95 protein-coding genes and 1 tRNA gene (1 of these 96 cut by a window edge) are annotated in these 104,663 nt (G+C 64.5%); 58 read left to right on the forward strand and 38 right to left on the reverse strand.

Annotated features, from left to right (window positions below; translation table 11 throughout):
- The 3 genes from AC0L24_RS14200 to hrcA form a co-directional block, all read right to left on the reverse strand.
- On the reverse strand, nucleotides 1–535 hold the beginning of the coding sequence (locus tag AC0L24_RS14200; RefSeq protein ID WP_128362857.1) for a PQQ-dependent sugar dehydrogenase. 815 nt of this gene lie to the left of the window's left edge; 535 of the gene's 1,350 nt are visible here — the first part of the coding sequence; the start codon lies at nucleotides 533–535; its stop codon lies beyond the left edge, outside the window.
- Between the two features lie 98 nt (nucleotides 536–633).
- Entirely contained in the window at nucleotides 634–831 is a 198-nt protein-coding gene (locus tag AC0L24_RS14205; RefSeq protein WP_023814156.1) for a hypothetical protein, read from the reverse strand.
- 24 nt (nucleotides 832–855) lie between these two features.
- A complete protein-coding gene (gene hrcA, locus AC0L24_RS14210; RefSeq protein WP_023814157.1) occupies nucleotides 856–1,938 on the reverse strand; it encodes a heat-inducible transcriptional repressor HrcA in 1,083 nt (360 codons plus the stop codon).
- Nucleotides 1,939–2,136: 198 nt separating this feature from the next.
- Between hrcA and rph the strand changes: the two genes are divergently transcribed.
- The 6 genes from rph (at nucleotide 2,137) to AC0L24_RS14240 (ending at nucleotide 6,125) form a co-directional block, all read left to right on the forward strand.
- Complete coding sequence (gene rph / locus AC0L24_RS14215) at nucleotides 2,137–2,853, forward strand: ribonuclease PH (RefSeq protein ID WP_127396273.1); 717 nt, start codon at nucleotides 2,137–2,139, stop codon at nucleotides 2,851–2,853.
- A 264-nt stretch (nucleotides 2,854–3,117) separates the two neighbouring features.
- Entirely contained in the window at nucleotides 3,118–3,528 is a 411-nt protein-coding gene (locus AC0L24_RS14220; protein WP_127808461.1) for a VOC family protein, read from the forward strand.
- Nucleotides 3,528–4,175 carry an RdgB/HAM1 family non-canonical purine NTP pyrophosphatase gene (gene rdgB / locus AC0L24_RS14225; protein WP_127808459.1) on the forward strand — a complete coding sequence of 216 codons (648 nt, stop codon included), beginning with the start codon at nucleotides 3,528–3,530 and terminating at the stop codon, nucleotides 4,173–4,175. Before AC0L24_RS14220 ends, rdgB begins: the two co-directional genes overlap by 1 nt.
- Nucleotides 4,172–5,335 (forward strand): radical SAM family heme chaperone HemW, encoded by a 1,164-nt coding sequence (gene hemW, locus AC0L24_RS14230; RefSeq protein WP_127808457.1) that lies wholly within the window; start codon nucleotides 4,172–4,174, stop codon nucleotides 5,333–5,335. The genes rdgB and hemW overlap by 4 nt, the downstream gene beginning before the upstream one ends.
- Before the next feature lie 3 nt (nucleotides 5,336–5,338).
- A complete protein-coding gene (locus tag AC0L24_RS14235; protein WP_127808455.1) occupies nucleotides 5,339–5,662 on the forward strand; it encodes a low molecular weight protein tyrosine phosphatase family protein in 324 nt (107 codons plus the stop codon).
- A 25-nt stretch (nucleotides 5,663–5,687) separates the two neighbouring features.
- A complete protein-coding gene (locus AC0L24_RS14240) occupies nucleotides 5,688–6,125 on the forward strand; it encodes an EamA family transporter (protein ID WP_127808454.1) in 438 nt (145 codons plus the stop codon).
- Nucleotides 6,126–6,198: 73 nt separating this feature from the next.
- On the opposite strand, the gene AC0L24_RS14245 is transcribed toward AC0L24_RS14240, so the two are convergent.
- On the reverse strand, nucleotides 6,199–6,390 hold the full coding sequence (locus AC0L24_RS14245; RefSeq protein ID WP_127808453.1) for a hypothetical protein: 192 nt from the start codon (nucleotides 6,388–6,390) through the stop codon (nucleotides 6,199–6,201).
- 134 nt (nucleotides 6,391–6,524) lie between these two features.
- Here AC0L24_RS14245 and rsmI point away from each other — a divergent pair, with 134 nt between their 5' ends.
- Nucleotides 6,525–7,454 carry a 16S rRNA (cytidine(1402)-2'-O)-methyltransferase gene (rsmI, locus tag AC0L24_RS14250; protein ID WP_127382148.1) on the forward strand — a complete coding sequence of 310 codons (930 nt, stop codon included), beginning with the start codon at nucleotides 6,525–6,527 and terminating at the stop codon, nucleotides 7,452–7,454.
- The gene (locus AC0L24_RS14255) at nucleotides 7,447–7,824 is read left to right on the forward strand and encodes a YraN family protein (protein ID WP_127808452.1); all 378 of its coding nucleotides are present in this window, start codon (nucleotides 7,447–7,449) and stop codon (nucleotides 7,822–7,824) included. The genes rsmI and AC0L24_RS14255 overlap by 8 nt, the downstream gene beginning before the upstream one ends.
- A gap of 195 nt (nucleotides 7,825–8,019) precedes the next feature.
- Here the strand turns inward: AC0L24_RS14255 and AC0L24_RS14260 are convergent, their stop codons facing one another.
- Complete coding sequence (locus AC0L24_RS14260; protein WP_127808451.1) at nucleotides 8,020–8,826, reverse strand: undecaprenyl-diphosphate phosphatase; 807 nt, start codon at nucleotides 8,824–8,826, stop codon at nucleotides 8,020–8,022.
- Between the two features lie 160 nt (nucleotides 8,827–8,986).
- Here AC0L24_RS14260 and AC0L24_RS14265 point away from each other — a divergent pair, with 160 nt between their 5' ends.
- The 11 genes from AC0L24_RS14265 to AC0L24_RS14315 all read left to right on the forward strand — a co-directional run bounded on the left by AC0L24_RS14265 (nucleotide 8,987) and on the right by AC0L24_RS14315 (nucleotide 19,849).
- Nucleotides 8,987–9,679: a glutathione S-transferase family protein gene (locus AC0L24_RS14265; RefSeq protein WP_473563875.1), complete on the forward strand. Its 693-nt coding sequence runs from the start codon at nucleotides 8,987–8,989 to the stop codon at nucleotides 9,677–9,679.
- A complete protein-coding gene (gene queG, locus AC0L24_RS14270) occupies nucleotides 9,660–10,814 on the forward strand; it encodes a tRNA epoxyqueuosine(34) reductase QueG (RefSeq protein WP_127808450.1) in 1,155 nt (384 codons plus the stop codon). The genes AC0L24_RS14265 and queG overlap by 20 nt, the downstream gene beginning before the upstream one ends.
- Nucleotides 10,811–11,710 carry an SDR family oxidoreductase gene (locus AC0L24_RS14275; RefSeq protein ID WP_127808449.1) on the forward strand — a complete coding sequence of 300 codons (900 nt, stop codon included), beginning with the start codon at nucleotides 10,811–10,813 and terminating at the stop codon, nucleotides 11,708–11,710. The genes queG and AC0L24_RS14275 overlap by 4 nt, the downstream gene beginning before the upstream one ends.
- Before the next feature lie 65 nt (nucleotides 11,711–11,775).
- Nucleotides 11,776–12,864 (forward strand): penicillin-insensitive murein endopeptidase, encoded by a 1,089-nt coding sequence (mepA, locus tag AC0L24_RS14280; protein ID WP_127808448.1) that lies wholly within the window; start codon nucleotides 11,776–11,778, stop codon nucleotides 12,862–12,864.
- A gap of 199 nt (nucleotides 12,865–13,063) precedes the next feature.
- The gene (locus AC0L24_RS14285) at nucleotides 13,064–14,089 is read left to right on the forward strand and encodes a glucokinase (RefSeq protein WP_127808447.1); all 1,026 of its coding nucleotides are present in this window, start codon (nucleotides 13,064–13,066) and stop codon (nucleotides 14,087–14,089) included.
- 137 nt (nucleotides 14,090–14,226) lie between these two features.
- Complete coding sequence (locus AC0L24_RS14290) at nucleotides 14,227–16,086, forward strand: ABC transporter ATP-binding protein (protein WP_292656613.1); 1,860 nt, start codon at nucleotides 14,227–14,229, stop codon at nucleotides 16,084–16,086.
- Complete coding sequence (dapB, locus tag AC0L24_RS14295) at nucleotides 16,083–16,904, forward strand: 4-hydroxy-tetrahydrodipicolinate reductase (RefSeq protein WP_127808445.1); 822 nt, start codon at nucleotides 16,083–16,085, stop codon at nucleotides 16,902–16,904. The genes AC0L24_RS14290 and dapB overlap by 4 nt, the downstream gene beginning before the upstream one ends.
- Nucleotides 16,905–16,936: 32 nt before the next feature.
- Nucleotides 16,937–17,557 carry a 2,3-bisphosphoglycerate-dependent phosphoglycerate mutase gene (locus tag AC0L24_RS14300; RefSeq protein WP_127808444.1) on the forward strand — a complete coding sequence of 207 codons (621 nt, stop codon included), beginning with the start codon at nucleotides 16,937–16,939 and terminating at the stop codon, nucleotides 17,555–17,557.
- Nucleotides 17,558–17,630: 73 nt separating this feature from the next.
- Nucleotides 17,631–17,715 (forward strand) — tRNA-Leu (locus tag AC0L24_RS14305).
- A 149-nt stretch (nucleotides 17,716–17,864) separates the two neighbouring features.
- Nucleotides 17,865–19,544, forward strand: coding sequence for an FAD-dependent oxidoreductase (locus AC0L24_RS14310; protein WP_127808443.1), 1,680 nt, complete (start codon nucleotides 17,865–17,867; stop codon nucleotides 19,542–19,544).
- Nucleotides 19,541–19,849 carry a UBP-type zinc finger domain-containing protein gene (locus AC0L24_RS14315; protein ID WP_027040253.1) on the forward strand — a complete coding sequence of 103 codons (309 nt, stop codon included), beginning with the start codon at nucleotides 19,541–19,543 and terminating at the stop codon, nucleotides 19,847–19,849. The genes AC0L24_RS14310 and AC0L24_RS14315 overlap by 4 nt, the downstream gene beginning before the upstream one ends.
- A gap of 88 nt (nucleotides 19,850–19,937) precedes the next feature.
- Here the strand turns inward: AC0L24_RS14315 and AC0L24_RS14320 are convergent, their stop codons facing one another.
- The 3 genes from AC0L24_RS14320 to AC0L24_RS14330 form a co-directional block, all read right to left on the reverse strand.
- Nucleotides 19,938–20,312 carry a YkvA family protein gene (locus AC0L24_RS14320; protein ID WP_128288958.1) on the reverse strand — a complete coding sequence of 125 codons (375 nt, stop codon included), beginning with the start codon at nucleotides 20,310–20,312 and terminating at the stop codon, nucleotides 19,938–19,940.
- 90 nt (nucleotides 20,313–20,402) lie between these two features.
- Complete coding sequence (locus AC0L24_RS14325; protein WP_013528612.1) at nucleotides 20,403–20,585, reverse strand: hypothetical protein; 183 nt, start codon at nucleotides 20,583–20,585, stop codon at nucleotides 20,403–20,405.
- A gap of 125 nt (nucleotides 20,586–20,710) precedes the next feature.
- Complete coding sequence (locus tag AC0L24_RS14330) at nucleotides 20,711–22,699, reverse strand: transcriptional regulator (protein ID WP_127808441.1); 1,989 nt, start codon at nucleotides 22,697–22,699, stop codon at nucleotides 20,711–20,713.
- A gap of 255 nt (nucleotides 22,700–22,954) precedes the next feature.
- Here AC0L24_RS14330 and cysK point away from each other — a divergent pair, with 255 nt between their 5' ends.
- The 6 genes from cysK to AC0L24_RS14360 all read left to right on the forward strand — a co-directional run bounded on the left by cysK (nucleotide 22,955) and on the right by AC0L24_RS14360 (nucleotide 29,477).
- Nucleotides 22,955–24,043, forward strand: a complete 1,089-nt coding sequence (gene cysK, locus AC0L24_RS14335; protein WP_127268753.1) for a cysteine synthase A — start codon at nucleotides 22,955–22,957, stop codon at nucleotides 24,041–24,043.
- A gap of 13 nt (nucleotides 24,044–24,056) precedes the next feature.
- Nucleotides 24,057–25,544 carry a pyridoxal phosphate-dependent decarboxylase family protein gene (locus AC0L24_RS14340; RefSeq protein WP_127808440.1) on the forward strand — a complete coding sequence of 496 codons (1,488 nt, stop codon included), beginning with the start codon at nucleotides 24,057–24,059 and terminating at the stop codon, nucleotides 25,542–25,544.
- Nucleotides 25,545–25,593: 49 nt separating this feature from the next.
- Entirely contained in the window at nucleotides 25,594–25,950 is a 357-nt protein-coding gene (locus AC0L24_RS14345; protein ID WP_127396247.1) for a hypothetical protein, read from the forward strand.
- A 125-nt stretch (nucleotides 25,951–26,075) separates the two neighbouring features.
- The gene (locus AC0L24_RS14350; protein ID WP_027040247.1) at nucleotides 26,076–26,447 is read left to right on the forward strand and encodes a hypothetical protein; all 372 of its coding nucleotides are present in this window, start codon (nucleotides 26,076–26,078) and stop codon (nucleotides 26,445–26,447) included.
- A 114-nt stretch (nucleotides 26,448–26,561) separates the two neighbouring features.
- Nucleotides 26,562–27,188: a CDGSH iron-sulfur domain-containing protein gene (locus AC0L24_RS14355; protein WP_127268750.1), complete on the forward strand. Its 627-nt coding sequence runs from the start codon at nucleotides 26,562–26,564 to the stop codon at nucleotides 27,186–27,188.
- Between the two features lie 246 nt (nucleotides 27,189–27,434).
- Nucleotides 27,435–29,477 carry a hydantoinase/oxoprolinase N-terminal domain-containing protein gene (locus tag AC0L24_RS14360; RefSeq protein WP_473563876.1) on the forward strand — a complete coding sequence of 681 codons (2,043 nt, stop codon included), beginning with the start codon at nucleotides 27,435–27,437 and terminating at the stop codon, nucleotides 29,475–29,477.
- Nucleotides 29,478–29,531: 54 nt separating this feature from the next.
- Here the strand turns inward: AC0L24_RS14360 and AC0L24_RS14365 are convergent, their stop codons facing one another.
- Entirely contained in the window at nucleotides 29,532–29,855 is a 324-nt protein-coding gene (locus tag AC0L24_RS14365; RefSeq protein WP_127808438.1) for a cadherin repeat domain-containing protein, read from the reverse strand.
- 327 nt (nucleotides 29,856–30,182) lie between these two features.
- Here AC0L24_RS14365 and AC0L24_RS14370 point away from each other — a divergent pair, with 327 nt between their 5' ends.
- A complete protein-coding gene (locus AC0L24_RS14370) occupies nucleotides 30,183–32,351 on the forward strand; it encodes a malate synthase G (protein WP_473563877.1) in 2,169 nt (722 codons plus the stop codon).
- Nucleotides 32,352–32,410: 59 nt separating this feature from the next.
- Here AC0L24_RS14370 and AC0L24_RS14375 read toward each other — a convergent pair whose 3' ends face one another.
- The 3 genes from AC0L24_RS14375 to gshB form a co-directional block, all read right to left on the reverse strand.
- The gene (locus AC0L24_RS14375) at nucleotides 32,411–32,950 is read right to left on the reverse strand and encodes a J domain-containing protein (protein WP_127318999.1); all 540 of its coding nucleotides are present in this window, start codon (nucleotides 32,948–32,950) and stop codon (nucleotides 32,411–32,413) included.
- Nucleotides 32,951–33,220: 270 nt separating this feature from the next.
- The gene (locus AC0L24_RS14380; protein ID WP_127811287.1) at nucleotides 33,221–34,753 is read right to left on the reverse strand and encodes a YifB family Mg chelatase-like AAA ATPase; all 1,533 of its coding nucleotides are present in this window, start codon (nucleotides 34,751–34,753) and stop codon (nucleotides 33,221–33,223) included.
- A gap of 183 nt (nucleotides 34,754–34,936) precedes the next feature.
- Nucleotides 34,937–35,878, reverse strand: a complete 942-nt coding sequence (gshB, locus tag AC0L24_RS14385) for a glutathione synthase (RefSeq protein ID WP_127808436.1) — start codon at nucleotides 35,876–35,878, stop codon at nucleotides 34,937–34,939.
- Between the two features lie 230 nt (nucleotides 35,879–36,108).
- Here gshB and AC0L24_RS14390 point away from each other — a divergent pair, with 230 nt between their 5' ends.
- From AC0L24_RS14390 to AC0L24_RS14415, 6 genes are all read left to right on the forward strand, one after another.
- Nucleotides 36,109–37,458: a putative bifunctional diguanylate cyclase/phosphodiesterase gene (locus AC0L24_RS14390; RefSeq protein ID WP_127382164.1), complete on the forward strand. Its 1,350-nt coding sequence runs from the start codon at nucleotides 36,109–36,111 to the stop codon at nucleotides 37,456–37,458.
- A gap of 267 nt (nucleotides 37,459–37,725) precedes the next feature.
- Nucleotides 37,726–38,493, forward strand: coding sequence for an SDR family NAD(P)-dependent oxidoreductase (locus tag AC0L24_RS14395; RefSeq protein WP_024502164.1), 768 nt, complete (start codon nucleotides 37,726–37,728; stop codon nucleotides 38,491–38,493).
- Nucleotides 38,490–39,443, forward strand: a complete 954-nt coding sequence (locus AC0L24_RS14400; protein WP_127808435.1) for a 2-dehydro-3-deoxygalactonokinase — start codon at nucleotides 38,490–38,492, stop codon at nucleotides 39,441–39,443. Before AC0L24_RS14395 ends, AC0L24_RS14400 begins: the two co-directional genes overlap by 4 nt.
- Nucleotides 39,440–40,081, forward strand: coding sequence for a 2-dehydro-3-deoxy-6-phosphogalactonate aldolase (locus AC0L24_RS14405; RefSeq protein ID WP_127808434.1), 642 nt, complete (start codon nucleotides 39,440–39,442; stop codon nucleotides 40,079–40,081). The genes AC0L24_RS14400 and AC0L24_RS14405 overlap by 4 nt, the downstream gene beginning before the upstream one ends.
- On the forward strand, nucleotides 40,078–40,959 hold the full coding sequence (locus AC0L24_RS14410) for an SMP-30/gluconolactonase/LRE family protein (RefSeq protein ID WP_473563878.1): 882 nt from the start codon (nucleotides 40,078–40,080) through the stop codon (nucleotides 40,957–40,959). The genes AC0L24_RS14405 and AC0L24_RS14410 overlap by 4 nt, the downstream gene beginning before the upstream one ends.
- A gap of 129 nt (nucleotides 40,960–41,088) precedes the next feature.
- Complete coding sequence (locus AC0L24_RS14415; RefSeq protein ID WP_292680600.1) at nucleotides 41,089–42,162, forward strand: D-alanine--D-alanine ligase family protein; 1,074 nt, start codon at nucleotides 41,089–41,091, stop codon at nucleotides 42,160–42,162.
- 379 nt (nucleotides 42,163–42,541) lie between these two features.
- On the opposite strand, the gene AC0L24_RS14420 is transcribed toward AC0L24_RS14415, so the two are convergent.
- From AC0L24_RS14420 to dnaK, 9 genes are all read right to left on the reverse strand, one after another.
- Nucleotides 42,542–42,958, reverse strand: coding sequence for a GFA family protein (locus tag AC0L24_RS14420; protein ID WP_127808431.1), 417 nt, complete (start codon nucleotides 42,956–42,958; stop codon nucleotides 42,542–42,544).
- Nucleotides 42,959–42,999: 41 nt separating this feature from the next.
- Nucleotides 43,000–43,464, reverse strand: coding sequence for an SRPBCC family protein (locus AC0L24_RS14425; protein WP_127808430.1), 465 nt, complete (start codon nucleotides 43,462–43,464; stop codon nucleotides 43,000–43,002).
- Nucleotides 43,461–43,781, reverse strand: a complete 321-nt coding sequence (locus AC0L24_RS14430) for an ArsR/SmtB family transcription factor (RefSeq protein ID WP_013528592.1) — start codon at nucleotides 43,779–43,781, stop codon at nucleotides 43,461–43,463. The genes AC0L24_RS14425 and AC0L24_RS14430 overlap by 4 nt, the downstream gene beginning before the upstream one ends.
- 259 nt (nucleotides 43,782–44,040) lie before the next feature.
- On the reverse strand, nucleotides 44,041–44,328 hold the full coding sequence (locus tag AC0L24_RS14435) for a DUF1330 domain-containing protein (protein ID WP_023762651.1): 288 nt from the start codon (nucleotides 44,326–44,328) through the stop codon (nucleotides 44,041–44,043).
- A gap of 32 nt (nucleotides 44,329–44,360) precedes the next feature.
- Nucleotides 44,361–45,074, reverse strand: coding sequence for an orotidine-5'-phosphate decarboxylase (pyrF, locus tag AC0L24_RS14440; RefSeq protein ID WP_164873741.1), 714 nt, complete (start codon nucleotides 45,072–45,074; stop codon nucleotides 44,361–44,363).
- The gene (locus AC0L24_RS14445) at nucleotides 45,071–45,667 is read right to left on the reverse strand and encodes an NADPH-dependent FMN reductase (RefSeq protein ID WP_127397001.1); all 597 of its coding nucleotides are present in this window, start codon (nucleotides 45,665–45,667) and stop codon (nucleotides 45,071–45,073) included. The genes pyrF and AC0L24_RS14445 overlap by 4 nt, the downstream gene beginning before the upstream one ends.
- Nucleotides 45,668–45,983: 316 nt before the next feature.
- Nucleotides 45,984–46,589, reverse strand: coding sequence for a phospholipid N-methyltransferase PmtA (gene pmtA, locus AC0L24_RS14450; protein WP_023810874.1), 606 nt, complete (start codon nucleotides 46,587–46,589; stop codon nucleotides 45,984–45,986).
- Nucleotides 46,590–46,756: 167 nt separating this feature from the next.
- Nucleotides 46,757–47,887, reverse strand: a complete 1,131-nt coding sequence (gene dnaJ / locus AC0L24_RS14455; RefSeq protein ID WP_013528587.1) for a molecular chaperone DnaJ — start codon at nucleotides 47,885–47,887, stop codon at nucleotides 46,757–46,759.
- A gap of 212 nt (nucleotides 47,888–48,099) precedes the next feature.
- Nucleotides 48,100–50,016, reverse strand: a complete 1,917-nt coding sequence (gene dnaK / locus AC0L24_RS14460; RefSeq protein ID WP_023810872.1) for a molecular chaperone DnaK — start codon at nucleotides 50,014–50,016, stop codon at nucleotides 48,100–48,102.
- A 213-nt stretch (nucleotides 50,017–50,229) separates the two neighbouring features.
- Here dnaK and AC0L24_RS14465 point away from each other — a divergent pair, with 213 nt between their 5' ends.
- The 5 genes from AC0L24_RS14465 to AC0L24_RS14485 all read left to right on the forward strand — a co-directional run bounded on the left by AC0L24_RS14465 (nucleotide 50,230) and on the right by AC0L24_RS14485 (nucleotide 59,964).
- Nucleotides 50,230–52,485 carry an NHL repeat-containing protein gene (locus AC0L24_RS14465; protein WP_292695303.1) on the forward strand — a complete coding sequence of 752 codons (2,256 nt, stop codon included), beginning with the start codon at nucleotides 50,230–50,232 and terminating at the stop codon, nucleotides 52,483–52,485.
- A gap of 10 nt (nucleotides 52,486–52,495) precedes the next feature.
- Nucleotides 52,496–56,233 (forward strand): DUF7929 domain-containing protein, encoded by a 3,738-nt coding sequence (locus AC0L24_RS14470; protein ID WP_473563879.1) that lies wholly within the window; start codon nucleotides 52,496–52,498, stop codon nucleotides 56,231–56,233.
- A 220-nt stretch (nucleotides 56,234–56,453) separates the two neighbouring features.
- Nucleotides 56,454–57,131, forward strand: a complete 678-nt coding sequence (rpe, locus tag AC0L24_RS14475) for a ribulose-phosphate 3-epimerase (protein ID WP_127397126.1) — start codon at nucleotides 56,454–56,456, stop codon at nucleotides 57,129–57,131.
- 401 nt (nucleotides 57,132–57,532) lie between these two features.
- The gene (locus AC0L24_RS14480; RefSeq protein WP_127397125.1) at nucleotides 57,533–58,273 is read left to right on the forward strand and encodes a GntR family transcriptional regulator; all 741 of its coding nucleotides are present in this window, start codon (nucleotides 57,533–57,535) and stop codon (nucleotides 58,271–58,273) included.
- Between the two features lie 176 nt (nucleotides 58,274–58,449).
- A complete protein-coding gene (locus tag AC0L24_RS14485) occupies nucleotides 58,450–59,964 on the forward strand; it encodes a malonate--CoA ligase (protein ID WP_292680594.1) in 1,515 nt (504 codons plus the stop codon).
- A 27-nt stretch (nucleotides 59,965–59,991) separates the two neighbouring features.
- On the opposite strand, the gene AC0L24_RS14490 is transcribed toward AC0L24_RS14485, so the two are convergent.
- From AC0L24_RS14490 to AC0L24_RS14510, 5 genes are all read right to left on the reverse strand, one after another.
- Nucleotides 59,992–62,031 (reverse strand): ABC transporter ATP-binding protein/permease, encoded by a 2,040-nt coding sequence (locus AC0L24_RS14490; protein WP_473563880.1) that lies wholly within the window; start codon nucleotides 62,029–62,031, stop codon nucleotides 59,992–59,994.
- A 61-nt stretch (nucleotides 62,032–62,092) separates the two neighbouring features.
- Nucleotides 62,093–63,271, reverse strand: a complete 1,179-nt coding sequence (gene nagA / locus AC0L24_RS14495) for an N-acetylglucosamine-6-phosphate deacetylase (RefSeq protein WP_127396759.1) — start codon at nucleotides 63,269–63,271, stop codon at nucleotides 62,093–62,095.
- Entirely contained in the window at nucleotides 63,268–64,302 is a 1,035-nt protein-coding gene (locus AC0L24_RS14500) for an SIS domain-containing protein (protein ID WP_164873926.1), read from the reverse strand. The genes nagA and AC0L24_RS14500 overlap by 4 nt, the downstream gene beginning before the upstream one ends.
- A 17-nt stretch (nucleotides 64,303–64,319) precedes the next feature.
- Nucleotides 64,320–65,102, reverse strand: coding sequence for a GntR family transcriptional regulator (locus tag AC0L24_RS14505; protein WP_027040192.1), 783 nt, complete (start codon nucleotides 65,100–65,102; stop codon nucleotides 64,320–64,322).
- Nucleotides 65,099–65,980, reverse strand: coding sequence for a glucosamine kinase nucleotide-binding domain-containing protein (locus AC0L24_RS14510; RefSeq protein WP_127808424.1), 882 nt, complete (start codon nucleotides 65,978–65,980; stop codon nucleotides 65,099–65,101). Before AC0L24_RS14510 ends, AC0L24_RS14505 begins: the two co-directional genes overlap by 4 nt.
- Nucleotides 65,981–66,178: 198 nt before the next feature.
- Between AC0L24_RS14510 and AC0L24_RS14515 the strand changes: the two genes are divergently transcribed.
- The 6 genes from AC0L24_RS14515 to AC0L24_RS14540 all read left to right on the forward strand — a co-directional run bounded on the left by AC0L24_RS14515 (nucleotide 66,179) and on the right by AC0L24_RS14540 (nucleotide 72,605).
- The gene (locus AC0L24_RS14515) at nucleotides 66,179–67,129 is read left to right on the forward strand and encodes an N-acetylmuramic acid 6-phosphate etherase (protein ID WP_127382317.1); all 951 of its coding nucleotides are present in this window, start codon (nucleotides 66,179–66,181) and stop codon (nucleotides 67,127–67,129) included.
- A gap of 117 nt (nucleotides 67,130–67,246) precedes the next feature.
- Nucleotides 67,247–68,506: an ABC transporter substrate-binding protein gene (locus tag AC0L24_RS14520; RefSeq protein WP_127321312.1), complete on the forward strand. Its 1,260-nt coding sequence runs from the start codon at nucleotides 67,247–67,249 to the stop codon at nucleotides 68,504–68,506.
- A gap of 246 nt (nucleotides 68,507–68,752) precedes the next feature.
- Nucleotides 68,753–69,682, forward strand: a complete 930-nt coding sequence (locus AC0L24_RS14525) for a carbohydrate ABC transporter permease (RefSeq protein WP_128307069.1) — start codon at nucleotides 68,753–68,755, stop codon at nucleotides 69,680–69,682.
- A gap of 11 nt (nucleotides 69,683–69,693) precedes the next feature.
- A complete protein-coding gene (locus AC0L24_RS14530; protein ID WP_473563881.1) occupies nucleotides 69,694–70,533 on the forward strand; it encodes a carbohydrate ABC transporter permease in 840 nt (279 codons plus the stop codon).
- Nucleotides 70,530–71,591: a Gfo/Idh/MocA family protein gene (locus AC0L24_RS14535; RefSeq protein ID WP_473563882.1), complete on the forward strand. Its 1,062-nt coding sequence runs from the start codon at nucleotides 70,530–70,532 to the stop codon at nucleotides 71,589–71,591. The genes AC0L24_RS14530 and AC0L24_RS14535 overlap by 4 nt, the downstream gene beginning before the upstream one ends.
- Before the next feature lie 15 nt (nucleotides 71,592–71,606).
- Nucleotides 71,607–72,605, forward strand: coding sequence for an ABC transporter ATP-binding protein (locus AC0L24_RS14540; RefSeq protein ID WP_127808422.1), 999 nt, complete (start codon nucleotides 71,607–71,609; stop codon nucleotides 72,603–72,605).
- A gap of 444 nt (nucleotides 72,606–73,049) precedes the next feature.
- On the opposite strand, the gene AC0L24_RS14545 is transcribed toward AC0L24_RS14540, so the two are convergent.
- The 5 genes from AC0L24_RS14545 to AC0L24_RS14565 all read right to left on the reverse strand — a co-directional run bounded on the left by AC0L24_RS14545 (nucleotide 73,050) and on the right by AC0L24_RS14565 (nucleotide 79,506).
- Nucleotides 73,050–73,895, reverse strand: a complete 846-nt coding sequence (locus tag AC0L24_RS14545; RefSeq protein WP_127328023.1) for a fumarylacetoacetate hydrolase family protein — start codon at nucleotides 73,893–73,895, stop codon at nucleotides 73,050–73,052.
- Between the two features lie 218 nt (nucleotides 73,896–74,113).
- Nucleotides 74,114–74,845 (reverse strand): SDR family oxidoreductase, encoded by a 732-nt coding sequence (locus AC0L24_RS14550; RefSeq protein ID WP_473563883.1) that lies wholly within the window; start codon nucleotides 74,843–74,845, stop codon nucleotides 74,114–74,116.
- A gap of 185 nt (nucleotides 74,846–75,030) precedes the next feature.
- On the reverse strand, nucleotides 75,031–77,403 hold the full coding sequence (locus AC0L24_RS14555; protein WP_473563884.1) for an aldehyde dehydrogenase family protein: 2,373 nt from the start codon (nucleotides 77,401–77,403) through the stop codon (nucleotides 75,031–75,033).
- 72 nt (nucleotides 77,404–77,475) lie between these two features.
- Nucleotides 77,476–78,525 carry a deoxyribose-phosphate aldolase gene (gene deoC / locus AC0L24_RS14560; RefSeq protein WP_127380899.1) on the reverse strand — a complete coding sequence of 350 codons (1,050 nt, stop codon included), beginning with the start codon at nucleotides 78,523–78,525 and terminating at the stop codon, nucleotides 77,476–77,478.
- Nucleotides 78,526–78,678: 153 nt separating this feature from the next.
- Entirely contained in the window at nucleotides 78,679–79,506 is an 828-nt protein-coding gene (locus AC0L24_RS14565) for a ferredoxin--NADP reductase (RefSeq protein ID WP_473563885.1), read from the reverse strand.
- 220 nt (nucleotides 79,507–79,726) lie between these two features.
- Between AC0L24_RS14565 and AC0L24_RS14570 the strand changes: the two genes are divergently transcribed.
- The 4 genes from AC0L24_RS14570 to AC0L24_RS14585 all read left to right on the forward strand — a co-directional run bounded on the left by AC0L24_RS14570 (nucleotide 79,727) and on the right by AC0L24_RS14585 (nucleotide 85,657).
- Nucleotides 79,727–81,811 carry a hydantoinase/oxoprolinase family protein gene (locus AC0L24_RS14570; RefSeq protein ID WP_473563886.1) on the forward strand — a complete coding sequence of 695 codons (2,085 nt, stop codon included), beginning with the start codon at nucleotides 79,727–79,729 and terminating at the stop codon, nucleotides 81,809–81,811.
- 1 nt (nucleotide 81,812) lies between these two features.
- On the forward strand, nucleotides 81,813–83,570 hold the full coding sequence (locus tag AC0L24_RS14575) for a hydantoinase B/oxoprolinase family protein (protein ID WP_127397400.1): 1,758 nt from the start codon (nucleotides 81,813–81,815) through the stop codon (nucleotides 83,568–83,570).
- 125 nt (nucleotides 83,571–83,695) lie between these two features.
- Nucleotides 83,696–84,472, forward strand: a complete 777-nt coding sequence (locus AC0L24_RS14580) for an ABC transporter substrate-binding protein (RefSeq protein ID WP_127320873.1) — start codon at nucleotides 83,696–83,698, stop codon at nucleotides 84,470–84,472.
- Between the two features lie 69 nt (nucleotides 84,473–84,541).
- Complete coding sequence (locus AC0L24_RS14585; protein WP_473563887.1) at nucleotides 84,542–85,657, forward strand: aminomethyl transferase family protein; 1,116 nt, start codon at nucleotides 84,542–84,544, stop codon at nucleotides 85,655–85,657.
- A gap of 89 nt (nucleotides 85,658–85,746) precedes the next feature.
- Here AC0L24_RS14585 and hpaR read toward each other — a convergent pair whose 3' ends face one another.
- Nucleotides 85,747–86,142, reverse strand: coding sequence for a homoprotocatechuate degradation operon regulator HpaR (gene hpaR, locus AC0L24_RS14590; protein WP_127276380.1), 396 nt, complete (start codon nucleotides 86,140–86,142; stop codon nucleotides 85,747–85,749).
- 213 nt (nucleotides 86,143–86,355) lie between these two features.
- Here hpaR and AC0L24_RS14595 point away from each other — a divergent pair, with 213 nt between their 5' ends.
- The 5 genes from AC0L24_RS14595 to hpaH all read left to right on the forward strand — a co-directional run bounded on the left by AC0L24_RS14595 (nucleotide 86,356) and on the right by hpaH (nucleotide 91,009).
- On the forward strand, nucleotides 86,356–86,742 hold the full coding sequence (locus tag AC0L24_RS14595; protein WP_473563888.1) for a 5-carboxymethyl-2-hydroxymuconate isomerase: 387 nt from the start codon (nucleotides 86,356–86,358) through the stop codon (nucleotides 86,740–86,742).
- A gap of 11 nt (nucleotides 86,743–86,753) precedes the next feature.
- Nucleotides 86,754–88,271 carry a 5-carboxymethyl-2-hydroxymuconate semialdehyde dehydrogenase gene (gene hpaE / locus AC0L24_RS14600; RefSeq protein WP_473563889.1) on the forward strand — a complete coding sequence of 506 codons (1,518 nt, stop codon included), beginning with the start codon at nucleotides 86,754–86,756 and terminating at the stop codon, nucleotides 88,269–88,271.
- A gap of 14 nt (nucleotides 88,272–88,285) precedes the next feature.
- Nucleotides 88,286–89,266, forward strand: coding sequence for a 3,4-dihydroxyphenylacetate 2,3-dioxygenase (hpaD, locus tag AC0L24_RS14605; protein ID WP_473563890.1), 981 nt, complete (start codon nucleotides 88,286–88,288; stop codon nucleotides 89,264–89,266).
- A gap of 67 nt (nucleotides 89,267–89,333) precedes the next feature.
- Nucleotides 89,334–90,206 (forward strand): fumarylacetoacetate hydrolase family protein, encoded by an 873-nt coding sequence (locus AC0L24_RS14610; protein ID WP_128287743.1) that lies wholly within the window; start codon nucleotides 89,334–89,336, stop codon nucleotides 90,204–90,206.
- On the forward strand, nucleotides 90,203–91,009 hold the full coding sequence (hpaH, locus tag AC0L24_RS14615) for a 2-oxo-hept-4-ene-1,7-dioate hydratase (RefSeq protein WP_128287742.1): 807 nt from the start codon (nucleotides 90,203–90,205) through the stop codon (nucleotides 91,007–91,009). The genes AC0L24_RS14610 and hpaH overlap by 4 nt, the downstream gene beginning before the upstream one ends.
- Before the next feature lie 27 nt (nucleotides 91,010–91,036).
- Here hpaH and AC0L24_RS14620 read toward each other — a convergent pair whose 3' ends face one another.
- Genes AC0L24_RS14620 through AC0L24_RS14645 form a run of 6 tightly spaced genes read right to left on the reverse strand, consistent with a single transcriptional unit; the run spans nucleotide 91,037 to nucleotide 97,470 of the window.
- Nucleotides 91,037–92,059 carry a phosphotransferase enzyme family protein gene (locus AC0L24_RS14620; protein ID WP_127396824.1) on the reverse strand — a complete coding sequence of 341 codons (1,023 nt, stop codon included), beginning with the start codon at nucleotides 92,057–92,059 and terminating at the stop codon, nucleotides 91,037–91,039.
- Nucleotides 92,056–93,348, reverse strand: coding sequence for an aminotransferase class III-fold pyridoxal phosphate-dependent enzyme (locus tag AC0L24_RS14625; RefSeq protein ID WP_292138315.1), 1,293 nt, complete (start codon nucleotides 93,346–93,348; stop codon nucleotides 92,056–92,058). Before AC0L24_RS14625 ends, AC0L24_RS14620 begins: the two co-directional genes overlap by 4 nt.
- A gap of 35 nt (nucleotides 93,349–93,383) precedes the next feature.
- Nucleotides 93,384–94,733: an aminotransferase class III-fold pyridoxal phosphate-dependent enzyme gene (locus AC0L24_RS14630; RefSeq protein WP_473563891.1), complete on the reverse strand. Its 1,350-nt coding sequence runs from the start codon at nucleotides 94,731–94,733 to the stop codon at nucleotides 93,384–93,386.
- 21 nt (nucleotides 94,734–94,754) lie between these two features.
- A complete protein-coding gene (locus tag AC0L24_RS14635) occupies nucleotides 94,755–95,423 on the reverse strand; it encodes an HAD family hydrolase (protein WP_127397619.1) in 669 nt (222 codons plus the stop codon).
- Nucleotides 95,420–96,700 (reverse strand): Tm-1-like ATP-binding domain-containing protein, encoded by a 1,281-nt coding sequence (locus tag AC0L24_RS14640; RefSeq protein WP_292703009.1) that lies wholly within the window; start codon nucleotides 96,698–96,700, stop codon nucleotides 95,420–95,422. Before AC0L24_RS14640 ends, AC0L24_RS14635 begins: the two co-directional genes overlap by 4 nt.
- The gene (locus AC0L24_RS14645) at nucleotides 96,700–97,470 is read right to left on the reverse strand and encodes an IclR family transcriptional regulator (protein ID WP_127396253.1); all 771 of its coding nucleotides are present in this window, start codon (nucleotides 97,468–97,470) and stop codon (nucleotides 96,700–96,702) included. The genes AC0L24_RS14640 and AC0L24_RS14645 overlap by 1 nt, the downstream gene beginning before the upstream one ends.
- A 173-nt stretch (nucleotides 97,471–97,643) precedes the next feature.
- Here AC0L24_RS14645 and AC0L24_RS14650 point away from each other — a divergent pair, with 173 nt between their 5' ends.
- From AC0L24_RS14650 to AC0L24_RS14675, 6 genes are all read left to right on the forward strand, one after another.
- Entirely contained in the window at nucleotides 97,644–99,092 is a 1,449-nt protein-coding gene (locus tag AC0L24_RS14650) for an APC family permease (RefSeq protein ID WP_128287738.1), read from the forward strand.
- Nucleotides 99,093–99,149: 57 nt separating this feature from the next.
- Entirely contained in the window at nucleotides 99,150–100,343 is a 1,194-nt protein-coding gene (locus AC0L24_RS14655) for a cytochrome P450 (RefSeq protein ID WP_473563892.1), read from the forward strand.
- A complete protein-coding gene (locus AC0L24_RS14660) occupies nucleotides 100,340–101,827 on the forward strand; it encodes an aldehyde dehydrogenase (protein ID WP_473563893.1) in 1,488 nt (495 codons plus the stop codon). The genes AC0L24_RS14655 and AC0L24_RS14660 overlap by 4 nt, the downstream gene beginning before the upstream one ends.
- A gap of 252 nt (nucleotides 101,828–102,079) precedes the next feature.
- Nucleotides 102,080–102,934 (forward strand): MetQ/NlpA family lipoprotein, encoded by an 855-nt coding sequence (locus AC0L24_RS14665; protein WP_127396249.1) that lies wholly within the window; start codon nucleotides 102,080–102,082, stop codon nucleotides 102,932–102,934.
- 91 nt (nucleotides 102,935–103,025) lie between these two features.
- Nucleotides 103,026–104,123 carry a methionine ABC transporter ATP-binding protein gene (locus AC0L24_RS14670; protein ID WP_473563894.1) on the forward strand — a complete coding sequence of 366 codons (1,098 nt, stop codon included), beginning with the start codon at nucleotides 103,026–103,028 and terminating at the stop codon, nucleotides 104,121–104,123.
- On the forward strand, nucleotides 104,104–104,663 hold a 560-nt coding region (locus AC0L24_RS14675), incomplete at its 3' end, for a methionine ABC transporter permease (RefSeq protein WP_473563895.1). The genes AC0L24_RS14670 and AC0L24_RS14675, both read left to right, overlap by 20 nt.

A 104,663-nucleotide genomic window follows, 5' to 3' on the forward strand; every position in this document is an offset into this window, starting at 1 on the left:
CGGAGGCCTTCAGGTCGCCATTGCGGTAGGCAAAGCGCACGATGCTGTCGCTATTGGCGACATAGACCCATTGCGGGTCAGCGCCCGGCGGATAGAAGGCAATGCCATAGGGCCGTTTGAGATTGCCTGCAAAGATGCCGTCCTGTGTCGGCTTCGCCCTGCCTTCGGCGAGGCGATAGATGCGGACCTGATTGGCTTTGCTGTCGGCGACGAACAGGTCGCCATTCGGCGCGACGCGCACGACGCGTGGATTGTCGATGCCCGATACAACCAGCTCGGCCGAGAATCCCGGCGGCAGTTGCAGCTTCGCGTCTGCCGGCATGTCCGCGACGCCAGCGCTGTTAGAGGTCGATCTGTTGGCATAGGGTTTAGGCAGATCATCCGGCCTGATCAGCCGGCGTGTGCCCGGCTTGTCGGCTCGCCAGTCACCGAAGGCGTCCGCGCCTTTCAGCACCGGCTCGTCCGCCTGCTGGGCGAATGAAGCGGTCGAGAGAAACAGTGCGGCGGAAAGTGCGGGGCCGGCAAAACGCATCATTCGGTCCTCCAATGTTTGGGCGTGAAAACAGGAACGACCGGTTTCGTCGATCGTTCCACGGCACATGATGAGGTGGAGGAAGCTTCCGGTTTCCCGGTTCAGGTCCCGGCGGCGTAAAAATCGTCGTCGAGGCGTTTTTCCAACTCGACGAGATCGGCCGGCAGCGGCAGGCCCATGGCGCGCATTTCCTGCAGTTTTTCGCGCAACTGCTCCTGGATCTCGTGCTGGTCTTCCGGCTGGTTGACCATCTCCTCCAGCAGCAGGCTGATCCGGGCCTTGAATTCTTCGAGCGCCATCATCGTCTCCTCGGTTGGATCAGCTCAGCGCAGCATGCGTGAAATCAGCTGCGCCGTATAGTCGACCATTGGGACGATGCGCGCGTAGTTCAGCCGGGTCGGGCCGATGACGCCGAGCGCGCCGACGACGCGGGCATCCTTGTCGCGATATGGGGCGACGACCAGCGACGAGCCCGACAGCGAAAACAGCTTGTTTTCCGAGCCAATGAAGATGCGCACGCCCGAGCCCTGCTCGGCGAGGTCAAGCAGCTGGATAAGCCCGTCCTGCGTCTCCATGTCCTCGAACAGATGGCGCAGCAGTTCGATGTCGGCCTGGGCGGTGACGTTTTCGAGCAGGTTGGCGCGCCCGCGCACGATGAGCCGTGCCGGCAGGCCGCTATCGGCGCCGGCCCATACCGCCAGCCCCTTCTCGACCAGGTCCTGCGACAGCGTGTCGAGCGCGGCCCTGGTTTCTTCCTTGATGCGGGCGATCTCGATCCGCGCCTCGGCCAGCGTGCGGCCGCGTATATGGGCGTTGAGGAAATTCGAGGCCTCGTGCAGTTGCGAGACGGTGATGCCGGCGGGCAGCTCGACGACGCGGTTTTCGACGTCGCCATTCTGCGACACCAGAACCGCCAGCGCCTTGGTCGGTTCGAGCTGGATGAATTCGATGTGTTTCAGCGCCACCTCGTTCTTGGCGGCCAGCACCAGGCCGGCGCCGCGCGACATGCCCGACAGCATCTGGCTGGCCTCGGTCAGCATGTGTTCCAGCGTCGCGCCCGAGCCGGACGCCCGAACCTGTGCCTCGATGGCGCGGCGCTCCTCGTCGGAAAGGTCGCCAAGCTCCATGAAGGCATCGACAAAGAAACGCAGGCCGGCCTGCGTCGGCAGCCGGCCGGCCGAAATGTGCGGCGCGTAGATCAGGCCGAGATGCTCGAGATCGCTCATGACGTTGCGGATGGTCGCCGGCGACAGCGAGGACGGCAGGATGCGCGACAGGCTGCGCGAGCCCACGGGTTCGCCGTCCCTTAGATAGGAGTCGACGATACGCCGGAAGATGTCGCGCGAACGCATGTCGAGCGACTGGAGCGCGGGCGACTGCGAAGCGGGATCGACTGCCTTGGTCATACGGCCAAAAACCTCCGGCCCAAGGATACAGACTTACACTGCACCCGCGCAACCCGGTGTCTGTGTGAGATCACCGGGTGTCTTTGTGGGACCACCCGGTGTCTGTGTCAGATCGTCAGGCCATTTTCCTTTGCGCCACGCGTCCCATGCGGTTACAAGCCGGCCAAGATTCCGAAAAATGACAAGAAAGCAGCCTGAATGCGCCCTTCCAAACGCCAATTCGACGAAATGCGTGCCATCTCCTTCGAGCGCGGCGTCTCCAAGCATGCCGAAGGCTCATGCCTGGTGAAGTTCGGCGACACGCATGTCCTGTGCACGGCCAGCCTCGAGGAAAAAGTGCCGGGCTGGATGCGCAATTCCGGCAAGGGCTGGGTGACGGCCGAATACGGCATGCTGCCGCGCTCGACCGGCGAGCGCATGCGCCGCGAGGCTTCGGCCGGCAAGCAGGGCGGCCGCACGCTGGAAATCCAGCGGCTGATCGGCCGCTCCCTGCGCGCCGTGGTCGACCTGCAGGCGCTGGGCGAGCAGCAGATCACCGTCGACTGCGACGTCATCCAGGCCGATGGCGGCACCCGCACCGCATCGATCACCGGCGGCTGGGTGGCGCTGTATGACTGCCTGCGCTGGATGGAAGCGCGCCAGATGGCCAGCGTCGCCAAGGTGCTGAAAGACCACGTCGCGGCGATCTCCTGCGGCATCCATGACGGCCAGCCGGTCATCGACCTCGACTATGTCGAGGATTCCGCGGCCGGCACCGACGCCAATTTCGTCATGACCGGCAAGGGCGGCATCGTCGAGATCCAGGGCACCGCCGAGGGCGAGCCCTTTTCGGAAGAGCAGTTCGCGGATTTGATGGGTCTGGCCAAGAAGGGCATCCAGCGCTTGGTTAGTCTGCAGCAGATGGCGGTGGCTTAGGACTTAAATGCCGAGCTTGAACACCCCCCTCTGGCCTGCCGGCCATCTCCCCCTCAAGGGGGGAGATCGGATGCCATTTCGGTCTTCGCCAATCTCCGGCGTTGCAGGGTGCGCGACAATGCAGAAGCTGCTAATCTCCCCACCTGAGGGGGGTGAGGCGTGGTCCGCGAAGCGGACGGAAAGCCAATTGCTTGGCTTTCCGAACAACGAACGCCCAGAGCGGCAGCGAAGGGCCGGGGCCGGCAGGCCAGAGGGGGGCGCCTCGTGACACCCTCCGCGATCCTGGAATCGGCCCTCTACGTCACAGACCTGACCGCCGCGGAAACGTTCTTCACCGACATCCTCGGCCTCAATCTCCTAGGCAAGGTCGACGGCCGCCACCTCTTCTTCCGCTGCGGGCCGGGCGTGCTGCTCGTCTTCAATGCCGAGGCGACGAAAGTGCCGCCGGCGCCTGACGCCAGGCTGCCGGTGCCGTCGCATGGCGCGGTCGGCGAGGGCCATCTGTGCTTTGCTGCGACCGCCGATGAAATCGCCGGCTGGAAAGCCCATCTGGAGGCAAAGAAGATCGCCATCGAGAGCGAATTCGAGTGGCCGCAGGGCGGCCGTTCGATCTATATACGCGACCCCTCGGGCAATTCGATCGAATTTGCCGAGCCACGAATCTGGGGCCTTTGATGCATTCTCTCGATGGAAAGAAGATCGTCGTCGCCAGCCATAATGACGGCAAGCTGCGCGAATTCGCCGACCTGATGGGGCCGTTCGGCTTCGAAGCCAAGTCGGCCAAGGAGTATAGCCTGCCGGAGCCTGACGAGACCGGCACCACCTTCGAGGAGAACGCCTACATCAAGGCGCTCGCCGCCGCCAAGGCGACCGGCCTGCCGGCGCTGTCGGACGATTCCGGCCTATGCGTCGACGCGCTTGATGGCGCGCCCGGCGTCTACACCGCCAACTGGGCCGAAACCCCGGATGGCAGCAGAGATTTCGGCATGGCCATGCAACGCACCGAAGTGGCGTTGCAGGAAGTCGGCGCGGCCTTGCCGCAACAGCGCAAGGGACGCTTCGTCGCCGTCATCTGCCTGGCATTTCCAGACGGCGAGGCGGAATATTATCGCGGCGAGGCCGAGGGCACGCTGGTCTGGCCGCCGCGCGGCGATCTCGGCTTCGGCTACGATCCTGTGTTCCTGCCCGATGGCTTCGAAAAAACCTTCGGCGAAATGAGCGCTGAGGAAAAGCATGGCTGGAAGCCTGGCCAGCCGACGGCGCTGTCGCATCGCGCCCGTGCCTTCCAGAAATTCGCCAAGGCGAGATTGGGCTCGGCATGAGCATGCTGCTCGACCGGGCGCCCGGTTTCGGCGTCTATGTCCACTGGCCGTTCTGCGCGGCCAAATGCCCCTATTGCGACTTCAACAGCCATGTCCGCCACCAGCCGGTCGACCAGGAGCGCTTTGCCGCCGCCTTCGAGGCCGAACTGGCGACGATGCGCGAGCGCACCGGGCCGCGCGAGGTGACCAGCGTTTTTCTCGGCGGCGGTACGCCCTCGCTGATGAATCCGGAAACCGTAGCCAGGGTTCTGGATGCCGTGGCGAAGAACTGGACTGTGCCTGACGGCATCGAGGTGACGCTGGAGGCCAATCCGTCCTCGGTCGAGGCCGAACGCTTTCGCGGCTACCGGGCGGCCGGCGTCAATCGCGTGTCGCTCGGCGTTCAGGCGCTGAACGACAAGGATTTGCGCTTCCTCGGCCGGCTGCACAATGTCGATGAGGCCCTGCACGCCATCGGCCTGGCGCGGGAAATATTCCCAAGGCTGTCCTTCGACCTCATCTACGCCCGCCCCGGCCAGACGCCGGAGTCCTGGGCATCGGAGCTGGAACAGGCGATCGGCCATGCCGCCGACCATCTGTCACTCTACCAGCTGACCATCGAGGAAGGCACGCCCTTCCACGCCCTGCACGCGGCAAAGAAATTCATCATTCCCGACAATGACCACGCCGCCGACCTCTATGCGCTGACGCAGGAGATCACCACGGCGCACGGCTTGCCGGCTTACGAGATTTCCAACCACGCAAGGCCGGGCGCCGAGAGCCGGCACAACCTCACCTATTGGCGCTATGGCGAATATGTCGGCGTTGGACCCGGCGCGCATGGCCGCTTCGTCGAGCACGGCCGCCGCACGGTGACGATCGCCGAGCGGATGCCGGAAACCTGGGCCAATCTGGTCGAAGCCAAGGGCCACGGCGTCACCGGCGGCGAAATCCTGACGCGTTCGGAAGAGGCCGACGAATTCCTGCTGATGGGCCTGCGGCTTGCCGAAGGCATCGACCTTTCCCGCTACGAAGCGTTCTCCGGGCGCGGCCTGTCGTCAGCGCGGCTGTCGATGCTGCAGGGCGAGGGGCTGGTGGCGCCGATCGGCAATGCGCGCCTGCGCGCCACACCGGCCGGCATGATCGTGCTCGACGCCGTGGTCGCCGATCTGGCGCGCTAGCCCTTGAAGAACGCCCTCTTCGTCTGCAGCCAGAACCGCTTGCGCAGCCCTACCGCCGAACAGGTGTTTTCAACGCGCCGGGATATCGAGGTGGCCTCGGCGGGGACAAACCACGATGCGGACACGCCGCTGACGCATGAACTCGTCGCTTGGGCCGATATCATCTTCGTCATGGAAAAGGCGCACCGCACCAAGCTGCAGAAGAAATTCAAGTCCAGCCTGAAGAAGGCCCGTGTGATCTGCCTGGATATACCTGATAACTATGAATTCATGGATCTGGAGCTGATTGCACTTCTGAAGGCACGCGTCTCACGGTATCTCGGTTGAGACGTCATCCGCGAAGGCCACCTTGATGAACCTGACCGTATCCTCCTGGCAATTCTGGGCATTGCTCTCGGCTGCGTTCGCTGCCCTGACGGCGATCTTCGCCAAGGTTGGCATCGAGAACATCAATTCCGATTTCGCCACCTTCATCCGCACGGTCATCATCCTGATCGTGCTCGGTGCGATCCTGCTTGGCAGTGGCCAGTTCCAGTCGCCGGCCACGATCTCGGGAAAGACCTGGGCTTTCCTCGGCCTGTCCGGTCTGGCGACCGGCGCGTCATGGCTCTGCTACTTTCGGGCGCTCAAGATCGGCAATGCCGCGCAGGTGGCGCCGATCGACAAGCTAAGCGTCGTGCTTGTGGCGGTGTTTGGCGCGGCCTTTCTCGGCGAGCGGTTGTCCGGAGCGAATTGGCTTGGCGTCGCCCTTATCGCGGCGGGCGCGGTGCTGGTCGCCTATCGAGGCTAGTTGCGCGCCGTTGCGGGCATTCTTTGTTTCAAGACGGGTGATGAAGATATCGAAGCGATTGGGCATCGTCCGGTCAGTGCTCCGTCGTGCTGTCTGGTTTGTTGCTGTCCGAAAGCCTGCCCTTCGTCGGCGAGGTGCTCGCGGTCCGCTCTTTGGTCAGGCTGTTCTCGGTCTTGGCGGGCGGGCGCTTGGCCGTGGGCGCGGCACCGCGCTTGCGGCCGGCATAGTAGGGCTCGAAAGCGTCCTGTATCTTCAGGCTGTCCATCCTGTCCTCCTCCGGAATCAGGGGGCTAATCTGCCAACGCCGGTTTGGTTCCCCACTGTGGCAAAGGAAAGGCGAATTCCTTACATCGGCGTCAGCTTTTGCAAGCCCGCGTCAGCCGTGCCAAACAGGGCTGAATGGAGAAGTCATCGGTGACCGCAGAGACGAGCAAGCGCAGCTATGTGGTCGGGCAGACCGAGATCGCGGCACGGCCATTGGAGCCGGCGCTCTATCTGGTGGCGACGCCGATCGGCAATCTCGCCGACATCACGCTGCGCGCGCTGGAGACGCTGGCCGCCGCCGACATCGTTGCTTGCGAAGACACGCGGGTGTCGCGCGTGCTGCTCGACCGCTACGGCATTCGCCGCCGCACCACGGCCTATCATGAACACAATGCCGGCGAGGCGGGGCCGAAGCTGATATCGGCACTTCAGGCCGGGCAGAGCGTGGCGCTGATCTCCGATGCCGGCACGCCGCTGGTGTCCGATCCCGGCTACCGGCTGGTCGGCGAGGCGCTCGACCACGGCATTCGCGTGGTGCCTATCCCCGGCCCGTCAGCGCCGCTGGCGGCGCTGACGGCATCCGGCCTGCCGTCGGATGCCTTCCTGTTCGCCGGCTTCCTGCCGGTCAAATCAGGGCAGCGGCTGACACGGCTGGAAGCACTGAAGGCCGTGCCGGCGACATTGATTTTCTTTGAATCGCCGCGCCGGCTGGCTGACTCCCTGGCTGCCATGGTCGAAGCGCTCGGCGGCGAGCGCAAGGCCGCTATCGGCAGGGAATTGACCAAGACCTTCGAAGAGATGCGCACCGGCACGCTGCAGGCGCTGGCCGACCACTATGCTGCGGCCGATACGCCGAAGGGCGAAATCGTCGTCTGCGTCGGTCCGGCCGAGGCCAGGGTCGACGAGCCTGAAGACATCGACCGTCTGCTTCTGTCGCTTGCCGCCGAAATGCCGGCCTCCAAGGCGGCCGCGGAAGCTGCGAAGATGACCGGCGGCCAGAAACAGGCCCTCTATCGGCGGCTGCTTGACCTCAGGGAGACTTCTGGAGAAAGCGACAGTGGCTGAGCGCCCAAGCGTTAGCCGCCAAAAGGCCTATCGACGCGGTCATCGCGGCGAATGGCTGGCGGCGGCAGCACTGATGCTGAAGGGCTACAGAATCCTTGCGCGCCGCCACCGCACACGCTTCGGCGAGATCGACCTGATCGCGCGGCGCGGCGATCTGGTGCTGTTCGTCGAGGTCAAGGCGCGGCGCACGCTGATGGAAGCCATGGAGGCGATCGGTCATGAATCGGAACGTCGCATAGAAGGCGCGGCCGACATCTGGCTGTCGCGCCAAGCGGACTACGGCAGGCTGTCGATGCGCTTCGACATGGTCGCGGTGCTGCCCTGGCGCTGGCCGGTGCATGTCGAGAACGCGTTTTACGGGAGGAGTTAGTCCGTACAGACCCTTGTGCGAGGCGGCCCCCTCATCCGGCCGCTTCGCGGCCACCTTCTCCCCGTTGGGGAGAAGAGACTAGTGCCGGCGCCGACAGGCTCCTCTCCCCTCGGGGAGAGGTCGGATTGCCCCGAATTGCACTTGCAATTCGGCTGGCAATCCGGGTGAGGGGGAGCTCGCAACGATGCGCGTTCGCTAACCCCAGATCATCAACGCCAGCAGTCCGACACCGCCGACCACCAGCCGCCACCAGCCGAACAGCGCGTAGCCTTTGCGCGAGACGTAGTCGAGCAGGAAACGCACGACGATGAGCGCCGTGACAAAGGCGGCGACGAAGCCGACGGCGATGATCGGCAGGTCGGCACTGCTCAGCACGTTGCGGTTCTTGAACAGGTCGAAGGCGAAGGCGCCGACCATGGTCGGGATCGCAAGGAAGAAGGAAAATTCAGCGGCAGCGCGCTTATCGACGCCCAAAAGCAGGGCGCCGACGATGGTCGAGCCCGAACGCGATGTACCGGGAATGAGCGACAGGCACTGGAAAAGCCCGATCTGCAGGTAAAGCCGGGTCGGGAAGCGCTCGACATCGCGGTAGACCGGCTTGAGGTTCATGCGGTCCACCGCCAGCAGCACGACGCCGCCGATGATCAGCATGATGCAGATCAGCCTCGGCGATTCGAACAGCACCGTCTTGATGAAATCATGCGCCAGCGCGCCGATGATCGCCGCCGGCAGGAAGGCGATCAGGATGCCGATGGCGAAATGCCGCGTCAGCCGGTCATGCGGCAGTTCGAGCAGCATCTTCCACAGGCGGCGGAAATAGACGCTGAGGATCGCCAGGATGGCGCCGAGCTGGATCAGGATCTCGAAGGCCTTGCCGGTCGAATGGAAGCCGAGGAAATGACCGGCAAGCAGAATATGGCCGGTCGACGACACCGGGATGAACTCGGTCAACCCCTCCAGCAGGCCGAGCAGCAGGGCTTCGACGATGGTCTGGCTTTCCATGGCTACCTCGGCATTGGCGTGACGGCTGACAGAAGGGCTTGCTTGTCATGGCGTTGAAGTCCCCCTATAGGTCGCAACACCCTGACGGCCCGCTAACCGGGCGGCCAAGACTTACCGGTGCGCCCTGCGATTCGCCAGTGCGCTTTATCATCGCGGAACCATGCTGACGCTTTTCCACCATCCCATGTTCGCCACCTGTCGCTTCGTCCGCCTCGCATTCGGCGAGTATGGCGAGGAGCTGGCTTTGATCGAGGAAAAGCCGTGGACCCGGCGCAAGGAGTTCCTGGCGCTGAACCCGGCCGGAACGCTGCCGATCCTGTTGGCCGAAGGCGACGTGCCGATCGTCGGCGCGACGGTGATTTCGGAATATCTCGATGAAACGCGCGGCGTGCTGAAGCGCGACAAGCGGCTGTTCGCCGAGGACCCGATGCAGCGCGCCGAAATCCGCCGGCTCATCGACTGGTATCTCAACAAGGCTGAAAGTGAAGTCACCCGCCATCTGGTGCGCGAGCGCGTGCTGAAGCCGGTCATGCCGGAAACCGCTGGCGGCGGCTCGCCCGATTCGGGCGCGATCCGTGCCGCGCGCGCCAACATCCGCCAGCACCTGAAATACACCAACTGGCTGGCCGGCACCCGCCATTGGCTGGCTGGCTCCAGGGTCACCTATGCCGATCTCGCGGCCGCGGCGACGCTGTCGGTGCTCGACTATCTCGGCGAGATCGACTGGCGCGAGCACAGCGCTGCACGCGAATGGTACACGCGGGTCAAGTCGCGGCCCTCCTTCCGGCCGCTTTTGACCGACCGGGTGCGCGGCCTGTCACCGGTGTCGCATTATGCGGACCTCGACTTCTGACGCCGCAAAACTGCGCGCGCTGATCGACGCGGAGGCGCAGCGCGCCGGCTTCGATGCCGTTGCCGTCACCTCCCCCGATGCGATCCCGCTGGCGCCGGCGCGCCTGGCTGAATTCGTCGCCGATGGCTTTCACGGCTCAATGGACTGGATCGCCGAGACGCTGCAACGCCGCAGTGAACCAATGGCCCTCTGGCCGCAGGTGCGCTCGATCATCGTGCTGGCGATGAACTATGGCCCCGACCATGATCCGCGCGGGGTGCTGGCCAAGCGCGACTCCGGCGCGATCTCGGTCTATGCGCAAAACCGCGACTATCACGATGTGATGAAGGGGCGGCTGAAGGAGATCGCCGGCAAGATCGTGGCGCGCGCCGGGGGTGATGTGAAGGTGTTCGTCGACACCGCGCCGGTGATGGAAAAGCCGCTGGCCGAGGCCGCCGGGCTCGGCTGGCAAGGCAAGCACACCAATCTGGTCAGCCGTGAACACGGCTCCTGGCTGTTCCTCGGCACCATTTTCACCACCGCCGAACTCGTGCCCGACCGCGCCGAGATCGACCATTGCGGCTCCTGCCGTGCCTGCCTCGACGCGTGCCCGACCGATGCCTTTCCGGCGCCCTACCGGCTCGATGCGCGGCGCTGCATCTCCTATCTCACCATCGAGAACAAGGGGCCGATCCCGCACGAATTCCGCGAAAAGATCGGCAACCGCATCTATGGCTGCGACGACTGTTTAGCCGCGTGCCCGTGGAACAAATTCGCCAGGGCGGCTTCCGAAGCAAAACTCGTCGCGCGCGATGATTTGCGCGAGCCGCCGCTCGCCGACCTTTTGGGTCTCGATGACGCGGCCTTCCGCGCTTTCTTCTCCGGTTCGCCGATAAAACGCATCGGCCGCGACCGGTTCATCCGCAACGTGCTGATCGCCGCCGGCAATACCGGCGATGCCTCTCTTGCCGACACTGTGCGCGCCTTGCTGGACGATGCCTCGCCGCTGGTGCGGGGCGCGGCAATATGGGCGCTGGCGCGGCTGGTGCCCGATGCCGAATATTCACAACGGGCAGCCATCGGCCTGAAAACCGAAAGCGACGATGCCGTGCGCGACGAATGGCGTCTGGCGCGGCCAACCAGGGCGAATGCATGAGCGAAAAGCAGATATTCATCTTCGGCGCCGGCTATTCCGGCAGGGCTTTTGCTCGGGCTAACAAAGGCGCCGCGACGATCTTCGGCACGACACGCTCGCCGGAAAAATTCGAGACGCTACGGCAGGCCGGTATCGCGCCGCTCCTGTTCGACGGCGCGATGACCGGCGAAATCGGTGATGCATTGGGAAAAACAACGCATCTGCTGATTTCGATTGCCCCGGAAGAGGCCGGCGATCCCGTTCTGAATGCCGCACGAGAGGCAATCGCTCAAATGCCTTTGCTGGAATGGATCGGCTATCTCTCCACGGTCGGCGTCTACGGCAATTATGACGGCGCATGGGTCGATGAAACGGCGGAATGCCGGCCGGTGTCGAAGCGCTCGGTGATGCGGGTGGCCGCCGAACGAGACTGGCTGGAGCTGGGCCGCGAGATCGGCCGACCGGGGGCGATCCTGCGCCTGTCCGGCATTTACGGCCCCGGCCGCAACGCGCTGGTCAATCTGGAAAACGGCACTGCAAGGCGGCTGGTCAAGCCGGACCAGGTGTTCAACCGCATCCATTGCGACGACATTGCCGGCGCCCTGTGGCAGCTCATCGAAGGCAATACAGGCGGCATCTTCAACGTCACCGACGACCTGCCGGCGCCGCCGCAGGATGTCGTCGCCTATGCCGCTTCGCTAATGGGTATCGAACCGCCGCCCGAAATTCCCTTCGACGCCGCCCAACTTTCGCCCATGGCGCGGTCCTTCTATGGCGAGAACAAGCGTGTCGCCAACGCGGCGATCAAGGCGGCGGGTTATTCCCTGCGGTTTCCAGACTACCGCGCCGCCTTCGATCATATGTGGGCAAGCGGCGATTGGCGTGACGGCGAAGCGCGCAGCCCGATGAAGCGCTGACGATCGAAGCCGCGGGTGCGGCGTGCTATGATTCGGCCTTGGGATTGCGGTGGAGAACCGGGTTCATGAAGACAGCGATGAGGCTATCTCTAGGCAAAACGCCCCTGTTGGCCGCTGCGCTCGGCCTGCTTGCCGTGCTTGGGTCAGCCGTTCAGCCGGCGAGCGCCGAGGAGCGGGCAAAAGACCTGTTCGGCGCCAAGAAACTGCCGGCCGCGACCGCGGCGCAGTCGATCGGATTCTATTCCAAGGGCTGTTTTGCCGGCGGCGTCGCCATTCCCTTGGACGGTCCGACCTGGCAGGTGATGCGGCCGTCGCGCAACCGCCGCTGGGGCCATCCGGCGATGATCGCAGTAGTCGAGAAATTGTCGCGCGACGCAGCGGCCGATGGTTGGCCAGGCCTGCTGATCGGCGACATTTCGCAGCCGCGCGGCGGCCCGATGCTGACAGGACATGCCTCGCACCAGATCGGGCTCGACGCCGACATCTGGCTGACGCCGATGCCCCGCCGCCCGCTGTCGATAGCGCAGCGCGAATCGATGAGCGCCACCTTGATGGTCGATGAGAAGACCCATCTGGTGAAGGACGCGCTGTGGACGCCGGCGCACACAAAGCTTCTGAAGCGGGCGGCGAGCTACGGCCAGGTCGAGCGCATCCTGGTCAATCCGGGCATCAAGAAAAAGCTCTGCGACACCGTCAAGGGCGACCGCTTCTGGTTGCGCAAGGTCAGGCCGTTCTGGGGCCACGACTATCATTTTCACATGCGCATCGGCTGCCAGCCCGGATCGCCCGGCTGCAAGGCGCAGGAAGCGACGCCGGACGATGACGGTTGCGGCAAGCCGCTGGCCTGGTGGTTCACGCAGGAGCCGTGGCGACCCAACAAGAACCCCGATGCGCCCAAGGCGCGCGACCTGATGACGATGGCGAACCTGCCGAGCGAGTGCCGCGCCGTGCTCGACGCGCCGGGGCCGTCGTCGGCCGATGCGGCGACCTACCATGGCGGCGGCGTGCCGGTCGCGGCCTCCGCGCCCGAACCCGAAGCGCCCTCGTTGCCCGCCACCCCGGCCGCCGCCGGCTTGCCAAGCACGATGAACGCTTTCACGGCGACGCCCGAGATCGGCGTGCCGCTGCCGAGACCGCGACCGCCTGGAAACTGACGGTCACGGCTTATAGCTTACAGCTTATAGGCAGACTCAATCGGTTCAGCGCCTCATTTTGCGAAACCGTGGCGGTTTGGCCGCAGAGCCGGCCTCAGCGCGCCGCCCGGGTCGAAAACCGTTTCCCTTTTCAAACTCATGCGCTAGTCAACGGAAGAACGGCCAGATGCCGTCGGGGGCGCCGGAGACGGACGAGAGCATGCCACGCACAGGCGACGACGATACTTTGTTGCGGTTTCCGATCCTGATCGGCGACATCGGCGGCACCAATGCGCGCTTTTCGATCGTGCTCGACGCCAATTCCGAGGCAGGCGAGCCGACCATTGTCCAGACGGCGAACTACAACACCATCGACGAGGCGATCCAGGCGGCCGTGCTCGACCGCTCGTCGGTGCGCCCCAATTCGGCGGTGCTGGCGGTGGCTGGCCCGGTCGACGGCGACGAGATCGAACTCACCAACTGCCCCTGGATCGTCAAGCCGAGGAAAATGTTCGCCAGCCTCGGCCTGAGCGACATCGTCGTGCTCAACGATTTCGAGGCGCAGGCGCTGGCCGTCGTCGCGCTCGGCGAGGAGCACATGGAAAAGATCGGCGGCGGCACGCCGGAGCCCAATGCCGGGCGCGTCGTGCTCGGTCCAGGAACCGGGCTCGGCGTCGCCGGGCTGGTCCACGCGCTGCACCACTGGATACCGGTCCCCGGCGAGGGCGGCCATATGGACATCGGCCCGCGCACACCGCGCGATTTCGAGGTTTTTCCGCATATCGAGAAGCTGGAGGGCCGCATTTCGGGCGAGCAGATCCTGTGCGGACGCGGTCTGGTCAATGTCTATCGGGCGGTTGCCAAGGCAGACGGCAAGCCGTCGCCCTTCACCACGCCGGCCGAGATCACTGCCGCGGCACTTGCGAAAACCGATCCGGTTGCAGTGGAAGCGCTGGAGATTTTCGTCACCTGCCTTGGGCGCACCGCAGGCGACCTTGCTCTGGTGTTCATGAGCCGCGGCGGCGTGTTCCTCACCGGTGGCATCGCGCAGAAGATCGTGCCGGCGCTGAAAGCCGGCAATTTCCGCGCCGCTTTCGAGGACAAGGCGCCGCACAGCGCGATGATGCGCACCATGCCGGTCTATGTCATCACCCACCCGCTGGCCGCACTTCTGGGCCTTGCCGCCTATGCCAGGAACCCCTTGCTGTTCGGTGTCCAGACGGAGGGCCGGCGCTGGCAGGCCTGAAAGCCAGCGAAGCGCTCGCGCCCCGCGACGAAGTTAATCAGGTGCGGGCATAGGCAATCAGGCCGCAGGGCGTTAAGAGGGGTGCCGAATTTGCAGCCCCGGTCCCACGAGGCGGAAAACCACAAAGCGCTCCCGATTTGACACTTCAAGCTCCAAACAAACAAAAAGCCCGGCCCGGCGAGGTCACAGCGGTGCTCCGCCGCATCCTCGCTGAAAACGGCAAAGAGTATCGCTGGACCTATGTCGTCGCCGTCTCTTGCCTGCTGATCGTTTCCGGCACCACTGCCTTCACGGCGTGGATCATGGCCCCGATGATCAACCAGATCTTCTACGAACGACGCGGCGATATGCTCTGGTTGATCTGCGCCGGTTTCATGGGGGCCTCCCTGCTGCGCGGCTTCGCCGGTTACGGCCAAGCAGTCGCGTTGGCCAGTATCGGCAACAATCTGGTCGCGCGCTACCAGAAGCGCAGCTTCGACCATCTAATGAAGCTCGGCGTCAACTTCTTCAACGATACGCGTTCCGGTCGGCTGGCGGCACAGGTCAGCGAGAATGTCGGCGGCGTTCGCGATCTGCTGTCGCTGACACTGACCTCGATCAGCCGCGACGCTGTCACGCTGGTCGCTCTCGTTGGCGTGATGATCTATCAGGATCCGGTGTTGTCGCTCAGCTCGCTGCTGATCGGCCCTCCACTGATCTGGGCCGTCGTCTATATCACCCGCCGACTGCGGCGTATCAACCGGGAATCCGTCCTGATCAATTCGCGGCTGAACGGGTCCGTGCAGGAGGCCACGCAAGGCATCGCCATCGTCAAGGCCTTCACCTTGGAGGCCGAGCTGGCGCGCCGCATCGGCATCATGGCGGACACGGCCGAGCAGCGTAACAACAAGATCGCCCGCGTCTCGGAGCGGCTGTCGCCGATTTCCGAGATTCTGGGCGGTCTCGCCATCACCTCCGTACTTGCCTATTCCGGCTACCGGGCGCTGTATCTTGGGCAGCCGCCGGGCGCGGTTTTCTCCTTCATCACCGCACTGATCATGGCTTACGATCCGGCAAGACGCCTGGCGCGCACACAGGTGGGCATGGAACGTGCCCTGGTCAACGCGCGCATGATCTACGAGTTGCTCGACCTGGAGCCGAAACAGGGCGACGCAGCCGATGCCGTCGAGGCGAGGATCACCACCGGCGAGGTGCGTTTCGACAATGTGACGTTCGGCTACAGCGCCGACATGCCGGTGCTGAGGGACCTGAGCTTTACCGCTGCCGCCGGCAAGGTGACGGCGATCGTCGGTGCGTCGGGCGCCGGCAAATCGACGCTGGTGGCGCTCTTGCAGCGCTTCTACGACGTCGACCGGGGCAGCATCGAGGTCGATGGCCAGGACATCTCGAAGGTAACCAAGCATTCGCTGCGGCAGTCGATCGCCTATGTGGCGCAGGCGCCCTATCTGTTCGAGGGCACGATCCGCGACAACATCCGCTACGGCCGTCTGTCGGCCACGGACGCAGAGATCGAGCAGGCGGCGAAACAGGCGGCAGCCGACGAGTTCATCCGCCAGCAGCCGCAAGGTTACGACACGCCGGTCGGCGAAGGCGGCTCGACCCTTTCCGGCGGCCAGCGCCAGCGCGTCTCGATCGCCCGCGCCATCGTGCGCCAGGCACCGATCCTGCTGCTCGACGAGGCGACATCGGCGCTCGACAACGAGGCGGAGGCGCGCGTCCAAGAAGCGCTGACCCAAGTCATGCAAGGCCGCACCACCATCGTCATAGCGCATCGGCTGTCGACGGTGGTCAATGCCGACCACATCATCGTGCTGGAAGAGGGACGGTTGGTCGAGGAAGGCACCCATGCGACGCTGATGGCCGACCCGGACAGCATCTATTCCCGCTTCCACCGCATACAGGGCAAGAAGGGACTGGGGCTTGTCGAGGACCGCGAGCCGATCCAAACTCCGGTCCGGGCCACGCGTGCGAAGAAGACTGCTGTGAGGAGCACATGAGCGAAGCAGGCGATATGGGCCTGGTGGTGGTGGGCGCTGCCGGCCGCATGGGCCAGACGCTGATCCGCGCCATCCACACCATCCCCGGCGCGCGGGTCATCGGCGCGGTCGAGCGGGCGGGTTCGCCCTATCTGAGCAAGGACGCAGGCGAACTGGCGGGCATCGGTATCATCAACGTGCCGATCGGCGACGATCCGCTGCCGGTCTTCGCCAAGGCAGACGGCGTGCTCGACTTCACCACGCCTGCTTCGACGGTCGAATTCGCGGGCTATGCGGCGCAGGCGCGCATCGTTCACGTCGTCGGCACGACCGGGTGCACGGCCGACGACAATGCGAAGATCGCGGCGGCGGCGCGCCATGCGACCATCGTCAAGTCGGGCAATATGAGCCTCGGCGTCAATCTTCTGGCGGTGCTGGTCGAACAGGCGGCGCGCGCGCTCGATGCCGACGATTTCGACATCGAGATCCTCGAAATGCACCACAAGCACAAGGTCGACGCGCCGTCGGGCACAGCACTTCTGCTCGGCGAAGCTGCCGCCGCCGGGCGCGGTATCCCCCTTTCCGGCAACGACGTGCGGGTCCGCGACGGCCACACCGGCGTGCGCAAGACCGGCTCGATCGGCTTTGCCACGCTGCGCGGCGGCTCGGTGGTCGGTGACCACAGCGTGCTGCTGGCTGGCACCGGCGAGCGCATCACCCTGTCGCACCATGCCGAGGACCGCGCCATCTTCGCCCGTGGCGCCGTCAAGGCGGCGCTTTGGGCTCGTGGCAAGAAGCCGGGACTGTATTCGATGCGGGACGTGCTCGGCCTCAGCTGAGCGGCCAATCTGCCAACCTGAAGGGAGCAAACATGTCGAGAACCCTCGTGCTCGTGCGTCACGGCCAGAGCGAATGGAACCTGAAGAACCTGTTCACCGGCTGGCGCGACGTCGACCTGACCGAGCAGGGTCACGCCGAGGCCAAGGCCGCCGGCCAGAAACTCAAGGCGCGCGGCCTGAAATTCGACATCGCCTTCACCTCGGCGCTGATCCGGGCGCAAAAAACCTGCCAGCACATTCTCGACGCGGTCGGCCAGAGCGACCTGAAGACCATCCGCGACCAGGCACTCAACGAGCGCGACTATGGCGACCTTTCCGGCCTCAACAAGGACGACGCCCGCAAGAAATGGGGCGAGGAGCAGGTGCATGTCTGGCGCCGCTCCTACGACGTGCCGCCGCCCGCCGGCGAAAGCCTGAAGGACACCGGCGCCCGCGTCTGGCCCTATTACCTGCACGATCTGCAGCCGCATGTGCTGCGCGGCGGCACCGTGCTGGTCGCCGCCCACGGCAACTCCCTGCGCGCGCTGATCATGGCGCTCGACGGCAAGTCGGGCGAGGAGATCGTCAAGCTGGAACTCGGCACCGGCGTGCCGATCATCTACCAGCTCAACGCCGATTCCACCGTCGCTTCGAAGGAAGTGCTGGACGACTGAGCCGGCGAACGGAGCACCTGCGAAAAAAGCGCGTTGACAGCAATCGCTTGCCCGCTTACATGAGCCCGCACCAGCCCAGATGGCGGAATTGGTAGACGCGCACGGTTCAGGTCCGTGTTCCGCAAGGAGTGGAGGTTCGAGTCCTCTTCTGGGCACCAAATTCCCGTTTCGAACCATTCGCCGGTTCAGAAACTTAGAGAAAAAGCCCGGCTCGTCCGGGCTTTTTCTTTGCCGCCAACCTCCCCTTCCGGCCAGTCTCCTCACAAACCGCTTCAAACTCCGCGCCCGCTTCGCTACGCTCAAAACCATGGCTCAATCCACCACCCAGATATTCGGTGCCCGCCGCGACCAGGCGTTCCCCACGCTGGCCGAGGTGGATATCGACCGCATGCGCCGGTTCGGCGAGGCCAGCGCCTATGCCGCCGGCGAGCACATCATCGAAGCAGGCGATGTGGCGCCCGGTCTGATCGTCGTGCTGTCGGGCAGCGTGGACATCACCCAGGACGGCGGGCTCGGCCGGCGCGAGACGATCGTCACGCATGGCCCAGGCAGCTTTGTCGGCGAGCTGGCGCAGCTTTCGGCCCGGCCCTCGCTGGTCAATGCGCAGGCCGCCGAACCGGTGGAGGCATTCGTCATCGCCTCGCAGCGACTGCGCGACCTGATGGTGCAGGAGGCCAATCTCGGCGAGCGCATCATGCGGGCGCTGATCCTGCGCCGCGTCGGGCTTTTGGAGAGCGCCACCAGCGGGCCGATCATCATCGGACCCCAGGACAATGCCGACGTGTTGCGGCTGCAGGGTTTCCTCGCCCGCAGCGGCCAGCCGCATCGCGTGCTCGATTCCGGCAGCGATCCCTGCGCCAAAACCCTGGTAGAACGCTTCGAGGTCGATCCGCACCACCTGCCGATCGTGCTCTGTCCAAACGGCAGGCTGCTGATGAACCCCGGCGAAAAGGACCTCGCCCGCTGCATCGGCCTGCTGCGGCCGATCGATGCCGAGACGGTGTATGACGTGGCCATCGTCGGCGCCGGCCCGGCGGGGCTGGCGGCGGCGGTCTATGCGGCCTCCGAAGGCCTATCGACGATCGTGCTCGACTGCCGTGCCTTCGGCGGTCAGGCCGGCGCCTCCTCGCGCATCGAGAACTATCTTGGTTTCCCCACAGGCATTACCGGCATGGCGCTGATGGCGCGCGCCTACAACCAGGCGCAGAAATTCGGCGTCGAAATGGTCATCCCGGACGAGGCGAAGCTTTTGAGCGCCGCCTCCGACGCGTCAGGCGCCCGCTATCTGCTCGATGTCGGCGATGGCGAGACCGTGCGCACGCGCAGCGTGGTGATCGCCAGCGGCGCGCGCTATCGCCGCCTCGACATCGCCAATCTGGCGCGGTTCGAGGGAACGTGCGTGCACTATTGGGCGTCGCCCATCGAAGGCCGGCTTTGCGCGGACCAGGAAGTGGCGCTGGTCGGCGCCGGCAATTCGGCCGGGCAGGCGGCTGTCTACTTGGCCAGTCATGCGCGCAAAGTGGCGCTGCTGGCGCGCGGCGGCAGCCTCGATGCCAGCATGTCGCGCTACCTGGTCGAACGCATCAAGGCGCAGCCTAACATCGAGGTGTTGACCGGGACCGAAATCGAGGCGCTGGACGGCGAAGAGGGCAATCTTGGCACGGTGCGATGGCGCAACCGCGCCAGCGGCGCGGAAACGACGCGCCCGATCCGCCATCTCTTTCTCTTCATCGGCGCCGACCCGAACACCGATTGGCTGGCGAATTGCGGTGTGGCGCTGGACGCCAGGGGGTTCGTGCGCACCGGATCGGAGCTGGGATCGGCGCAGATGGAGACCAGCCGCAGCGGCGTGTTCGCCATCGGCGACGTCCGCGCCGGTTCGGTCAAACGCGTCGCGGCGGCTGTCGGCGAAGGCGCCCAGGTGGTCGCGGCATTGCATGCATATCTCGCGCGCGCGGACGCACCTCAAACAGCAGGGAGACCATGATGGATGAATGCAGGCATACGCGCGACATCAGGAAGGTGACGCCGAGCGCGCTCGGCTGCGAGGAGTGCCTGAAGAGCGGGTCGCAATGGGTGCATTTGCGGCTCTGCCGCACCTGCGGCCATGTCGGCTGCTGCGACGACTCGCCCAACCGCCACGCCACCAGGCATTTTCACGCCACCAAGCATCCGATCATCGAGGGCTACGATCCGCCGGAAGGCTGGGCATGGTGCTATGTCGACGAGGTGTTTGTCGACCTCGGCGACGACGTGACCCCGCAGAACGGCCCGATCCCGCGCTTTGTTTGAGCGGCGCCGCATGGCGACGGAATCCTGGGAAAAGCGCGGTCCCTCCGGGCTTTCTTGGCGGCGGCCTCCCTGCTGAACGGCTTGGCAGTCAGTCGGCGAAATACAGATATCCCAGCCATCCGGCCAGCACGACCGAGGCAGTCCAGATACAAACAATGATCACCGCCGCGTAGCGGCTCACCGGCCTGTCGGCGGCCAGCGCGGCGGTCTTTCTGTGTTCCGCCATCACCTCGGGCGGTATCATCCTGACCACGGCAAGGACGCCCAAAGGGACAAGGATGACGTCGTCGAGATAGCCGATCACCGGAATGAAATCGGGGATCAGGTCGATTGGCGACAAGGCATAGCTTGCAACACACACGGCAAGCGCCTTGGCGTACCAGGGCGTTCGGGGATCGCGAGCGGCGAGGTAGAGCGCATGCACATCGCGCTTGATCGTTCGGGCCCACTCATTCAGTGCCATCGGATGATTTTAGCGCCAAATGAAAACCGCCGATAGCGCACGCCAGGCGCCCGCCTCCGACAGCATCTCGAAGAGCCGATGACCGCCGGTCTACCGCACGGAGCCGGTGACGGTCGGGTCGATCATGCTGGGAACGGATTTGCGTTCGTTGCCGGCAAGCGCCGCTATGATCAGCAGGCTGGCAACCACCGGGACAAACAGGATGGCAACGCGAGCTTGCACGTAAAAGATGGCACGCCATTCATTGCGCTTGTCGGGGCTGTTGCTCATCATACTCACTTTGTCGGTCCCCCACGCGGTGACATAGCTGCAAACGGTTAAACAACTCCTTCCGACTTCGTTAACCCAGCGGAATTGAGGCGAAATTCCCAAGCGATCCCAGAGATGGCGAGCCAGCTTCAGTTCAGCCCGATAAGCCTGGCGCCCTGCCGGAACAGCGCCACGGCGTCCGGCTCGAAGCGGAAGGTGCCGATGAAATCGTCGGCGCAATAGTCCGGCCTTGTCTTGCGAATGGCGGCGGCGAAGCCGCGCGCTTCGTCGAGCCGTCCGGCCAGCGCCAGGCAGTGCGCGGCGATCGCCAGTATGATGGCGTGGGCGTTGGGCCGCGCCGCCGCCTTCAGCGCCCATTCGGCCGCTTCCGCGAACTGGCCGAGCCGGACATGCGCCATGGCGCGTGCGCCCAGCATGCCGAACAGCAGCGGGTCGAACGGGCTGAGATGGCGCGAATGATCCGAAGAGCCTATCGCCGCTCGCGGGTCGCCCGACTGCGAATGCACGAAGGACAGCGCGTAGTGGCCAAGCGCGAAGTTGGGGCTGAGATCGACAGCCCGCTCGAGTTCGAGCAGCGAGCCGTCCTGCTCGCCGCGCAGCCACAGCGCCCGGCCCATCGCCCAATGCGCGGCCGGATTGTGGTCGTCGACCAGCAGGCTGTGTCCGGCGCTCTCGAAGGCCAGCGCGCTTTCGCGGTCGCGGTCGCCCCAGCGCTGGAAGGCGTTCTGCCAGTGGGTGAAGGACAGGCCGGCATAGGCGCGGGCAAAGGTCGGGTCGAGATGCAAGGCCTGGGCAAAGAAATGCCGCGCCTGTTCGTTTTCCGCCTGGGTGAAGCGGTACATGTGCCAGAGGCCGCGATGGTAGGCCTCCCAAGCGTTGAGCGAGCTGGGCGCCTTCAGCATGGCGCGGTTGCGCTCGACGGTTTCGATCTCGGCCGAGATCGAGGAGACGATGCTGTTGCCGATGTCGTCGAGCACGGAAAAGATGTCATCGGGCCTGCGCTCGAAGGTCTCGGCCCAGACGATCCTGGCGCTGCGCACCTCGATCAGTTCGACGCCGACGATGAGGCGGCCGGACGGGCTGCGCACCGTGCCGGTGGCGACATAGTCGACATTCAGCCGGCGGCCGGCATCCTCGGGCGCGATGTTCTGCTCTGCCAGCGCAAACACCGATCCGCGCGCGATGACGAAGAAATCCCTGAGCTTGGCCAGGCGGGTGATGATGTCGTGGGTGAAACCGTCGGCCAATCCGCCGCGCGTGCCGCCGCTCTCCTCGACAAACGGCATCACCGCCAGCGACGCGTGGCTGGGCTCGACCGGGCCGGGTACGGTGGTGGCCACCAGTGGCGATAGCGTGGACAGGCAGGCCGCCTGTGTCCGTGGCGAGGACCCGGGCCGTTGTTCACGGATCGCCCGCCAAGCCGCGCGAAGCGGTGCGAAATCGAGCTCCTCCGACCGAAACAATCGCTCCGCCGAAGCCAGGTGCTGCTCTGCCGCGCCGGCCTCGCCGCGCCCGGCCAGATTGGACAGCAGCGCCAGATGTCCGCGCGTGTCGAACGGCGCCAGTTCCACCCATGTGTCGAGATGGGCGATCGCCTCGTCACTATGCGCCGGCAGGCTTGCGACAAGCCGTCCCAGAACGGCGGCATGGCAAGCGCTGAAGCGGCGGCGCTGCGCGATCAGCCAGCTGTTGAAATGCGGGCTGCGCTCGAGCTCCAGCCCGTCGAGAAAATCGCCGGCAAACAGTTTGGCCAGCGCCCGCAAGCGGTCGACATCAAGGCTGCCCAGCCCTTGCGAGGCGGCCTTGCTCACCTCCAGCGCATCGACCAGACAATCGCTCAGATCGAGTGCTACCGTGTCGCCCTGTGTCACGACCCGGTGTCGGCCCGGCGCGTCGAGTGCGCCGCGCAGCTTGCTCAGGCACCAGCGCAGCTCGCCCCTTGGATCGTTCGGCACGTCCCACAGCAGCTCGCACAGACGGCTGCGGCTGACAGGATGCGGCGCCAGCGCCAGATAGGCCAACAGAGCGCGCAGTTTGCGCGACGACGGCAACGTAACCGGCACATCATTGCGGGAGATCGCCAGCGGTCCGAGCAGGCGCACGGAAAGGACCGGCATGTCGCCGTCCGGCCTCGATCGGCTGGATTCCACGTGCGTTTCCACGCCTGCTCCCACGCTGGCCTGTCGGCCTCTCCTGTATCACCAAACACGACACGGCGCATCCGGCAGCGGATTTCAGCGCCGGATGCCAGCCATTGCCGCTGTGCGGCATGTCAGTCCTAGCGCGGCAAGGTCACCAAACCTCGCCGCCCGACCCGCCGGTTTGTAACCGGCCCGTGAAGACAAAACGCGATGACAATCAAGGAGACCAAGATGTTGCAGCAGCAGAAGATCAGAACCACGGCCGGGCGCGGCCGCTTGTTCGACAGCATTCTCGATACCGTCGGCGACACGCCGGTGGTGCGCATCAACAATCTCGGACCGGCCCACGCGACGATCTACGTCAAGGCCGAGTACTTCAATCCCGGTGCTTCGGTGAAGGACCGGCTGGCGCTCAACATCATCGAGGAGGGCGAGCGCAGCGGTGCGCTGAAGCCGGGCCAGACAGTTGTCGAGGCGACCAGCGGCAACACCGGCATTGGCCTCGCCATGGTCTGCGCGCAGAAGGGCTATCCGCTGGTCGTCACCATGGCCGACAGTTTTTCGGTCGAGCGCCGCAAGCTGATGCGCATGCTGGGCGCCAAGGTGGTGCTGACGCCGCGCGCCGAAAAAGGTTTCGGCATGTACAAGAAGGCGGTGGAACTGGCCGAGGCCAATGGCTGGTTCCTCGCCCGCCAGTTCGAGACGGCCGCCAATGCCGCCATCCACGAGGCGACGACGGCGCGCGAGATCGTCAATGATTTCGCCGGCTCGCGGCTAGATTGCTTCGTCACCGGCTATGGCACCGGCGGCACGGTGGTAGGCGTGGCGCGCGTGCTGCGCCGCGAGCGCCCGGAAACCCGCATCGTGCTCTCCGAGCCGGCCAACGCGCAGCTCATCGGCAGCGGCAAGGTCCAGCAGCGCGGCGCCGATGGTGCGCCCGCCGCCAGCCATCCGGCCTTCGAGCCGCACCCGATCCAGGGCTGGACGCCGGACTTCATCCCCAACGTGCTGCAGGAGGCGATCGACACTAGCCTCTATGACGAGGTGATGCCGATCGCCGGGCCCGAGGGCATCAAATGGGCCAGGGAACTGGCGCGGAAAGAGGGCATCTTCACCGGCATTTCCGGCGGCGCCACCTTCGCCGTGGCACGGCAGGTCGCGGAGAAGGCGCCGGCCGGGGCGGTGATCCTGTGCATGCTGCCCGACACCGGCGAGCGCTACATGTCGACGCCGCTGTTCGATGGCATCGAGGCCGAGATGGATGCCGAGGAGGCCGCCCTGTCGCGCTCGACGCCCGGCTGCCAGTTCCCGGCGACTTGACGGGAGATCTGGTATGGACGCCATGCAAGAAAACCTCGGCCTGGTGGCCGAGGAAACGCTCGATCCCCCGGACTGGGCCGATGTACAGGCCCTGTCGCACCGCGTCATCGACGATGCGGTCGATTATCTCCGCGATGTGCGCGACCGCCCGGTCTGGCGGGAGATGCCGGCCGATGTGAGAGAGGCCTTCGCGGCACCGCTGCCGCGTTCGCCGGCACCGCTTGCCGCCGTCTATGGCGAGGTCTCGCGCACGGTGATGTCCTATCCGATGGGCAACACCCATCCGCGCTTCTGGTCCTGGTACATGGGGTCGAGCAACTTCACCGGCGCGCTCGGCGATTTCCTGGCGGCCATCCAGGGCTCCAACCTCGGCGGCGGCAACCACGCGGCCGGGCTGATGGACAGCCAGGTGGTGAACTGGTGCAAGCAGATGCTGGGCTTTCCGGCTTCTGCCGGCGGCACGCTGGTCAGCGGCGGCTCGATGGCCAACATCATAGGGCTGACCGTGGCGCGCAACGTCAAGGCCGGCATCGACGTGCGCGAGCATGGCGTTGCTGCCATCGAGAAGCCGCTGCGCTTCTACGGCTCGGAGCAGATACACTCGTGCCACCGCAAGGCGATGGAGGCACTCGGCCTCGGCAACCGGGCACTGCGCCGCATCCCGACCGATAGCGGGCTGCGCATCGATATCGCTGCCTTGCGTGCGGCGATCACTGAGGACCGCGCAGCAGGGTTCAAGCCGGCCTGCGTCATCGGTACGGCCGGCACCGTCAACACCGGGGCGATCGACGATTTGCAGGCGCTTGCGAAGCTGGCACATGAGGAAGGCCTCTGGTTCCATGTCGACGGCTGCATCGGCGCGCTGATCGCCATTGCGCCTGAAAACGCGCATCGCGTCGCCGGCATCGAACGGGCGGATTCGGTCGCGCTCGATCCGCACAAATGGCTGCACGCCCCATTTGAGGTCGGCTGCGCCCTGGTCAGGGATGCCGCCGCGCATCGCGGGACCTTCGCTGTGACGCCGGAATATCTGGAATCGACGCCGCGCGGCCTCGCTTCCGGCGAATGGCTGCACGACTACGGCCTGCAGACGTCGCGCGGTTTCCGCGCGCTGAAGGTGTGGATGGCGCTGAAGGAGCACGGCGTCGAGAAATTCGGCCGCCTGATCGACCAGAACATTGCCCAGGCTGTCTATCTTGCCGGCTTGATCGAGGCCGCGCCACAATTGCAGCTGGCGGCATCGCCGACCGTCAACATCGTCTGCTTCCGCTATCAGCCCGGTCTGACAGGCGAGGCTCTGAAGACGCTCAACACGGAGGTCATGCTGCGGCTGCAGGAACAGGGCATTGCGGCCCTTTCGGACACCACGGTGCATGGCGAGCACTGGTTGCGCGTGGCGATCACCAATCATCGCACACGGCGCGAAGATCTCGACCTTCTGGTGCATGAAACGGTGCGGCTGGGGCATGACATCGCAACGCAGGGTTCCGCGCCTTCCTAGTTACGGGCAGGCATGCGATTCTGCCGCGATGATTCGGGAGATCCAGGCCGTGACGCTGTTTCGTATGGTTGCACTTACGGCGCTGGTCTTCACCGCCTCGGCGCAGGCCGCCGACATGGCTTTCTTCGTGAAGAACCTGCGCAAGGAATCTGTCGCGGTCGAGCTGTTCAGCCGCGACCGTGAGACGGTCTGGCCGGGCAATGACAAGGTGTTCCTGATCGAACCCGAGTCGCAGAAATCCGTGCCGCTGTCCTGCAATCAGGGCGAACAAATCTGCTATGGCGCCTGGGCCGACGGCAACGACAGCCTCTCGGCCGGCGTCGGGCCGGACAATGACCAGCCCTGCGACACCTGCTGCTTCATCTGCGTGGAACACTCGACCGAGACGATCGATCTGGTGCCGTAGAGCGCGGAAGTGTCGTTGGACCCAAATTAAGTCAGGGATCGCTTCGTCCGGTCCACTTCCGCGATTCAGCGCTGCATGCAATGGTTGCCCCGCGGCCGGGTGGGCCGCTTATTCGGGGGGTTATCATGTTTCATGCCTATGCGCGCCGCATGCTGGCCGCGCTGTCCTTCGTCATGCTGGTTGCGTCGGCGGCGCAAGCCGACGATGTCACCTTCGCCATCAAGAACAGCCACCCGAACGCCATGCGCGTCGAGCTCTACAGCCAGGATCGCGACTATGTCTGGCCCGGCGAGGACAAGGACTATTTCCTCGACGACGGCGAGACCAAGCAGCTGCCGATATCCTGCAACGCGGGCGAATCGATCTGCTACGGCGCCTGGGTCGATGGCGACGAGGGCACCTATTGGGGCGTCGGTCCCGGCAACACGGAAAAATGCGAGGATTGCTGCTACACCTGTAGCGGCGGCGAGACCGAGGAGATCGAGCTGGTCCCCTGACCGGTTTGCCAGCTTGACGGTCTTCGGGCCGGAGCCATAGCCTGTGCAAATACCCAGCGCGCGCCGCCTCGAACTGTTCAGACGCGACGTGCTTCAGGCAAAAGGAGCCCAGCTATGGCCGGCATGGTCGAAAGCGACAAGATCGACGTCGGGTTTTCCGGCAAGCGCTGCATCCATTCGCGCAACTGCGTGCTCGGCGATCCGCATGTCTTCGTGCCCAACGCGCCGGGCCAATGGATCCATCCCGAGGCGGCCAGCGTCGAGAAGATCGTCGCCATCGCCGAGAGCTGCCCGTCGGGCGCCATCACCTATGTCAGGAAGGATGGCGGGCCGCAGGAGCAATCACCGGTGGTCAACACGGTGCGGCTGCGGGAAAACGGCCCGCTGGCGGTACACGCCGAGATCGTGCTCGACGGCGAGACTTCTTATCGTGCCACGCTCTGCCGCTGCGGCGCTTCGGAGAACAAGCCGTTCTGCGACGGCAGCCACAACAAATCCGGTTTTGCCGCCACTGGCGAGCCGCCGCTGAAGGACACGCTGGCGCTCGAAGCGAGGAATGGTCCGCTGAAAGTGACGCCGACCACCAATGGCCCGCTCAAGCTTGAGGGCAATCTCGAGATCGTCACCGGAACCGGCCATACGGTCGACCGTACGCAACGCGCCTTCCTCTGCCGCTGCGGCCATTCCGCCAACAAACCGTTCTGCGATGGGACGCACAAGAAGGTGGGGTTTGTGGGGTAGCTGCGATCTCCCTCCTTGAGGGGATGGCCGGCAGGCCAGAGGGGGTCATCTCGCGTAGAGCGCTGGCTTCCTCTTTCGCCTCGTATGAAGTCGCATCCAGTCGTGCCGACCCCCTCTGTCGCCTTTGGCGACATCTCCCCCTCGAGGGGGGAGATTACCCGTGGCCCAGCGCTCGCGGCTTTATCGCCCGCTCCGTATCGGCTAAGGGCAGGGACAAATAAATTGCCACCCGGACCGCCGCCAAAAATGACCGCCAAGACCAAGCCAAAGCCGCTGTTCCTCGGGATCGACACCGGCGGCACCTATACCGATGCCGTGTTGTGGTCTGAAACGGAAGGCCCGCAAGAAGGGCCGAACAAGGGCAAGGTGCTGGCCAAGGCCAAGGCGCTGACCACAAGGCATGATCTTGCCGTGGGCATTTCCGGTGCCGTCGATGCGGTGCTGCAGAAAGCCGGAACCGATCCGGCTCATATCAAGCTGGTCTCGATGTCGACGACGCTTGCCACCAACGCGCTGGTCGAGGGCCAGGGCGGCCGTGTCGCGCTGGTGATGATCGGCTTTTCCGAGGGCGACCTCGCTCGCGACGGGCTGAAGGCCGCGCTCGGCACCGATCCGGTGGTTTTTTGTCCGGGCGGCCACGACGTGCATGGCAATGCCGCCAAGCTCGATTTGTCCGGACTGGAAGCGGCGTTGCCGGAACTCGGCGCCTCGGTGTCCGGCTTTGCCGTCTGCGCCTATTTTGCCACCCGCAATCCGGCGCACGAGATCGCCGCCCGCGAGCTGATCCGCGAGAAGACAGGCCTGCCGGTCACATCGAGCCACGAGTTGTCGGCCAAGCTCGGCGGCCCGCGCCGGGCGTTGACCACTTTGCTCAACGCCAGGCTGATCTCGATGATCGACCGGCTGGTGGCGGCAACCGAAGGTTTTCTTGGAGAACGCAACATTGCAGCACCCCTCATGGTCGTGCGCGGCGATGGCGCGCTGGTTTCGGCGGCGTTTGCCCGCCAGCGGCCGATCGAGACCATCCTGTCCGGCCCGGCCGCCAGCCTCGTCGGGGCCCGCCACATGACCGGGCTCGACAACGCCATGGTGTCCGACATCGGCGGCACCACAACCGACGTCGCCGTGCTCGACGGCGGCCGTCCCAGGCTCGATCCGGAAGGCGCCACCGTCGGCGGCTTCCGGACCATGGTCGAGGCCGTCGCCATGCGCACCTTCGGCCTCGGCGGCGATTCCGAAGTGGCGCTGGAAGATGGCGCGCTCAACCCGAAGATCCTGCTCGGGCCGCGCCGCCTGGTGCCGCTGGCGCTGGCCGGCATGGCGCATGGCAGCGCCGTCACATCGGAACTCGAGCGCCAGTTGCGGGCGCCCAATCCCGGCCGCATGGACGGCCGCTTCGCGGTGCGCACCGGCGTGCCGGATCGGCTCGCCGCCGGCCTGACCGGCGCCGAAGCCAAGCTCTACGAGCTGATTGGTGCCGTGCCGCTCGCCGTCGACAGGCTTTTGACCTCGAACGCGCAGAACGCGACGCTGAACCGGCTGGTGTCGCGCGGGCTGGTGCATGTCGCCGGCTTCACCCCGTCGGATGCCGCCCACGTGCTGGGCAAGCAGGCGAACTGGGATCCCGTTGCCGCGCGCCTCGGCGCCGAATTGTTCGCCCGCAAGCGTGACGGCCGTGGCCAGTACATCGCCGCCTCGCCGGAAGCGATCTCGGAGCGGGTGCTGGTGACGCTGACCCGCTGGTCGGCCGAATACATCCTCGAGACCGCCTTTGCCGAGGATGGGCTCGATGGGGCGTCGACGGTGGCGCACGCCCTGGTGCAGCGCGCGGTCGACGCGCATCCCGGCATCGCCCGCCTGAGCGTTGCGCTCGACCGCCCGGTCATCGGCCTCGGCGCCTCGGCGCCGCTGCATTATGCCGGGCTGCCGCCGCTGATCGGCAATGACTGCGTGGTGCCCAGGGATACCGATGTCGCCAACGCGCTCGGCGCCGTCGTCGGCCAGGTCAGGGTTTCGGCCGAGGCGCGGGTCAGCCAGCCCATAGAAGGGCTGTTTCGTCTTGCCTCGGGTGAAACCGTGCGCGATTTCCTCGACGAGGCGGCGGCGATCGCGGCGGCCGAGGCCGATGTCCGCGCCATCGTCGCGGAGCGCGCCAGGGATGCCGGCACCGACAGCGCCGAGATCGACGTCGCCACCGAATTCCGGATCTCGACCGTCGAAGCCCAGCGCATGTTCATCGAGGCGCATGTCGTGGCCGTGGCCTCGGGACGGCCGCGCATTGCGGTGTGATGCAGCCTTTGTGAAAACCTGTCGGCGCATTTGAACACATGCGCATGGCAGCCGTCAGATGGAAGATTTGGGCACAGTAAGTCGCTCGAATACTGCGTGTACCCGTATTCGACTGCCGTTCGGGTCGATGATTTGCATGACCAAAAGCAGCCGATTTTGATGAATCTTGAACGCTGCCGACAAGGCTCTGGCCTTAGCCCCCGCTGATGCCGAACCCGGCCAATTGCCGTTTCCGATCAAGGCCTGTTCCCCATTGATCGTTTTCTCCTTTAGATCGGCGGTCCACCCATTGCTCGCATCGACCTGCAGGCCGGGATCGCTGCGGATAACGACTCTGCAATCGCACATTGGCCGCCGGTTGAGTAAACCTGCTGCCATGTGCCAGTGAACTCGATATCGGCAGCGGCGGCAGGAGCAACGCCAGCGAATGCAAGAGCGAGTGAAACAAAAGTAAGCCAGGCAAATCTCAACATCGGCATACTCCAAAGCTGCCTGCTTTATTTGACAGGCAATGTATAAAGCCGGGTTTACTGGAATGAGAAAATTGACGCGATATGCGATTGGACATGGCAAGTTGTGCCCTGCGATGGCGCTCCTCTCTGGAGGACGAAGCGATGCAAATACGCCACCTTCACCCTAAGCTGAATTGACCCGGCAAACCTGACATGCCAAAGGCCCGCAAAGCCTTTCATCTGGAGTAGCCTGATGACCGACCGCATCGAGATCGCCGGATTGCGGATTGCCCGCGAGCTGCATGAGTTCGTGGCCAGGGAAGCGCTGCCGGGCACGGGGATCGAAGCGGACGCCTTCTGGAACGGTTTTTCGGCCATCGTCCATGATTTGGCGCCGAAGAACCGGGCGCTGCTGGCAAAGCGTGACGCCATCCAGGAACAGATAGACGGCTGGTATCGCGAGCATGGCGCACCGGTCGACATGGAGGCCTACAAGGGCTTCCTGAAAGAGATTGGCTATCTCGTTTCGGAAGGCGCGGCCTTCAGTGTCTCGACCGACAATGTCGACCCGGAAATCGCTGATGTTGCCGGACCGCAGCTGGTCGTGCCGGTGATGAATGCGCGCTATGCGCTCAACGCCGCCAATGCGCGCTGGGGTTCGCTCTACGACGCGCTCTACGGCACCGATGCCATCCCCGAAACGGATGGCGCCGAAAAGGGCAAGGGCTTCAATCCGGCGCGTGGCGCCAAGGTCGTTGCCTGGACGAAGACCTTTCTCGACGAGGCTGCCCCGCTCACCCTAGGCAAATGGGCCGGCGTCAATGGTCTGTCGCTGGCGCAAGGTGCCTTGCGGCTGAGCGCCGGCGCCGGCTCGACGACGCTGGCCGACCCCAGGCAATTCGTCGGCTATCGCGGCGATGCCGCCAATCCCGATGCGGTGCTGCTGGTGCGCAACGGCCTGCACATCGAGATCGTCATCGACCGCAACAACCAGATCGGCCGCACCGATCCGGCGGGGATCGCCGATGTCATCCTGGAATCGGCGCTGACCACCATCCAGGACTGCGAGGATTCGGTCGCCGCGGTGGATGCGCCAGACAAGGTCGTCGTCTACCGCAACTGGCTCGGCCTGATGAAGGGCGATTTGGCGGAAGAGATCACCAAGGGCGGCAAGAGCTTTGTCCGCAAGCTCAATCCTGACCGCTCCTACACGACGCCCGCCGGCGGCACGCTGACCGTGCCCGGCCGCTCGCTGATGCTGGTCAGGAATGTCGGCCACCTGATGACCAACCCGGCGATCCTTGACCGCGACGGCAACGAGATTCCGGAAGGCATCTTGGATGCGGCGATGACGGCGCTGATCGCGCTGCACGATGTAGGGCCAAACGGCCGCCGCGCCAATTCCCGCGCGGGCTCGATGTATGTCGTGAAACCCAAGATGCATGGGCCCGACGAAGTCGCTTTCGCCGTCGAGATATTCGACCGCGTCGAAGCACTGCTCGGCATGGCCAGAAGTACCATCAAGATGGGCATCATGGACGAGGAGCGGCGCACCACCGTCAACCTCAAGGAGGCGATCCGCGCCGCAAAAGAGCGCGTCGTGTTCATCAACACCGGCTTCCTCGACCGCACCGGCGACGAGATCCACACCTCGATGGAAGCCGGCCCGATGATCCGCAAGGGCGACATGAAGCAGGCCGCCTGGATTTCCGCCTACGAGGCGTGGAATGTCGACATCGGGCTGGAATGCGGCTTGGCCGGCCACGCCCAGATCGGCAAGGGCATGTGGGCGATGCCCGATCTGATGGCGGCGATGCTGGAACAGAAGATCGCCCACCCCAAGGCCGGCGCCAACACCGCCTGGGTGCCGTCGCCGACGGCGGCGACGCTGCATGCCACGCACTATCACAAGGTCGATGTCCACGCCGTGCAGGCGGCGCTGAAGAACCGGCCCAAGGCGAATCTCGACGACATCCTGTCGGTGCCCGTCGCCGTGCGGCCGAACTGGTCGCCCGAAGACGTCCAGAAGGAACTCGACAACAACGCGCAGGGCATTCTTGGCTATGTCGTCCGCTGGATCGACCAGGGCGTCGGCTGCTCGAAAGTGCCTGACATCAACGATGTCGGCCTCATGGAAGACCGCGCCACGCTGCGTATTTCCTCACAGCACATCGCCAACTGGCTACACCACAGCGTGTGCAGCGAGGACCAGGTGATGGCGACGATGAAGCGCATGGCTGACATCGTCGACCGCCAGAACGCGGGCGACCCGCTTTACCAGCCGATGGCGGCTGACTTTGACAAGTCGATAGCCTTCCTCGCCGCCTGCGACCTGGTCTTCAAGGGCCGCGTCCAGCCCAACGGTTACACCGAGCCGGTGCTGCACGCGCGGCGGCTGGAACTGAAGGCGCAGCAGAGCTGAATAGGCCAGTGTCGTGTATGGGCGGCGGGTTTTCGGCCTGCTTTCTCCGGGGTGAGGCGTCAGGGAGCTGTATGGTCCAGGAGCCGGATGGTGGGATCGCGACGGTGTTCGGAGTTGACCCGATCGACGCCTTCCACCGTAATCGCAATCGTCCCGTTTTCCACTCTTGCTATCCAGCCCTTCGCTTTCAGATACCAGAGATGAAACTCGAGATGCTCTCGCGGACAGTCTGACAGACGTTCGAGCTCCACATCTCCGATCCCGGGATTGCCGACGTCGTGCCGGCGCTTCGCGTAAAGCAGCGACAGCAGCCTGGCCTGGATCACGACGTCACGCTCGATGCCTTTGGTGTTGCTAGCTTCCTCGGTCAATTCACGGCGAAGGCCGGCATGGTCCCTGTACGCGATGTCGTATTGTGCGCGTTTGACCGGATCCTTGAGCGTATTGTGGGCTTCCACGATTTCACTGAAACGGGCTTCATCGCCGGTTTCGCGATTGTCTGGATGATAGCGCATCGCAAAATAGCGAAATATGCGCTCCAGCGTTTCCGAATTGGCGTTCGGGCTGACTTCCAAAACTTCGTAATAATCAATGAACATAGCTCGCTCCCCGACCACACCATATTCGCATTGTCTAAATAAGGAATGTCAATGCGGGGGCCAGGACCTTGGTCCGACGCCGATGACATCCACGCTTTCTGGAAGAGGAAGAAAATGGCCGGCGTCCGGTCGGTGGGGGCCGTTGGGTGGTAAGGACGCCGGCCAAGCGGACAATCAGGTCCGCCGCATCGTGGAGATGATCGATTCGCGGAGGCCGGGTTATGGCGTGATCGCGGAATGCAATGTGGCGAGGCCGGCTTGTCGGCGGACCTACGCCGCCTGCGCCATCCGCTCCGAGCTCATGCGGTAGGAGATCGCTTCGGCCAGATGGATTCGGCCGACGGTTTCGCTTGCGTCGAGATCAGCGAGCGTTCGCGCCACCTTCAGCACGCGATGATAGGCCCGCGCCGAAAAGGCGAGCTTTTCGCTGGCGTCCTTGAGCAGCGACAGGCCGGCGGCGTCCGGCATGGCGATCTCTTCGATGACCGAGGGCGCGCAATGCGCGTTGGTGGTGGCGCGGGTGGCGCCGAGCCGCTCGAAGCGCTCGCGCTGGATGGTGCGTGCGCGTGCCACGCGCAGCGCCACATCGGCGCTTTTCTCCGCCCGGTCGGGCCGGATCAGGTCGCTGGCCGAGACCGCCGGCACTTCGATCCTGAGATCGATGCGGTCGAGCAGCGGACCCGAAATGCGCGCCTGATAGTCGGTACGGCAACGCTCGCCGCGCAGGCAGCGATAGCCCGGCTCGCCGGCCATGCCGCAGCGGCACGGGTTCATCGCCGCCACCAGCTGGATGCGCGCCGGATAGGTGACGCGATGGTTGGCCCGCGCGATCATGCAGTCGCCGGTCTCCAACGGCTGGCGCAACGCATCAAGCGTCTGCGGCGTGAACTCGGGAAACTCGTCGAGGAACAGCACGCCGTGATGGGCCAGCGACACCTCGCCCGGCCGCGCGCGGATACCGCCGCCGACCATCGCCGCCATCGAGGCCGAGTGGTGCGGCGCGCGGAACGGCCGCCGGTCGGTCAGCTTACCTTCGCCGAGCTCTCCCGCCACCGAGGCGATCATCGAGACTTCCAGAAGCTCCTTCGGCGCCAGCGGCGGCAGGATCGACGGCAGCCGCTGCGCCAGCATCGATTTGCCGGATCCCGGGGGTCCGATCATGAGCAGATTATGCCCACCGGCGGCGGCCACTTCCAGCGCCCGCTTGGCGGTCTCCTGGCCCTTGATGTCGGCGAGGTCAGGCAAATCCAGAGCGGCGGCATGGATGCCGGCTTCCGGCCGCGACAGCACCTGCGTGCCGCGGAAATGGTTGGCGATGGCGATCAGGCTGCGCGGCGCCAGAATGTCGAATTCCTTGCCCGCCCAGGCCGCTTCCGGCCCGCACGCGAACGGGCAGATCAGGCCCTTGCCCTCGGCATTGGCGGCGATCGCCGCCGGCAAGGCGCCGGCGACCGCGGCAATCGTGCCGTCGAGCGACAATTCTCCAAGCACGACATAGCCGGCCAGCATGTCGCCCGGAATGGCGCCAAGGGCAGCCATCAGGCCAAGCGCGATCGGCAGGTCGTAATGACTGCCTTCCTTCGGCAGGTCGGCCGGTGCCAGATTGACCGTGACTTTCTTCGACGGCATCGACAGGCCGGAAGCATGCAGCGCGGCCTGCACCCGCTCGCGACTTTCGGCCACCGCCTTGTCGCCCAGGCCGACGATGTGCATGTTGACCTTGCCGGGCGCGATCATCACCTGCACGTCGACCGGCACGGCCTCGATGCCCTGGAAAGCGACCGTGCGAACCCGCGCCACCATCGTGCAACCCCAATTCAGGCTGGCCCCAGCCCCTGCGATCAGGCCAGGAATGGCCCGCCGGGAAGACAATCACACTTCCCCGGTCAAATCAAGAACATTACGGGAACGCATGACCGCTCGGGTTGCAGCGGAATTGAGCGCGGTTGCAAAAACGGAACATGGTTAAGACAAAATGAAAACGGCTTACCCGCGCTTTCCCTCAACCGCGTCCCAGAACAGGCTGGCGATGTCGGCGCCGCCGAAGCGTTTGACCTCGCGCACGCCGGTCGGCGAGGTCACGTTGATCTCGGTCATGTAGTCGCCGATCACGTCGATGCCGACCAGGATGAAGCCGCGCTCCTTCAGCGATGGGCCGATGCGGGCGCAGATCTCGCGTTCGCGCTCCGTCAGTTCGGTCTTTTCGGCGCGGCCGCCGACATGCATGTTGGAGCGGGAATCATGCTCGGCCGGCACCCGGTTGATGGCGCCGACCGGCTCGCCGTCGATCAGGATGATGCGCTTGTCGCCCTTGCGCACGTCCTTGAGATAGCGCTGCACGATGTAGGGTTCGCGGAACATCTGGCCGAACATTTCCAGCAGCGAGGCAAGGTTGCGGTCGCCCTCGAGCAGATGGAAGATGCCGGCGCCGCCATTGCCGTAGAGCGGCTTGACGATGATGTCGCCGAACTCCTTGCGGAAGGCGGCGACCTCCAGCGGATCCTTGGTGATCAGCGTGTCCGGCATCAGGTCGGCAAATTCGGTGACGAAGATCTTTTCCGGGCTGTTGCGCACCCAGGCCGGGTCGTTGACCACGAGCGTTTTCGGATGGATGCGCTCCAGGATGTGCGTGGTGGTGATGTAGTTCATGTCGAAGGGCGGATCCTGGCGCAGCAGGACCACATCCATCTCCGACAGGTCGGTGCGCACCTTCTCGCCCAGCGAATAGTGGCTGCCCTTCTCGTCGCGCACCTGCATTTCCTCGATGCGGGCAAACACCTTGCCGTCGCGCAACGACAGCCGATCCGGCGTGTAGTGGAACAGCTCATGGCCGCGCCGCTGCGCTTCCAGCGACAGCGCGAACGAGGTGTCGCCGGCGATCGACACTGTGGAGATGTGGTCCATCTGGACGGCGATTTTCAGCTTCATGGCGGGTCTCCGGCGGCTCGGATGGACGACTGTCTTGCCTGTACAGGCTCACTGCCCGTCTGCCAATCGCGACATTCCTAGGATTGGCATCCGACACCCGAATGCGCTGCTTTCATCGATCCTTCGAAACAGTCGCGGTTGCCCGTGGAAAATCGATTTCGCGATACGTTTCCTAAAGGGTTTGCTGCCAGTCTGAAAATAAATTCCGACGTCACAAAACAGGGACACCGATGCAAACTTCGTTTGGCACCGGTCAGGCAAACAGGGAGAGCACGGATCTGGCATTCACCGATCCGTTGACCGGGCTTGGCAACCATCGCCGCTTCTTCGACAAGGTCGATCGCCTGATCGCCGACCGTGCCGACGATCCCGCGCCCTTTACCGTCGGCATTCTCGACCTCGACGGCTTCAAGCCGATCAACGATCTGTTCGGCCACAAGGCCGGCGACGATATCCTGATCCAGGTGGCGATGCGGCTGCGCGCCTCGATGGACGGCCATTCCACGGTCTGCCGCATCGGTGCCGACGAATTCGCCTTTCTCTATCCCCTGGTGTTCAGCGAGGAGGCGGCGGCCGAAAAGTCGCGCATGCTGATCGAGATCCTGTCGGCGCCCTATGATGTCGGCGAACGCACCGCCAGGCTTTCGGCCTCGGTCGGCTGCTCGCTGTTCTATTCGGGCGACGAGACCACGGAAATCCTCATCAACAAGGCCGAGACGGCGCTCTACCACGCCAAGCGTTCCGGCCGTGGCCGCGTCGTCGTCTACACCCGTGAGATGGAAGAGGCGGCCAAGCGCGTCACCCGCATCGAACAGGCGCTGCGCCGGGCTGTCTCGGCCGGCGAGGTGGAGCCGCATTTCCAGCCCATCGTCGATCTCGCCACGCGCCGCACCATCGGCTTCGAGACGCTGGCGCGCTGGACCGATCGCGACCTCGGCTCGGTGCCGCCGACCGTCTTCATTCCCATCGCCGAGGAGCGCGGCATCATCGGCCCGTTGTCGCAGTTGGTGCTGCGCAAGGCGACCGAAGCGGCCAGAAGCTGGCCGAAGGACCTGTTCCTGTCCTTCAACCTGTCGCCATCGCAGCTCGTCGACCAGAACACCGGCCTGCACATACTGGCGATCCTCGATCGCACCGGGTTCGATCCGCGGCGGCTGGAGATCGAGATCACCGAGACCGGCCTGATGAACGACCCGGCCTCTGCCGCGCAGATCGTCGAGGATCTGCGCCGCGTCGGCATCCGCGTCTCGCTCGACGATTTCGGCACCGGCCAGTCCTCGCTCGGCCGTCTGCGCGAATTCCATTTCGACAAGCTCAAGATCGATCGCGCCTTCGTCTCCTCCATTCTCGACGACCGTCCCTCGGAACACATCATCCGCGCCATTCTCGCAATGTGCGAGGGGCTCGGCATGGACGTCGTCGCCGAAGGCATCGAGCAGGAAGCGCAGGCCGATCGCCTGGTCCAGTTCGGCTGTGCCGGCGGGCAAGGCTATCTGTTCGGCAAGCCGGTCGATGCCGACGCCACGCTCGGCTATCTCCGCGATTCCTTCCGCGGCGCCCTGCGCGCCAAGGCGATCTGACCGGCGATCCCCGTGATCCGCAATCCTGGTGCTGCCGCTGTGCGCATCCGGTGCGGCGCATTGTCGTTTTGTCTGACATAAGCCCAGAAATCCGGCGGTTCGCCCTTGCCCGCGCGCCTTGCGTGGCTAGGATGCGCGCCGATCACGCTACAGCGCCGCGCGTCCTTTTGGACGCGCAAAGGACGCTGTAGCAATTTACATTTTGCGCATGATCCCTTTCCGAAATTCGATCCGATTTTCGGGGTCATGCGCTGGGAGACAAGAACGATGATGCCATCGGCGCATTTTGCCGACCTCGAAGGAGCCTCGGTGCTGATCACCGGCGGCGGCTCCGGAATTGGCGCTGCCCTGACCGAGGGATTTGTGCGCCAGGGTGCCAATGTCGCCTTTATCGACATCGCCGACGGCCCAAGCACGGCTCTTGCCGACCGCATTGAGAAAGAATTCGGCCGCCGGCCTCTCTATCTCAAGACCGATTTGCGCGACGTCGAGGCCCTGCGGGCGTCCGCCGCGAAGGCCGCCGAGGCGCATGGCGATGTCACCGTGCTGGTCAACAATGCGGCCTGGGATGAACGCCACGCCGTCGAGGACGTGACGGTCGAGTTCTGGGACAACAACCAGGCCATTAATCTCAGGCCGCATTTCTTCACCGCGCAAGCGGTGGCGCCGGGCATGAAGCGGGCGGGCGGCGGCTCGATCATCAACTTCACCTCGACATCCTATCTGATCAACCACCCTGACATGCCGTCCTACACGGCCGCCAAGGCCGGTATCCTCGGCCTGACCAAGGGGCTGGCCGGCAAGCTCGGTGTCGACGGCATCCGCGTCAACGCCATTGCGCCCGGCTGGGTGATCACCGAGCGGCAGAAGGAGCTCTGGGTGACCGAACAGGGGCTTGCCGCCCATGTCGCCAAGCAATGCATCAAGCAGGTGATGCAGCCCGACGACATCGTCGGCACCGTGCTGTTCCTGGCCTCGGACGCCTCGCGCATGCTGACAGCGCAGATGCTGGTCGTCGATGGAGGTTTCCTGTGAACCCAGCCGGCAACGCACCGGCGGTCGCCGCCGTCGACTGGGGCACGACCCGCATGCGGGTCTGGCTGATAGACGGGCAAGGCAAGGTGCTTGCCGAACGCCGTGGCGACGATGGCCTGATCACGGCGCAGCAGAAGGGCTTTTCGACCATCCTCGAAGGGCATCTGGCGGCGATGGGAGCACCAGCGGCGCTGCCCGTCATCATCTGCGGCATGGCCGGATCCCGCCAGGGCTGGCTGGAAGCACCCTATGTCACCGTGCCGGCGCCGCTTAGCGCCATCCTTGCGGGTGCCGCCAGCGTGCCCGGCCAGAGCCACGACATCCGCATCGTTCCGGGCCTTGCTCAGCGACTGACTGACGCGCCCGACGTCATGCGCGGCGAGGAAACCCAGCTTGCCGGCGCTGGCTTGCCGGCCAAGGGACGCCAGCTGGTCTGTATGCCCGGCACCCATTCGAAATGGGTGCTGGTCGAGGACGGTACTGTCACCGGCTTCGGCACCTGGCCGACCGGCGAGCTGTTTTCCGTGCTTGCCGCGCATTCGATCCTGCGCCATTCGCTCGGCGAGCAACCCAAGCCGGTCACATCGGACAATCCGTTCTTCCGTCGCTGGTGCGAAACCGCATTGGCTGATGGTGGCGATGTCACCTCGCGGCTGTTTTCCATCCGCGCCGCCGGCCTGCTGCAGGATTTGAAAGCCGACGATGCCGCAGCCTGCCTGTCCGGCCTTCTGATCGGCGGCGAGATCGCCTCCGCCAGCCGTCGGCACGGCGCCGGTGCGGAACCCGTGGTGCTGGTCGCCTCCGGTGCGCTGGGAACGCTGTACAGCGAGGCACTCGGCCTTGCCGGCCTCGAGGTTCGGGCCGTCGACGCTGACGAGGCGGTGCGTGCAGGTCTCGTCGAGGCGGCGCGTGAGAACGACATGATCGCCAGAATTGGAGCAGCTCGATGAGCCAGACCGCACCGTTTCCAAAACTCAAGCGCGGCCTGGTTGCCATCCTTCGCGGGCTCAAGCCCACCGAAGCGATGGCCATGGGCCAGGCACTGTTCGACACCGGCATCGAGGCGATCGAAGTGCCGCTGAACTCACCGCAACCGTTCTCGTCGATCGCCCGCATCGTCCAAGTGCTGCCGAAAACGGCGCTGGTCGGTGCCGGCACGGTGCTGACGCCGGCCGATGTCGATGGCTTGCACCAGGCCGGAGGGCGGCTGCTGGTCAGTCCCAACATCGATGCCGAGGTGATGGCGCGCGCCATGCACTACGGCATGGTGACGATGCCCGGCGTGTTCACGCCGACCGAAGCTTTCCTGGCGATCAAGCTCGGCGCCTCGGCGCTGAAATTCTTCCCGGCGAGCGTGCTGGGTGCCGGCGGCATTTCCGCGATGCGCGCCGTGTTGCCGGCGCAGACATTGGTCGGCGCCGTCGGCGGCGTCTCCGAAAAAGATTTTGCCGGCTACAAGGCTGCCGGCGTGACCGCCTTTGGTCTGGGCTCCAGCCTGTTCAAACCTGGCATGAGCGTCGACGAGGTGGCCGCGCGTGCGCAAGCTGCCGTCGCGGCCTGGGATGCGGTGTTCGGAGAAGCAGGATGAGCGAAGCCATTGTTTCGGTTTTTTCCGATCACGTCTGCCAGCTCGGCGAGGGGCCGAGCTACGATCCCGCCACCGATACGCTCTACTGGTTCGACATCGTCAACAGCCAGCTTCTGGAAAAGCGGCTGTCAGGCGGCGCGACTACCGTCCATGAGCTTGGTCAAATGGCGAGCGCCATCGCCGTCGTCGACGACAAGCGCCAGCTGGTCGCCGCCGAGACCGGCCTTTATGTCCGCGATGTCGCGACCGGCAAACTGACGCTGCACACGCCCGTCGAGGCCGACAATCCGGTCACGCGCTCCAACGATTCCCGGGTCCATCCCTGCGGCGCCTTGTGGATGGGCACCATGGGCAAGGGTGAGGAAAAAGGCGCGGGTTCTATCTACTGGTTTTTCAAGGGCGAACTGCGCCGCCTGTTTTCGGACATCACCGTCTCCAATTCGATCTGTTTTACCGAGGATGGCGCGATCGCCTACTACACCGACACCTCGACCGGGCTGCTGATGCGCGTCGCCTGCGACCCGGCGACCGGTCTGCCTGCAGGTGAGCCAAAGCTGTTCGTCGATCACCGCTCGGCCAAGGGCTATATCGACGGGTCCGTACTCGACCGCGACGGCATCCTGTGGAACGCCGTCTGGGGGGGCAGCGTCATCGAAGCCTATGGACCCGACGGCAAGCTCGTCCGCACGGTCGCCATGCCGGTGACGCAGCCATCCTGCCCGGCCTTTGTCGGCGCCAAGGCCGATCGGCTGGCGGTCACCTCCGCGTGGTCGGGCAAGGATGAGAAGCAGCGTCTGCTGGATCTGCAGGGCGGCATGACCTTTCTGCTCGATATTCCCGTCAACGGCCGCTTCGAGCCGCGCGTGCTGATCGCCTGAACGAGGCCGGCCTTCCCGGTTCCACGCCGGTGCTGTCACGCAGGCGCCCGCGCCATGTCGGTTTCGCGAGAGCCGATAGTATCGGCCGTGCGATGGTAGGTGGCCCCGCCGCCGGAAACCGTCGAAGCCATGACGAGCACAAAACGAAGACTGATCCTCGTCCATGAGCCGGAGAAGGCTTGTTTCGACCGTCTGGTCGCCGACGGTCATGCACCGCAGCGTGCCGCCGAAATCGCGTCCTATCTGGCGCAGTCGACCGATCTCGCTCCTGAATTCGAGGCGCTTGGCCGCGCCTGCCAGGCACGCGGCCTGTCGTTCACGCCGGTGGCGCTGGACGATGCCGCAAGCGTCTTGGCCGGTGAGCATCCCAGCACAACGCTGGTCTGGACGCTGACCGACGGCATTGCCTATTTTCGCGGCGGCGCGGCGCCCGCTCTGGCGCGACTGGGCGGTTTCAAGACAATCGGCGCAGATGATGCGCTGTTCGCGCTCTGCCAGGACAAGTTCCGGTCCGGCGCCGTGCTCGGCGCACTCGGCCTGCCGGTGCCGCAGGCTGGGCTTGCGCGCGACGGCCAATGGCTGGTCGAGCCGCCGGCCTCGCCCGCCGGCTGGTTCGTCAAGCCCAACCGGCTCGGCGCCAAGATCGGTATCTGGCCGGACTCGCGTGTGGCCGACCTCGACCATGCGCTGGAGCTCAGCAGGCGCGTCTTTTCGGCCTATCGCGACGATGTCGTCGTCCAGCCCTATGTCGCCGGCCGCAACGTGCGCGCCAGTTTCCTCGGCCTTGTGTCAGGCGCCGGGGTCGAAGCGCTTGGCGTGGCCTTTGTCGATTCAGGCGCCGATTTCCAGACCATGGCCGACAGCCTGGCGCTCTACGGCGACACTGGCGAGGCAGCGAAAGCGGCGGGACACTACGCCGAACCGGAACTCGTCGCGGTTGCCGACAGCCAGCCGGCCGCCGACGCCACGATACGTGCGATCGCCGGGCGGCTGATGAGCGGGCTCGGCCTGCGCGACGTGTTTTCCGTCGATCTCAGGGTCGAGGCCGACGATACCGTTCACCTCATCGAGTTCGAGGTCTGCCCCGGCTTGCCCTGCTTCGATTTTCGCGCCTATTGCCGCCAGCAATGGGGCCTCGAGCTGGCCGACGCCATGGCCGAGACAGCGGCGAGCCGGCTGATCGGCCCGCGCCGCAGCAACTAGCGCTCGTCGTGCCTTTGCCTGGCAGCGTTGCAGGCGCAGGCGCGTGCCTTGACGCTTCTCCCGCAGCTTCTAGCGCTTTGGTGGGCCCCTACAGAGATACCATAGCGGCCACGCGACAAGGACGAGCAGGATTATGATCAGTGCAGACCAATAAAGGAACGGGTCTTGGGCCCGATCTACGAGAAAGATCCCCCGGCCATGCTGCAGTGAAATGGCTTTCCCCGTCCAAGGCCGGCTGCCACGCCGGTACCGCCAACAAGCATCTGTGCGATGAAAAGGCCCTTGCCGATCGGTGAATATCGATTACTTCCGGCCATGTAGGCGCCCCCTCTGTAAGCGCCTACAGCGTACCTCTGGAGGTCCAATACTTCCAGCGAGTTTAGCCCCAGGGCATTCGCTCGACCGCCTGCAAGGACGGATCCATCTTGTCCCAGGCATGGCCGTGGCTCGTGTAGGTCACCATCTGCGGGCTGAACTGTTCCGGATCGTCGAGGCTGGCCGCATGGACCACTATCAGCTCGGGCATGGCGACGGGTATCAGAAAGACCGGCGTTCCGCAGGTTGGACAGAAGGTGTGGATTTTTTCGTTGCCGCTGGCGCCCGCCACGCGCCAGGTGCTCACCTCCCCGGTGATGGCCATATCGGCACGTTGGCCGAAGGTCAGGTAGGATCCGTGGCCGGTGCCTGAGCGCTTCTGGCAATCGCTGCACTGGCAGTGGTTCTGGAAGATCGGCTCGTCATTGGTTTCGTAACGGATCGCGCCGCATGCGCAGCCGCCGGTATAGCGCTTGGTCATTGTCATTCTCCACGGGCCTGATTCTGCTTGAGGTCGCAACATCAAGCCAATTTCGGCTTGGCGAAAATGTCGATGCCGCTGCCGGTTTCGAGGAAGGATTTCAGGCTCGACAGCACCGCCGGCCAGCCCTGGCTGACGCCCTTCGCCATGCCGCTGCCGGCTTCGAGCTCGTCATGGCTGACGGTCAGCCGCACCATGGTGTCGTATTCCTCGATGGCGAACGTCACCCGGCTGGCTTTCGACGGATCGTCGGCCTGCGAAGCGTTCGCCCAGGTGATGACGAGGCGGGTCGGCGGCGAAATCTCGACGACATTGCCGACGAGTTCGACGGTCCGTTCGTCATTGGCGCGGATATGCTCCCATTTCGAGCCCGGCATCCATTCCGAGACGTTCTCGTGGCCCCAGTAGCGCTTTGCGACATCGGGCTTGATTATGGCCTCGAACACCTTCTGCGGCGTCGAGCGGATATAGGTCACGTAGACAAAGCTGGTCGTTTCCCTGGTCATTGGTCTTCTCCTTCGAGTTCTTGCTTCAGGTCGTGCAGCAGGCTGAGCCGCTGCCGTTCGAATTTCCGTACCCAGCGCTCGTAGACTTCGTGCAGCGGCACGGGATTGATGAAATGCAGCTTTTCGCGGCCGCGCTTGACCGTGCTCACCAGATTGGCCGCCTCCAGCAGGTCGAGGTGCTGGGTGGCGGATTGCCTGGCCATGTCCAGATGGTCGCAAAGCTGACCGAGCGTCTGCCCGTTCTGCTCGCACAGAAGGTCAAGCAGCCTTCTGCGTGTCGGGTCGCCCAGCGCTTTGAAAACCTTGTCGGCGTCCATCTGCCTCACTCTGTTGTAAGTCACAATATGCAGGTAAATACCTGCATGTCAACCGGCAATCCGACCCGCGTTGAATGACCGCTCGTCGGCACGGCTCCGCACCCGGCAACTGCGCCAGGCAGATCACCGTGAAATCGCGGAGCAAAGATATGTAAATGAGCCTGCGGGGCTTCAAACGCCGCCAGGCTTTATCCGATTTTGAGCAATGATCTCCGGCGAAAACCGGAATGACTTCTTCGGAACTATGCTTGCAAGGACCTCAGGCGCCCTCGACCAGGACGATCTCGCCGTCGGCGACCTTCTGGCGGATGGCGACGGCGCGCTGGTATTCCGGCGAGTGGTAGCAATCATGCGCCGCAGCGAGCGATTCGAACTCGATGATGACATTGCGTGCGCGGCCGGGTCCTTCGGCCTTTTCATGCTCACCGCCGCGCGCCAGGAATTTCGCACCGAAGCGCTCAAAGGCAGGCTTGGCGGCGGCGACATAGTCCTTGTAGCCTTCCGCGTCGCGCACATCGACACGGGCGATCCAGTATCCCTTGGGCATCTTCTTGGTCTCCGAACTTGTTCTTGGAAATCTCAGGCCGAGCGCATCTCGTCGAGGATGGCTTCGGCCGCTTCCCGTTTGTTGGCCGCCGCCACGATCGGACGGCCGACGACGAGGTGGCTGGCGCCGTTGCGGATCGCTTGGCCCGGCGTCACCACGCGCTTCTGGTCGCCATGATCGCTGCCCGCCGGCCGGATGCCGGGCGTCACCACCGCCATGTCGGGTCCGACGATGCGGCGCACCGCCTCGGCCTCCGCGGCCGAGCAGACGATGCCGCCCATGCCGGCATGCAGCGCCTGTTCCGAGCGCCTGAGCACCAGCGTATGCGGGTCGTACTCGTAACCGACATCGATCATGTCCTGCTCGTCCATCGAGGTCAGCACGCTGACGGCAAGCAGGCAAAGGTCGCTGCCTCTGGCCGCCTCTACGGCGGCCTGCATAGCCTTCGGGTAGGCGTGGATGGTCAGCATGGTCATACCCATCTTGACGATGTTCTCGACGCCCTTGGCCACCGTGTGGTCGATGTCGAGCAGCTTCATGTCGAGGAAGACCTTGGTGCCGCCGCTGGCCAGTTCCCTGGCGAAATCGAGCCCGCCGGCGAAGGCAAGCTGGTAGCCGATCTTGTAGAAGGAGACGACGCCGTCGAGTTCGCGCACCGCCTGCTCGGCTTCTCTCACTGTCGGCACGTCGAGGCCGACGATCAGCCTTTCCTGCATGGATTGGGCCTGCAAGGTGCTGGCAATCATGTCTCTATCCGGGTGGACAGCATGCGCGAGGTTTCGATCAGCGTGCGGCATAGATGCTCCATCGATGTGTACAGTCTTTCGTCACGGAAATTGCCGTCCTCGTCGAAGGCGCTGCCACCCTCGGGCACCGAGCATTCCGGCGTCACCACCTCCATCCGGCAACGTACCAACACGGCGCGCAGATGGTTGATGCAGCGGATGCCGGCAAAGTGCCCGCTGGAGGACGAACAGAGGCCAACGACCTTGCCGGCAAGTGGCCTCACCGGCCGCCCGCCATCCCTGCGCACCCGGCTCACCCAGTCGATCGTGTTCTTGAGCAGCGGCGGAATGGAGCCGTTATATTCGGGCGTGGCGATCAGCAGCCCGTCATGGGCGATCACCAGACGGCCGAGTTTCTGGGCGTTTTCGGGAACACCCTTTTCCTTTTCCAGATCCTCGTCCAGGATCGGCAAGGGATAGTCGGCGAGCGAGATGCGGGTCACCTCGGCGCCTTGCATGGCAAGTTCCTTCTGCGCCACGTCGGCCGTCCTGCCGCTATAGGCGCCGCTGCGCACCGAGCCGGCGAAGACGAGGATTTTCGGGATCACTGCCATTGGCCACCCTTGTTCCCGGACAGGTACAGCCAAGGACCGAGCAAATCAACGCCAACTTCGTCATCCCTGGGCGAAGCAGGAGCGAAGCTCCGTCGTGGAGACCCTGGAATCCATTCCGTGACAGCTATCCAGGAGTGCAGCGGAACAGAATTCTGCGCCGTAGCGGCGCTCGGAAGTCGCGGCATGGATCCTCGGGTCTGCGCTGCGTCGCTACGCTCCTTGCTCCGCCCGTGGATGACGAAGCGAGGGACGTTCCCGCCATTGCCAAGGTATGCGGTGAGCACTGGCGATCCGCGAACAACCCCGCGCCGACAAATTAATGCGCTTCGCGGCGGTAGATCCACAGCTGGGTCGGCGGGATGTTGCGAAGGATGAAATCGAAATGCTTGACCGTATAATTGCCACGGCCGGCCGGAATCGGCGACATCGGGCCGTAGGTCAGCTGCACGATCGGCCGTCCGGCCGGGATGCGGTCGAGCAGGCTCTCGATATAGGCAATGCGCTGGGCGACTGGGAAGTTGAGCAGCGGCACGCCGGAAACGACGGAATCGAAGATCATCCCGCTCTTGTCGCCAAGCGTGGCGTTGAGATTGAAGGCATCGCCCTCGATGACGTTGACGCCGGGATAGAGCCGCCGCAGATGACGGACGAAATCCGCGGAATACTCGACCGCGTAGAGGTTTTCGGGCCGCACGCCCTGAGCGAGGATGGCGCGGGTGATGACGCCGGTACCGGGGCCGACCTCAAGCACCGGCAGGCCGGATTTAGGATTGACGATCGAGGCCATTTTGCGCGCGGTGACCGAACTGGTGGGCACGATCGAACCAACCGCCTTCGGCTTGTCGATCCAGCCCTTGAAGAATTTGAGTTCGTCGTCGAACTTTTCGACAAGCGCCTTCCGCAGTCCAGGGCCACGTGTCATGCAAGCTCTCCTCAGCGCTCCCCGCAAAGTTACTTAGCACCTGAGCGGTGCTAGGCAAGGCGCGGCCGGACGCATGTCGTGGATAAGATAATTTTCGTCGCGTCTCAAGGGGTGACGCGATTCAAGGATTTACGCGTTGCAAATCGGCTTAGGCTGGCCAAAGTGCATCAACGTTCGCCGAAGGACTCGAAAAAATCCTTCATGCGGGCAAAAAAGCCGCTCGATTGGGGCGAATTGTCCTGCGAGGAGAGCTGTTCGAACTCCTCCAGCAGCTCACGCTGGCGGCGGGTCAGGTTCTGCGGCGTCTCGACCGCGGTCTGGATGTAGAGGTCGCCGACATTGGGCTGACGCAGCACAGGCATGCCCTTGCCCTTGAGACGGAACTGGCGCCCGTTCTGCGTGCCCTCGGTCACCTTGACCTTTGTCTGCGTGCCGTCCAGCGTCGTCACCTCGAAGGAGCCGCCAAGGGCTGCCGTCGTCATCGAGATCGGCACCTTGCAATACAGGTCGGCGCCGTCGCGTTGGAAGAACTCGTGCGGTTTGACCGCCAGGAAAATATAGAGGTCGCCCGATGGCCCGCCGCGCAGGCCGGCTTCGCCCTCATTGGCAAGGCGGATGCGGGTGCCGTCCTCGATGCCGGCCGGGATGTTGACCGACAGCGAACGCTCCTCGGTGACGCGGCCCTGGCCGGCGCATTTCGGGCACGGATCCTTGATCGTCTGGCCGCGGCCCTGGCATTGCGGGCAGGTCCGTTCGATCGAGAAGAAACCTTGCGTGGCGCGCACCTTACCGTGGCCGTTGCACATCGAGCAGGTGACGGGCTGGGTGCCGGGCTTGGCGCCGCTGCCCGAACATTCAGAGCAGGAGATCGACGCCGGCACCCGGATCTGCGCGGTCTTGCCGGCAAAAGCCTCTTCCAGGGTGATTTCCATGTTGTAGCGCAGGTCGGCGCCGCGTTCGCGGCCGCCCGACGAACGGCGCTGGCGCCCGCCCATCATGTCGCCGAAAATGTCCTCGAAGATATCGGCGAAACCGCCGGCGCCAAAACCTTGCGCGCCGCCATTCATGCCGCCCTGTTCGAAGGCGGCGTGGCCAAAGCGGTCGTAGGCCGCGCGCTTCTGCGGGTCTTTCAGCGTCTCGTAGGCTTCGTTGATTTCCTTGAACTTGTGCTCGCAGGAATGATCGCCGGGGTTGCGATCGGGATGGAACTGCATGGCAAGCTTGCGGAAAGCGCTCTTGAGCTCCTTCTCGTCGGCGCCTTTTTGGACGCCCAGCGTCTCGTAGAAATCAGCTTTCATTTTTTCCCGCTGTCCGGATGCTCAACGTCTTGAAGCATTGTTGCGTCTCTTGCCGGCACTGACGTTTCGATTTAGGTGCGATGGAAGGGGGATGCCAGTGTCGACGCGGCTTTGCCTGCATTTTTTCAGCAAGGCCCGCTGTTTTTCTGCAAGGGGTTGCAAAAAAGCCCGGCCTTCGCCGGGCTTTTCGCTTTATCTTGCCGTCAAACGGTTCAGGCCGACTTCTTCTTGTCGTCGTCCTCGTCGATTTCCTCGAAATCGGCGTCGACAACGTCACTGTCCTTGGCGGCGTCCGCCTTGGCGTCGGCTTCCGCCGCTTCCTTCTGCGAAGCCTCGTACATGGCCTGGCCAAGCTTCATCGAAGCCTCGGCAAGCGCCTGGCTCTTGGCTTCGATGTCGGCCGGGTCGTCGCCTTCGGTCGCGGTCTTAAGCGCCGCGATCGCGTCGGAGATCGCCGTGCGCTCGCCTTCCGAAACCTTGTCGCCATATTCCTTCAGTGACTTCTCCGAGGAATGCAGCAGCGCTTCGGCCTGGTTGCGGGCCTCGACCAGCGCCCGCCGCTTCTTGTCGGTCTCGGCATTGGCCTCGGCGTCCTTGACCATCTTCTCGATGTCGGCGTCCGAAAGACCGCCCGATGCCTGGATGCGGATCTGGTGCTCCTTGCCGGTGCCCTTGTCCTTGGCCGAAACGTTGACGATGCCGTTGGCGTCGATGTCGAAGGTGACCTCGATCTGCGGCACGCCGCGCGGCGCCGGCGGAATGCCGACCAGGTCGAACTGGCCAAGCGCCTTGTTGTCGGCGGCCATTTCGCGCTCACCCTGGAAGACCCGGATGGTCACGGCCGACTGTGAGTCCTCGGCCGTCGAGAACACCTGGCTCTTCTTGGTCGGGATCGTCGTGTTGCGCTCGATCAGGCGGGTGAACACGCCACCCAGCGTCTCGATGCCGAGCGACAGCGGCGTCACGTCGAGCAACAGCACGTCCTTGACGTCGCCCTGCAGCACGCCGGCCTGGATGGCGGCGCCGAGAGCAACGACTTCATCCGGATTGACGCCCTTGTGCGGCTCCTTGCCGAAGAACTGCTTCACGATCTCCTGGATCTTGGGCATGCGGGTCATGCCGCCGACCAGGACGACTTCGTCGATCTCGCCGGCCTTCAGGCCGGCATCCTTCAATGCAGCCTTGCAAGGGGCAATCGTGCGCTGGACCAGGTCGTCGACCAGCTGCTCGAACTTGGCGCGCGTCAGCTTCAGCGTCAGGTGCTTCGGCCCGGTCGCGTCGGCGGTGATGAAGGGCAGGTTGATTTCGGTCTGGGTGGTCGACGACAGCTCGATCTTGGCCTTTTCAGCCGCCTCCTTGAGGCGCTGCAGGGCAAGCTTGTCGTTCTTCAGGTCGATGCCCTGTTCCTTCTTGAACTCGGCCGCCAGGTATTCGACCAGGCGCATGTCGAAATCCTCGCCGCCGAGGAAAGTGTCGCCATTGGTCGACTTGACCTCGAACACGCCGTCGCCGATTTCGAGCACCGAAATGTCGAACGTGCCGCCGCCAAGGTCATAGACGGCAATGGTCTTGCCTTCCTTCTTGTCGAGGCCATAGGCAAGCGCTGCCGCGGTCGGCTCGTTGATGATGCGCAGCACTTCAAGGCCGGCGATCTTGCCGGCGTCCTTGGTCGCCTGGCGCTGGGCGTCGTTGAAATAGGCTGGAACGGTGATGACCGCCTTCTCGACCTTCTCGCCGAGATAGGCTTCCGCCGTCTCCTTCATCTTCTGCAGGATCATGGCCGAGATCTGCGAGGGCGACTGCTTCCTGCCGCCGGCTTCGACCCAGGCATCGCCATTGTCGCCCTTGACGATCTTGTAGGGGACAAGCTTCTTGTCCTTCTCCGTCACCGGATCGTCATAGCGGCGGCCGATCAGGCGCTTGACCGCGAAGATGGTGTTTTCAGGATTGGTGACCGCCTGGCGCTTGGCCGGCTGGCCGACCAGACGTTCGTCGTCGCCCGAAATGGCGACGATGGAAGGCGTCGTGCGCGCGCCTTCCGCATTCTCGATCACCTTGGGCTCCTTGCCATCCATGATGGCGATACACGAGTTGGTGGTGCCGAGATCGATACCGATTACTTTTGCCATTTTTCTAGTCTCTCCGCTAAGCAGGCTATCAGGACCCGTACAGGCGTTCCGACGAAAGCCCCTGTTCACAAGAAATCCCGTTCCGGCAACCGGCATTCCGGCGCCGAACGGCTTGGCGCGTATATAAGAACAGGCGGCATCGCGCGCAAGCATTCTGCGCAAGGCTTCCATGAACCTTTCCACCTCGGCCTGCGACTGATCTCCAGGTGCCGCATGGTGCGGCCCGGTAAGGAAGCCCCCATGACCAATAACCCAGAGACTCCCAGGTCTCCGGGAACAACAGGAGCTCGGCGCGACCACCGCCTTCGGGACGAGGTCGATGCGCTGGGCTTTCCGTTGATTCCGTTGACCCTGCGTAAGAGCAGGCGTATCGTCATCTTGAGGAAAGCAGACAATTCGATCAGGGAAGAACGAGCCGGACCGCCGCGCCTTGCCCTGATTTGCGCGGCCAGACCCGACGTTCTCCCGTCGACTACGGGGGGTAGTGTCATGTCTCGCATCCGCGGCTCGTTCGTGTCGTCTCTTGCTGGCGGCTTGCGCCGCGCTGTGCATCCAGGCGGGTTGCTGGCACTCGGTCTGTGGCTGGGCGCCGCGCAGGCGCAGGAAACCCGGATCATTTATCCCGGTTCGATGGCGGTGACCGGATTTTCCGGCACCATCATTCCCAATTTCGACCCCCCTGATTCCGAAAAAGAGGGACTGCCGCCCGGCGTCGATCCGGTCGACGAAACCTTCATCGACACCACGCGCGCCACCTTGCGCGTCTTCGACGTCTCGCAACTGGGCGGACCAGCCACCGGCCAGCTCGTCAACACGCCACCGCCCTTCGAGGTGACGGCGGAGCAGGTCGGCCAGGTGTTCGGCGTCACCTACGATGACGGCGTGCGCGACGGCGTTCCGACGGGCATTCCCAATCTCTATGCCGGCGCCACCTCGCTGCACGGCATCCGTATCGTCACCCCGGACGCCGACGATGACGGCCGCCCCGAGCGGCAGCGCCGCGGCGCTGCCGGCGCCATCTTAATGGATGGCCAGTTCGGCACCGAAAACGGCGGCGGGCCGGGCACCGTCTGGAAGATCGACGGCATCACCGGCCAGGTCTCCAAATTCGCCGACATCGACACCAACAGCGGTCCCGGCATCGGCAATCTCACTTTCGACGCCACTCACCGCGAGTTCTTCGCGTCCGATCTCGATACCGGCCTGATCCATCGCATCGATGCCGAAGGCAGGCTGATCGACAGCTTCGATCACGGCGTTGCCGGCCGTCCCGCGCATGGGCTTGCTCCAGTCGCCGACGACGGTTCGGTGATGGACATAAAGGGAGCGACCTTCGACAGCGAAGACCCCGACAGCTGGGGCTACACGCAGGACGAGCGCCGCGTCTGGGGCGTCTCCTACCATGGCGGCCGGCTCTACTACTCGGTCGGCGAAAAGTCGGAAATCTGGTCGGTGGGCATCGCCCGCGACGGCAGTTTTGTCGGCGACCCGCGCTGGGAACTGACGGTCAAGGCCGACAAGGACTACGCCGTCACCGACATCGGCTTCGACAATAGCGGCTTCATGTACCTGGCCCAGCGCGGCCCAGTCGAGAACCGCTACGATTACAGCCAATTCGCCGATTCCGGCAAAGGCGAGGTCATCCGCTACTTCCGAGAGAACCCGGACGATCCGGAGACGGAATCGGTCTGGGTCGAAGTGCCGCAGGAATATGCGGTCGGTTTCCCGCAGGGCAACCGGCAGGCCGCCGGCGGTCTCGACCTGCAATATGGTTATGATTCCGACGGCAATCTCGACACGTCGGTCTGCACGCAGACGCTGGTCAACACTGGCGACAAGCTGCGCGACAATCCTTCACTCGCCGAACGGCTCGCCGCCGGCGGGCCGCTGGCCGTGCATGGCGTCCAGATCACGCCGAAAGAGCTGGTCAAGCCGGCCAACGTGCCGCCCTTCGGCTCCTGGTTCGTCGACTTCGACGGTTATTTTGAAGATCCGGAGGTCGAGGGCCATGTCGGTGACGTTGCCGTCTGGCATCCTTGCGAGGGCCGCGCCGGCTATTACGAGGAAATCCCGGGCGGCTACCTGCCCCCCTTCTACCCGCCGGATTTCCCGCCACCCGGCAACCTGCCTCCGTGCATCGATGTCGAGGATATCAGGTATTACTGTACGCCTCGCGGCCTCCAGGCCGATCTCTATCTCCATGACCACGCCGGCTTCGGCGGCGATTCGATCAAGGCCCAACCTTCGAATGAGACAAAGTCCAGGACGCCAGGCGTCGGGGTGACATCATCCCAGTCGCATGCGCCCGGCAAGCCTTACACGGTCGACATCACCGGCCACTATCCGGGCGACAGAGTGGATGTTGGACTTTGCTTCTACAGGAAGTCCGACAAGGACAAGGGTGGCTACTACCCTTGCTGCAAGATGATCTTGCCGCTCCGAACCCCAGCCGTCAGCTGCGAACGTTGAGGAGGGGAAGATGAAAAATCTCGCACTCTCCCCGCTCACGACGAGCTCGCAATCCACAGTCATGGAGACGATCATGAAACCCCTGTCATACGCCAGGCGCGGCGCGCGCTGGCTGATGGCGGCCGGTATCGCGGTCGCCATGTTCACCCCTGTGGCAAGCCACGCGGAAGACGCCGCCCCGATCACCCCGGAACTGAGGCTCGATCTCGACAATTCGAAGATCGTCAATCCGAGGCCGGAGCGGGCGGTGCCCTTCTTCACCAAGAAAGGCACCCAGCGGAGCTGCGACTATGTCGTCTACTCCCTGAGCTTTGGCCTGCGCGGCGATGCGCAAGCCTTCGCCGACCTGACAGCCTTGCTGAAAACGCTCAAGATCGAGTTCAAGGACCAGCTTCCACACGGCCTTTCGATCGTCAGCGCGAATGTGTCGGGCGACGGCACGGACGCTTCGGGCGGACCATTGCCCGGCGTTTCGATCAGCACCTCGGCCGGTCCGAACGACACGGCAACGGTGTCCAATTTCCGGCTCTCCGCCGTCGATCTCGACGGCGCCGGTGCCGCCAATGAACGCGTCATCAACTTCCAGATCACGGCCAAGATCGACCATGCGGCGTTTCCTTCGCCGACCGTGATCGACAACCAGGGTGTGATCAAGGTCAGCAACGGAGCCGGCCCCGGGACCATTATCCCGTCGCAGGATCCGGGCAAGCCCGACGATGGCGACTACAAGACCGGGGCCAAGACCTCGATCAAGATCGACCTCACCAACTGTGATAAGCGGCCACCGCCTCCCGACCGGGAATGCTTCAAGGTGGAACGCGGCACGGTGGACTGCGTGCCCGGCGGCGGCGCCTTCATCTACCACATGCCGGTCGGCCCGGAGATGGGCGGCAAGTGGGTGCAGGTGTCGACGACCACATCAGGCGTCACCATCATCCCCGACACCCAGTTGGTGCCGGCGGGCGGCGGTGTGCTCAACTGGAAGATCGTCGGCGCATCGCCCGGCGACGTCATCCACCTCATCGTCACCGGCATCGAAACCTATGCCGGTCCGAAGGAAGGCTGGGGCCTTTGCTGCACGCAGACGATCGACATCGTCATCCCGCGTGACCAGAGGTGCCCGCCCAAGGACAAGGAGCCGGACCTCAAGGTCGAGAAACGCGCCGACGTGACGCGTTGCACGATGGGTGGCGGCTGCGACTTCACCATCAGGGTCACCAATGTCGGCACCGGTGCCTACCACGGCAAGATCGTGCTCGACGAGGTGACGCTGCCGGCCGGATCGACGCTCGATTCAGGACCCAATCCGCCCTGGGTCTGCGTACCCGGCGCCACCCCGATGATTTGCACCTACCCAGTAACCACGCTCAATCCGGGGGCCTCCGTCAACCTCAAGCTCGGCTTCAAGCCGGCCGGAGGCTGGCAAGGCAGCGTCTTGCGTAACTGCGCCACCTATAATTACGGCGCCAGCGGCAAGCCGCTGTTCGGCAGCCAGTCGAACGATCGCGGCTGCGCCTCGATCCCGATCTGCCGGCGTGGCGATCGTGACCGCGACTGCCGGCCGCCGGTCGAGAAGAAGGTCGACCTGATCCTGAAGAAGCGTGCCCGCGTCCCGGTCTGCACGGCCGACGGCATCTGCCACTTCGTGATCGACATCATCAACAACGGCACATCGACTTATAACGGGCCGCTGACGGTGATCGACAGCTACCCGGCCGGCGCGCCGGCCTCCTCGACCTTCGGCCCAAGCCCGCCATGGACCTGCGTACCGACAGGTCCCGGCCTGTTCCGCTGCGACCATGCGGGGATCTCGCTGCCTCCGGGCGGCTCGACGCCGATCGTCGTCAAGGCGGTCATGCCGGCCGGCTATCAGTCGGACATTGTCGAGAATTGCGCGACGGTGAAGCCCATCCCCGGCGAAAACGACCTCACCAACAACAAGGCCTGCGCCAAGGAACGCTTCCGCCATCCCAATGGCGGCAAGCCGACCCTGCGCATCACCAAGGTCTGCAACGGCTCGCTCGCCGGTGCCGCGCTGATCTCTTGCCGCATAACCGTCATCAGCCTTGGCACCGCTGCCCCCACCGGTCCGGTGCGGGTCAACGATGCCGCCACGCTGGTGGCCGGCGGCGCGCCTGTCCAGATCCAGACCGTCACCCCTGACGGCGCGGAATGGGCGTGCGGACCGGTTCCGGCCAACGCGCTGTCGTGCCAGATTCCCGGTGCCGTCATGACACCTGGAACCAGCCGCCACTTCGACGTGACGGTTTCGGCCAATGGCGCGTTCGAAAACTGCGCGCGCGGCTCCTATGGGCCGGCACCGGGCGACGACGTCGTCTATCCCTTTGGCCAGGCCTGCGCCAAGGGCGGCGGCGCCTCGACCATCCGTGTCGAAAAGACCGGCGACCGCGAATGCAGGCTCGGCCAACCCTGCTCGTTCGAGATCACCGTCACCAATGACGGAGCGACCGCCTTCTCCGGGCCGGTCCGCATTGGCGATGCGATCGGCGTGGAGGGTCTCGGCAGGCTGGAAGGCGTTGAGATCACGTCGATCGATCCGCCCTTCGGCTGCTCGCCGGAACCGGCAACCTTGCCTGCGTCCTGCATTGCCAATTTGTCGCTCCGCGCCGGCGAAAGCCGGGTGCATCATGTCACCGTGGTCATTCCCGACGACGGTCGTCTGGCCAATCTGCAGGGCAATGTCAGCGGCCAGAACTGCGTCGGCGTGCTCTCTCCCGACACACGGGTGCAAGGCGGTGGCGACGTGCTTGGCGGCGATCAGGCCAATGTGCAGGGCGATCGCGGCAAGGCCTATGCCTGCCATCCCTTCACCATCAGCCAGGAGACGAAGAAGGAATGCTCGCAAGGCTTCGTCATGAACGATGCCGGCCGCTGCGTCTGCCCGGAAGGCACCACCTACCGCAACGGCCAGTGCTCGCCGGGCGGCGGTATCGTGCCGAAGCCGGAACAGCCGAAGCGCTGTGTGCTGCTCGAAGGCCAGATCCGCACCGAGGACGGACGTTGCGTCTGCCCACGCGGAACCGGGCTTGAGAACGGCAGATGTGTCAGGACCGACAAGCCCGAGCAGTGCACCATCCGTGGCCAGGTCCACAATGCGGATGGCGATTGTGTCTGCCCGAGAGGGACCGAGGTGCGCAATGGCGCCTGCCGTCCGATGCGGCCAAAGCCCGAGCAGTGCACGATCCGTGGTCAGGTTCACGACGCCGACGGCGATTGTGTCTGCCCAAGGGGTACCGAGGTCAGAAACGGAGCCTGCCGCCCGATTCGGCCGAAGCCTGAGCAATGCACGATCCGTGGCCAGGTCCATGACGCAAAGGGCAATTGTGTCTGCCCGAGGGGTACCGAGGTGCGGGGCAATGCCTGCCGACGCAAGCAGCCGACGCAGGAGCAATGCGACATACGCGGCCAGGTCCACAACAAGCGTGGCGAGTGTGTCTGTCCGCGTGGGACGCAGGTGATCAACGGCGCATGCCGCAAGCCCAGGCAGGAGGTGGAATGCGCACCGGGCTCGCAGATGATCAACGGCCAGTGTCAGCCGATCATCAGGCGGCGCTGCCCGGAAGGCACGATCGGACGCTATCCGAACTGCCGGCCGGTCCGCGGACAACCGTCGCTGGAGCTCAACCCCGGCCTGCTGCTGCAGCAGGTACTGCCACGGCGCAGGCCGCAGGTCGAACAGCAGCAGGATCCGGTTCCAGACAGAATCCTGAAACTCCAGCAGCAATAACGATCTGCTCGACGCCAGACCAGAAACCCGCCGGAGCAATCCGGCGGGTTTTCTTATGGCTCCGAGGCAAGCGGAAATTGGCTGCAACAGGATCGCGGACGCTGCAACGCCACCTCCGCCCGTGCAGCCGCCGCGCCCGTGCCCTCGACAAGTCGGCTGGAGCGCATTAGGCAGTCGATAGAGTGGCCGAACGAGAAGGGCACTCGGAAAGGCCGCATCCATGAGCAGAAAGACCCTGATTGCACCGTCGGTGCTGGCGTCGGATTTTTCCAAACTCGGCGATGAGGTCGAAGCGGTGGCGGCGGCCGGCGCCGACTGGATCCATCTCGATGTGATGGACGGGCATTTCGTGCCCAACATCACCTTTGGCCCGCCGGTGATCAAGGCGATCCGCAACCGCACCGAGGCCTTCTTCGACTGCCATCTGATGATTGCCCCGGCCGACCCCTATCTGGCCGCTTTCGCCGAGGCCGGCTGCGACGGTTTGACCGTCCATGCCGAAGCCGGCCCGCATCTTGACCGCTCGCTGCAGACCATCAGGAACCTCGGCAAGAAGGCCGGTGTGTCGCTCAATCCGGCGACGCCGGAAAGCGTGGTTGAATATGTGCTCGACCGGCTCGACCTGATCCTGATCATGACCGTCAATCCGGGCTTCGGCGGCCAGGCCTTCATCCCGGCCATCGTCGACAAGGTGAAGCGGGTCAAGGCCCTGATCGGCGGCCGGCCGATCCGCATCGAGATCGACGGCGGTGTTTCGGCCGAAACCGCGCCGCTGGTCACCGCTGCCGGCGCCGACGTGCTGGTGGCGGGCGCCGCCATCTTCAAAGGCGGCAGCGTCGAGGCTTACCGTCAGAACATCCAGGCGATCAGGACGGCAGCCGACCGCGCAGCCGGCTAACCAGCGCTGTTCCCGCGTTCTGCCCGGCATGCCGGCTAAGGTTCTGGTACTGGCCGAGGCTTGTGATGGTCTGATGCGCAACGGTATCGGATCTGGAGCAGCTGCCTGATTCGGCCTCAAGGGTCCTCACAGCAGACAGTTGATCCCGCGCGAATACAAAAGAACAGAAAGAACAGATTCTCCTGCGTGCATACAAAACATGTTAAGTTTCCGCAGGTTGTGAAAATGCGCGGAATTACAGCATTGAGCTCTAGATGCCGCATATTCCTTCGTGCTAAAGTACAATAACGCGATCTTCTGCTTGAGCAGGCGAATGCTCGCACTGTATGGTACAAGTACGAGAAGGCGAATGCTTTCGGACTCGAATCGCCCAGGACAAGTCTTGGGGACAAGGAGTCGCTATGACATACGGAGCTGCCAATCTGAACGATGACGCTGCGGGACCGAAGAGTACGCTTGCCAGTACGGTCTATCAGCAATTGCGGGACGATCTTCTCGGGGGTGTTCTTGAGGCTGAGAGCAAGCTGCGGGTCGAATGGGTGGTCTCCAAATATGGAGCCGGCGCCTCGCCTGTCCGCGAAGCTCTCAATCGCCTCGCCTCGGAAGGACTTCTCGGCCGGCACGATCAGCGAGGCTTCTTCATCATGCCGGTCAGTGCGTCGGAGCTCGATGAGCTGACGCGCACCCGCTGCTGGCTCGAGGAGCGGGCGCTTCGCGAATCCATCGCCCACCGCACCGCCGAATGGGAAGAACAGCTCGTGCTGGCGCTGCATCGCCTGGGACGCGCGTCACGTCTGTCTCCGCAGGATCTCTTTTCGCTCAATCCCGACTGGGAGAGGCTGCATCGCATCTTCCACAGGGTGCTGATTTCGGCCTGCCGGTCGCAATGGCTGGTGGGGTTTTGCGACCAGCTCTCCGATCACGCGTATCGCTACCGGCAAATGGCCATTGATGGCGAAGGCGTCCAGCGCGACGATTTCGGCGAGCATCGCCTGATCGCCGAATGTGCCCTGGACGGCAATGCCGACGGTGCCGTCGAGGCACTGCTCAATCACTACCAGTTGACTGCCGCCATGTGCATGAAGCGCTTCGAGCAGGACGACGAAACGAAGGAACTCGCCCGCAAACGCGCTCGGCGATAACAGCCGATTCCCGGCGGGCTCTTGCGCTCGTTTCTTGCTCGCAATCCGCGTCGAGCGCGGCTGGCGTGAACCGCTGTCAGCAGGCTTGACGGCGCGGCCAAGAACCGCGAACTCTCGCCGCCGAGGCATGCCGCGACAGGCGCATGCTCAGCGCCGCCGCACCCAGGGAAGTGTTCATGAGCAATCATCTGTTCGATGCGTTCCGGTCCCGGATGCCGGCGCCAGCGCGCTTGCTGATGGAAACCGATGATGGCCGCTCGCTCACCTATGGCGATATGCTGGCCCGCTCGGCGCAGCTTGCGCATGCGCTCCTGCAACTCGATGTCGAACCCGGTGACCGCGTTGCCGTGCAGGTCGAGAAGAGCCCGGAAGCGGTCATGCTCTATCTCGCCTGCCTGCGAGCCGGCGCCGTCTTCCTGCCGCTCAACACCGCCTACACATTGGCCGAGCTGGAGTATTTCTTCGGCGACGCAGAACCACGCCTGGTCGTCTGCGATCCGGCAAGAGCGGCCGACATCGGCGCGCTGGCAGAAAAGACAGGCGCCGTCACCGTCACGCTCGGTCGGGACGGCCGGGGATCGCTGACCGACCAGGCCTCGCGGCTGCCGACGGATTTTCATGACGTGGCGCGTGGGCCGGATGACCTCGCGGCGATCCTCTACACGTCGGGAACCACCGGCCGTTCGAAAGGCGCCATGCTCAGCCACGAGAATCTTGCTTCGAACGCGCGCGTGCTGGTCGAGCACTGGCGTTTCACTGGAGACGACGTGCTGATCCACGCATTGCCGATCTTCCACACGCACGGCCTGTTCGTCGCCACCAATGTCGTCCTGATGGCCGGCGCCTCGATGCTGTTCGAGCAGAAGTTCGATCCGGCCCGCATCGTCTCGCTGCTGCCGCGTGCCACGGCCCTGATGGGCGTGCCGACCTTCTACGTGCGCCTGCTGCAGCAGGATGGGCTGGACCATGAGGCGGCAAAAAACATCCGTGTGTTCATTTCCGGGTCGGCGCCGCTGCTGGCCGAGACGCACAACTCCTGGCGCGAGCGCACCGGCCACGCGATCCTCGAACGCTACGGCATGACCGAGACCAACATGAACACCTCGAACCCCTATGAGGGCGAGCGGCGCGCCGGTACCGTCGGTTTCCCTTTGCCCGGCGTCACGCTTCGCATCGCCGATCCAGACAGCGGCGCAGCGCTTGCGCAGGGCGAGGTCGGCATGATCGAGGTGAAGGGCCCAAACGTCTTCGGCGGCTATTGGCGCATGCCGGAGAAGACCAAGGCGGAATTCCGAGCCGACGGTTTTTTCATCACCGGCGATCTCGGTATGATCGACGCCGACGGCTACGTCCACATTGTCGGCCGCGGCAAGGACCTGATCATATCGGGTGGCTACAACATCTATCCGAAGGAACTCGAAAGCGAGATCGACGCGCTCGACGGGGTTAGCGAAAGCGCCGTCATCGGCGTTGTCCATCCGGATTTCGGCGAAGGTGTCACCGCTGTCGTCGTGCGTACGCCGTCATCGCGGATCACCGGTGCCGAAATTCTCGGCGCCATCGCCGGGCGGGTGGCGAAATACAAGCACCCGAAGCGGGTGATCTTCGTCGATGAACTGCCGCGAAACACCATGGGCAAAGTACAGAAAAACGTGCTGCGCGATACCTACAAGGACATATACGCACCATAGTTGCGCGGTGCCTGGGGCAGGGGCGCCTTACTCCTTGCGCGGCCTTTCGGCCCGGCTGCCGGAACCCCACAAGGCACGCTTCAGCAGGTTGCGCTTGCGTGGGGCGAGGTTGATGTCGCTGACAAGCTTGGCGCCGCCCTCGCGCCGTTCCAGGGTGATCTTGCGGCTGTGGAAGGCTTCCAGCTCGGCCCGGTGCGCCACGCTGATGATGGTGACATCAGGCAATTCGCGGATCACCGTCGCCATCATGGTGTCCTGGCTCTTCTCGTCGAGCGCCGAGGTTGCTTCATCCAGCACGACGATATCGGGGCGGTGCAGCAGCAGGCGCGCGAAGGCGAGACGCTGCTTTTCGCCGCCCGACAGCGTCTGGTCCCATGGCGCTTCTTCCTTGATCCTTTCGGCAAGGTAGGCGAGGCCGACCTTGTCGAGGGCGGCCTTGATCTGTTTGATCGTCCACTTGTCCGCCGCCGCGGGATAGGCGACCGCGCGGCGAAGCGTGCCCGAAGGGATGTAGGGGCGTTGCGGCAGCATGAACAGTCGCCTGTCGGCGTGGAAATTGACGCTGCCGCCGCCCCACGGCCACAGGCCCGCGACGGCCCGCACCAGCGTCGACTTGCCCGAGCCGGATTCGCCGGCCACCAGCACCCGCTCACCGGGTTCGATCGCAACCTCGGTCTCCTTGACCACGGCGGTGCCGTCGTCGAGCGTCACGGAGAGATCGTCGAGGCTGAGCATGGCACCGTCGTCGGTTTCGCCGTGCTGGATGCGTCCAAGCGCATCGCTCTGCTCCGCACGCTCGAGCCCGTCGAGCGACATCATCAGCGAAGCTACGCGCCGCGCGGAGGCGTTCCAGTCGGCAAGACGCGGGTAGTTGTCGACCAGCCACCCGAACGCGCCTTGCACGATGCCAAAGGCGGACGCTGCCTGCATCACCTCGCCAAGCGTCATTGAGCCTTCGAGGAATTTTGGCGCGCACAGCAGGATCGGCACGACCGGCGCAAACAGGCTCGATCCCTGCGACACCGCCGCCGTGCGCATGTGCTGGCCCGTCAGCAGCGCCCATTGCCTCAGCACATGGCCGAAATTCCTGTCGATGCCGCTGCGCTCCTCTTCCTCGCCGCCCAGCAAGGCGATGCTCTCGCCGTTTTCGCGCACGCGCGTCAGCGTGTAGCGCAGTTCGGCCTCCGCCTGGTTCTTCCGCTCGGAGAGCTGGACGAAATTGCGGCCGATGACCACCATCGCGGTCGAGGTGATGGCGGCATAGACCATCGCGGTGATGACCAGGAAGCCGGGGATGGTGATGCTCTCGCCGCCGATCGGCAAAGTGAGCGCGCCGCCGATGGTCCACAGCACGACGATGAAGGTCGAGGCAGACAGGAACGCGTTGAGGACGCCGGCGATGAAATCGACCGGCGACTCGGTGGCGATGCGCAGATCCTCGGTCATGCGGGCCTCGGGGTTCTGGTGGTCGCCGCCGACGAGATTCAGTTGGTAGTAGCGGCCGCCTGCCAGCCAGCGCGCGATGACCGCGGTGGTCAGCCAGGAACGCCAGCGGCGCTGGATCGTCATGCGCAGGTAGACCTGCGCGACGACAAGGCTGCCGCTGCAGATTACCAGCGGCACGAAGACGGCGCTGAGGAAATAGACGCTGCGGGCGTTGCGCTGCTCGAGGGCATCGAACATCGAACGGTTCCAGACATTGATGCCATACTGGAAGCCGATATTGATGCAGATCAGCAGCAGCACCCCGATCGTCAATGGCCAGGCAAGCCGGTCGCCGCGCCGGCTCCAGTAACCGCGCGCGCTGATCCAGAAACGCCGCAGCAGATATTTCTTGCGCTCCTGCTCGGCCCCTTCGGGCGTCAGTTGCGGATCGGGCTCGACAGCATCCGGTGGTGGCCCCGGCTGGCCGTCGACCTCCGGGGCAGCTTCGGCACTCGACAGCTTTTTTTCGCGCAGCTCCTCGTGGCGTGGCCTTTGGTCACGCGGCGCTTTCTGTGGCGGCTTCAAGGCACCGCGCGGTTTGATGCCGTCGGCCTGTTTCAATTTGGGTTTCGCCTCGGACATACGCTCCGACAACGACCTCAAAATCAAAAGGTTTCATGACGTCAGCCGACTTGACCTGATATCAACGCACAGTGTCGGAGCCGGCCGCAAAAACCTTTTCGCCGCCGATCCAGACGCCCTTCGTGTCGAGATCGTCCGACAGAGCGACAATATCCGCAGCCGTGCCGTTGGCGAATCGGCCAAGCCGGTGCGACTGACCGATTGCTTGCGCCGGATAGAGTGAGGCCATGCGCAAAGCTTCGGAAAGCTCGACCCCGACGACGCGGTGGATGAAACGAACGGCCGAGATCATGTCGAGATCGGCGCCCGCCAGCGTTCCGTCGGCGAGCCTCAGGCTGCCGTCCCTTCGATAGATGGTGCGGCCGTTGAGCGTGAACGACGTCATCTCGGTGCCGATTGTCGCCATGGCGTCGGTGACCAGCACGATCCTGGCCGGCCCCTGCTTGGCGCGCAGCGCGATCTTGATGGTGGCCGGGTCGACATGGATGCCGTCGGCGATGAGACCGGCCGACAAGGTGCCGATGTCGATGGCCGCGCCCGCCAGGCCAGGCTCTCGGTTGCCGATCTGGCTCATCGCGTTGAACAGATGGGTGATCATCGAGGCGCCGGCCTCGGCAAAGGCGCTGGCGGCGGCATAGCCGGTATCGGAGTGGCCAAGGCTGACGATGATGCCCGCTTTGGCGAGCACCGCGACGCGCGCCGGCTCGACGGATTCAGGGGCAATGGTGGTGAGCAGCACCGGTAGTTTTTGCCGCGCGGCGATCAGCATCGCCTGATCGGCATCCGTCATCGGCCGGATCAGCACCGGATCATGCGCGCCCTTGCGGGCGACCGACAGATGCGGGCCTTCGAGATGCAGTCCGAGAAACCCAGGCACCTTCTGGCGCGCCGCTGCCTCGCCGGCGGCGACAGCGGCGGCCGTGATTGCAGGCGTGTCGGTGATCAGCGTCGGCAGCAGCGCCGTCGTGCCGAAGGGCGCGTGGGCGCGGCAGATGGTCTCGATTGAAGCGACATCGGGGTGGTCGTTGAGCATGACGCCGCCGCCGCCGTTGACCTGCAGGTCGACGAACCCCGGCGCCAGAAGGCCGCCACCGGTGTCGACGACGCGGATATCCGAGGGGATGGCACCAGTGGGCAGAATGGCCTCGACGAGACCGTCGCGCACGACAAGTGCGTGGCCTTCATGCCAGTCGTCGCCGTCGAAAATCCGGGCGCCAGTCAGGGCAAAGCGATCGCTCATACTGTCTCCGTCACCTTGCGAAGATTGCGCGGCGTGTCCGGATCGAGACCGCGATGGCGGGCAAAGGCCTCGACGAACATGTAGAAGGAGACGATCAGCGTCAGCGGATCGGTCAGCGGATGGCCGGTGGCAACATGCGGCAGGCGCACGGCGCGTTTGGCAAGCGCGGAGGTGACGAACACCGGCGCGCCCTTGGCCGCCAGGCTGTCGGCGGCCTCGGCAATGGACGGTTCGGAGGCGTCGCGCGCAGCCAGCGCCAGCACCGGAAAATCGGGGCCGATCAGCGCCAGCGGGCCGTGCATGACTTCGGCCGCGCTATAGGCTTCCGCATGCATGCCGCAGGTCTCCTTGAATTTCAGCGCCGCTTCATTGGCCATCGCTGCCGACGGTCCGCGGCCGAGGATGAACAGCGACTTCTGCTTCTCGATCGTCTCAGAGAGCACGCTCATCCAGTCGCAGGCGATCGCCTTGCTGAAATGTTCCGGCAGGCGGGCAAGTGCGGCCAACAGCGCATCGTCGCCGGTGGCGTGCGCCATCAGAGCGAGGCCGGCGACCGCCGAATTGATGAAGGTCTTGGTGGCCGCCACGCTGCGCTCGGGGCCGGCCAGGATATCGATCGCATAGTCCGAAGCACGCGCCAGCGGCGAATCAGCGGTGTTGGTGATGGCGACGGTCAGCGCGCCCCCCGCCCGCGCGGTTTCGGCCATGGCGACGATATCGGGGCTCTTGCCCGACTGCGAGATCGCCAGGCAGGCCGAGCCGGCGAGCCTGAGCTTGCGGCCATAAATCGAGGCGATCGACGGTCCGACAGACGCCACGGCCAGGCCCGCGGTCAGCTCGACGGCGTATTTCATGAAGGTGGCGGCATGGTCGGACGAGCCGCGCGCCACGGTGACGACGAACTGCGGGTCGCGTTCCCTGATGCCGCGCCCGGCCTCGGTCAGCACCGCGCCGGAGCCGTCGAGCAGGCGGGCGACCGCTTGCGGGACCTCCTCGATCTCTCGCCGCATATGGGTCATTTCTGCCGACATGGTCGGCTCTGTCGTGCTCATGGTCGGCCCTCTTCGCTCGGCCCGGTCAGCCGCAGTTCGGCGACGAAATCATAGGCGTCGCCCCGGTAGATGGAGCGGGTGAATTCGATCACCTTGCCGCTCGCCAGATAGGAGATGCGTTCGATGTGCAGGCCTGCAATGCCTGGCGGCACTTCGAGCAGGCGCGCGTCGCTGTCGCCGAGATTGGCGGCGGAAATGCGCTGCACGGCGCGCACCGGCCGGTTGCCAGTCAATTCCAGCGCCGCATAGAGCGAGGAGCCTATATCGGCCGGGTCGGGCAACACGCTGGCCGACAGCGAGGCGCGCTCGATCGCCAGCGGCGTGTCGTTGGCGATGCGCAGGCGCGCCACGCGCGCCACCAGTTCGCTCGAGGACAGGCCGAGCACCATCATCTCGTCGGGCGAAGGTGCGTAAAGGCCGCGGTCGAGCCATGCCGAACGCACAGCCATGCCGCGCCGCGCCATGTCTTCGGTGAACGAGGTCAGCCGCGACAGCGACTGTTCGACACGCTCCATACGCGGCGCCACGAAAGTGCCGGAGCCGTGGCGCTGCACCAGGATGCCGCCCTTGACCAGATCCTGCACCGCCTTGCGCACGGTGACCCGCGAAATATCGGCCTTGGTGGCGATGTCGCGCTCGGAAGGCAGCGCGTCGCCCGGCCCGATCAGGCCGCGATTGACCGCGTCCTCGATGCTCTTGCGAAGCTGCAGATAAAGCGGCGCGCCGCTTTGCGCCTGATGTTTTAGCGTGGCGAAGATCTGGTCGGCGGCCTCGCTCATCGAGTTGCCTCCGCGTGTCCGGCGAAAAGGCGGACCGCCATCTGCACCGCGCCGCCCAGCGCGTCGTCGAGCGGCGGCTTCAGCAGTGCCTGGTAGCGGGCAGACAGGCGCGGCGCGTAGAGCGGCGCCAGCCCGCCGAGCAGGCACAGCGGCGCGTCGTCAGCAAGGTCGAGCGCGCCGAGCGAGGCTTCGACATCGGCGACCACCCTGTCGAGGATCCAGTTGGCGACGCTGTCGCCCTTCTCGGCATGCTCGAACACCTTGGGTGCGAAGCCGCCGAAATCGCCCGGCTTGGCATTGGTGGTGAATTCGACGACGTCTTCCGGGTTGTTGCGGAAGACGGCCAGCATGCTGTGCGTCAGCGGCGAACCGGCGCGAACGCCGTCATAGGCAAGCAGTGTCTGTTCGAGCAGGTCGCGGCCGATACGGGCGCCGCTGCCCTGGTCGCCGACCTGGAAACCCCAGCCGCCGATGGCCCGCGATTTGCCTTGTCTGCGCGCCATATAGGCGGTGCCGGTGCCGAGGATCGCCATGGCGCCGTCACCCGAGCCGACAGCGCCCTCCAGCGCGATCTCGGCGTCGGTCTCGACGCGGCTGATGCTGAACGGCAGGATCGCTTCGAGCTGCTGCCGGTAGGTGCCGACATTGGCGCCGGCCAGCCCGAGAATGGCCGGCGTCCGCGGGATCAGTTCCGGATTCTGCCCGGCGGCGAGAAACGCCTGCCGCGCGGCCTCGACGATGTTCGAGCGGGCGCCGGTCAGGTCGGTGCGGATGTTGGCGGCGCCGCTTTTGGCGCGGCCGATCACCGTGCCGTCCGCCGTTGCCAGGGCGGCCCTGCAGCTGGTGCCGCCGCCATCGATTCCGAGCACGAAATTCACGTGATTTCTCCTCCGGGCGGATAATACCAATAAAATACCAATAGCCAAGGGTTAATTTCCGTTTCAAAAAGATTAAGCCGTATTTTATTGAAAAATCTACATATTTCGTCGACTCGACGCCTTCCTACCAGCGAATTCGTTAATGCGTGTGGACAAGTGGTATTTTTTTGGTATTGTTGTGGTATTGGAGGAACCGGGATGGCCGAAACGCGCACCGAAGCGCTTCACAAAAATGCCGAGGGGCTGGACATCCAGGCCCCGGACACCGTCCTTTCCTATCTGGCCGATGCGCAGATCGAAGCCGCCAAGGTCGTGCGCCACGCCATCCCATCCATCGCCAGGGCCGCCGAGATCATTGCCGTCAGGCTGAAGAGCGGCGGCAAGCTCGCCTACGCCGCTGCCGGCAGCTCAGGCCTGATGGCGCTGGCCGATGCGCTGGAGCTGCCGGGCACCTTCGGCATTCACCGCGACCGCATCGCTATCCTGATCGCCGGCGGCGACGACGCTTTCCGCACACTCGCCGGCGGGCCGGAGGACGATACCGAGGAGGCTGCGGCAGCGGTCGCCGGGGCCGGCCTCGGCAAGGGCGACTGCCTGATCGCCATTTCCGCCAGCGGCACGACGCCCTATGCCGTCAAGGCCGTCGAGGAGGCTGCTCGCCGCGGCGCTGCCACCATCGGCATCGCCAACAACAGGGACTCTGCGCTGCTGCGCCAGGCACAAACCGCCATCCTGCTCGAAACGCCGCCGGAACTGATCGCCGGCTCCACGCGCATGGGCGCCGGCACCGCCCAGAAGATCGCGCTCAACATGCTGTCGACGCTGACCGCCATCCATCTCGGCCATGTGCATGACGGCTACATGGTCAATCTCATGGCCGACAACATCAAGCTGCGCGACCGCGCGGCGCGCATCGTCGCCGCCGTCAGCGGGCGCGGCACGGACGAAGCGGCCCGCCTGCTCGAGAAGAGCGGCGGCGCGGTCAAGACCGCCATTCTGCTCGCCGCCGGCGCCGACAGCACTGACGCGGCGCAGAAGATACTGGAAGAGGCCGGCCAGAAGCTGCGGCCGGCCCTTTCCGCGCTGGGGCATGATCCCGAAAAGTGGAAGCCGCTTTTCGGAAAAGATCATGCTCGAACAGAGAAATAGAGCCTGGTTCATCCCGATTTTCATCGGGGTGAAACAGGCTTGCGAGGGGAGCAAAGGGCGCGCTGCCTCCGTTCTCATCAAAACCGAACCTGAAAAAGGTCAACAGGGAGACTGAGCATGACAACGAAACTACTGACGGCACTGCTTTTGGGCACCAGCATTCTCGGCTCGGCCGGGGTTGCCTATGCCGAAGACGTAACGCTCAACATCGAAAGCTGGCGCGGCGACGACCTTGCCATCTGGAAGGACAAGCTGATCCCGGCTTTCGAAGCCAAGAACCCAGGCATCAAGGTGGTGTTCGCGCCGTCGGCCCCGACCGAATATGATGCAGCGCTCGGCGCCAAGCTCGCCGCCGGCTCGGCGGGCGACCTGATCACCTGCCGCCCGTTCGACAAGTCGCTCGAACTGTTCAAGAAGGGCAACCTCGCCGACCTCTCGGCGCTGCCCGGCATGGAGAACTTCTCACCGGTGGCCAAGTCCGCCTGGCAGACCGACGACGGCAAGGCGAGCTTCTGCGTGCCGATGGCCTCGGTCATCCACGGCTTCATCTACAACAAGGACGCCTTCGACAAGCTCGGCATCAAGGTGCCGGAGACCCGCGACGAGTTCTTCGCCGCGCTCGACAAGATCAAGGCCGACGGCACCTACATCCCGATGGCGATGGGGACCAAGGATCTCTGGGAAGCCGCGACCATGGGCTACCAGAACATCGGCCCGAACTACTGGAAGGGCGAGGACGGCCGCGCAGCACTGATCAAGGGCGAGCAGAAGCTCACCGACAAGGACTGGGTCGCGCCGTATGAGGAACTGGCCAAGTGGAAGCCTTACCTCGGCGATGGCTTCGAGGCGCAGACCTATCCGGACAGCCAGAACCTGTTCACGCTCGGCCGCGCCGCCATCTACCCGGCCGGCTCGTGGGAAATCGGCCTGTTCAACACCCAGGCGCAGTTCAAGATGGGCGCCTTCCCGCCGCCGGTCGAGAAGGCCGGCGACACCTGCTACATATCAGACCATACCGATATCGGCATGGGCCTGAATGCGGCTTCGAAGAACGCCGATGCGGCCAAGACCTTCCTGTCCTGGGTCGCCTCGCCTGATTTCGCCACCATCTACGCCAACGCGCTGCCGGGCTTCTTCAGCCTGAACTCCGCGCCGGTGAAGATGGAAGACCCGCTGGCGCAGGAATTCGTCTCCTGGCGCGGCAAGTGCAAGTCGACCATCCGCTCGACCTACCAGATCCTGTCGCGCGGCACGCCGAACCTCGAGAACGAGACCTGGGTTGAATCGGCCAACGTCATCAACGGCACCGATACGCCGGAAGCCGCGGCCAAGAAGCTGCAGACCGGTCTCGACAGCTGGTACAAGCCGGCGAAGTAAGAGCTCAGGCAACGGAACCGGCCGGGCGCAGGCCTGGCCGGTTCCGGACTACCTCGTTCAGAGTGCGCTTATTCAGATAGCGATTGTCGGCACCGCCTCCCGGCCTTACCCTCTCATCGGGGAAGGCTAGCTGATCAGTCGCAGGCCTTTGTTCTTGCCGCATCGGGCAGGAATGTTCGGGCCGTGCATCGAGGCATCATCTAGATCGATACCCTTTGGAACCGAGAGACGGCGGGGACCGAACTCATGGCCGCAGATATCAGACCGAAAAGACCGTTCCGCTGGCACATCGGCATCTTCCTGGCGCCGGCCGTGCTCGTCTACACGGCGATCATGATCCTGCCGCTCGCCGGCACGCTGCAGCTGTCGCTGTTCCGCAACATCGAGCAGCACCAGGTCTTCGTCGGGCTGGAAAACTTCCGCACCCTGTTCGGCGACCCCAACTGGTCGGTGGGTTTCTGGAACGCGCTGAGAAACAATGTCTGGTTCTTCATCATCCACATGATTGTGCAGAACCCGATCGGCGTCATGCTGGCGGCGCTGCTGTCCAGCCCGAAACTGAGATTCGCGGCTTTCTACCGCACGGCGATCTTCGTGCCGACCATCCTGTCCTTCGTTATCGTCGGTTTCGCCTGGAAGCTGATCCTGTCGCCGTTGTGGGGCGTGGCGCCGCATCTGATGGATATTGTCGGCCTGAAAAGCCTGTTCACGCCGTGGCTCGGCAAGGAGCAATATGCACTGACCGCACTCAGCCTGATCTCGGTGTGGCAGTTCGTCGGCATCCCGATGATGCTGATCTATGCCGCCCTGCTGTCGATCCCCGAAGAGGTGATCGAGGCCGCCGAATGCGACGGGATTACCGGCCTTTCACAGTTCTGGAAGATCAAGCTGCCGCTGATCCTGCCGTCGATCGGCATCATCTCGATCCTCACCTTCGTCGGCAATTTTAACGCTTTCGACCTGATCTACACCGCGCAAGGCGCGCTCGCCGGGCCAAACTATTCGACCGACATTCTCGGCACCTTCCTCTACCGCGCCTTCTTCGGCTTCCAGCTGCAGACCGGCGACCCCAATATGGGCGCGGCGATCGCCACGATGATGTTCCTGATCATCCTCGGCGGCGTCTGCGTCTACCTCTTCCTCGTCCAGACGCGCCTGCGTCGCTACCAGTTCTGAGGGGCCGAGAGATGAGCACCGCCACCCGTTCCGTGCCCCGCACCATCGGCGCCCACGCGATCCTTTTGACCTACACGGTGATCGCGCTGTTTCCGGTGATCCTCGTCATCATGAACTCGTTCAAGTCCCGCGCCGGCATCTTCGGCGCGCCTTTGACGCCGCCGACGCCAAAGACCTTCGACTTGATCGGCTACACGACCGTCATCGGCCAGGGCGACTTCATCCACTATTTCCAGAACAGCCTCGTCGTCACCGTCGCCTCGCTGTTCTTCGTGCTTTTGTTCGGCGCCATGGCCGCGTTCGCACTGTCGGAATACCGCTTCCGCGGCAATTCGCTGATGGGGCTCTATCTGGCGCTCGGCATCATGATCCCGATCCGGCTGGGCACCGTCGCCATCCTGCAATTGATGGTGGCGAGCGGGCTGGTCAACACGCTGACGGCGCTGATCCTGGTCTACACCGCGCAGGGCCTGCCGCTTGCCGTGTTCATCCTGTCGGAATTCATGAAGCAGGTGTCCGACGATCTGAAGAATGCCGGCCGCATCGACGGCCTGTCCGAATACACCATCTTCTTCCGCCTGGTGCTGCCGCTGGTCAGGCCCTCGATGGCGACCGTCGCCGTCTTCACCATGATCCCGATCTGGAACGATCTGTGGTTCCCGCTGATCCTGGCGCCGTCGGAAGAAACCAAGACGGTGACGCTCGGCGCCCAGCTGTTCCTCGGCCAGTTCGTCACCAACTGGAACGCCATCCTGGCAGCCCTGTCGCTGGCGATCATGCCGGTGCTGATCCTCTACGTCATCTTCTCGCGGCAGCTGATCCGCGGCATCACGTCCGGAGCCATCAAGTGAACTCTGAAACACCCCTCCGCGTCGTCATTGCCGGCCTCGGCAATATGGGTCGCAGCCATGCGCTGGCCTACCATACCAATCCAGGTTTCCAGATCGCGGCGCTGATCAATCGCTCCGACGTGCCGCTGCCGGACGGGCTGTCGGGTTACGGCATCAGGCGCTCCTTCGATGAGGCATTGCGCGAGGAAAAGCCCGATGTCGCCTGCATCGCCACCTATTCCGACAGCCATGCCGACTATGCGGTGAGGGCGTTCGAGGCCGGTTGCCACGTCTTCGTCGAGAAGCCGCTGGCAACGACGGTGGCCGACGCCAGGCGCGTCGTCGCGGCGGCCAAGGCCAACGGCAGGAAGCTGGTGATCGGCTACATCCTGCGCCATCACCCGTCCTGGATCAGGCTGATCGCCGAAGCCCGCAAGCTAGGCGGCCCCTACGTCTTTCGCATGAACCTCAACCAGCAATCCTCAGGCCACACCTGGGAGACGCACAAGCAGTTGATGCAGACGACGTCGCCGATCGTCGACTGCGGCGTGCACTATCTCGACGTCATGCTGCAGATCACCGATGCGAAGCCGATCGAGGTGCGTGGCATGGGCGTGCGGCTGTCCGACGAGGTGGCGCAGTCGATGTACAATTACGGCCATTTGCAGGTGCTGTTCGACGACGGCTCGGTCGGCTGGTACGAAGCCGGCTGGGGTCCGATGATTTCGGAAACGGCGTTCTTCGTGAAGGACGTCATCTCGCCCAATGGCTGCGTGTCGATCGTCATGAAGGAAGATGTGAAGTCCGATGACATCGACACCCACACCAAGACCTCGACCATCCGCCTGCACAGTGCGGCGACCGGCGCGGACGGCAAGTTTCTCAAGGCCGACGAGATGCTGTCGATGGAGGGCGAACCCGGCCATCAGGATCTCTGCGACCTCGAACAGGCCTTCGTGCTGAAGGCGATCCGCGAGGATCTCGATCTCACCAAACATATGGACGACGCGGTCAAATCGCTCGCCGTCTGCCTTGCAGCCGACGAGAGCGTGCGCAGTGGCACCGCCGTCAAACTCTAGAACAGGGACGAAGCCGTGGGCTCGCTGAACATCGAGAACGTGAAGAAGGCCTTTGGGCCGGTCGAGGTGCTGAAGGGCATCAACCTCGAAGTGAACGACGGCGAGTTCGTTGTCTTCGTCGGGCCGTCCGGCTGCGGCAAGTCGACCTTGCTCAGGGTCATTGCCGGGCTGGAGGACTCGACCTCGGGCCGCGTCGTCATCGATGGCGCGGACGTCTCGGCCACGCCGCCGGCCAAGCGCGGCATCGCCATGGTGTTCCAGACCTATGCGCTCTATCCGCATCTGACGGTGAAGAACAATATGGGCCTCGGCCTCAAGCAGGCCGGCACGCCCGCCCCGGAGATCGACCGCCGCATCGGCATCGCCTCGTCGATGCTGTCGCTGGAGCCCTATCTCGAAAGGCGGCCGGCCGAACTCTCCGGCGGCCAGCGCCAGCGTGTCGCCATCGGCCGCGCCGTGGTGCGCGAACCCAAGCTCTTTCTCTTCGACGAGCCGCTTTCGAACCTCGATGCAGCACTGCGCGTCAACACGCGGCTGGAGATCGCGCAGCTGCATCGCCGGCTGAAGGCAACGATGATCTACGTCACCCACGACCAGGTCGAGGCGATGACGCTGGCCGACAAGATCGTGGTGCTCAACGCAGGGAAAATCGAGCAGATCGGTGGCCCGATGGAGCTCTACAATTCGCCGGCAAATGAGTTCGTCGCCGGCTTCATCGGCTCACCAAAGATGAATTTCGTCGACGGCGCCAGGCTCGGCGAAACCGCCAAGACCATCGGCGTGCGGCCGGAACATTTGACCGTCGATCCGAAATCCGGCGCCTGGAAGGGAACGGTGGTGCATGCCGAGCACCTCGGCGCCGACACCAATCTGTATCTCGATTGCGAGAAGGCCGGGCTGATTACGGTCAGGATTTTTGGGGTGTACGATGCAGAACCGGGAGCCACGCTCTATGCGACGCCGGATCCGGCGAAGACGTACAGATTTGGGGCGGATGGCAAGGTGCTGAAGTAGACACACCGGCGCTCCTTTCCTCTCCCTCCGCAGGGGGGAGAGGTGGCGCCGCGAAGCGGCGACGGAGTGGGGGAAGCCGCTTCCCCCGAGCACAGTCGCCGAAAATTAGGCACGACCCAGTGAGCGCCTAGTCTCTCGCCGAGCAGTGGCGCCCCCCCCCCCCCCGCGGGGGGCGGGCCCCCCCCCCCCCCCCCCCCGCGCGGGGGGGGGGGGGCGCGGCGCGGGGGCGGGGCGGGGCGGCCGCCCCGCCCCCGGTCCCCCCCGCCCACCGCCCCCAAAAATCCGCCCCCCCCCCGCCCCCGCCGCGCCCCGCCCCGCCCCCCCCCCCCCCCCCCCCGCGCCCCCCCCCCCACACCTCTCCCCCGATCGACGGGGTAGAGGAAGGGCGCCAAGCCGTCTTCGCTCCTTCAGGAGCCCACAAGAGCAGAAGGTAAGAGCTCCTGCCTAAACGTCCGCCTTGAACGTCTGCTTCTGCTGGCCCAGGCCCTCGATGCCCAGCTCCACCACATCGCCGGCCTTCAAGAACACCGGCGGCTTCATGCCGAGACCGACGCCGGGCGGCGTGCCGGTGGAGATGATGTCGCCGGGGTGCAGCGACATGAACTGGCTGAGATAGGAAACCAGATACTTGACGCCATAGACCATGGTCTTGGTCGAGCCGTTCTGCATCGTCTTGCCGTTTACCGTCAGCCACATTTTGAGGTTCTGCGGATCGGCCACTTCGTCCTTGGTTACCAGCCATGGGCCGGTCGGGCCGAACGTGTCGCAGGACTTGCCTTTGGTCCACTGGCCTTGCCGCTCGGCCTGGAAGGCGCGTTCGGAGACGTCGTGGGCAACGCTGTAGCCGGCGACATAGTCGAGCGCATCGGCCTCGCTGACATACTTGGCGGTTTTGCCGATGATTACGGCCAGTTCGACTTCCCAGTCGGTCTTCTCCGAGCCGCGGGGGATCAGCACGTCGTCATCCGGCCCGACAATGGCCGAGCTTGCCTTCATGAAAATGATCGGCTCCGGCGGCACGGTGGCGCCGGTTTCGGCGGCATGGTCGGAATAGTTGAGGCCGATGCAGATGAACTTGCCGGTGCCGGCAACGCAGGCGCCGAGGCGCGGGCTGCCGGAAACGGCTGGCAGCGACTTCGGATCGAGCTTGGCGAGTGCCGCCAGCGATGCCGGGTCGAGCGTCTTGCCGCCGATATCGGTGACGTGAGCGGAGAGATCACGGATCGTTCCATCCGCATCGAGCAGGCCGGGACGTTCGCTTCCCACCTCGCCATAGCGCAGCAGTTTCATCTAAATCCTTCTCCTGATTGCGGCCTCGTGGCCTTTTGCAAACTTTCCGCCAAGGCGATTGCGCCTTCAAGGAACCGGCGGACCGTACCCATCGACCTGACTACGGACAAGCGCGATCGCCATACAAGATAGCCGGCGCGCGGGATTTTCAGACTCTTCGATCCCCTGTCAAACGCCGGGAAAGGGCCAGATCGTCCGGCTCGGCAAGATTTCCGCAGTCAGATCGACCAGCCGCCATCGATATTGTAGGCCTGCCCTGACGTATAGGTGGCGCCGGCCAGATAGACGGCGAGATCCGCGATCTCCTCCGGCGTGCCGAGCCGGCCCATCGGCTGGCGGGCGATGAAGGCTGCGCGGGCGGCATCGTAGTCGCCTTGCGCGTGCATCCGGTCCTGCAGCGACGGGCTCTCGACCGTGCCGGGGCAGATGGCGTTGCAGCGTATACCCTTGCCGACATAGTCGGCGGCGATCGCCTTGGTCAGGCCGATGACGGCGGCCTTGGTCAGGCCATAGACGAAGCGGCTGGGCACGCCCTTGGTGGAACTGGCCAGCGAGGCCATGTTGATGATAGATCCGTCGCCGCGTTCCAGCATGCCGGGCAGCACGGCCCGGCTGGTGCGGATCATGGCGCGAACATTGAGATTTAGCGCGAAATCGAGATCGGCTTCCTTCATCTCGAGGATCGAGCCGGAATGGACGAAACCGGCGCAATTGAACAGCACGTCCACGACGCCGATCTCGGCAAAGGCGGCGTTGACGGCTTCGTCGTTGAGCACGTCCAGCTTGCGGGTCTTGATTCCCGGCGTCCTGGCGAGTTCCGCCAGCAGTGTCTCGTTGATGTCGGTGGCGTGGACGATGGCGCCAGCTTTTGCGAACGCCAATGCGCTCGCCTTTCCGATGCCTTGCGCCGCTGCCGTGACGACAACGACCTTGCCTGCCAGATTCGCCATGCTGTTCTCCTCGTCCGCTGGGATAGTCCGGGTCTACCTGCGGCTGGCCAAGGCGTCATGTGCCAGTCACGCGCGATCGTGCAGCCTGCGCCGTTGACCGTTCACTGATAAAGATGTTTTTTCTCGTTAAAGAACATCTGTCCGTGCGTCAACCCCGAACACGGTCTCACAGCACCGGCGGGACATCAATCGCCGTAAGGCACCCAGACATTCTTGACCTCGACGGCGCGGCGCAGGAAGGCGTCGCCGGCGGCTTCGTCGGACGCCCAGTCGAGGCTGCGGCCATTGCCGCTCCAGACGCGCTTGAGGTTGCCGATGGACTCGGCCTCCGCCTTGGCGCAGGTCTCGGCATCGGCGAATACCCAGAGCCCGTCGACATCGTCATGCTTGGCCAGCACGCCGGCGAGTTCGGCGCTGCGGCCGGTGACGATGTTGATGGCGCCTGAGGGAATGTCGGAATATTCGATGACCTGGTAGAGATCGGTGGCCAGCAGCGGGTAGCGCTCCGACGGCACCGCAACCACGGTGTTGCCCATGGCCAGCGCCGGTGCGACCAGCGAAATCAGACCGAGCAGCGGCGAGCTATCGGGGGCGACGATGCCGACGACGCCGACCGGTTCATGAAGCGCCAGCGTCACGGCACGCGCCGGCGGCTGGTGCACGCGGCCCTCGAACTTGTCGGCCAGACCGGCATAGAGGAACAGCCGTTCGATGGATTGTTCCACCTCTTCCCGCGCGGCCTTGGGCGTAGCGCCGGTCAATTCGGTGAGACGGGCGGCGAACTCGCCGGCACGGCCGGAAAGGTTCTCGGCCAGATAATACAGCACCTGGGACCTGTTATAGGCGGTCGCCTCCGGCCAGGCCTTGGCACCGCGGGCGGCAGAGACGGCATCGCGGATATCCTTGCGGCTGCCGAGCCCAACTTCGCCGGCAAGCTTGCCCTTGGCGGTGGCGATGGCGAGCGAATAATTGCCGTCCGGCCGAACCTGCTTGCCGCCGATGAACAGCTTTGCCGTGCGATCGATCGTGTCGCCGTCCGGCTGCTCGACTGGCTGTGCGGAGGTCGTCGCCGGCTTGATGACCGGGCCGAGCGGCAGCTTTGCCGTGAGATATTCGAACATGCCCTCGCGCCCGCCCTCGCGGCCAAAACCGCTCTCGCGGTAGCCGCCGAAGCCACAGGCGGCGTCGAACATGTTGGTGCCGTTGACCCAGACCACGCCGGCCTTCAATTGCGGCGCGACGTGCAAAGCAAGGTTGACGTTCTCGCTCCACACCGAGGCGGCGAGGCCATAGCGCGTGTTGTTGGCAAGCTCGATCGCTTCCTCGGTGTTGCGGAAGGTCATGGTCGCCAGAACAGGGCCGAATACCTCTTCTTGCGCCAATATGTTAGCCGGCGAAACACCTGTAGCGAGCGTCGGCAGATGGTAGTAGCCGGAAGACGGCAGCGCCGCATCCGGCTGCCAGCAGACGGCGCCCTGCCTGGCACCTTCGGCAACCAGGCCCTTGACGCGGTCAAGCTGGGTCAAGTCGACCAGCGGGCCGATATCGGTGTTCTTGTCGAGCGGGCTGCCGACGCGTAGCCGGCGCATACGCGTCTTGACCTTGGCGATCAGGGCGTCGGCGATGCCTTCCTGCACCAGCAGCCGCGAGCCGGCGCAGCAGACCTGGCCCTGGTTGAACCAGATACCATCGACCAGGCCTTCGACGGCGCTGTCGAGATCGGCGTCTTCGAAGACGATGAAGGCCGATTTGCCGCCGAGCTCCAGCGACAGTTTTTTCCCTGACCCGGCGGTAGCCTTGCGGATGATCTTGCCGACCTCGGAAGAGCCGGTGAAGGCGATCTTCTGGATGCCGGGATGGTTGACGATTGCCGCGCCCGCTTCCGGCCCACCCTGGACGATGTTGACGACGCCTTTCGGCACGCCGGCGCGTTCGCAAATCTCGGCAAACAGGATAGCGGTCAGCGGCGTGAACTCGGCCGGCTTCAGCACCACGGTGCAGCCGGCGGCGAGCGCCGGCGCGATCTTCCAGGCCAGCATCAGCAGCGGAAAGTTCCACGGGATGATCTGGCCGACCACGCCGACACCCCTGTGGCCGGGGAAATCCTTGTCCAGCGCCTGCGCCCAACCGGCATGGTGGATGAAATGGCGGATCGCCAGCGGCACGTCGATGTCGCGGCTTTCACGGATCGGCTTGCCATTGTCGATTGTCTCAAGCACCGCGAACAGGCGCTGGTGGCGCTGCATGGCGCGGCCGATGGCATAGAGCACCTTGGCCCTGACATAGCCTGAGGCTGCCGACCACTTCGGCAGCGCCTTGGCGGCGGCCGCAACCGCCGCGTCGATATCGGCGGCATTGGCGTCCGAGACGTTGGCCAGCAGCTTGCCGGAAGACGGCTCGCTGGTCTTAAAGGTCTTGCCGCCGGACGCGGCTTTCCAGTCGCCGCCGATGAACAGCGCCTTGCCGAAATCGCGCGCGGCAAGCCAGGCGTCGGCCTCGTTGCGGGCTTCCGGCGCCGGGCCGTATTCCATGGCGTGGTAGCGGTCGAGAATGTTCATTGGGCGCCTCCTTCACCCCTCCCACTTGTGGGAGGGTCGATCGGCTTGCCGATCGGGGTGGGGGTAAATCTCTCAAGCCATCGCGTGGCGATGATTGGCCGAATAGTGTCCCGTCAGATGGTGCTCGAGCTGGCGCTCGATGTCGGTCAAGAGGCTCGACGCGCCGAAGCGGAACAGGTCTGGCTCCAGCCATGGCCGGCCGAGCTCTTCCTTCATCAGCACCAGCCAGTCGAGCGAGGCCTTGGCGGTGGAAATGCCGCCGGCCGGCTTGAAGCCGATGAGATAGCCGGTTTCCTCGAAATAGGCCCTGATGGCGCGCACCATGGCGAGGCCGACGGGCAGCGTCGCATTGACGCTTTCCTTGCCGGTCGAGGTCTTGATGAAGTCGGCGCCTGCCATCATCGCCACCATCGAGGCCAGCATGACATTGCGCAGCGTGGCGAGGTCGCCGGTGCCGAGGATGACCTTCAGGTGCGCGTCACCGCAAGCGGCGCGCATCGAGACGATCTCGTTGTAAAGCTCCCGCCACTTGGCCCCGAACACCAGGCCGCGCGGGATGACGACGTCGATCTCGTCGGCGCCGTCGCGGACCGAGGCCTCGATCTCCTGCAGGCGGGTCGACAGCGGCGTAAGGCCATGCGGGAAGGCGGTGGAAACGGCGGCGACATGGATGCCGGTGCCGCGCACCGCATCGACGGCGGTGGCAACGAAGGGATGGTAGACGCAGACGGCGGCCGGGCGGATGGTTTCACCCGATATGCCGAGGCCCTCGACGATGTCGCGGCGGAACGGATTGATCGCCTTGGCGCAGAGCCGGCGCACGCGCTCCTCGGTATCGTTGGAATTCAGCGTCGTCAAATCCATGCAGGCGACGGCGCGCAGCAGCCAGGCCGCCTGGTTGTCGGCCTTTATAGAGCGCCGCTTGGTCAAGCTGGCGACGCGCCGTTCCAGCGCCGAGCGGTTGACGCTGCGCACCGATTCCATGAAGCCGAGATCGAGCTTCATGCCGGGATTGCGCGCAATGCGATGGTCCGGTGGAACGGCTGTGTTGGCGGCGGCACGCGCCGGCAGCGGCGTCACCTTGGACGAGCCAACATCGGCTTCGCGGATTGTGCTGCTCATCTCCTGCCCTTTCATTCAGCGACGTGTGCCGAAGATAGCCCGTGAAGTCGTACTTCACGAGTCCTGCAGACGGTGATATCCGAAAAAGGCGGCGAAAGCAGCAGTTTTTGACCGTGTGGTCAAAAACGCAGACTTCGAGATGTCAGGTGCGGCTCAGCCGACGAAAGCGCGCTCGACCACGAAAGTCGCCGGGTGGCTCAGCGAACCTTCCTCGAAGCCGAGGCTTTCGGCCAGTTCCTTGACGTCCTTCAGCATATGCATCGAGCCGCAGATCATGATGCGGTCGGTTTCCGGGCTGAGCTTGTCGATGCCGAGATCGCTGTAGAACTTGCCGGAGCCGATCAGCGCGGTGATGCGGCCCATGCGCGCTGAGTCCTCGCGGGTCGTCGAATTGTAGAGCTTGACGCGTCCAGTGGTCAGTTCGCCGATCAGCGGGTCGCTTTCCAACGCCGCGACCAGCTCCTGGCCGTAGGTGAGTTCCGCATTGTCGCGGCAGGTATGGGTCAGGATCAGCTGATCGAACTTGTCGTAGGTGTCGGGGTCGCGCAGCAGGCTGGCGAAAGGCGCGATGCCGGTGCCGGTCGAGATCATGAACAGCCGCTTGGCCGGCGTCAGCGCGTCGACCACCAGCGTGCCGGTCGACTTCTGGCGCATGATAACCGTATCGCCGACCTGGATCTTCTGCAGTTCGGAGGTCAGCGGACCGTCCGGCACCTTGATCGAGAAGAATTCCAGCTCCTCGTCCCAGGCCGGGCTCGCCACCGAATAGGCGCGGTACACCGGCTTCTCGGCATTGGGCAGGCCGATCATGACGAACTCGCCGGAGCGGAAGCGCAGCGACTGCGGACGGGTGATGCGGAACGAGAACAGCCGATCGGTATAGTGCTTCACCGAGACGACGGTTTCGGCATAGACGTTGGCCGGAATCGGGAACTGCAGCGGTCGGGCGCCGACGGTGTTGAGAGCGGATGTGGTGTTCATCAAATCCAACCTTCTGGCCCAACCGTGGACGCGGGCGCCTAACTTTCACCTGCACGCCCGGACCATTCAGATCCCGGCGGGCTGTTCGCACACTGCAAAGCGGCAAGCTCTTGTGTCCGGAATTTATTAGTATACAAACGATATTTGCGTCAAGATGCTCCCTTAAAACAGCTTTCCAAACTGGCGCATATCCGTAGTCCGCGCATTTCGGGTTTCGACGATGGAAGAGAATATTTCGGCGCAAGCGCGCAATTCCCGGGGAAATGTCGTCGCCGGTATCGATGTCGGCGGCACCTTCACCGACCTGCTCCTGATCGACGGAAGCGACGGCGGCCGGGTGTATCTGGCCAAGACGCCGACCACGGTGGACAACCAGGCTTTCGGTGTGGTTTCGGCACTCGGCGCCACCGGATTTCCGATCGGCGGCATCGACCTCATCGTGCATGGCACGACCACCACCACCAATGCGGTGCTAGAACGCCGGCTGGCGAAAACCGGCATGATCACCACGCGCGGTTTTCGCGACGTGATCGAACTGGGCCGGCGCACGCGGCCGCAGGCCTATGGCATGACCGGCAGCTTCGTACCGATCATTCCGCGCAATCTCAGGCTCGAAGTCTCGGAGCGCGTCGAAGCGTCGGGCGCGGTGCGCACGCCGCTCGACGAGACCGAGATGCGCGACGCCGTGCAGACGCTGATCGCGGCCGGTTGCGAATCCCTGGTCATCCATTTCCTGCATTCCTACGCCAACCCGGCACATGAGCGGCGCGCCGTCGAAATCGCCACCGAACTCTGGCCGAACGGCTACATCACGGCAGGCCATGCGCTGCTGTCGGAAGCGCGCGAATTCGAACGCGGCGTGACCGCTTCGGTCAACGCCTCCGTGCAGCCGATCCTCGAGCGCTACGTCGAGCGGCTGCGCAAGGAATTGGGCGCCAAAGGCTATGCCCGCGACTTCCTGATCATGAACGGCAATGGCGGCATGATCTCGGCCCGCTTCGTCACACGTGAATCGGCCAAGACGGTCATGTCCGGCCCGGCCTCCGGCGTCATCGCCGCCGCTTATACCGGAAAACGCGCCGGCTTCGAAAACCTCGTCACCTATGACATGGGCGGCACCTCGACCGACGTGGCGCTGATCCGCAATGCCGAGCCGGCAGTGTCGAACGAGATCGAGATCGAATATGCGATGCCGATCCATGTTCCGATGGTGGCGGTGCACACGGTCGGCGCCGGCGGCGGCTCGATCGCCCGCGTCGATGCGGCTGGCCTTATCCAGATCGGCCCGGAAAGTGCCGGCGCCAATCCCGGCCCGATCTGCTACGGACGCGGCGGCCTCGAGCCGACCATTACCGACGCCAATCTGGTGCTCGGCCGGCTGGCGCCGAAGAAGCTGCTGGCGGTCGAAAATCCCGTCACATCAGAGCGCGTCACCGGCATTTTCGAAGACAAGATAGGCAAGGCGACCGGCCTGTCCGGCGTCGAGGCGGCGGGCGCGGTGCTGCGGCTCGGCAACATGAAGATGGCGGGCGCCATCCGCATGGTCTCGGTATCGCGCGGCCATGACCCTCGTGATTTCGCGCTGTTCGCCTTTGGCGGCGCCGGCCCGCTGCACGCAACGGCCCTGGCGCGCGAACTCGGCCTGCCCCGGGTGCTGGTACCGGCGCGTCCGGGCATCACCAACGCACTCGGCTGCGTCGTCGCTGACCTGCGCCATGATTTCGTCAACACCGTCAACCAGCCGGTGGCGGTGCTCGACGAAACACAGCTTTATACTGTATTGGAACGGCACCGGAACGAAGGCGAAGAGCTGATCGGCAAGGAAGCGGTGAAGCCGGAGACGATCCGCGTCACGCACTCCGCCGACATGCAGTTCGTCGGCCAGACCCACATCATCAACGTGCCGCTGCCGTCTTCCTCGGTGACGCGGGTAACGCTGCAGCAGCTTTTCGAAAAGGCCTATTTTGCCCGCTTCAAGGTCGAACTGCCGGAAATCCGCGCCAACCTTGTCAATCTCAACACCTCGGTGACGGGCGTCCGCCCGTCGATAGACCTGTCGCGCCTGATCGACCCGGCTGGGCGCGCAACAACGCTCGACGAGGCGCGGCGCGAGATCCGGCCGGTCTGGTACGCCGGCCAATGGCACGACACGCCGGTATACGCGCGTGAAAAGCTGCCGCTTGACGCTGAAATCGAAGGGCCGGCGATCCTCGAACAGATGGATGCCACCACCGTGCTCGAGCCCGGCGACCGCGCACGCAGCGACGCTGACGGCAACATCATCATCGACATTGGCGAGGCCTGAGATGCCAAATCTTGATAGGGCAAAGCTCGACGCCATCACCCTTTCGGTCCTGCAGGCGGCACTGCAGCAGGTCTGCGACGAGATGGACCTGACCTTCTCGCGCGCCGCCTTCTCGCCTGTCATCGCCGAGGCCAATGACCGCTCCGACGGCATCTATTCGGCCGTCGATGGTTCGCTGATCGCGCAAGGCAGCCAGGGCCTGCCGGTGTTCGTCGGCGTCATGCAATATTCGACCAGGACGGTGATCGAGATGATCGCCGATGGCCGGTGCTTGGCCCCGGAGCCGGGCGACATCTACATCGTCAACGACCCCTATCTCGGCGGCACCCATCTGATGGATGTGCGCTTCGCCATGCCGGTCTACCGGGACGGCAAGATTTTCTGCTGGCTGTCCAACACCGGCCATTGGCCCGACATTGGCGGTTCGGTGCCGGGCGGTTTTTCGGCCTCGGCGACCGCAGTCGAGCAGGAAGGCCTGCGACTGCCGCCGGTCAAACTGTTCAAGAAGGGCGTGCTCGATCCGGAAATCTACGCCATCATCTGCTCCAACATCCGCGTTGCCGACCAGCGCATCGGCGACATCCGCGCCCAGGCTGCGGCACTGCTGATCGGCCAGGACCGGCTCAATGGGATCCTGGATCGTTACGGTGATGAAACGGTTGTCGAGGCGATCGCCGAACTGCGCCGCCGCGCGGCCGAGCAGATGCGCGCCAACATCTCAGCCATTCCCGACGGCATCTACCATTCCAAGGCGTTTGTCGATTCCGACGGGGTGGTCAACGAGCCGCTGACCATCGCGCTCGCCGTCGAGAAAAAAGGCAATACGCTGACCTTCGATTTCACCGGCTCGTCAAAGCCCTGCGCCGGGCCGATGAACAGTGTGCTGGCGACGACCTTGTCCTCGGTCTATCTCGCCATGCGCCACATTTTCCCTGATGTGCCGATCAGCGCCGGTGCCTTCGAACCGCTTGAAGTCAAGCGGCCGGAAGGCACGTTCCTCGATGCCAGATATCCGCGCCCCGTATCGGGCTGCGCGGCCGAAGTGTCGCAGCGCATCGCGGAAGCGGTGTTCGCGGCGATGGTGCAGGCGTTGCCGGACAAGGTGACGGCGGCGCCCGCCGGCTCCAGCGGCAATTTCGCGCTCGGCGGCAACGATCCGGCGCGCGGCCGCGACTACGTCATGTACCAGATCTCCGGCGGCGGCTATGGCGGCAATTCAGGCCATGACGGGCTGACCAATGGCTGCTCGACCATCGGCATTTCCAAATCGCCGCCGGTCGAGATCATGGAGCAGGCCTTTCCTGTGCTCTACCGCCATTATGCCCTGCGCGAAGGTTCGGGTGGCGCCGGCAAGCATCGCGGCGGATTCGGGCTCGCCTATGAGGTCGAAATCCTGCGCGGTGACGCCCGTGCTTCTTTCGTCATGGATCACGGCCGTTTCGGCCCCCAAGGCGCACTCGGCGGCAGGGATGGCGCGGTCAACATGGTGACCGTCTTCCGCAACGGCGAGGAACATGTACCACCGCATTTGTCCAAGGAGCAGGACATCGCGCTCAAGGCCGGCGACCGCGTGCGTGTCGGCACGCCGGGCGGTGGCGGCTACGGCGATCCGCTGCAGCGCGATCCGGATCTGGTGCTGCGCGACGTGGCGTTGGGTTACTATACGGTCGAGGAAGCCAACGAAAAATTTGGCGTTGTCCTCTCGGCAGGCGAACTCGGCATCGACCGGACAGCGACGAACAAGCAGCGCGCCGGCTAACGCACGACCAATCGTGAGGGCTTGGTCCGCTCGCCGCGCCGCGATCGCCGCAGCGCATGTCGTTTCCGTCTCCGCCGGGATCATGAAAGCCCGTAGACTTCCCGCTTTCAACGGGGAACTCGAACATGCGTCTTTTCGGTCGTTTCGTGCTTGCCGCTTCCGTCGCTCTCACCCTTGCCACGGGCGCCGCCTCCGCCCAGGACAAAAAACTCAGGATCGGCACCGAGGGCGCCTATCCGCCCTTCAATTACGCCAGTGCCGACGGCACGCTGGGCGGCTTCGACATCGACTTGGGGAAGGCGCTATGCGCCGAGATGAAGGCCGAATGCGAGTTCAGCGTGCAGGATTTCGATGGTTCCATACCGGCGCTGCAGGCCGGCAAGTTCGACGCCATCATCAACATCACCATCACGCCCGAGCGGGCCGAGAAGGTCGAGTTCACCCACAAATACTACCAGACGCCGCCGGCCATCGCCGTACCGAAGGATTCGACCATATCAGGCACCTCGCCGGACGATCTGAAAGGCAAGGCGCTCGGCGTGCAGACCGCGACCATCCACCAGAAATTCGCCGACCAGAAATATGCAGGCTCGACGGTCAAGGCCTATCCGACGGGCGACGATGCCCGCACCGACATGGCCAATGGCCGCCTCGACGCGATGATGGACGGCTCGATCATCCTGACCGAGTGGTTGAAGAAGCCAGACGGCGCCTGCTGCAAGCTGCTCGGCACGCTGACGGCCGATCCGGCCATACACGGCCCCGGCGTCGGCATCGCCCTGCAGAAGGGCAACAAGGAGTTGGCCGACAAGCTCAATGCGGCCATCGACGCGCTGCGCGCCAATGGCAAGTACAAGGAAATCAACGACAAATACTTTTCCTTCGACGTCTACGGCAGCTGAGAACGACAACAGATGCCTTCCGGCAGCGCTGCCTGGCGCTGCCGTTTTTCTTGAACGATGGAGACTTCCTTGGCTGAGCGGCGTTCCCCTTTCTACAGCAGCATCGTCGGGCTGGGCGCGACCATGGGTCGTGTCGGGGGCGATTTCATCTCGGCCAAAACTTATTCCGGCATTGCCGACGAGCACCTGAACACCCGCAGGAATGTCGGCGTGCAGGATCTCAGCACGATGGGCAAGATGGATATCAAGGGGCCGGAGGCCGAGGCGCTGGTCAACCATGTCATCGTCAATAATGCCGCTGCCATGAAACCGGGCCAGGTCCGCTATTCCACGGTCTGCCGCGAGGATGGCGGCATCATGGACGACCTCACCGTGTTTCGGTTGGGCCCGGAGCACTTCATGCTGGTGACCGGCTCGGTCAACCGCCTGAAGATGCTGCCCTGGCTGCAGCATCACGCTCAGGGCCGCAAGGCCTATGTCACCGACATCACCGCCGCCATCGCCTTCCCCACCATCCAGGGTCCGCGCTCGCGCGAACTGCTGAAAGCGTTGATCGCGGATGCCGATCTGGACGGGCTGAAGCGCTGGTCGTTCACATCAGGACATGTTGGCGAGACGAGAGTACTGATCTCGCGCACCGGCGTCACCGGCGAACTCGGCTTCGAACTGTTCGTGCCCGCCGACGAGGCGGCCTCTCTCTGGGATGCGCTGATGCGGACCGGCCGTGACTTTGGCCTGAAACCCTATGGCGTGCTGGCGATGTTCACGCTGGGCCTGGAAAAGGCCTACCCGGCGCACGGCATCGACATGGACGAGAGCCGCACCCCGTTCCATGTCGGCCTCGACCGCTGGATCAAGTTCGACAAGGGCGATTTCGTCGGCCGCGAAGCTTTGCTCAAGGTTCGCGACAAGGGCCTCGACGAGCAATGGGTCGGACTGATCCTCGACGGCGACAAGCCGGCCGCGACCGATGCCAAGGTTCTGGCCGATGGCGAGGACGCCGGCATCGTCACCTACAGCGACCACGGCTATTCCCTCGGCAAGGTGCTGGCCACCGCGCATCTGCGGCTGCCGTTCACGGCTGTCGGCACCGAATTGAGCATTGATATCGGTGGTAAGCCGACGCGTGCGGTGGCGGCGCCGATACCCTTCTTCGATCCGGAAGGGGCGAGGTTGCGAGGTTAGCTGACCCCCATCGGGTGTTTCGGCCATTCCCAAGGTATGCGGGCCGTCAACCCAAGCGACCGTCGAAACTTCCGCGGTAGCCGGAACGATCAGCTCTCGCCGTCGATCAGCGTCTCCAGCAGATCGAGCAACTGCTCGAGCTTTTCGTGGCCGAAGCGCTGTTCGATGTCGTCATAAATGACGCGACGCTCCGGCGACAGGGCGTCGATCAGGGCGGAACCGGCGGGCGCAATGGTTAGAACGACGCGTCGGCCGTCGCCTTCGGCCTTGTTGCGGGTGATGAATTTGCGGCCCTCGAGCGCCTTGATGATGCGCGTCAGGCTGGGCGGCAAAACCGAGGCGCGGTCGGCGAGTTCCGTCGCCTCGACCGGGCCGGCTTCGCTCAGCACGCGCAGCACGCGCCATTGCTGTTCGGTCACGTCATGCGCCGCAAGCATCGGCCGAAACCGCGCCATCACCGCTTCGCGGGCATGAAGCAGCGCCATCGGCAGGGAACGACGGGTGTTTTCAGGCAGCAAGAAAAGAGCCTCCCACGCTTGCGATCGAAAACAGGCCTTCCCTCAGCCGAATCCGCCTGCCAGGGCCCGTTGCTGCCATCCCGTATCGTTGCGCCAAGGCCGATGCAAGACTTGACTTCGTCGGCGCTGCATGTAATTAACGCGTTAACTACAACAAAAGCAATAGACCAGGGAAACGCCGTGCCACACTTTTCCATCGAGTATTCAGCCAATCTCGATGCCAGGGTCGACATGGGCGAATTGTGCGCGCTGGTGTTGCGCACCGTGCTGGACACCGGGCTGTTCGAGACCGGCGCCGTGCGAGTGCGGGCCTTTCGCGCCGAGGCTTACGCGATGGCCGACAGTCTGCCGGAAAACGCCTTTCTCGACATGTCGTTCCGCATCGGCACCGGCCGCAGCCCTGATGAGAAGAAGCGGACCGGCGAGGCCGTCTTCGCGGCGGTGAGGGAATACCTTGCCACCCTGTTCGAGACCCCGCATTTCGCCCTGTCGCTCGAAATCCGGGAAATCGACCCGGAGCTGAGTTGGAAGAGAAACGCAATCCACCCGCGCCTGCGCGGCAAGTGACGGAACCCGATATGTCCGACCTGCAAGGCAATCTGAACAAGGCCGAGGCCTATCTGGCCCGCTTCAAGCGCGACGGCGTGTTGAACCAGATCGGCGGCGAGGCGGTACCGGCGCTCGACGGCGCGACGTTCGAAACGCTGTCGCCGGTCGACCTGAAGCCGCTGGCAAGCGTCGCGCGCGGCGGAGCCGCCGACATCGACCGCGCCGCCAGGGCAGCCAAGGCTGCGTTTCCGGCCTGGGCCGCCATGCCGGGCGAAGCGCGCAAGAAGCTGCTGCACAGAATCGCCGACGCGATCGAGGCGCGTGCCGAGGAGATAGCCTTCGTCGAATGCATGGATACCGGCCAGGCGCTAAAGTTCATGGCCAAGGCGGCGTTGCGGGGTGCCGAGAATTTCCGCTTCTTCGCCGACCGTGCGCCCGAAGCGCGCGACGGCGAGACGCTGCGGACCGCGGGCCAGGTCAACCTCACCACACGGGTGCCGATCGGCCCGGTCGGCATCATCACGCCGTGGAACACGCCGTTCATGCTGTCGACCTGGAAGATCGCACCGGCGCTGGCGGCCGGCTGCACCGTGGTTCATAAGCCGGCTGAATTCTCGCCGCTGACCGCCCGCCTGCTGGTCGAGATCGCCGAGGAGGCCGGCCTGCCGAAGGGTGTCTGGAACCTGGTCAACGGCCTGGGTGAAGATGCCGGCAAGGCGTTGACCGAGCATCCCGACATCAAGGCGATCGGCTTTGTCGGCGAGAGCCGCACCGGCTCGATGATCATGAAACAAGGCGCCGACACGCTGAAGCGCGTGCATTTCGAGCTTGGCGGCAAGAACCCGGTGATCGTCTTTGCCGACGCTGATCTCGAGCGCGCCGCCGACGCCGCCGTATTCATGATCTATTCGCTGAATGGCGAACGCTGCACCTCGTCGTCGCGGCTGCTGGTCGAAGCCTCGATATATGAAAGCTTCACCGCCAAAGTCGCGGAGAGGGCGAAGCGCATCGTCGTCGGCCACCCGCTCGATCCGAAAACGGTGGTCGGGCCGCTCATCCATCCGGTGCATGAAAAGAAGGTGCTGTCCTATATCGAGATCGGCAGGTCGGAGGGGGCCACGCTCGCCGTCGGCGGCGGCAAGGTCGATGGGCCGGGCGGCGGCTGTTATGTCGGCCCGACACTGTTCACCAACGTCACCAACGGCATGCGCATTGCGCAGGAGGAGATTTTCGGGCCGGTGCTGAGCGCCATTCCCTTCAACGACGAGGCCGAGGCGCTTGCGCTGGCCAACGACACGCAATACGGCCTGACCGGCTATCTCTGGACCTCGGACGTCACCCGCGCCTTCCGCTTCACCGATGCGCTGGACGCCGGCATGATCTGGGTCAACTCGGAGAATGTGCGCCATTTGCCGACACCGTTCGGCGGCGTCAAGAATTCCGGCATCGGCCGCGACGGCGGGGACCATTCCTTCGACTTCTACATGGAGACGAAGAACGTAGCCTTTGCGACGACGGCGCACGCGATCCAGAAACTCGGCGGCTGACCGGAGGAAATCAGATGCCCTTGCCCAAGCCCAATCTCTACCCCGCCTTCAACATCGTGCGCCTCAGCCATGTCGAGCTGGCCGTCACCGACCTCGCCAAATCCCGCGCCTTCTATGTCGATACGCTCGGCCTGCAGGTCACCGACGAGACATCGGACACCATCTATCTCAGGGCGCTGGAGGAGCGTGGGCACCATTGCATCGTGCTGAAGAAGGCGGCCACGGCAGAAGCGCGCGACCTTGGCTTCAAGGTCTTCTCGGATGAAGACCTCGACAAGGCAGTGCATTTCTTCAAGGACAAGGGCCTGCCGGTGGAATGGGTCGAGCGGCCTTACCAGTCGCGCACCTTCCGCACCCGCGATCCGCACGGCATTCCGCTTGAATTCTACGCGGAGATGGAGCGGCTGCCGCCGATCCACCAGAAGTATGCGCTCTACAAGGGCGTCAAGCCGCTGCGCATCGACCACTTCAACTGCTTCTCGCCCAATGTCGACGAGTCCGTCGCCTTCTACAACGAGCTCGGCTTCCGGGTGACCGAGTATACCGAGGACGCCAGCAGCGGAAAGCTGTGGGCGGCGTGGACGCACCGCAAGGGCGGCGTGCACGACATCGCCTTCACCAACGGCATCGGGCCGCGCCTGCACCATGTCGCCTTCTGGGTGCCGACGCCGCTCAACATCATCGACCTGCTCGATATGATGGCAACGACGGGCTATCTGCCGAACATCGAACGCGGCCCCGGCCGGCACGGCATTTCCAACGCATTCTTCCTCTATGTCAGAGACCCGGACAATCACCGCATCGAGATCTACTGTTCGGATTACCAGACGGTCGATCCGGACCTCGAGCCGATCAAATGGGACCTCAAGGACCCGCAGCGCCAGACGCTGTGGGGCGCGCCGGCGCCGAAAAGCTGGTTCGAGGAGGGCAGTGCGTTTGCCGGAGCGAAGGCACGCCAGCCGGATTTGACGGCGTCGCCGATCATAGCGCCGTAGTGGGATTCTAATCAATGTCAGCGTTCCGTCACGCCCCCTCGCCCACCACCATCGCCGGAGCCGCAGCATGAACCCCGCACGGCTCACCACCTTCACCGTCGGCGGCAAGGCGCGCTATGGCGCGATCACGAGCAAGGGCGTTATCGACCTGTCGGCTCGTTACGGCCAGTGGCCGACGCTGCGTGAAGTGATCGAGGCCGGCGCCTTGCGGCGGCTGGCGGAAGCGGCCGAGGCCTTCGCCCCAGATTTCCCGCTCGACGCCATCGCCTATGAAATCCCGATCCCGTCACCGGAAAAGATCATCTGCGTCGGCGTCAACTATCCGGACCGCAACGAGGAGTACAAGGACGGCCAGGCAGCGCCCTCCAACCCGTCACTGTTCATCCGCTTCCCCCGATCTTTCGTCGGCCATGGCGCGCCGCTGGTGCGGCCGCCGGAATCACCGCAGCTCGACTATGAGGGCGAGATCGTCATCGTCATCGGCAAGGCCGGCCGGCGCATTGCCGAGGCCGACGCGCTCGGCCATATCGCGGCGCTGTCGCTGTGCAATGAAGGCACCATCCGCGACTGGGTGCGGCATGCCAAGTTCAACGTCACGCAAGGCAAGAATTTCGACCGCAGCGGCTCGATCGGCCCATGGCTGGTGCCGTTCAGCGAAGAGGCGCAGATCGCCGATATCGCGCTGACCACCCGCGTCAATGGCGAGTTGCGCCAGCAGGACCGCACCAGCCGGATGATTTTTTCCTTCCGCAAGATCATCAACTACATCTCGACCTTCACCACGCTGGTGCCGGGCGATATCATCGTCACCGGCACGCCGGCCGGCGCCGGCGCCCGCTTCGAGCCGCCGATCTGGCTGAAGCCCGGCGACGTGATCGAGGTGGAGGCCGAAGGCATCGGCGTGCTCAGAAACGGTGTCGTCGACGAGGCAGCGCAATGACCCCGGAACAGGTGGAGGACGCCGCGGCACGGCTGTTCGAGGCCGAGCGGTCGCGCCGCCAGATCCGTCTGCTCAGCCTCGATTTTCCCGATGCGACGATGGAAGACGCCTATCGCGTGCAAGCGGCGCTGGTGGCGCGCAAGATCGATGCCGGGCTGAAGCCGAAGGGCTGGAAGATCGGGCTGACATCGAAGGCAATGCAGTACGCGCTTGCCATCGACACGCCGGATTCGGGCGTGCTGTTCGACGACATGTTCTTCAATGACGGCGCGACGGTGCCGGCCGGCCGCTTCATCCAGCCTCGCGTCGAGGCCGAGATCGCCTTCGTCATGAAGGCGTCGCTGAAAGGCCCCGGCGTGACCATCTCCGACGTGCTTAACGCCACCGACTACATCACGCCGGCGCTGGAAATCCTCGATACGCGCATCGAGCGCGTCAATGCCGAGACGAAGAAGGTGCGCACCTTCTTCGATACGATTTCCGACAATGCCGCCAATGCCGGCATCGTCATCGGCGGCCGGCCGCAGCGGCCTGAGGAAGCCGACATGCGCTGGATCGGCGCCATCGTCTCGCGCAACGCCGAGGTAGAGGAAACCGGGCTTGGCGCCGGCGTGCTCAACCACCCGGCCATGGGCATCGCCTGGCTGGCGGACAGGCTCGCCCGCTACGGCATGTCGATCGCGGCTGGCGAGGTGGTGCTCTCGGGATCCTTCGTGCGGCCGATCGAGGCGCGGCCCGGCGACACGATCGTCGCCGATTTCGGCAGTTCGGGCACGGTCAGCATCCATTTCGCGAAGGGCTGATGACCCGCCAGTTCTTATTGATCGGCCCTATTCGCCACGCAGATAGGCAATCACCACATCGGCTGCGATGGCCGACATACGCTGGCCGACATCCCTGGTGATGTCGCCTTCGACGCGGCTCTGCACCCAACCGAGGAAAGCAAAGGCACGCAACGCCGAAAACAGCGGCAGCGCGGCGATGTCGCGCGCGGTCAGTGCCCGCTCCTGCCGATAGCCCTCGAGCAAAGCGGCCTCGATCAGCGGATAGATCGCCTCATCGCGGTTCTGGTAGAGCGCGACGGCAAGGTCGTACATGTGCCAGCCATGGCCGCAATCGTCGAAGTCGATGATGCGGATCGCGCCGTCATGGACGAGCACGTTCTCGCGCACCAGATCGGCGTGGATGATGCCGAAATTGCGGGCGCTGCGTTCATGCTCCGACAGCGCCTTCACGGCCTTTTCCCGCGCCTGGAAAACCAGCTCGCGATGAGGGCCGTCGAGGAAGGGCGAGGTCTCGAAGCGGCCCCAATTCGGGTTCGCGCCGAAGAAGCCATCGAAATCCCAGGCATGGCGGGCAAAGCCGGACGGAGGCGCCCAGGCAGACGTGACATTGTGCATGTGGGCGATGGTTCGGCCCATCGCGGTAAAGACCCGTCTTGCCTGCTCGGGCGTAAAATCCAGCGGCACGCCTCGCGCACCGACGGCGCGGCCTTCCAGCCAGCTCAGGCAATCGACTTGCCGGGGTTGCATTGAGGCGTTCGCGCTGACAAGCACGAACAGATCGCCGGCCGGCGTGGCGACCGCAGATGGCGTGGCGATGCCGGCCGATTGCAGAAAACCCATCCATTGCAGTTCCGAGCGCAAGGCGGCGTCCGTGTGATAGCCAAGCCGGTGAATGCGCATGGCGGCCGGCTGGCCATCGGGCAAGCGGATCCGGAAAACCGCGTTCTCGCGGAATTTCAGCAGCTCCGGCTCACCCTCACGAATGCCCCAATGTTCGAGCGCGCGCTTGGCAAGCTCGGTGACATCGGCTGCCGTCTCGGGCTCGGATTGCGTGGAAACAGCGTTCACGCCTTCACTCCGCCGACTTCACCCAGCACCTCGTCGAGGACGCCGATCAGGACGTCGGCATTGTCGCGCGAGAACGGCATGGGCGGGCGGATCTTCAGCACATTGCCGTGGATGCCGGTCTTGCCCATGAGCACACCGCAGTGGCGCATGCGGTTGGCGACCTGCTCGGCAATGTCGGGCGCCGGCTCGCGCGTCTCGCGGTCGTGAACCAATTCGGCGCCGAGGAACAGGCCGGCGCCCCTGACCTCGCCGATGCATTCATGCCGATCCGCCAGCGGGCGCAGCAGCCCAAGCGCATAGGCGCTGACATCGCGTGCGTTGGCGACGAGATCTTCCTGCTCGATGACGTCGAGAACGGCATTCGCCACCGCGCAGGAAACCGGGTTGCCGCCGAAGGTGTTGAAGTAGCGGAAAGCGTTGCGGAAGGTCGCCAGGATCTCCCTCGAGGTGACCACGGCGGCGACCGGATGGCCGTTGCCCATCGGCTTGCCCATGGTGAGGATGTCGGGAACGAAGCCAGCGCGCTGGTGGCCCCAGAAATGACTGCCGGTGCGGCCGAAACCGGGCTGCACCTCATCGGCGATGACCAGTCCGCCGGCGTCACGCACCGCGCGCATCGCGTCGTCGAAAAATCCGGATGGGAGCGTCGGAAAGCCTTCATTGGCGAGCAGCGGACACAGGATGATGCCGGACAGGCCGATGCCATCCTGCTCCAGCGAGGCGATGGCTTCGCGCACCGCGTCGCCAAAGGCTTTGCCGTTGGCCATCGCATCCTGATGGCGATAGCTGTCAGGCGCCGGCACCAGCCTGACATTGCGGGCGCGGCCACCGACCGGCGGCATGCGGGTGCTGAGCTGCGAAACCGCCGTGGTGTTGCCATGGTAGGTGGCGTCGGTGGCGATGACGCCCATGCGGCCGGTGGCGGCCTGCGCCATGCGCAGCGCGATGTCGTTGGCCTCACTGCCGGTGCAGGTCAGGATGGCGGACGACAGGCTGGCATCGAAGGTCGCGGTCAGCCGCTCGACATAATCAAGGATGGCGGTGTGCAGATAGCGCGTGTGGGTGTTGAGCAGGCTGGCCTGCCGGCACAGGGCTTCGACCACATGCGGGTGGCAGTGGCCGACATGTGCGACATTGTTGTAGGCGTCGAGATATTTCCGACCATCGGCATCGTAGAGCCAGACGCCTTCGCCGCGCACCAGATGCACGGGCTCGTCGTAGAACAATTGCGATTTCGCGCCGAGCAGGCGGGAACGCCGGCTAACCAGTGCTTCTTGCGATTGGCTCATTGCGTCTTGAAACTCCGTTGTGTCCAGCTAACCCGTCAGGCCTTCGACAGGCCCGCATCCAATGCTTCGCCGATCTTCGTCACATCGGCAGCGCTGATGATGAGCGGCGGCGACAGGATGATGGCGTTGCCCGACACGCGCAGCATGACGCCGGCCTCATAGGCGGCCTCCGAAACCACGGCCATGGTCTTCTTGTCGGCAGGCTTTTTCGTCGTGCGGTCCGAGACCAGCTCCAGCGCCGCCATCAGGCCCTTGTACCTGACATCGCCGACGATCGCATGCCTGGCCTTCAGCCCCTCCAGGGTGGCCGCGAGTTCGACGCCCCGTGCCGCCGCGTTCTCGTTCAGGCGAAGCCGTTTGGTCTCTGCAAGCGCCGCCAGACCCGCCGCGCAGCCGACCGGGTGGCCGGAATAGGTATAGCCGTGGCCGATCGCACCAAAACTGGTCTTGTCGGCCTCGAAGACATCGGCGACTTTTCCGCCGATCAAGGTCGCGCCGAGCGGGAAATAGCCTGACGTGATCGCCTTGGCGATGGTCATGAAGTCCGGCTTCACGCCGGACAGACGCGAGCCCGACCATGCGCCGGTGCGGCCGAAGCCCGTCACTACCTCGTCGGCGATCAGCAGGATTTCATGGCGGTCGCAGATCTCACGCACCAGTGGCATGAAGCTCTCATGCGGAACGATGACGCCGCCGGCGCCGAGAACCGGCTCCAGGATGAAAGCGGCGATGGTGTCGCCGCCCTGGAAGGCGATTTCGTCATCCAGCGCCTTGGCGCACAGTTTCGCCAGCCGCGCTGGGTCGGTCTCATCGAACGGGTTGCGGAAGGTCCAAGGGGCGGGAATGTGGAAGACGCCGGGCAGCAGCGGCTCGTAGTTGCGGCGGAAATTGGCATTGCCGTTGACCGACGCGCCGCCGAAATGCGTGCCGTGATAGCCCTTCTTCAAGGCGAGGAATTTTGTCCGGTCGGCCTGGCCGCGGATCTTCCAGTATTGCCGCGCCAGCCGAAGTGCCGTTTCGACCGAATCCGAGCCGCCCGAGGTGAAGAAGGTCCGCACCATGCCTTCCGGCTCGAACCATTCGCAGAGTTCGTAGGCGAGTTCGATCGACGGTCCTGTCGAAGTGCCGCGAAAACCGGAATAATAGGGCAGCGCCGAAAGCTGGTCGGCGATCGCCTGCTTGATCGGGTCGCAGCTGTAGCCGAGATTGACGTTCCACAGACCGCCGACGGCGTCGAGCACAGTGTTGCCGGCTATGTCGGTGACCATCACACCCTCGCCTTTCATGATCACCTTCGGCGGGTTGGCCCGCATCTCGGCCGGATGCGCCATCGGGTGCCAGATCGGCTTGGCGTTGGTTTCGGTGAGAAAATTGATGTCGCGCATGGAGGACTCCGCAAAAAAATCTCAGGCAACTGGGACGAGGCCGAAATGACCGAGGGCTTCGGCATAGGAATGAGCCGGGCGAGCGACGTCGAAATGGACCGTGCGCATGCCGGCAGCACAGCCGCCATCGACATTGCGCCGCTGGTCGTCGACGAAGACGCAAGCGCCAGCCGGCAGGCCGAGCGCCTCGGTGACGAAGGCATAGGCGCGTGGATCGGGCTTGAGGATGCCGGTGTAAGTGGCGTCGATGATCACATCGAACAGGCCGAGCAAAGGCAACCGCCGGCGGAAATCGGCGCCGTAGAACAGGTCGAGTTCGTTGGACAGGATCGCCAGCCGAAAACCCGCCGCATGCACCGTGCGAATGGCGCTGTCGGCCTCGGGCCGCACCACCTTTTCCGGCTCGGCGCCGCGCGCTCGTTGGACGAAGGTCTCCATCGCCTGCCAGTCCTCGCCGATGAGCTGACCGACCTCACTGGTGCGGGAGCGCCAGTAGTCGCGCTCGCTGATCTCGTCGGCCTGCATGGCGCGCCACAGCGGATCGCTGCCCGGATCGAACGGCCCGCGCCATTGCAGCGTCCCCGGCGCGAGGCCGAGCGCCTGTTCGGTCAAGGCATGCGTCTCGAACAGCGTCCGGGTGACGACGCCGCCGAAATCGAGGACCAGTGCCTGGGCCGGAACAGCGCTCACGCTGCCACTCCCTCGGCCGGCTTGCCGCGCGGGATGATGCCTTCCTCGACCCAGCGGTCGAAGATCTCGAGCGCCTTGTCGACGAAGTCGTCGCTGTTGATATGGGCGTCGATCTCGTGGAACTCGACCCCGGCGGGAATAGCCCTGCGCATTTCATCGGCGAAGGCAGCCAGGGCTTCGGGGTCATAAAGCGGCTCACCCTGCGTATCCCATTCCTGGATGCCGCCGGTAGGCAGGATGAAGGCGGAGCGGCCTTTCGCGGCACCCAGTTTGGCGGCGATGGTCCTGGCGACCTGGCGGCGATCGTCGGCATCGACGGTGATCGACGCGATCAGCCTGTTGTGGGCATGAAACGGCCGCGTCGAGAATTTAGCCGGCAAATCCTGCCAGGTCGGCAGATCGACCATGTCGACCGCCCCGGGTGCGGCGATCTGCGGAATGCCGCGAGCGCCAGCATTCTCCAACCGGTCGGTGCCGGAACTGACGACAGAGCCCGCAAGATGATTGGTGATTTCCTGCAGGCTGAAGTCGAACACCGCGCAAAAGTGGTCCTGACCGGCAATCGATTCGAAGGCGCGGCCGCCCATTCCGGTGGTGTGGAAGACGGCAACGTCATAGCCGCGCCGTTCCAGCGCCGGCTTCAGCGTCTTCATGTAGCGCAGGCAGCTGCTGCCGAGCGAGGTCATGCCGATGGTCGGCCCGATGGCCGGTGCCGAGGCGCGGTCCTCAAGCACGATCCTGGCCGCGCCGACGACCGCGCCGCAGGCCTGCGACAGGACCAGCCTGCAGATCGAGTTGAGGCCGTACAGTCCGCCGGCCCAGAGGATCATCATCAGGTCGGGCGCGACGCGCTCGGGCGGGATGAGGTGCGAATAGGCGATGGTCGAGACGACGAATTTCGGCACGCCGAGCGGCAGGCAAAGCGCCACGTCGAGCGCCAGATCGGTTCCCATCGAGCCGCCGATGGCGATGAAGGCGTCGATCTCGCCGTTTTGATAGAGCTTGCGAACCAGTTGGACGGCGCCGCCGGCCATCAGCGTCATGGCGGTGTTCTCATCACCGCTCGAAACGATCTCGGCGATCGTCACATCCACCGCCCGCGCCACGGCGTGCTTGTCGTGGTCCGGGCTGTAGGGCGGGTCGCCGAGCACGCTGACATCCATCATCACGGCGCGGCCGCCCGATGCCTCGATGCATTGTTTCATGAACAACAGCTCTTCGGCCTTTGTGTCGCCCGTGCCGATGACCAGGATGCGGGCCGCAGTCTCCGAGGGCATCAGGCCTGCCTCCTCAAGATTTGCAGGTTTTCGCCGTTGAGGCGCATGGAAATCTCCCGTGCCGCCTCCCTCACGGCAAGTCCCCGCTCCGTGATCGCGGCTGCCGTCGTTCTGGCCTTTGGCGCCGCCACCGCGATGGTGCCGAGCGCAAAGCCATCCGCCGCGCGGATTGCCGCCGCGACGCTGATCACGCCTTCCTCATAGCCCTGGTCGCAGATCGAATAGCCGCGCTCGCGCGCCTCGCCCATGGATCTTGAGATGGCCGCTGCCTCGATCAGCGTATGGGCCGTGAAGGCGTCGAGCGAACCCGTCAGGCACGCCTTGACGGTCTCGTCGCGGGCGAAGGCCAGATAGGCGATACCCGACGCGGTCGAATGCAGGGGCAGCAATTGACCGATGTCGATGTTGACCCGGTTCGCCCATGCCGGATGCTCGACATGGACGGTGACCAGCTTGTCGACGCCGAATTCCGACAAATGCACGGTCTCGGCCGTCGATGCCGCAAGCTCCCGCACCAGCGGAACAGCTGTCTGCAGGAAGGGAAAGCGCGCCTCGCGGAGGCGCGCCAGCCGCGACAGGCCGGCGCCGAGGCGATAGTGCCGCGTGCCGATATCCTGCTCGACAAAACCATGGCCGGCCAGCGCAACCAGCAGCCGCCGTGTCGTCGCCTTGTCGAAGCCCGAGCGGCGCGCCAGATCGGACAGGCCGAGCTCGGGCTCGTCGACGCTGAACAGCTCCAGAAGCGAGATCGCTTTTCCGACCGTACTCAAATTTGCCTCCCGGTTCGGGACAATCATTTAACGTGTGAATTAACTTGACAGGCATCGGCATTGTTTGCAAGTCTATATTCAAAATAACGGTTCAAATAACGAACCAACCGCCAGAGTGCATGGGACAGGCCATTCGGCCGGCGAGCCTGAGGGTTTGCAAACAGGAGGGATCGATGACAGCAGTTGCAGAACAGGCGCCGGCCAACAGGCTGCGCAAGAACAGTCTTGGCGTCGGCGCCATCACCTTCATGGTGATTTCGGCGGCCGCCCCGCTCACGGCCGTCGCCGGCGGCACGCCGCTCGGCATGCTGATGGGCAATGGCGCCGGCTTTGCCGGCACCTATCTGATCGTCACCATCCTGCTGCTTTTGTTCGCGGTCGGCTATGTCGCCATGTCACGCCATGTCGGCAATGCCGGCGCCTTCTATGCCTATGCCGCGCGCGGCCTCGGCAGCATGGCCGGCGGCGCCACGGCGCTGATCGCCATCCTGTCCTACAATGCCATGCAGATCGGGGTCATGGGCCTGCTCGGCTCCGCGACGTCAGGCCTGTTCGCCGGCTGGGGCATCAACCTGCCCTGGTGGGTGTGGAGTTTCATCGCCATCGCGCTGGTCGCCGTGCTCGGCTATCGGCAGGTCGACCTCTCCGCCAAGATCCTGACGGTGCTGGTGCTGTGCGAATATCTTGTGGTGCTGGTCCTCGACATCGCCATCCTCAAGACCGGCGGCGATAGCGGCCTGTCGGCGGCGCCGTTCAGCTGGAGCCAGATCACATCGGGCTCGCCGGCCATCGCCATTCTGTTCTGCTTTGCCGCCTTCATCGGTTTCGAGGCGACGACGATCTATGCCGAGGAAGCTCGCGATCCAAAGATCACCATTCCGCGCGCCACCTATTTTTCGGTCGTGCTGATCGGCGTCTTCTACATGCTCACGGCATGGCTGATGGCGGTCGGCGCCGGTATCGACAAGCTGCTGCCGACGCTGCAAGGCCTGCAGGATCCGACGACCTTCCTGTTCGGCCTGTCGGATCGTTACGCCGGCACGATGCTGTCGCAGGCGATGAGCATCCTGTTCGTGTCGAGCCTGTTTGCCGGCGTGCTGGCGTTCCACAATGCGGTTGCGCGCTATATCTATGTCTCGGGCCGCGAAAAACTGTTGCCGCAGACGATCGGCGTGACGCATGCGGTGCACCAGAGCCCGCATGTCGCTTCCGTCATCCAGAGCGTGCTCGCCGCGGTCGTCGTCGGCCTGTTCGCCGTGCTCGGCCTCGATCCGGTGCTGGCGCTGTTTTCGTGGCTGACCAATGTCGCGACGCTCGGCGTCATCGTGATGATGGCGGTGGCATCGCTTGCCGTGGTGATGTTCTTCCGCGCCAACCCGGCAGCCCAGGAGAACGCGCTGAAGACCACCATCCTGCCCGGGCTGACCTTCATCGCTTTCGTCATCATCATCTACCTGATCGTCATCAATTTCGGCAGCCTGTCCGGGGCCGGCGGCTTTCTTGGCGTGTTCCTGCCGGGGCTGGTGCTGATCGCCGCGATCGTCGGCCTGCTGCTGGCCAGCGCGCTGAAGAGCCGCGATCCCATAGCCTTCGAAAACCTCGGCCAGCCGCTGAAAGATTGAGAAAAGCAAAGGGGCGGCGTGCCACGCCGCCCTTACACCACAAGGGGAGTGGCGGATTTGAGCTTTGCCGAAAATATAACCGTCGAGGCATTGGAAGCCGATCCCTACCCGATCTATGCAGAGCTCAGGCGCAGTGCGCCTGTCGCTTTCGTGCCGGCGGTCAACCTGTGGTTCGTCACCCGCTGGAAGGATGTCGAGAGCGTCGCCAAGTCGCCCGACATCTTCTCCGCCGTCGTCGGCTCATCGCCGGTCGAGCGCTCCTTCGGCAAGCCGACCATCCTGACCACCGATGGCGAAACGCATAAACAGCTGCGACAAGGCGTCGATCCGAAATACCGGCCGCGCACCGTCGCCGCCTATGCCGGCGACCTCGTGCGGTCGATTGCCGAACCTTTTCTCGGCCGGATCGCCAACCAGGGCTCCGCCGAGCTGATGGCCGATTATTTCGAACCGGTGTCGACGCTCAGCCTGGCGCGCTCGCTCGGCCTTGCCGACATCGACATGCCGACGCTGCGCCGCTGGTTCTATGGCCTTGCCCGGGGCGCCATCAATTTCGAGAACGACCCGAAGCGGCAGGAGATCGCCGACGCGATCAGTGCCGAGGTCGGCGACGCCATCCTGCCGACGCTGGAAAGACTTGCGCGCCAGCCAGATGACTCGGCGCTGTCGCACATGCTGCATGACGGCATGCCGGAGGGCACGACGCGGCCGATCGATTTTTTGATGCCGAGCATCAAGGTCATCCTGCTCGGCGGCATGCAGGAACCCGGACATGGCGCCGGCTCGATCCTCGCCGGTCTGCTGGGCCATCCCGAACAGATGCGGCAGGTGCTCGCCGATCCCGAGACCTTCGTGCCGAAGGCGGTCGACGAGGGCCTGCGCTGGGTGGCGCCGATCGGCACGCAGACGCGGCAGACGACGCAGGCGGTGGAGCTTGGCGGCGTGACGATCCCGGCCGGCGCCGCGGTCGCCGCACTCGTCTCCTCGGCAAGCCGCGACGAGAGCCGCTTTGCCGATCCCGACCGCTTCGACATCAACCGCGACGAAGGCAATCATGCCGCCTTCGGCTTCGGCCATCATTTCTGTTCGGGCCGGTTTTTCGCACGCGAGCAGATGTGCCTTGCGGTGAGGCTGTTGCTTCTGCGCTTCCCCCATCTCAGCCTTGTGCCTGGCAAGGAGCCGGTGTTTCGCGGCTGGGAATTCCGCGCGCCAACCACATTGCATGTTTCCCTGGGAGTCCGTCACCCATGATCAGTCAGAATGCCATCGACACGCTGCGCAGGACGGAGATCGGCGCACGGGGCCTGTTCATCGATGGCGTGCAGATCGAGGCAACAAGCGGCGCAAGCCTGCCGGTGACGTCGCCGATCGACGGCCGACCTTTCGCCAGCATCGCCGACGGCAACGCCGCCGATATCGACCGCGCCGTGAAGTCGGCGCGCAAGGCGTTCGAGAAGGGCTCGTGGTCGCGATCAGCGCCGGCCTTTCGCAAGAAGGTGCTGACGAAATTCGCCGAGCTGGTCGAAAAGCATGCCGACGAGCTCGCCGTGCTCGGCGTGCGCGACAATGGCACCGAGATCGGCATGGCCTACAAGGCCGAACCGCTCTCGGCGGCAGGCACCATCCGCTACTATGCCGAGGCGATCGACAAGGTCTACGGCGAGATCGCGCCAACGGCCGACAATGTGCTCGGACTAATCCACAAGGAGCCGCTCGGCGTCGTCGGCGTCATCGTGCCGTGGAACTTTCCGCTGATGATCGGCGCCTGGAAGATCGCGCCCGCACTTGCCGCCGGCAATTGCGTGGTGGTCAAGCCGCCGGAGATCGCTTCGCTGACGCTGCTGCGGCTGGCCGAATTGGCAAGCGAGGCCGGACTTCCCGCCGGTGTGCTCAATGTCGTCACCGGCCGTGGCACGGTCACCGGCGAAGCGCTCGGCCTGCATATGGATGTCGACGCCATCGCCTTCACCGGCTCGGGGCCGGTCGGTCGACGGCTGCTCGAATATTCCGCTCGCTCCAATCTGAAGCGCGTCTTCCTCGAACTCGGCGGCAAGTCGCCCAACATCGTCTTTGCCGATGCTCCCGACCTGAAACAGGCGGCCGTCCTCTCGGCCAACGGCATTTTTCGCAATTCCGGCCAGGTCTGCGTCGCCGGCTCGCGGCTTCTGGTCCAGTCAGCGGTCTATGATCGGTTCATGGACGAACTTGTCGCGGCAACCACGCGGCTCAAAGTCGGCGATCCGCTCGATCTCACCAGCGATGTCGGCGCCGTGTCGAGCGCCGAACAGCTGGACAAGAATCTCGGTTTCGTCGCCAGGGCCACCGAAGAAGGCGCCCAGCTGGTCACCGGTGGCGAGCGGATTCTGACCGAGACCGGCGGCAGCTACATGGCGCCGACGATCTTCGAGAATGTCACGCAAGACATGCAGCTTGCGCGCGAGGAGGTGTTCGGGCCAGTGCTCGGCGTCATGCGCTTCGAGACCGAGGAGGAGGCGGTGCGGCTTGCCAATTCGACCGTCTACGGGCTCGCCTCGGCGGTGTGGACCGCCAACCTCTCCACAGCACACCGCATGGTGCGCGCCATCAATGCCGGCGTCGTCCACGTCAACACCTATGGCGGCGCCGACATCACCGTGCCGCTCGGCGGCGTCAAACAGTCCGGTTTCGGCCGCGACAAGTCGCTTCACGCGCTGGAGAAATATTTGGAACTGAAGACGGCGTGGATCGCGCTTTGAGCCTGGCGTCAGCGCCGGTTTTTCCGAGAGTCCGATCTTACTTCCGAAGCGCAGCGGATCGCATCGTAGCCCGCGGCGATCGATTCAATGGCGTCTCGTTCTCACTCACCTGAAAATTTTGAGAGAATATTCCCGGCTTTGGCGAGAACGGCGAAAGGCGTTCTTTGATAAACTTGATAGAATTTCTGAGGATGTGACCAAGGCTAGGCAATCCGCCTCGCTGCCATGACTTCACAACCACAGAGATCAATCATGTCCGACTTCAAGAACACTTTGCCATCTTCCCCGGGGTCAACCGTCAACCGGCGCAGTGGCCTTGCTCTGCTGTTCGCCTCGGCCGTGGCGATCGGCAGCCTGATGGCGCCCGGCGCATCGTTCGCCGAGGACAAGAAGGCGATCAAGGTGGGTATCATCAGCGGTGAGGACGAGGATGTCTGGCGAGTCGTCGTCGCCCAGGCCGCCGAAAAGGGCCTCTCCATCGAAACCGTGGTGTTCAACGACTACACCCAGCCCAATGAGGCGCTGGAGCGCGGCGAAATCGACGCCAACGCCTTCCAGCACCAACCCTATCTCGACAACCAGATCAAGACTCAAGGGTATCATATCGTGCGCGTCGGCTATACCGGCGTGTGGCCGATCGGCCTCTACTCGAAGAAGTACAAAGCAGTCGCCGACCTGCCTGAGGGCGCGGTCGTCGGCGTGCCGAACGATCCATCCAATGAAGGCCGGGCGCTGCGCGTGCTGCAGAACGAGGGCGTGATCAAATTGAAGGACGGCACCGGTATTCTGGCCACCACCGTCGACATCGCCGAGAACGCGAAGAAGGTGGTGATCAAGGAACTGGACGCCGGCATTGTCGGCCGCTCGGTCGAGGATCTCGACGCGGCCGTGGTCAACACCGACTGGGCGCTGAAAAGCGGCCTGACGCCGGAAAACCGCATCGCGCAGGAGCCGATCGCCGACAATCCCTACCGCAACTTCATCGCGGTGAAGGCCGGTAACGAGAACGAGGCCTGGGTGAAGACGCTGGTCGCCTCCTATCAGAACGAGGCGGTGAAGGCCGAGTTCGACAAGGTCTACAAGGGCACCGGCCTCAGCGCCTATTGATCCGATCGTCGACCGGAAGCCCGGTTCGAGAGCAACAGCGGTCCGCGCTCATGCGCGGGCCGCGATTGCGTTTTCGGGAACAGGAACAATCATGAACCAGCATATCACGGCATCCGGAGAAACCGCCGATCCGACCCATGGCCGGCCCGACGCGTCTCAGGACGTCGTGCGCCTCGTCGAGCTGAAGCGCCGCTTCGGTGTGACAGCGGCGCTCGACGGCATCTCGCTGACCGTGCGCAAGGGCGAGATCCTCGGTATCATCGGCCGCAGCGGCGCCGGCAAGTCGACGCTGATCCGCTGCCTGAACGGGCTGGAACGGCCTGACTCCGGCGAGGTGTTCATCGAAGGCCGAGAGATCAGCCGGCTTGGCGAGCGCGAGCTGCAGCCGCTGCGGCGGCGCATCGGCATGATCTTCCAGCATTTCAACCTGCTGTCGGCCAAGACCGTCGAAGACAATGTGGCGCTGCCGCTGAAGATCGAGGGCCGCTCGAAGGCCGAGCGACTGAAGCGCGCCGCCGAACTGCTCGACCTCGTCGGCCTGTCCGAGAAGGCAAAAGCCTATCCGGCGTCACTGTCGGGCGGCCAGAAGCAGCGTGTCGGCATCGCCCGGGCGCTGGCAGCACGCCCGGCGCTGCTCTTGTCGGACGAAGCCACCTCGGCGCTCGATCCGGAAACAACGCGCTCCATCCTCGCCCTTCTCAAGGACATCAACCGGCAGCTTGGGCTGACCATCCTTCTGATCACCCATGAGATGGAGGTGGTCCGCTCGATCGCCGACCGCGTTGCGGTGATCGACGCCGGGCGCATCGTCGAGCAAGGGCCGGTCTGGTCGGTGTTTGCCGACCCACAATCAGACATCACCAAAAGCCTGCTCGGCGCCATCCGGCCGCAGCTGCCAGCCGAACTGGCGGCCCGGCTGCTGCCGGCGGCCGGCGCGGAGACGATCCTGCGCGTCGACGTGGCCGGCGATGCGGCACGCGGCCCGTTGCTGTCCGACCTTGCCACGGCTGTTCCAGGCGCCTTCCGCCTCATCCATGGCGGCATCGACCATATCCAGCAGCAGCCCGTCGGCACGCTGTTCCTGTCGCTTCCCGGCAGCGATGCAAATCATCTCGCTGACATCATCACATTCCTGAAGACCCGCCAGGCGCGGGTGGAGGTGCTTGGCCATGTCGCCGATCCTGTTTGAACTTCTGCTGCGTTCGATCTGGGAAACCGTCCTGATGACAGCCGCCTCCGGCCTCATCTCGCTGGTCTTCGGCCTGCCGCTCGGCCTGGCACTGATCGCCACCGAACGCGGCGGGATTGCCGAAAGCCTGTGGGTGAACCGGGCGCTCGGCGCCGTCATCAACGGCTTCCGTTCGGTGCCCTTCATCATCCTTCTGGTGGCACTGATCCCGGTGACGCGGCTGATCGTCGGCACCTCGATCGGCACATGGGCAGCCATCGTGCCGCTGTCGATCGCCGCCACACCCTATTACGCGCGCATTGCCGAAGTGTCGTTGCGTGAGGTCGACCGTGGCTTGATCGAGGCGGCGCGCGCCATGGGCGGCAACCGCTGGACGATCATCCGCGAGGTGCTGGTGCCGGAAGCCCTGCCCGGCATCGTCGCCGGCTTCACGGTGACGCTGGTGACGCTGATCGGTGGCGCGGGCCAGGCCGGCGGCCGCGGCGCCCGCGGGCGCCGCGGCCGCCCCCGGCCCGGCGGCGTGGTCCCGGGTGGGACGGG

The organism is Mesorhizobium sp. WSM4809, assembly GCF_055811655.1.

What these genes read in the sequence shown, in the direction of transcription:
- AC0L24_RS14205 (WP_023814156.1), bottom strand. Translation starts at nt 831, where the DNA reads ATGGCGCTCGAAGAATTCAAGGCCCGGATCAGCCTGCTGCTGGAGGAG.
- hrcA (WP_023814157.1), bottom strand. Translation starts at nt 1,938, where the DNA reads ATGACCAAGGCAGTCGATCCCGCTTCGCAGTCGCCCGCGCTCCAGTCG.
- rph (WP_127396273.1), top strand. Translation starts at nt 2,137, where the DNA reads ATGCGCCCTTCCAAACGCCAATTCGACGAAATGCGTGCCATCTCCTTC.
- rdgB (WP_127808459.1), top strand. Translation starts at nt 3,528, where the DNA reads ATGCATTCTCTCGATGGAAAGAAGATCGTCGTCGCCAGCCATAATGAC.
- hemW (WP_127808457.1), top strand. Translation starts at nt 4,172, where the DNA reads ATGAGCATGCTGCTCGACCGGGCGCCCGGTTTCGGCGTCTATGTCCAC.
- AC0L24_RS14240 (WP_127808454.1), top strand. Translation starts at nt 5,688, where the DNA reads ATGAACCTGACCGTATCCTCCTGGCAATTCTGGGCATTGCTCTCGGCT.
- AC0L24_RS14245 (WP_127808453.1), bottom strand. Translation starts at nt 6,390, where the DNA reads ATGGACAGCCTGAAGATACAGGACGCTTTCGAGCCCTACTATGCCGGC.
- rsmI (WP_127382148.1), top strand. Translation starts at nt 6,525, where the DNA reads ATGGAGAAGTCATCGGTGACCGCAGAGACGAGCAAGCGCAGCTATGTG.
- AC0L24_RS14260 (WP_127808451.1), bottom strand. Translation starts at nt 8,826, where the DNA reads ATGGAAAGCCAGACCATCGTCGAAGCCCTGCTGCTCGGCCTGCTGGAG.
- AC0L24_RS14265 (WP_473563875.1), top strand. Translation starts at nt 8,987, where the DNA reads ATGCTGACGCTTTTCCACCATCCCATGTTCGCCACCTGTCGCTTCGTC.
- queG (WP_127808450.1), top strand. Translation starts at nt 9,660, where the DNA reads ATGCGGACCTCGACTTCTGACGCCGCAAAACTGCGCGCGCTGATCGAC.
- AC0L24_RS14275 (WP_127808449.1), top strand. Translation starts at nt 10,811, where the DNA reads ATGAGCGAAAAGCAGATATTCATCTTCGGCGCCGGCTATTCCGGCAGG.
- mepA (WP_127808448.1), top strand. Translation starts at nt 11,776, where the DNA reads ATGAAGACAGCGATGAGGCTATCTCTAGGCAAAACGCCCCTGTTGGCC.
- AC0L24_RS14285 (WP_127808447.1), top strand. Translation starts at nt 13,064, where the DNA reads ATGCCACGCACAGGCGACGACGATACTTTGTTGCGGTTTCCGATCCTG.
- dapB (WP_127808445.1), top strand. Translation starts at nt 16,083, where the DNA reads ATGAGCGAAGCAGGCGATATGGGCCTGGTGGTGGTGGGCGCTGCCGGC.
- AC0L24_RS14300 (WP_127808444.1), top strand. Translation starts at nt 16,937, where the DNA reads ATGTCGAGAACCCTCGTGCTCGTGCGTCACGGCCAGAGCGAATGGAAC.
- AC0L24_RS14310 (WP_127808443.1), top strand. Translation starts at nt 17,865, where the DNA reads ATGGCTCAATCCACCACCCAGATATTCGGTGCCCGCCGCGACCAGGCG.
- AC0L24_RS14315 (WP_027040253.1), top strand. Translation starts at nt 19,541, where the DNA reads ATGATGGATGAATGCAGGCATACGCGCGACATCAGGAAGGTGACGCCG.
- AC0L24_RS14320 (WP_128288958.1), bottom strand. Translation starts at nt 20,312, where the DNA reads ATGGCACTGAATGAGTGGGCCCGAACGATCAAGCGCGATGTGCATGCG.
- AC0L24_RS14325 (WP_013528612.1), bottom strand. Translation starts at nt 20,585, where the DNA reads ATGATGAGCAACAGCCCCGACAAGCGCAATGAATGGCGTGCCATCTTT.
- AC0L24_RS14330 (WP_127808441.1), bottom strand. Translation starts at nt 22,699, where the DNA reads ATGCCGGTCCTTTCCGTGCGCCTGCTCGGACCGCTGGCGATCTCCCGC.
- cysK (WP_127268753.1), top strand. Translation starts at nt 22,955, where the DNA reads ATGTTGCAGCAGCAGAAGATCAGAACCACGGCCGGGCGCGGCCGCTTG.
- AC0L24_RS14340 (WP_127808440.1), top strand. Translation starts at nt 24,057, where the DNA reads ATGGACGCCATGCAAGAAAACCTCGGCCTGGTGGCCGAGGAAACGCTC.
- AC0L24_RS14350 (WP_027040247.1), top strand. Translation starts at nt 26,076, where the DNA reads ATGTTTCATGCCTATGCGCGCCGCATGCTGGCCGCGCTGTCCTTCGTC.
- AC0L24_RS14355 (WP_127268750.1), top strand. Translation starts at nt 26,562, where the DNA reads ATGGCCGGCATGGTCGAAAGCGACAAGATCGACGTCGGGTTTTCCGGC.
- AC0L24_RS14360 (WP_473563876.1), top strand. Translation starts at nt 27,435, where the DNA reads ATGACCGCCAAGACCAAGCCAAAGCCGCTGTTCCTCGGGATCGACACC.
- AC0L24_RS14365 (WP_127808438.1), bottom strand. Translation starts at nt 29,855, where the DNA reads ATGGCAGCAGGTTTACTCAACCGGCGGCCAATGTGCGATTGCAGAGTC.
- AC0L24_RS14370 (WP_473563877.1), top strand. Translation starts at nt 30,183, where the DNA reads ATGACCGACCGCATCGAGATCGCCGGATTGCGGATTGCCCGCGAGCTG.
- AC0L24_RS14375 (WP_127318999.1), bottom strand. Translation starts at nt 32,950, where the DNA reads ATGTTCATTGATTATTACGAAGTTTTGGAAGTCAGCCCGAACGCCAAT.
- AC0L24_RS14380 (WP_127811287.1), bottom strand. Translation starts at nt 34,753, where the DNA reads ATGGTGGCGCGGGTTCGCACGGTCGCTTTCCAGGGCATCGAGGCCGTG.
- gshB (WP_127808436.1), bottom strand. Translation starts at nt 35,878, where the DNA reads ATGAAGCTGAAAATCGCCGTCCAGATGGACCACATCTCCACAGTGTCG.
- AC0L24_RS14390 (WP_127382164.1), top strand. Translation starts at nt 36,109, where the DNA reads ATGCAAACTTCGTTTGGCACCGGTCAGGCAAACAGGGAGAGCACGGAT.
- AC0L24_RS14395 (WP_024502164.1), top strand. Translation starts at nt 37,726, where the DNA reads ATGATGCCATCGGCGCATTTTGCCGACCTCGAAGGAGCCTCGGTGCTG.
- AC0L24_RS14405 (WP_127808434.1), top strand. Translation starts at nt 39,440, where the DNA reads ATGAGCCAGACCGCACCGTTTCCAAAACTCAAGCGCGGCCTGGTTGCC.
- AC0L24_RS14410 (WP_473563878.1), top strand. Translation starts at nt 40,078, where the DNA reads ATGAGCGAAGCCATTGTTTCGGTTTTTTCCGATCACGTCTGCCAGCTC.
- AC0L24_RS14415 (WP_292680600.1), top strand. Translation starts at nt 41,089, where the DNA reads ATGACGAGCACAAAACGAAGACTGATCCTCGTCCATGAGCCGGAGAAG.
- AC0L24_RS14420 (WP_127808431.1), bottom strand. Translation starts at nt 42,958, where the DNA reads ATGACCAAGCGCTATACCGGCGGCTGCGCATGCGGCGCGATCCGTTAC.
- AC0L24_RS14425 (WP_127808430.1), bottom strand. Translation starts at nt 43,464, where the DNA reads ATGACCAGGGAAACGACCAGCTTTGTCTACGTGACCTATATCCGCTCG.
- AC0L24_RS14430 (WP_013528592.1), bottom strand. Translation starts at nt 43,781, where the DNA reads ATGGACGCCGACAAGGTTTTCAAAGCGCTGGGCGACCCGACACGCAGA.
- AC0L24_RS14435 (WP_023762651.1), bottom strand. Translation starts at nt 44,328, where the DNA reads ATGCCCAAGGGATACTGGATCGCCCGTGTCGATGTGCGCGACGCGGAA.
- pyrF (WP_164873741.1), bottom strand. Translation starts at nt 45,074, where the DNA reads ATGATTGCCAGCACCTTGCAGGCCCAATCCATGCAGGAAAGGCTGATC.
- AC0L24_RS14445 (WP_127397001.1), bottom strand. Translation starts at nt 45,667, where the DNA reads ATGGCAGTGATCCCGAAAATCCTCGTCTTCGCCGGCTCGGTGCGCAGC.
- pmtA (WP_023810874.1), bottom strand. Translation starts at nt 46,589, where the DNA reads ATGACACGTGGCCCTGGACTGCGGAAGGCGCTTGTCGAAAAGTTCGAC.
- dnaJ (WP_013528587.1), bottom strand. Translation starts at nt 47,887, where the DNA reads ATGAAAGCTGATTTCTACGAGACGCTGGGCGTCCAAAAAGGCGCCGAC.
- dnaK (WP_023810872.1), bottom strand. Translation starts at nt 50,016, where the DNA reads ATGGCAAAAGTAATCGGTATCGATCTCGGCACCACCAACTCGTGTATC.
- AC0L24_RS14465 (WP_292695303.1), top strand. Translation starts at nt 50,230, where the DNA reads ATGGTGCGGCCCGGTAAGGAAGCCCCCATGACCAATAACCCAGAGACT.
- AC0L24_RS14470 (WP_473563879.1), top strand. Translation starts at nt 52,496, where the DNA reads ATGAAAAATCTCGCACTCTCCCCGCTCACGACGAGCTCGCAATCCACA.
- rpe (WP_127397126.1), top strand. Translation starts at nt 56,454, where the DNA reads ATGAGCAGAAAGACCCTGATTGCACCGTCGGTGCTGGCGTCGGATTTT.
- AC0L24_RS14480 (WP_127397125.1), top strand. Translation starts at nt 57,533, where the DNA reads ATGACATACGGAGCTGCCAATCTGAACGATGACGCTGCGGGACCGAAG.
- AC0L24_RS14485 (WP_292680594.1), top strand. Translation starts at nt 58,450, where the DNA reads ATGAGCAATCATCTGTTCGATGCGTTCCGGTCCCGGATGCCGGCGCCA.
- AC0L24_RS14490 (WP_473563880.1), bottom strand. Translation starts at nt 62,031, where the DNA reads ATGTCCGAGGCGAAACCCAAATTGAAACAGGCCGACGGCATCAAACCG.
- nagA (WP_127396759.1), bottom strand. Translation starts at nt 63,271, where the DNA reads ATGAGCGATCGCTTTGCCCTGACTGGCGCCCGGATTTTCGACGGCGAC.
- AC0L24_RS14500 (WP_164873926.1), bottom strand. Translation starts at nt 64,302, where the DNA reads ATGTCGGCAGAAATGACCCATATGCGGCGAGAGATCGAGGAGGTCCCG.
- AC0L24_RS14505 (WP_027040192.1), bottom strand. Translation starts at nt 65,102, where the DNA reads ATGAGCGAGGCCGCCGACCAGATCTTCGCCACGCTAAAACATCAGGCG.
- AC0L24_RS14515 (WP_127382317.1), top strand. Translation starts at nt 66,179, where the DNA reads ATGGCCGAAACGCGCACCGAAGCGCTTCACAAAAATGCCGAGGGGCTG.
- AC0L24_RS14520 (WP_127321312.1), top strand. Translation starts at nt 67,247, where the DNA reads ATGACAACGAAACTACTGACGGCACTGCTTTTGGGCACCAGCATTCTC.
- AC0L24_RS14525 (WP_128307069.1), top strand. Translation starts at nt 68,753, where the DNA reads ATGGCCGCAGATATCAGACCGAAAAGACCGTTCCGCTGGCACATCGGC.
- AC0L24_RS14530 (WP_473563881.1), top strand. Translation starts at nt 69,694, where the DNA reads ATGAGCACCGCCACCCGTTCCGTGCCCCGCACCATCGGCGCCCACGCG.
- AC0L24_RS14545 (WP_127328023.1), bottom strand. Translation starts at nt 73,895, where the DNA reads ATGAAACTGCTGCGCTATGGCGAGGTGGGAAGCGAACGTCCCGGCCTG.
- AC0L24_RS14550 (WP_473563883.1), bottom strand. Translation starts at nt 74,845, where the DNA reads ATGGCGAATCTGGCAGGCAAGGTCGTTGTCGTCACGGCAGCGGCGCAA.
- AC0L24_RS14555 (WP_473563884.1), bottom strand. Translation starts at nt 77,403, where the DNA reads ATGAACATTCTCGACCGCTACCACGCCATGGAATACGGCCCGGCGCCG.
- deoC (WP_127380899.1), bottom strand. Translation starts at nt 78,525, where the DNA reads ATGAGCAGCACAATCCGCGAAGCCGATGTTGGCTCGTCCAAGGTGACG.
- AC0L24_RS14565 (WP_473563885.1), bottom strand. Translation starts at nt 79,506, where the DNA reads ATGAACACCACATCCGCTCTCAACACCGTCGGCGCCCGACCGCTGCAG.
- AC0L24_RS14570 (WP_473563886.1), top strand. Translation starts at nt 79,727, where the DNA reads ATGGAAGAGAATATTTCGGCGCAAGCGCGCAATTCCCGGGGAAATGTC.
- AC0L24_RS14575 (WP_127397400.1), top strand. Translation starts at nt 81,813, where the DNA reads ATGCCAAATCTTGATAGGGCAAAGCTCGACGCCATCACCCTTTCGGTC.
- AC0L24_RS14580 (WP_127320873.1), top strand. Translation starts at nt 83,696, where the DNA reads ATGCGTCTTTTCGGTCGTTTCGTGCTTGCCGCTTCCGTCGCTCTCACC.
- hpaR (WP_127276380.1), bottom strand. Translation starts at nt 86,142, where the DNA reads ATGGCGCTGCTTCATGCCCGCGAAGCGGTGATGGCGCGGTTTCGGCCG.
- hpaE (WP_473563889.1), top strand. Translation starts at nt 86,754, where the DNA reads ATGTCCGACCTGCAAGGCAATCTGAACAAGGCCGAGGCCTATCTGGCC.
- hpaD (WP_473563890.1), top strand. Translation starts at nt 88,286, where the DNA reads ATGCCCTTGCCCAAGCCCAATCTCTACCCCGCCTTCAACATCGTGCGC.
- AC0L24_RS14610 (WP_128287743.1), top strand. Translation starts at nt 89,334, where the DNA reads ATGAACCCCGCACGGCTCACCACCTTCACCGTCGGCGGCAAGGCGCGC.
- hpaH (WP_128287742.1), top strand. Translation starts at nt 90,203, where the DNA reads ATGACCCCGGAACAGGTGGAGGACGCCGCGGCACGGCTGTTCGAGGCC.
- AC0L24_RS14625 (WP_292138315.1), bottom strand. Translation starts at nt 93,348, where the DNA reads ATGAGCCAATCGCAAGAAGCACTGGTTAGCCGGCGTTCCCGCCTGCTC.
- AC0L24_RS14630 (WP_473563891.1), bottom strand. Translation starts at nt 94,733, where the DNA reads ATGCGCGACATCAATTTTCTCACCGAAACCAACGCCAAGCCGATCTGG.
- AC0L24_RS14640 (WP_292703009.1), bottom strand. Translation starts at nt 96,700, where the DNA reads ATGCCCTCGGAGACTGCGGCCCGCATCCTGGTCATCGGCACGGGCGAC.
- AC0L24_RS14650 (WP_128287738.1), top strand. Translation starts at nt 97,644, where the DNA reads ATGACAGCAGTTGCAGAACAGGCGCCGGCCAACAGGCTGCGCAAGAAC.
- AC0L24_RS14660 (WP_473563893.1), top strand. Translation starts at nt 100,340, where the DNA reads ATGATCAGTCAGAATGCCATCGACACGCTGCGCAGGACGGAGATCGGC.
- AC0L24_RS14665 (WP_127396249.1), top strand. Translation starts at nt 102,080, where the DNA reads ATGTCCGACTTCAAGAACACTTTGCCATCTTCCCCGGGGTCAACCGTC.
- AC0L24_RS14670 (WP_473563894.1), top strand. Translation starts at nt 103,026, where the DNA reads ATGAACCAGCATATCACGGCATCCGGAGAAACCGCCGATCCGACCCAT.